At 29.2% G+C, this 89,131-nt stretch carries 77 protein-coding genes (1 of these 77 only partly in view); 35 read left to right on the top strand and 42 right to left on the bottom strand.

The annotated features are described in order from the left end of the window. Positions 1-83: 83 nt before the first annotated feature. From Q0731_RS07065 to Q0731_RS07055, 3 genes are all read right to left on the bottom strand, one after another. Positions 84-764, bottom strand: coding sequence for an SDR family oxidoreductase (locus tag Q0731_RS07065; RefSeq protein ID WP_299061875.1), 681 nt, complete (start codon positions 762-764; stop codon positions 84-86). Positions 765-826: 62 nt separating this feature from the next. Further along, positions 827-2,359 (bottom strand): hypothetical protein, encoded by a 1,533-nt coding sequence (locus Q0731_RS07060; protein WP_299061873.1) that lies wholly within the window; start codon positions 2,357-2,359, stop codon positions 827-829. 120 nt (positions 2,360-2,479) lie between these two features. Then, positions 2,480-3,523, bottom strand: coding sequence for a glutaminyl-peptide cyclotransferase (locus Q0731_RS07055; protein WP_299061870.1), 1,044 nt, complete (start codon positions 3,521-3,523; stop codon positions 2,480-2,482). A 260-nt stretch (positions 3,524-3,783) separates the two neighbouring features. On the opposite strand from Q0731_RS07055, the gene Q0731_RS07050 reads away from it, so the two are divergent. Together Q0731_RS07050 and Q0731_RS07045 are read left to right on the top strand one after the other, a co-directional pair. Then, a complete protein-coding gene (locus tag Q0731_RS07050) occupies positions 3,784-4,038 on the top strand; it encodes a type B 50S ribosomal protein L31 (protein WP_299056231.1) in 255 nt (84 codons plus the stop codon). 271 nt (positions 4,039-4,309) lie between these two features. Then, positions 4,310-5,815: an FMN-binding glutamate synthase family protein gene (locus tag Q0731_RS07045; RefSeq protein ID WP_299061867.1), complete on the top strand. Its 1,506-nt coding sequence runs from the start codon at positions 4,310-4,312 to the stop codon at positions 5,813-5,815. A 138-nt stretch (positions 5,816-5,953) separates the two neighbouring features. On the opposite strand, the gene Q0731_RS07040 is transcribed toward Q0731_RS07045, so the two are convergent. Together Q0731_RS07040 and gcvP are read right to left on the bottom strand one after the other, a co-directional pair. Beyond that, positions 5,954-8,524, bottom strand: a complete 2,571-nt coding sequence (locus tag Q0731_RS07040; protein ID WP_299061864.1) for an SIR2 family protein — start codon at positions 8,522-8,524, stop codon at positions 5,954-5,956. A 174-nt stretch (positions 8,525-8,698) separates the two neighbouring features. Beyond that, positions 8,699-11,584 (bottom strand): aminomethyl-transferring glycine dehydrogenase, encoded by a 2,886-nt coding sequence (gene gcvP / locus Q0731_RS07035; protein WP_299061861.1) that lies wholly within the window; start codon positions 11,582-11,584, stop codon positions 8,699-8,701. A gap of 355 nt (positions 11,585-11,939) precedes the next feature. On the opposite strand from gcvP, the gene Q0731_RS07030 reads away from it, so the two are divergent. Beyond that, complete coding sequence (locus Q0731_RS07030) at positions 11,940-12,761, top strand: hypothetical protein (RefSeq protein ID WP_299061858.1); 822 nt, start codon at positions 11,940-11,942, stop codon at positions 12,759-12,761. Between the two features lie 142 nt (positions 12,762-12,903). Beyond that, complete coding sequence (gene serA / locus Q0731_RS07025) at positions 12,904-14,796, top strand: phosphoglycerate dehydrogenase (protein ID WP_299061855.1); 1,893 nt, start codon at positions 12,904-12,906, stop codon at positions 14,794-14,796. Between the two features lie 290 nt (positions 14,797-15,086). Here the strand turns inward: serA and Q0731_RS07020 are convergent, their stop codons facing one another. Beyond that, entirely contained in the window at positions 15,087-16,262 is a 1,176-nt protein-coding gene (locus tag Q0731_RS07020) for a C40 family peptidase (RefSeq protein ID WP_299061852.1), read from the bottom strand. 257 nt (positions 16,263-16,519) lie between these two features. Between Q0731_RS07020 and kynU the strand changes: the two genes are divergently transcribed. The 6 genes from kynU (at position 16,520) to Q0731_RS06990 (ending at position 21,462) form a co-directional block, all read left to right on the top strand. Then, positions 16,520-17,779 (top strand): kynureninase, encoded by a 1,260-nt coding sequence (gene kynU / locus Q0731_RS07015; protein WP_299061848.1) that lies wholly within the window; start codon positions 16,520-16,522, stop codon positions 17,777-17,779. An 84-nt stretch (positions 17,780-17,863) separates the two neighbouring features. After that, on the top strand, positions 17,864-19,273 hold the full coding sequence (locus Q0731_RS07010) for an NAD(P)/FAD-dependent oxidoreductase (RefSeq protein ID WP_299061845.1): 1,410 nt from the start codon (positions 17,864-17,866) through the stop codon (positions 19,271-19,273). A gap of 142 nt (positions 19,274-19,415) precedes the next feature. Next, positions 19,416-19,937, top strand: coding sequence for a DUF1697 domain-containing protein (locus Q0731_RS07005; RefSeq protein WP_299061842.1), 522 nt, complete (start codon positions 19,416-19,418; stop codon positions 19,935-19,937). A 74-nt stretch (positions 19,938-20,011) separates the two neighbouring features. Next, the gene (locus tag Q0731_RS07000) at positions 20,012-20,521 is read left to right on the top strand and encodes a PsbP-related protein (RefSeq protein WP_299061839.1); all 510 of its coding nucleotides are present in this window, start codon (positions 20,012-20,014) and stop codon (positions 20,519-20,521) included. Positions 20,522-20,544: 23 nt separating this feature from the next. Further along, the gene (locus Q0731_RS06995) at positions 20,545-20,745 is read left to right on the top strand and encodes a DUF6500 family protein (RefSeq protein ID WP_366915400.1); all 201 of its coding nucleotides are present in this window, start codon (positions 20,545-20,547) and stop codon (positions 20,743-20,745) included. A gap of 192 nt (positions 20,746-20,937) precedes the next feature. Next, positions 20,938-21,462, top strand: coding sequence for a 3-hydroxyanthranilate 3,4-dioxygenase (locus tag Q0731_RS06990; protein ID WP_299061835.1), 525 nt, complete (start codon positions 20,938-20,940; stop codon positions 21,460-21,462). 181 nt (positions 21,463-21,643) lie between these two features. Here Q0731_RS06990 and Q0731_RS06985 read toward each other — a convergent pair whose 3' ends face one another. Next, complete coding sequence (locus Q0731_RS06985; RefSeq protein WP_299061833.1) at positions 21,644-22,066, bottom strand: DUF2141 domain-containing protein; 423 nt, start codon at positions 22,064-22,066, stop codon at positions 21,644-21,646. 394 nt (positions 22,067-22,460) lie between these two features. On the opposite strand from Q0731_RS06985, the gene Q0731_RS06980 reads away from it, so the two are divergent. Then, on the top strand, positions 22,461-23,306 hold the full coding sequence (locus tag Q0731_RS06980) for a hypothetical protein (protein WP_299061831.1): 846 nt from the start codon (positions 22,461-22,463) through the stop codon (positions 23,304-23,306). Between the two features lie 514 nt (positions 23,307-23,820). Here Q0731_RS06980 and Q0731_RS06975 read toward each other — a convergent pair. From Q0731_RS06975 to dnaK, 8 genes are all read right to left on the bottom strand, one after another. Next, positions 23,821-24,120, bottom strand: a complete 300-nt coding sequence (locus Q0731_RS06975) for a hypothetical protein (RefSeq protein ID WP_299061828.1) — start codon at positions 24,118-24,120, stop codon at positions 23,821-23,823. Positions 24,121-24,122: 2 nt separating this feature from the next. Beyond that, positions 24,123-25,418 carry an NAD(P)/FAD-dependent oxidoreductase gene (locus Q0731_RS06970; RefSeq protein WP_299061825.1) on the bottom strand — a complete coding sequence of 432 codons (1,296 nt, stop codon included), beginning with the start codon at positions 25,416-25,418 and terminating at the stop codon, positions 24,123-24,125. Between the two features lie 73 nt (positions 25,419-25,491). Then, a complete protein-coding gene (locus tag Q0731_RS06965; RefSeq protein WP_299061823.1) occupies positions 25,492-26,016 on the bottom strand; it encodes a hypothetical protein in 525 nt (174 codons plus the stop codon). 146 nt (positions 26,017-26,162) lie between these two features. Then, on the bottom strand, positions 26,163-26,951 hold the full coding sequence (locus Q0731_RS06960; protein WP_299061820.1) for a hypothetical protein: 789 nt from the start codon (positions 26,949-26,951) through the stop codon (positions 26,163-26,165). 383 nt (positions 26,952-27,334) lie between these two features. Then, positions 27,335-28,093, bottom strand: coding sequence for a LytTR family DNA-binding domain-containing protein (locus Q0731_RS06955; protein ID WP_299061817.1), 759 nt, complete (start codon positions 28,091-28,093; stop codon positions 27,335-27,337). Positions 28,094-28,138: 45 nt separating this feature from the next. Continuing rightward, entirely contained in the window at positions 28,139-29,380 is a 1,242-nt protein-coding gene (locus Q0731_RS06950) for a histidine kinase (protein ID WP_299061814.1), read from the bottom strand. A gap of 228 nt (positions 29,381-29,608) precedes the next feature. Continuing rightward, on the bottom strand, positions 29,609-29,860 hold the full coding sequence (locus Q0731_RS06945; RefSeq protein ID WP_299061810.1) for a hypothetical protein: 252 nt from the start codon (positions 29,858-29,860) through the stop codon (positions 29,609-29,611). Between the two features lie 518 nt (positions 29,861-30,378). Then, positions 30,379-32,283, bottom strand: coding sequence for a molecular chaperone DnaK (gene dnaK, locus Q0731_RS06940; protein ID WP_299061807.1), 1,905 nt, complete (start codon positions 32,281-32,283; stop codon positions 30,379-30,381). A gap of 242 nt (positions 32,284-32,525) precedes the next feature. On the opposite strand from dnaK, the gene Q0731_RS06935 reads away from it, so the two are divergent. Both Q0731_RS06935 and Q0731_RS06930 read left to right on the top strand, forming a co-directional pair. Next, complete coding sequence (locus tag Q0731_RS06935) at positions 32,526-32,864, top strand: DUF2853 family protein (RefSeq protein WP_299061806.1); 339 nt, start codon at positions 32,526-32,528, stop codon at positions 32,862-32,864. A 362-nt stretch (positions 32,865-33,226) separates the two neighbouring features. Continuing rightward, entirely contained in the window at positions 33,227-46,453 is a 13,227-nt protein-coding gene (locus Q0731_RS06930) for a GEVED domain-containing protein (RefSeq protein WP_299061803.1), read from the top strand. Positions 46,454-46,570: 117 nt separating this feature from the next. Here the strand turns inward: Q0731_RS06930 and yaaA are convergent, their stop codons facing one another. Further along, positions 46,571-47,329, bottom strand: a complete 759-nt coding sequence (yaaA, locus tag Q0731_RS06925) for a peroxide stress protein YaaA (RefSeq protein WP_299061800.1) — start codon at positions 47,327-47,329, stop codon at positions 46,571-46,573. 200 nt (positions 47,330-47,529) lie between these two features. Between yaaA and Q0731_RS06920 the strand changes: the two genes are divergently transcribed. From Q0731_RS06920 to Q0731_RS06875, 10 genes are all read left to right on the top strand, one after another. Next, the gene (locus Q0731_RS06920; RefSeq protein ID WP_299061797.1) at positions 47,530-48,069 is read left to right on the top strand and encodes a sigma-70 family RNA polymerase sigma factor; all 540 of its coding nucleotides are present in this window, start codon (positions 47,530-47,532) and stop codon (positions 48,067-48,069) included. A 41-nt stretch (positions 48,070-48,110) separates the two neighbouring features. Further along, positions 48,111-48,644, top strand: a complete 534-nt coding sequence (locus Q0731_RS06915; RefSeq protein ID WP_299061795.1) for a hypothetical protein — start codon at positions 48,111-48,113, stop codon at positions 48,642-48,644. Between the two features lie 71 nt (positions 48,645-48,715). Then, entirely contained in the window at positions 48,716-49,600 is an 885-nt protein-coding gene (locus Q0731_RS06910; RefSeq protein ID WP_299061792.1) for a hypothetical protein, read from the top strand. Between the two features lie 44 nt (positions 49,601-49,644). Continuing rightward, positions 49,645-50,121, top strand: coding sequence for a hypothetical protein (locus Q0731_RS06905; protein WP_299061789.1), 477 nt, complete (start codon positions 49,645-49,647; stop codon positions 50,119-50,121). Between the two features lie 10 nt (positions 50,122-50,131). Further along, positions 50,132-51,037 (top strand): hypothetical protein, encoded by a 906-nt coding sequence (locus Q0731_RS06900; RefSeq protein ID WP_299061786.1) that lies wholly within the window; start codon positions 50,132-50,134, stop codon positions 51,035-51,037. Positions 51,038-51,084: 47 nt separating this feature from the next. Then, the gene (locus Q0731_RS06895) at positions 51,085-51,411 is read left to right on the top strand and encodes a metalloregulator ArsR/SmtB family transcription factor (protein ID WP_299061783.1); all 327 of its coding nucleotides are present in this window, start codon (positions 51,085-51,087) and stop codon (positions 51,409-51,411) included. A 47-nt stretch (positions 51,412-51,458) separates the two neighbouring features. Continuing rightward, on the top strand, positions 51,459-51,920 hold the full coding sequence (locus Q0731_RS06890) for a DUF6428 family protein (protein WP_299061780.1): 462 nt from the start codon (positions 51,459-51,461) through the stop codon (positions 51,918-51,920). Positions 51,921-51,978: 58 nt separating this feature from the next. Continuing rightward, the gene (locus Q0731_RS06885; protein ID WP_299061778.1) at positions 51,979-52,548 is read left to right on the top strand and encodes a Crp/Fnr family transcriptional regulator; all 570 of its coding nucleotides are present in this window, start codon (positions 51,979-51,981) and stop codon (positions 52,546-52,548) included. A gap of 203 nt (positions 52,549-52,751) precedes the next feature. Next, a complete protein-coding gene (locus tag Q0731_RS06880) occupies positions 52,752-53,372 on the top strand; it encodes a hypothetical protein (protein WP_299061775.1) in 621 nt (206 codons plus the stop codon). A 15-nt stretch (positions 53,373-53,387) separates the two neighbouring features. Further along, on the top strand, positions 53,388-53,750 hold the full coding sequence (locus Q0731_RS06875; protein WP_299061772.1) for a DUF6326 family protein: 363 nt from the start codon (positions 53,388-53,390) through the stop codon (positions 53,748-53,750). Positions 53,751-53,879: 129 nt separating this feature from the next. Here the strand turns inward: Q0731_RS06875 and Q0731_RS06870 are convergent, their stop codons facing one another. Continuing rightward, positions 53,880-55,343 carry a magnesium chelatase gene (locus tag Q0731_RS06870; protein ID WP_299061769.1) on the bottom strand — a complete coding sequence of 488 codons (1,464 nt, stop codon included), beginning with the start codon at positions 55,341-55,343 and terminating at the stop codon, positions 53,880-53,882. Positions 55,344-55,422: 79 nt separating this feature from the next. Then, complete coding sequence (locus Q0731_RS06865; RefSeq protein ID WP_299061766.1) at positions 55,423-56,547, bottom strand: VWA domain-containing protein; 1,125 nt, start codon at positions 56,545-56,547, stop codon at positions 55,423-55,425. Positions 56,548-56,672: 125 nt separating this feature from the next. Between Q0731_RS06865 and Q0731_RS06860 the strand changes: the two genes are divergently transcribed. After that, positions 56,673-57,548, top strand: a complete 876-nt coding sequence (locus tag Q0731_RS06860) for a TIGR01777 family oxidoreductase (RefSeq protein ID WP_299061762.1) — start codon at positions 56,673-56,675, stop codon at positions 57,546-57,548. Between the two features lie 4 nt (positions 57,549-57,552). On the opposite strand, the gene Q0731_RS06855 is transcribed toward Q0731_RS06860, so the two are convergent. Genes Q0731_RS06855 through rsfS form a run of 7 tightly spaced genes read right to left on the bottom strand, consistent with a single transcriptional unit; the run spans position 57,553 to position 62,890 of the window. Further along, the gene (locus Q0731_RS06855) at positions 57,553-58,182 is read right to left on the bottom strand and encodes a YceI family protein (RefSeq protein WP_299061757.1); all 630 of its coding nucleotides are present in this window, start codon (positions 58,180-58,182) and stop codon (positions 57,553-57,555) included. Position 58,183: 1 nt separating this feature from the next. Further along, positions 58,184-58,456, bottom strand: a complete 273-nt coding sequence (locus Q0731_RS06850) for an acyl-CoA-binding protein (RefSeq protein ID WP_299061754.1) — start codon at positions 58,454-58,456, stop codon at positions 58,184-58,186. 4 nt (positions 58,457-58,460) lie between these two features. Next, positions 58,461-59,117: a phosphatidylserine decarboxylase family protein gene (locus tag Q0731_RS06845; RefSeq protein WP_299061751.1), complete on the bottom strand. Its 657-nt coding sequence runs from the start codon at positions 59,115-59,117 to the stop codon at positions 58,461-58,463. 2 nt (positions 59,118-59,119) lie between these two features. Continuing rightward, positions 59,120-59,914 carry a phosphatidate cytidylyltransferase gene (locus Q0731_RS06840; protein ID WP_299061749.1) on the bottom strand — a complete coding sequence of 265 codons (795 nt, stop codon included), beginning with the start codon at positions 59,912-59,914 and terminating at the stop codon, positions 59,120-59,122. A gap of 1 nt (position 59,915) precedes the next feature. Then, positions 59,916-60,500, bottom strand: coding sequence for an LUD domain-containing protein (locus tag Q0731_RS06835; RefSeq protein WP_299061747.1), 585 nt, complete (start codon positions 60,498-60,500; stop codon positions 59,916-59,918). An 18-nt stretch (positions 60,501-60,518) separates the two neighbouring features. Next, positions 60,519-62,501: an ATP-dependent zinc metalloprotease FtsH gene (gene ftsH, locus Q0731_RS06830; RefSeq protein WP_299061745.1), complete on the bottom strand. Its 1,983-nt coding sequence runs from the start codon at positions 62,499-62,501 to the stop codon at positions 60,519-60,521. Between the two features lie 20 nt (positions 62,502-62,521). After that, a complete protein-coding gene (gene rsfS / locus Q0731_RS06825) occupies positions 62,522-62,890 on the bottom strand; it encodes a ribosome silencing factor (RefSeq protein ID WP_299061743.1) in 369 nt (122 codons plus the stop codon). Positions 62,891-62,977: 87 nt separating this feature from the next. On the opposite strand from rsfS, the gene Q0731_RS06820 reads away from it, so the two are divergent. Beyond that, positions 62,978-63,709, top strand: a complete 732-nt coding sequence (locus Q0731_RS06820) for a biotin--[acetyl-CoA-carboxylase] ligase (RefSeq protein ID WP_299061741.1) — start codon at positions 62,978-62,980, stop codon at positions 63,707-63,709. Here Q0731_RS06820 and Q0731_RS06815 read toward each other — a convergent pair. Then, positions 63,706-64,095 carry an SRPBCC family protein gene (locus Q0731_RS06815; protein ID WP_299061739.1) on the bottom strand — a complete coding sequence of 130 codons (390 nt, stop codon included), beginning with the start codon at positions 64,093-64,095 and terminating at the stop codon, positions 63,706-63,708. The two genes, Q0731_RS06820 and Q0731_RS06815, sit on opposite strands and share 4 nt — an antisense overlap. Before the next feature lie 9 nt (positions 64,096-64,104). Then, complete coding sequence (pyrE, locus tag Q0731_RS06810; RefSeq protein WP_299061736.1) at positions 64,105-64,746, bottom strand: orotate phosphoribosyltransferase; 642 nt, start codon at positions 64,744-64,746, stop codon at positions 64,105-64,107. A gap of 7 nt (positions 64,747-64,753) precedes the next feature. On the opposite strand from pyrE, the gene Q0731_RS06805 reads away from it, so the two are divergent. Together Q0731_RS06805 and Q0731_RS06800 are read left to right on the top strand one after the other, a co-directional pair. Next, a complete protein-coding gene (locus Q0731_RS06805) occupies positions 64,754-65,350 on the top strand; it encodes an NUDIX domain-containing protein (protein ID WP_299061733.1) in 597 nt (198 codons plus the stop codon). 50 nt (positions 65,351-65,400) lie between these two features. Then, positions 65,401-67,293 carry a SulP family inorganic anion transporter gene (locus Q0731_RS06800; RefSeq protein ID WP_299061731.1) on the top strand — a complete coding sequence of 631 codons (1,893 nt, stop codon included), beginning with the start codon at positions 65,401-65,403 and terminating at the stop codon, positions 67,291-67,293. Positions 67,294-67,349: 56 nt separating this feature from the next. Here the strand turns inward: Q0731_RS06800 and Q0731_RS06795 are convergent, their stop codons facing one another. The 7 genes from Q0731_RS06795 to Q0731_RS06765 form a co-directional block, all read right to left on the bottom strand. Further along, entirely contained in the window at positions 67,350-70,484 is a 3,135-nt protein-coding gene (locus tag Q0731_RS06795; protein WP_299061728.1) for a DEAD/DEAH box helicase, read from the bottom strand. Continuing rightward, entirely contained in the window at positions 70,481-70,873 is a 393-nt protein-coding gene (locus tag Q0731_RS06790) for a (deoxy)nucleoside triphosphate pyrophosphohydrolase (protein WP_299061725.1), read from the bottom strand. Before Q0731_RS06790 ends, Q0731_RS06795 begins: the two co-directional genes overlap by 4 nt. A 10-nt stretch (positions 70,874-70,883) precedes the next feature. Next, complete coding sequence (locus Q0731_RS06785) at positions 70,884-73,097, bottom strand: molybdopterin cofactor-binding domain-containing protein (protein ID WP_299061723.1); 2,214 nt, start codon at positions 73,095-73,097, stop codon at positions 70,884-70,886. Beyond that, a complete protein-coding gene (locus Q0731_RS06780; RefSeq protein WP_299061720.1) occupies positions 73,094-73,567 on the bottom strand; it encodes a (2Fe-2S)-binding protein in 474 nt (157 codons plus the stop codon). The genes Q0731_RS06785 and Q0731_RS06780 overlap by 4 nt, the downstream gene beginning before the upstream one ends. A gap of 299 nt (positions 73,568-73,866) precedes the next feature. Next, positions 73,867-74,985 (bottom strand): lactonase family protein, encoded by a 1,119-nt coding sequence (locus tag Q0731_RS06775; RefSeq protein ID WP_299061717.1) that lies wholly within the window; start codon positions 74,983-74,985, stop codon positions 73,867-73,869. A gap of 90 nt (positions 74,986-75,075) precedes the next feature. Beyond that, positions 75,076-75,534 carry a pantetheine-phosphate adenylyltransferase gene (gene coaD, locus Q0731_RS06770; protein WP_299061714.1) on the bottom strand — a complete coding sequence of 153 codons (459 nt, stop codon included), beginning with the start codon at positions 75,532-75,534 and terminating at the stop codon, positions 75,076-75,078. Positions 75,535-75,699: 165 nt separating this feature from the next. Next, positions 75,700-76,674 carry a D-alanine--D-alanine ligase gene (locus Q0731_RS06765; protein ID WP_299061711.1) on the bottom strand — a complete coding sequence of 325 codons (975 nt, stop codon included), beginning with the start codon at positions 76,672-76,674 and terminating at the stop codon, positions 75,700-75,702. A gap of 93 nt (positions 76,675-76,767) precedes the next feature. On the opposite strand from Q0731_RS06765, the gene Q0731_RS06760 reads away from it, so the two are divergent. Both Q0731_RS06760 and Q0731_RS06755 read left to right on the top strand, forming a co-directional pair. Further along, entirely contained in the window at positions 76,768-77,325 is a 558-nt protein-coding gene (locus Q0731_RS06760) for a PASTA domain-containing protein (RefSeq protein WP_299061708.1), read from the top strand. Positions 77,326-77,423: 98 nt separating this feature from the next. Next, a complete protein-coding gene (locus Q0731_RS06755) occupies positions 77,424-78,464 on the top strand; it encodes an RluA family pseudouridine synthase (RefSeq protein ID WP_299061706.1) in 1,041 nt (346 codons plus the stop codon). A gap of 96 nt (positions 78,465-78,560) precedes the next feature. On the opposite strand, the gene Q0731_RS06750 is transcribed toward Q0731_RS06755, so the two are convergent. The 3 genes from Q0731_RS06750 to Q0731_RS06740 are packed head-to-tail and all read right to left on the bottom strand — an operon-like array spanning position 78,561 to position 80,398. Beyond that, positions 78,561-79,433: a DUF5777 family beta-barrel protein gene (locus Q0731_RS06750; protein WP_299061704.1), complete on the bottom strand. Its 873-nt coding sequence runs from the start codon at positions 79,431-79,433 to the stop codon at positions 78,561-78,563. Next, positions 79,423-79,968 (bottom strand): YceI family protein, encoded by a 546-nt coding sequence (locus Q0731_RS06745; protein ID WP_299061702.1) that lies wholly within the window; start codon positions 79,966-79,968, stop codon positions 79,423-79,425. Before Q0731_RS06745 ends, Q0731_RS06750 begins: the two co-directional genes overlap by 11 nt. Further along, the gene (locus Q0731_RS06740) at positions 79,961-80,398 is read right to left on the bottom strand and encodes a hypothetical protein (protein ID WP_299061699.1); all 438 of its coding nucleotides are present in this window, start codon (positions 80,396-80,398) and stop codon (positions 79,961-79,963) included. Before Q0731_RS06740 ends, Q0731_RS06745 begins: the two co-directional genes overlap by 8 nt. 150 nt (positions 80,399-80,548) lie before the next feature. On the opposite strand from Q0731_RS06740, the gene Q0731_RS06735 reads away from it, so the two are divergent. From Q0731_RS06735 to Q0731_RS06710, 6 genes are all read left to right on the top strand, one after another. After that, the gene (locus Q0731_RS06735; RefSeq protein WP_299061696.1) at positions 80,549-81,646 is read left to right on the top strand and encodes a LytTR family DNA-binding domain-containing protein; all 1,098 of its coding nucleotides are present in this window, start codon (positions 80,549-80,551) and stop codon (positions 81,644-81,646) included. 141 nt (positions 81,647-81,787) lie between these two features. Next, positions 81,788-82,186, top strand: a complete 399-nt coding sequence (locus tag Q0731_RS06730; RefSeq protein WP_299061691.1) for a hypothetical protein — start codon at positions 81,788-81,790, stop codon at positions 82,184-82,186. Between the two features lie 10 nt (positions 82,187-82,196). Beyond that, positions 82,197-82,610: a hypothetical protein gene (locus tag Q0731_RS06725; protein ID WP_299061688.1), complete on the top strand. Its 414-nt coding sequence runs from the start codon at positions 82,197-82,199 to the stop codon at positions 82,608-82,610. 12 nt (positions 82,611-82,622) lie between these two features. Further along, positions 82,623-83,168, top strand: coding sequence for a YceI family protein (locus Q0731_RS06720; RefSeq protein ID WP_299061685.1), 546 nt, complete (start codon positions 82,623-82,625; stop codon positions 83,166-83,168). A 3-nt stretch (positions 83,169-83,171) separates the two neighbouring features. Further along, complete coding sequence (locus Q0731_RS06715; RefSeq protein ID WP_299061682.1) at positions 83,172-84,035, top strand: DUF5777 family beta-barrel protein; 864 nt, start codon at positions 83,172-83,174, stop codon at positions 84,033-84,035. 130 nt (positions 84,036-84,165) lie between these two features. After that, positions 84,166-84,588: a thioesterase family protein gene (locus Q0731_RS06710; RefSeq protein ID WP_299061679.1), complete on the top strand. Its 423-nt coding sequence runs from the start codon at positions 84,166-84,168 to the stop codon at positions 84,586-84,588. A gap of 4 nt (positions 84,589-84,592) precedes the next feature. Here Q0731_RS06710 and Q0731_RS06705 read toward each other — a convergent pair whose 3' ends face one another. The 5 genes from Q0731_RS06705 to Q0731_RS06685 form a co-directional block, all read right to left on the bottom strand. Further along, positions 84,593-85,546, bottom strand: a complete 954-nt coding sequence (locus Q0731_RS06705) for a succinylglutamate desuccinylase/aspartoacylase family protein (RefSeq protein ID WP_299061676.1) — start codon at positions 85,544-85,546, stop codon at positions 84,593-84,595. Further along, the gene (gene rimK / locus Q0731_RS06700) at positions 85,536-86,411 is read right to left on the bottom strand and encodes a 30S ribosomal protein S6--L-glutamate ligase (RefSeq protein ID WP_299061673.1); all 876 of its coding nucleotides are present in this window, start codon (positions 86,409-86,411) and stop codon (positions 85,536-85,538) included. The genes Q0731_RS06705 and rimK overlap by 11 nt, the downstream gene beginning before the upstream one ends. Continuing rightward, positions 86,408-86,848, bottom strand: coding sequence for a RimK/LysX family protein (locus Q0731_RS06695; protein WP_299061671.1), 441 nt, complete (start codon positions 86,846-86,848; stop codon positions 86,408-86,410). The genes rimK and Q0731_RS06695 overlap by 4 nt, the downstream gene beginning before the upstream one ends. Before the next feature lie 59 nt (positions 86,849-86,907). Beyond that, complete coding sequence (locus Q0731_RS06690; protein ID WP_299061668.1) at positions 86,908-88,464, bottom strand: FAD-dependent protein; 1,557 nt, start codon at positions 88,462-88,464, stop codon at positions 86,908-86,910. A gap of 223 nt (positions 88,465-88,687) precedes the next feature. Continuing rightward, on the bottom strand, positions 88,688-89,131 hold the final stretch of the coding sequence (locus Q0731_RS06685; RefSeq protein ID WP_299061666.1) for an alpha/beta hydrolase. Its footprint extends 696 nt past the window's final position; only the last 444 of its 1,140 coding nucleotides appear in the window; its start codon lies beyond the right edge, outside the window; its stop codon occupies positions 88,688-88,690.

Here is an 89,131-nt window from a genome sequence, read left to right as displayed (position 1 = left end):
ACTGCTTACTGCTTACTGCTTACTGCTTACTGCTTACTGCTTACTGCTTACTGCTTACTGCTTACTGCTTACTGCTTACTGCTTTATGGTGTTGTTGATGAAACTTGCAATACTTTTCCGTTATAAAACTTATTTCCTGTTAAAGAGAAATCTAAAATGTAATTTGCCATTTCTGTTGCTAAAAGTGGTGCTTTGTAATCAGGGAAAGCTTCTGCTAGCATTTCTGTTTGTACAGCTCCTAAAGCCAAAACATTAAAAGCAATTTGCTGCTCTTTGTATTCTTCTGCTAATAATTCTGATAATGTAATAACAGCACCTTTTGCTGATGAATACGCTGCTAAACCAGGAAATTTCATGCTTCCTTGAATTCCTCCCATAGAACTTACAGTTACAACATGACTCCCTTTTTGCATAAAAGGAATCATCAATTTTGTGAGTTCTGCAACTGCAAAAACATTCACTTTATAAACGTCTAAAAAATCATTAGAAGACAATTCTGTAAAAGGTTTGTTTATTAATTTCCCTGCATTATTAATTAGAATATCTACTTGTTTCCATTCATTTTTAATGAATTCTCTTACTTTATTTATGTCTGAATTGATCGATAAATCTACAGAAATTACAGTAATATTTTTATGGTTAAAGTCAGTTAAAGGTTTTGTATTTCTAGATAAAGCTAAAACTTTGTGTCCTTTTTCTGCAAATTGTTTGGCAAGTTCAAAACCAATCCCTCTACTTGTACCTGTAATAATAACGTTTTTCATCAATATGCGTAATAGTTTATTTTTAATGATTTTAATAACAGATTTTAGACTAAAAGTATTGCTTATTCTTCTTCTTCTTCCACTTCAAAAATAATATGTTGGTATGCTCCAATATCAGGATTTGTATTTCTATCAACCCCTAAAATATCCGTAGAGAAAGAGCTAGCTTTTGCTTTGTTAATGGCATCACTTTCTTCTCCAATGATAAAATCATTATTTTGAGTGTTTCTAAAATCAGGTTTTCCATTTATAATAATATCCTGATAAAAAGAGTTTGTAAAATCTAACTCCATATTTTCTATAAAAGCATCATTTGTATCTGTAAACTTAATCATACAGTTGCTAATATTGTAGTTAAATCTTCCTCCAGCATCAACATTATCCAATATAAATTCTATATTGTTGTTACCATCAAAAATACAATTGGTAAAATTAGCAGCTCGTAAATTTCTAGTTTCAATAGTTTCTTGTCCATTTTCATCTGTAAAAGAAAAAAAGTTATTCACTAAAACAGCAGGTAATTGGCGTAATCCATTGTTCCAGAAATTGGCAAAAGTACTATGAGTAAAATTGTAGGTTCCACCAATTGTTGCAGCTAAAGAAGATTGTCCTGCAGAACCTATCACTACATTATGCCCTCTAATATTGGTTTCTCTTCCTAAAATTCCGTAGCTAGAATGGTTGTAGATTTCTGTATTTTCTAATCTTAAAGTTGGTGTAAAAGCAGAACCGATACTGTCTACTAAAATTCCAATAATTCCATTTTTAATAATGGTATGTTTCATTTCGTTGTTTCTACTTCCTGCTCGCATCCAAATTGTGCCCCATTGTCCTGCAATGTCATCAAAAGAATGTTCTAATCTGTCTCCTGCAAAAGTTACTTTTTCGTTTAAAGTTCCGTTTACTTTTAAAGTGGCTCTATTATCTACAATTAAACCAGAATTGTCATGAAAATGGATGTTTGCACCAGCTTCAATAGTTAATGTTTCATTTGCTGGTACAGCTATAAAACCATAAATAACAATTGGTTTTGCTTTGGTAAATGTTAATTCAGAAGGTTTTAAAAAACGACCCTTTAATGTTGTAGGTTCACCATCTAAAGTAAGGCTGTCAATTTTCATAGAAATTGCGTCTTTGTCAGGGAAGATAAAAGTAGCATCTTGCACTAAAGTAACCAAATCTACATCTTGTTGATTGCTACCATTATCAAACAAAATTCTATCTGTGTAAAGAGGGTTTGTTGTGTTTGCAGCATCAATTGTAGTTTCAACAAAAACAAAAATACTGTCTTTTGCTAAAATATCAATATCTGTAAATTCTTTACCAGGAACTCCATCAACATTTAATCTATAATTAGAACTTGTTCCATTTTCTAAACCAATTCTAGGAATTGTAATTGCATTACTACTTCTGTTATAAACTTTTAAATTGTAAGTAGCAGAGCCAATATTGGTAAATACAGTATCAAGAAAAACGGTGTCTTTAGAGAATTGTAAATTTCCAGAACTAGGCGTTGTGTTAAAATCTTTTCTATCACAAGAAATAACCGATGCAATAATAATAATAGTTAATAAGAGGTGTAAAATATATTTCATGTTTTTTTTATGAAAAATTACTTCAAAGTATAGATAACAATATGTGACTATGTTTTTATGAGGTAAAATTTGTTTTTATAATGTAAACTATATGGTAGTTAAAACTTTATAATACTTGAATTATTGTTTTTGAATCAATTCAATTTCAAATAATTTACCCCAATGTTTACCTGTCACAAACAAACGATTGTTTGTTGCATCAAAAGCAATTCCGTTTAAAACTTCATCTTGTGGTACTAATTTTTGAGTTTTCTCCATTTCAGCTTTTAGAGACTTTAAATTGGCAATTCCTTCAACAATACCTGTATTTGGATCTATAATTACAATAGCATTTTGCTGATATTTATTCGCATAAATTTTTCCGTTGATCAATTCTAATTCATTCAAATCATTTACAGCGTATTTGTTGGTATATACTTGAATAGATTTTTGTTCTTTTAAAGTTTCTGGGTTTAAAAACCAAATTTTATGAGTTCCGTCAGATTTTATTAAGTTTTTCTCATCATGTGTAAATCCCCAACCTTCTTTACTACTGTTATAAGCAAACTCTCTTTCTTGCTCAAAAGTATCTAAATTATAAACAAAGCCTTTTTTGCCTTGCCAAGTTAACCAGAATATTTTGTTGTTAAAAATGGTCATTCCTTCACCAAAATATTTTTTATCTAAAGCAGTTTGTTGTAAAACTTTTCCTGTCTTAATAGCTACTTTTCTTAAAGTAGATTCTCCTCTACGACCTGTAGTTTCATATAAAAAACCATTGTAATATTCTAAACCTTGAGTGTAGGCTGTTTTATCATGAGGGTATTCATTTATAATTTTATATCCATAAACAACAGGTGCTTTGTTGGCTAAAACTTCAAAAAAACTATTCTCTTTTTTTGTTTTTTCAGGATAAAAAACCAGTGCAGAAATTTGATGTTTTCCTATACCTACATCAGCAGTGTTTATAGAAATCGAATTCCCTTTAGAAGCAACCTCTTTTCCGTTTATAAAAAACTGGACACTATTTATCGGTTTGTCTTCTTTTTCCTTTAATGTTATTTCTAAATTCGAGTTTAGAGTAGTTTGTTTTTCATGAACTAAGCTAAACTTATAAACATCAGAACAAGAAGTCAGCAAGAAAACAAAAGAGAAAAAAAGTATAATTGTAAATTTATTCTTCATTATAAATAAAAAGTTGAGTGTTTTAAAACGTAAAGATTCAAAAAAAGCCTTTTATAAACCAACTTTTAAGCATTAAAAGAATCCTTTTTTATGTAATATCTTTCAAATACTAAATAAAAGCAAAATATTTATTTGTAAATTAAAAAATAAAGTTAAATTTGCAAACTCAAAATAGTAAAAAACAACTATTTAGAAATTTGAGTAAGCCTTACCAACTTTACTCATACAAACATAACATTAAAGTATTAAAACATCATAAAATGAAAAAAGGAATTCATCCAGAAAATTATAGAATGGTAGCGTTTAAAGACATGTCTAATGAAGATGTATTTTTAACACGTTCTACTGTAGACACTAAAGAAACGTTAGAAGTTGATGGTGTTGAGTATCCTTTAGTAAAATTAGAGATTTCTAGAACATCTCACCCATTTTACACTGGTAAATCTAAATTAATTGATGCTGCAGGACGTATCGATAAATTTAAAACGAAATACGCAAAATTCAAAAAAGACTAATTCTTTTAAAATTTTCAACATATTTAAAACTCCAACATGTATTTGTTGGAGTTTTTTTGTACTAAATTTATTTCAGTACATCTTTAATATTTATACTGAGCTTGTTTAAGTATGGGCGTTCCCTAAAGGTCGGGCTTTCCACTGTATCTTTTTTTCGTCCCTCAAAAAAGGATGCCGTTTCAATCCCTAACGCAACATAATTTGCCAACAATTTTTAAAACTTCAAAGTAAAAGAGTATTTTTGGAATCTCTTAAAAAAGAACAAAAAAAAATGAGAAACACCTTACTTTCCATATTTATTACTGCTACTATTTTATCTGCTATACTGGTTTATTTTCTTCCTCAAATAGGTACCTTTATTTTATTGTCTATTTCAGGAATATTCACAATTATAGCAATTTACGATAGTCTGCAAACCCAACACTCTTTATTAAGAGCATTTCCTGTAATTGCACGTTTACGTTGGTTTTTTGAAGAAGAAAGAGATAAGATTCAACAATATTTTATAGAAGATAATTTAAACGGAACGCCAATTAGTAGAGAAAAACGAAGTGTGGTTTATCAGCGTTCTAAGTTAGAAAAAGATACCATTCCTTTTGGTACACAACACAATGTATATTCAAAAGGGTATGAGTTTGTAAAGCATTCTTTGTTTCCAAAAGAGCACCATCAAGTAAAAGGAGAAAGAGTTGTTTTTGGTTCAGATAAATGTACTCAAAAATACAGTTGTTCTATTATTAATATTTCTGCCATGTCTTTTGGTTCTTTAAGTAAAAATGCAATTATGGCATTGAATCAAGGTGCAAAAATGGGTAATTTTGCTCATAATACAGGAGAAGGAGGAATCTCTCCTTATCATTTACAAGGAGGAGATGTTATTTTTCAAATAGGAACAGGTTATTTTGGAGCAGGAAAATCAGTTGATGGCAAACGTGTTTTTGATGACGCTATTTTTAAAGAAAGTGCTAGTCATAAAGCAGTAAAAATGATAGAAATTAAGTTTTCTCAAGGAGCAAAACCTGGTCATGGAGGTATTTTACCTGCCAAGAAAAACACACCAGAAATTGCAAAAATTCGTTCTGTAGAAGTAGGTACACAAGTAGATTCTCCTCCAAGTCATTCTGCATTCTCTAATTATGATGAAATGATTGCTTTTATACAAAAAGTAAGAGAATTATCTAGTGGAAAACCAGTAGGAATCAAATTTTGTATAGGAAACAACGAAGAGATAGAAACCATGTTTAAAGCATTTGAAACAGCAAATAATTATCCTGATTTTATTGCTGTAGATGGAGGAGAAGGAGGTACAGGTGCAGCTCCGTTAGAATTTACCAATTATATTGGGACTCCTTTAATTGAAGGTTTGGTTTTTGTAAACAAGCTATTGATAAAATACAACCTAAAAAATCAGATTAAAATTATTGCCTCTGGTAAAGCTATTGATGCTTTTGATATTGTTAAATTAATTGCTTTAGGTGCAGATTCAATTGCCATGGCACGTAGCTTTATGCTAAGTTTAGGTTGTATACAGGCTAGAGAATGTAATTTAGATTCTTGTCCTGTTGGTGTTGCTACACAAGATGAAAGTTTGGTAAAAGCATTGGTTGTAGAAAAGAAAAATGTGCGTGTAAAAAATTATCATGATGAAACGATAGCAGCAGTAAAAGGTGTAGTTGCTGCAATGGGTATTGCCTCTATTGCAGACTTAAAACCCAACCAAGTTTTTAGACGAAAAAAAGCCGAGGAAGTTGTTAGTTTTGAGAAGATTTATTATTAGGATTCGCTAACGTGTTTATATATGGTTTGTTGCGTGGTTTAAGCAACTAATTTAGTAAATAATTACAGACCAAGAAAATCCCCGAGGATTTTCGTAAGTAAGCAAAAAGTAAGCAATAAATTATATATGTTGTTGTGCCTAGTACTTTTTCCTATTTCTATCTTTCTTTTTCTTAAATCGGTTTTGATTATTTTTTATTATATAATCAATATATTTTGATTCTTTTTCCATTTTATTTGATTCAAAAGCTCTTTTTAAATAAGGCAAATTGACAGTGTATAAATCTATTTTAGGCCATTTTAAAATTGAGTTAATATAATCTTGATTAGATTTTTTAATAATTAAAGAAAATAGATTTCTGTCTACTTTAAAATAGGTTGGAACAAAATGTAGAAAAACTTGTTCACCAGTTTTGTTTAAACTTCTTGAAATTTTATCAGATAGTATCTCAATGTTTGAATTTCTAGCAGCTTGACAGAATTTATCAAAATCAAATACAATTAATTTAGATATTGCATTTCCATATTTTTGGAATGTAAAATCATTTTTATCGATACTTTTAGTTATTAAAGTATTGTCAATTCTTTTGATGATTCGTTTAATTTTATCAAAATCAATTTTTGATATATATTCTGCAGATTCTGCAAGAATTGAAATATCAGAACTAGTGAATTTCCTTAAAAGTAAATCGTCTGAAATTAGAGATAAAAGTTTTTTACTTAATTTAAAGTCAACGTCTTTAAGTGTGAATAAAATTGATTTTATTTCAGTTAAACTAGATTTTTCTAATTTTTTCTCAATAAGTCTGTTATCTAGATAATTTAATATTTTTTTAGTTTTCTCACGGTTTAAACTATTGAATACCCTTAAAGTTATACTTAAAAGATTTAAATTTTGAGATGAAATTTTATTACTTAATTCCTTATCATCAAGAGATTCAAATAGGTTTTTACATTCTTTAAAATGATTTTTGCTTAAAGTGTCAAAAAATAAAACAACTTCCTTTATAGATTCTTTTTTTAATTTACTTCTTATTATTTCGTTATTGGAAATAAATAAAACCAAAGCATTTTTATATGATAATGTGTTGATTTTATATAAAATACGTCTTAAATCAAGCTTCTGTAGGTCTATTGATTTAGTATTAATATTTCGTTGATTTACAATAAGTTCTATTTTTTTTGGGCTAATAGCTTTTAACTCATTTATAGCTGAATATAAATCCTCACTTTTTGCCTTATTTATTTTTTGTAATAAAATATTGTTTTCTACTAAATCTAATATATTCTTTGTCCTTTCTGGTTCTATTTTTTTAAGATTGGAAAGTGAATTTGAAATATGTTGAATTGGTGCTTCTTGAATTTTATTTTGAAAGAAATTATCTTTATCTAAAGATTCATACAACCAAATTGCGTGTTCCCAATTTATATGTGAATAAATATTTTTTAAAGTTCTACCTATTCCATCAATTTTTAATTTTTGTAGAAATAAAACTTGTTCTTTATTAGGCATCGATGCAATTTCAAAGAAACTATCTCTATCTAAAATTACACTTAAAGTGTTTTGAATATTATCTCTAATTTTTAAGTCAATACTTTCATCAGTAGTTAGTTCCTCTGCAAATTCTGAAATGTAATTATTAAACTCTTTGTTCTTTTTTTCTGCTATTTTTATGAAGTCAGGAAAACTAATTTCTTCTTCGTAAACTTTATAAAGTTGGAACATTAACAACTCAAAAGTATCTATTTCTACAAAAAATGAATTTGGTGTATTATTAATAAATTCAATAACTCTCCAATTTAATTTTTTTTGACTTCGACCACACCATATTAAGCCATAGTGATTAGACTTTAATTTAGCTAACGAATCCATTACACTTGAATCAGAACCATTATAGCCAATAATAATTAAATCAAAATTTTTAAGAGATTCTTCAAGTTTGGATTCCATATTTTCCCAAAGTCTTGAAGTTTCTAACTCTGTATTTTTAATATTTTCAAATAAGAAATCTCCGTGTAATTTTATAATATTTGGTCTTTTGCCTAATGTATTAATGTATTGAGCAACTTCGTTATGAGAGTAAATTTTAGGTTTGGTATCTGTGTATCTTATTAAACTATCATAAAGTAAGTCATCAAAGTTGGTTGTGAATATATTTTTAATTTTTTCATTTGCAATTAAATGAGCTAAAAGTAAATATGCTCCAGAAGGTTCTTTGTTCTCAATTAATGATTCTATTAGTTTTTGTCTTTCTTTAGGGTTTTCCGAAAAACTTTCAAACCAAAAGCCATATAATTGGTCGTTAATTAAATTATTTTTTAAATCATCTTCTTTGATTGTTCCTAAAAGTTTTTTTAAATAATTTGGACGCTCTGTTTTAAGTTTATTTATTGAGTTTTCAACTTTATAAATTAATTGAGTTTCGTGTTCTAAAACTGCAGATTGAAATTCATTTTCTAAATTTTCAAACTTTTCTTCGTCAATTTCAAAGCCATTTAACTTATATTCAGTTCCGTTTTTAAAGTTTGAAATGAACCATAGTTTTCGAAGCTTTTGAATTATATCAAAACCTGAAGGAATTCCCGAGCTTATTGAACACCCAGCTCCTAATAAAAAAGAACATTTAGGAATTGAATTAAATTCAAGATGTTTTTCTTGAAATCTGTTAAGTAAGTAGTCTATTCCTTTTATTTTTTCTTTACGAATCATTTTATCGTATTAGGCACAACTTTTATCTGATATGATGTCGTTTTAATGACTTATATCAGTCGCTAGCGAAGTTAGCTTTTTAAAAGTAGAAAGTCAATAATAAATATTATTACTTAAAATAAAAAACCGCTTCTAAAAAGAAACGGTTTTAAAATACTTAAAAACACAGTGTGTTTACATATAATCCTCAATTGGGTTACAAGAACAAATCAAGTTTCGATCTCCAAAAGCATCATCAACTCTACGTACAGAAGGCCAAAATTTATTATCAGCAATATAATCTAACGGAAAAGCCGCTTGTTTTCTTGAGTAGGGTAACATCCATTCATCCGCAGTTAAAAACTCTTGAGTATGAGGTGCGTTTTTTAAAGGATTGTTATGATCCTCTTTAGTTGCTAAATCAATTTCTTTTCTAATAGAAATCATAGCATCACAAAAACGATCTAATTCTGCAATAGATTCAGATTCTGTAGGTTCTATCATCATAGTTCCTGCAACAGGAAAAGAAACTGTTGGTGCATGAAAACCATAATCCATTAAACGTTTTGCAATATCAACTACTTCAATTCCGTTTTGTTTAAAATCTCTGCAATCAATAATCATTTCATGAGCAGCCCTGTTCATTTCTCCTGTATACAATGTATTATAATGTCCGTGTAAACGCTCTTTTATGTAATTTGTGTTTAAAATAGCCAATTTTGTAGCATCTGTTAAGCCTTTTGCACCTAGCATTGTAATATAGCCGTAAGAAATTAAACAGACTAAAGAAGAACCCCAAGGAGCAGCAGAAATTGCAGAAATGGCATTTTCTCCACCAGTTTTAATGACTGGGTTTGTTGGTAAAAAAGGGACTAATTGTGGCGCAACACAAATAGGACCAACTCCTGGGCCTCCACCTCCATGAGGAATTGCAAATGTTTTGTGCAAGTTTAAGTGACACACATCTGCACCAATAGTTGCAGGGTTTGTTAGCCCAACTTGAGCATTCATATTTGCACCATCCATATAAACCTGACCTCCATGATCGTGAATAATTTGTGTAATTTCTTTAATTTCTTTTTCAAAAACACCATGAGTAGAAGGGTAGGTAACCATTAAAGCTGCCAAATTATCTTTATGTAAAATGGCTTTTTCACGTAAATCAGCCACATCAATATTTCCATTTTCTGCAGTTTTTGTAACCACTACTTTCATCCCTGCCATTACTGCAGAAGCAGGATTTGTACCATGAGCAGAAGCAGGAATAATACATATATTTCTATGAGCATCGTTTCTAGATAAGTGATATGCTCTAATTGTCATTAAACCGGCAAACTCTCCTTGAGCACCAGAATTTGGCTGCAAAGAAGTACCAGCAAAACCAGTAATAATATTTAATTGATGCTCTAATCTTTTTAATACTTGTTGATAGCCTTCTGCTTGATTTATAGGTACAAAAGGATGAATATTTCCCCATTGAGGATTGCTTAAAGGCAACATTTCTGATGCTGCATTTAATTTCATAGTACAAGAACCTAAAGAAATCATAGAATGATTTAAGGCCAAATCTTTACGCTCTAATTTTTTAATATAACGCATCATATCTGTTTCAGATTGATACGTATTAAAAACTTCGTTGTCTAAAAAAGAAGTGTTTCTAAGTAAATGGTCAGCAATTACTTCAAAATCGGCATTGAAAGAGCTTTGCGTTAATATTTGATGAAAATCACCTACATTTTCTGCTTCTAAAGCAACAGGTTTCTTTTGTAATTGACCAAAGATGGTAAACAATTTCATTAAATCTTTCTGAGTCGTAGCTTCATTGATCGCAATCGAAATATGTTGTTCATCTACATAATTAAAGTTGACTTTAAAAGATTCTGCAACAGATTTTAGTTTGATGCAATCAATTTCTACCAACAAGGTATCAAAATAAGTAGTATTTAGTTGTTTAAAACCTGCTTTTTCTAAATAATTAGCAACCAATTTTGTTTTGTTATGTACAGAATCTGCTATAAATTGCAAACCACTTTTACCATGATACACAGCATACATACCTGCCATAACAGCTAGTAAAACTTGTGCAGTACAAATATTAGAAGTCGCTTTTTCTCGTTTAATATGTTGCTCTCTAGTTTGCAACGCCATTCTTAAAGCACGTTTTCCATTTCTGTCTTTGGTAACACCAATAATACGTCCAGGAATACTTCTTTTGTATTTGTCTTTTGTAGCAAAATAAGCTGCATGAGGACCTCCATAACCCAAAGGAATTCCAAAACGTTGTGTGGTTCCTACTACAACATCAACCCCAAATTCTGCAGGTGCTTTTAATTTTACTAAAGACAAAATATCTGCAGCAACTGCAACTTTAATATTGTTTTCATTGGCTTTTGCAACAAATTTTGTGTAATCAAAAACTTGTCCGTGTTTTCCTGGATATTGTAAAATTGCTCCGAAAAAATCCGAAGAAAAAGAAAATTCTTCGTGGTTTCCTAGAACCAATTCAATACCAATAGGTGTAGCACGTGTTTGTAAAACAGATAAAGTTTGTGGTAAAATTTCTTCAGACACAAAAAACTTATTTACGTTTGCTTTTTTCTGTGCTCTTTCTCTAACATCATATAATAATGCCATTGCTTCTGCAGCAGCAGTACTTTCATCTAACAAAGAGGCATTTGCTAATTCCATTCCTGTCAAATCACAAACCATCGTTTGAAAATTTAACAAAGCTTCTAATCTACCTTGAGCAATTTCTGCTTGGTAAGGTGTGTAGGCAGTGTACCAACTTGGGTTTTCTAAAATATTACGTTGTATAACACTTGGTACAATGGCTTCATGATAGCCCAAACCAATGTAGCTTTTAAATACTTTATTTTTATCGCCTAATTCTTTAATATGGGCTAAATACTCATATTCGCTTTTTGCAGGTGCTAAATTTAGCTCGTTTTTTAAACGAATATCATCTGGCACAGTTTCATAGATTAATTGCTCTAGACTTTCTGCATTAATGGTAGCTAACATTTTTTCTTGTTCCTTTTTGTTAGGACCAATATGTCTGTTTTGAAACAAATTTGTATTCATTTAATAACGTTTTGTTTAGGCTTTTTGTAATTGATGTCTAAAAATGGTTAAGAATTGTAGAGGTTTCCAAAAAAAACACTTCTACAAGCTCAGTGTAACATTCTGATGTTTTATTAATTTTAGGTTTATAAAATCATTTACGAAATATCAATTAAAACCTTAAATGCTAGTTTGAGCTTGTCGAAAACTATGTTGTTTTAAAAAAAATGTCTTATTTAAATTCATAACATCAGTTAAATTTTCAAGCTACAAAAATAAGGGTTTTATTAGGTTCAAAATGATTTTAGATTTGACAAAAGACAGTTAATTATCAACCAAATTGAAATGTTATGAACATAAAAGCTATTTTTGTAGTATGAAGTTTTTAAAATTAGCTTTCGATTTTTATTTAAACGCAAGTATTCACGTCGCTTTTTCTGTGTATGCTTTTTTAAGAATTACAGAAATTTATTTTGAGTTAGATTACAATCAAAACCTAAACTATTTTATTTTTTTCGGAACAATTACTGGTTACAATTTTGTAAAATATGCAGGCGTTGCAAAATTGCATCACAGAAGTTTGGCAAAAGGGTTAAGAAATATTCAAATTTTTTCTTTTTTATGCTTTCTGGCAATGAGTTATTTTATGTATCAAGTTTCATTAAAAACACTTTATTTTACACTTCCTTTTATCTTGTTAACTATTTTATATGCAGTTCCTTTTTTAAGCGGATTTGCTAAAAACTTAAGAGAGGTAAGTTATTTAAAAATTATTGTTGTAGCCATTGTTTGGGCGGGTTTTACAGTATTGATTCCTCTAATTGATTCAGGGAAAGAAATCGACTTAAACAGTGTTTTAATAATGATACAACGCTTATTAATAGTAATTGTTTTAATACTACCTTTTGATATTAGAGATGTAAAATACGATGCGATTTCTCTGCAAACAATCCCCAAGAAAATAGGCATTGAGAAAACCAAAAAATTAGGCTTAATGCTATTAATTTTTTCATTGATTTTAGAGTATTTAGTTGCCTCATTAAGTATTGTGATAACTCCCTTTATGTTGTTCTTTTTTCTGCTGATTATCTTCTTAATGAGAGCAAAAATAGAGCAATATAAATACTACAGCTCTTTTTTGGTAGAGACATTACCAATTGTTTGGTGGTTGCTTCTTTTAGGATTTCTTAATTTTTAGGGGCTAAATACTCCATTAATATAAAGATTTTTCGATTTTTAGAGTAAATAAAAATAATACTATAAAAGTTGTAAAATCACTTCTTAAATCCCTACTATATTTGTAGATTTACACACTTAAATTCAATCCAGATTCTTAAGTAATGAGTATCACAAAAAGAAGTTACGTTTTTGATTTTGATAGTACCCTAACAAAGGTAGAAGCACTAGATGTTTTAGCTGAAATTACGTTAGAAAATAATCCTAATAAAGAAGCAATTATTCAACAAATAATTGACATTACTAATTTAGGAATTGATGGTGAAATTTCTTTCACAGAATCATTAGAAAAAAGAATTCAATTACTAAAAGCAAATAAAGCAGATTTATCTGGTTTAATAGTAGCTTTAAAAAAGCAAGTATCAAAGTCCATAGAAAGTAACAAAGCATTTTTTGAAAACTATGCAGATGATATTTATGTAATTTCTTGCGGATTTAAAGAATTTATAGATCCTATTGTAAAAGAATACAATATACCTTCAGAAAGAGTGTATGCAAATACTTTTAAGTTTGCAAAAGACGGTGAAATTATTGGGTTTGATGCTCATAATCCACTTTCTCAGCACAACGGGAAAATAAAGTGTTTAAAAGACATGAATCTTGAAGGAGAAATACAAGTTATTGGTGATGGTTATAGTGATTATGTAACTAGAGAAGCTGGTGTAGCTCATAAGTTTTTTGCCTACACAGAAAACGTTTCTAGAGTTAAAACTACAGAAAACGCAGACCATATTGCCCCAAATTTAGATGAATTTTTATACATAAACGATTTGCCAAGAAACATCAGTTACCCAAAAAACAGAATTAAAATTTTATTACTAGAAAACGTACATGAAGATGCTTTTAAAAAGTTATCTGAAGATGGATTTTCTGTAGAAACTGTATCTAAAAGTTTGTCTGAAGACGAATTGATAGAAAAAATAAAAGATGTACATGTTTTAGGAATCCGTTCTAAAACAAACGTAACTAAAAAAGTAGTTGAAGCTGCAGAAAAATTAATGGTGGTTAGTGCTTTTTGTATTGGTACCAAGCAAATTGATTTAGAAGCATGTAAAGAAAACGGAATTGTTGTTTTTAATGCTCCTTACAGTAATACACGTTCTGTAGTAGAATTGGCTATCGGAGAAATTATTATGTTAATGCGTTCTGTTTTTCAAAGAAGTACAGAAATTCATAACGGTCAATGGAATAAAACAGCACAAGGTTCTAGAGAAGTTCGTGGTAAAAAACTAGGTATTGTTGGTTATGGTAATATTGGTAAGCAATTATCTATTTTAGCAGAAGCTTTAGGAATGGACGTTTATTACTATGATGTTGAAGATAAATTAGCCTTAGGAAACGCAACTAAAGTAAGTAAATTAGAAGATTTACTAACAATTTCAGATGTGGTCACTTTACATGTTGATGACAATGCTGCCAACAAAAATTTCTTAGGAGAAAAAGAAATTTCTCAAATGAAAGATGGTGCACATTTAGTAAACTTATCAAGAGGTTTTGTAGTAGATATTGAAGCTTTAGTAGCTGCGTTAAAATCTGGTAAATTAGCAGGTGCAGCAATAGATGTATATCCTTCTGAGCCAAGAAAAAACGGAGAATTTTATACCGAATTAAAAGGATTGCCAAACGTAATTTTAACACCTCATGTTGGGGGTAGTACAGAAGAAGCACAAAGAGATATTGCAGATTTTGTACCGAACAAAATTATGGCATACATTAATTCAGGGAATACTGTAGATGCAGTAAATTTCCCTAATATTCGTTTGCCAAGACAAACAAATGCACACCGTTTTTTACACATTCATAAAAATGTGCCAGGTATATTGGCTAAAATTAATGAAATTTTAGCAACGTACGATTTAAATATTACAGGTCAGTATTTATCAACAGATCCAAAAGTGGGTTATGTAATTATTGATTTAGATAAAGATTATAATAAAGAAGTAAAGAAAAAACTAAAAAGTATAGAAGGTACAATTAAATTTAGAGTACTTTATTAAGCTAATTTTATAATGATAAACGACCCTTTAGATTTTATAATTTGAAGGGTCTTTTTTTTGAAGCTATTTCCAGCTTTCACTACTCGCTTTTTTTGCCTGTAAAAGGCAAAAAAGAGCTCAAAAAAGTTAGCCTGTCTTGAGCGAAGTCGAAAGATTCAATCTGGGCTAGACTTGTTTGTAAATATTTTGAAACTCCTTTAATTCAGTAAGTATTTAAAAGCTTATTTTGGATTCCTGTTTTCACAGGAATGACATATTGCAAAAAATCTCAGCGAGACTCTGTGTTATAACTAATTTTTCAAATCAATAATCATATTATCTTTAACACCTAAATAACGTTTACTCCCCAAATATCTATTTTTATTCATTTCATCATAATGAGGTTGGTTTTTATCCATAGATCTTAAATGTACATTTCCAGAAGCATGGATAAATTCCATTTTATTGTTTCCTAACCAAATACCAACATGCACAACTCGTTGTTTCTTTTCTGCTGTTGCTTTTGTGCCAAAAAATAATAAATCTCCTTTTTCTAAACCTTCAAAAGTTAGGTTTTTATCAACAGTTTTACCAGCATTAATTTGCTGAGAAGCATCTCTAGGAATAATAAAACCATTCATTAAATACACCATTTTTGTAAAACCACTACAATCAATTCCTTTGCTAGAAGTTCCTCCCCATAAATAAGGAAAACCTTGCATAGATTTGGCAATTATTTCTATGTTTTCTTGAGGAGTATTTAAAGATTCTAACCAAGAATCGTATAGAAGCCCTTCACTTCTTTTTACAAATCCGGTTCTTTTATCAGGGTATTCTACTTCAAAGAAATTAACATCTAAACCTTTAAATTTTAAAACTCCACCTAAAGTAATATCAGAAATAATAGCAGAGTTTTCATTTTTATCAGCATATACATACCCAAAATTTCTGGTATAAATTATTTTTTTTCGAGTATTCCAAAGCTCAAAATCGGTTTTATTCATTCTTGTAATGCCACCTTTGTCAACCCAAGAAATATATTTGTCGGGAGTTTGAACTCTATAAAAATCGCCTTTTTTATCTAATACTTTTAAAGGCATTCCTAACAAAGCCTGTGTGCCTAATTCAGCAGCATGTTTTGGTTGAGAACGTATGTTAATCACAGAATTTCTAGCAATTGCATATTTTAAATTGCCAACAACTGAATCTGGTAAAACACGTACATTGTTTGTGAATGTTAATTTTCTTTGATGCAAACTATCTAAAAGTATCGAAAAAGCTTTTTTATGTGTAGTTTCTCCTTCCAAAATAAGTTGGTTGTCAACTTGTTCAAAATGAATGTCAAACAATGCTACACGTTTATCAGGAGCAAAAGTTGTCTTTAGTTTGGTGTGAATATTTTGCAATTCAGAAATTGTTTTTACATCGTCTTTACAAGACATCAAGAGTACGAAAGTCAGTATAGAAAAAAGTTTTAAAAATTTCATCAAAAAAGGATTTTAAGCGAATGTACGAAAAATCAAAACTCAAAAATACGATTATTAAATTTTCAAGAATATATGGATTACTTTAAAATTTAATGAATAGAAAGCACTTCGACAAACTGAGTGTGACCTTCTAACATTTTATTGATTTTTACGTTTATTCAATTCCTTTCAAAATGCAATAATTTTTCAAATCTCAGTTTGAGCTTGTCGAAAACTATTTGTTTTGATTATATTTGAAATAAATCATTTTCAATTCAATGCAATATCAAAATTCGTTGGCTTTTGCTAAACAACAAGACAAAGAAGATTCGCTTTCACATTTAAGAAATCAGTTTCACATCCCAAAAGATAAAAATGGAAAGGATTGGTTGTATTTTACAGGAAATTCATTGGGTTTACAGCCAAAAACGACAAAAAAATACATCAATCAAGAATTAGAAGATTGGGAAAACTTAGGAGTAGAAGGGCATTTTGAAGCAAAAAATCCTTGGTTAAACTACCATGAATTGTTAACTGATAAAATGGCAAAAATTGTAGGAGCAAAACCTATTGAAGTTTGTGTAATGAATACCCTTACCACAAATTTACATTTGCTAATGGTTTCGTTTTACAGACCCACAAAAACAAAATATAAAATTGTGATAGAATCTGATGCTTTTCCTTCAGATAGATATGCAGTAGAATCGCAATTACAATTTCACGGATTTTCTAAAGAAGATATTATTGAGTGGAAACCTCAAAAAGGAGAAGAGTTATTAAAAATAGAAGATTTAGAAAAAATCATTTCAGAACAAGGAGATAAAATTGCTTTATTACTAATTGGAGGTGTAAATTATTACACAGGTCAGTATTTGAATTTGAAAAGAATTGCAGAAATCGGACATACAAAAAACTGTGTTGTTGGTATCGATTTAGCTCATGGAGCAGGTAATATTCAACCTAATTTACATGACTCAAATGTAGATTTTGCTGCTTGGTGTACTTACAAATACTTAAATTCTGGTCCAGGAAGTTTAGCAGGAATTTTTGTACACGAAAAACATGCAAAAAATAAAAACTTACCACGTTTTGCAGGTTGGTGGAATCATAACAAAGAAACCCGTTTTAACATGAGGCAACCTTTTGATGTGATGAAAGGAGCAGAAGGTTGGCAATTGTCAAATCCGCCAATTTTATCTATGGCAGCCATAAAAGCATCATTAGATTTGTTTGATGAAGTAGGAATGGGTGCTTTGAGAAAAAAATCAGAAAAACTAACGGGTTATTTCGAGTTTTTAATCAATGAAATTGGCGCTGATGCTATTAAAATAATCACACCCAAAAACTCTGAAGAAAGAGGTTGTCAATTATCTATTCAGGTTAAAAATGCTGATAAAAGTTTGCATAAAAAGCTAACTGAAAATAATATTATTACAGATTGGAGAGAACCAGATGTAATACGTTGTGCACCAACACCAATGTATAACAGTTTTGAGGATGTTTTTAATATGGTTTCTGTTTTAAAAACACTTTTGTAAAATAGCAAAACTGAATTTATTTCAGTTTCTGATAAAATTAAACAGAATTAAATTATAAAATTCTGAAACAAGTTCAAGAAAAATATGGACAAAACAGATAAAATATTAATTATAGGAGCAGGTTTATGTGGCTCTTTGTTGGCATTAAGATTAGCACAACGAGGCTACAAAGTTGAAGTCTATGAAAGCAGACCAGATCTTAGAAAAGTAGCTATTTCTGCAGGTAGGTCTATCAACTTAGCATTGTCAGACAGAGGTTTTAAAGCTTTAAAATTGTGTGGAGTAGAAGAGCAAGCAAGAGCAATTTGCATACCAATGTTTGGTCGGTTAATTCACGATAAACAAGAAAATACTTTTAAGTCAGATTATTCAGGACGAGAAAATGAAGCAATCAACTCTATTTCTCGCGATAAATTAAATGGAATTTTACTCACAGAAGCAGAAAAACATCAAAATGTAAATATTCATTTTAATAAAAAGTGTACAAACGTAAATTTAGAAAACAATACCGTAAATTTTATAGATTATAAAACCAAGGAAGAATCCTCTGTAAAAGGAGCTACTATTTTTGGAGCAGATGGAGCAGGTTCTGCACTCAGAAAAAGCTATTACTTAGAAAAGAAATTCTTGTTTAGTTTCTCCCAAAATTATTTAAATCATGGGTATAAAGAATTAGAAATTCCGGCAGATAAAAATGGCAAACATCAAATAAGTAAACAATATTTACATATTTGGCCTCGTGGAGATTTTATGTTGATTGCACTCCCAAATTTAGATGGTAGTTTTACAGTAACCTTGTTTTTAAGTTATAATGAAGGCAAATTTAATTTTGATAATTTAACTTCAGAAGAAAAAATAACACAGTTTTTTGAGCAAGAATTCCCAGATGCTTTAAAATTGATACCCAATATTAAAGACGAATTTTTAAACAATCCAACAGGAGTTTTAGGAACTATAAAATGTTCGCCTTGGAGTTATCAAAATAAAACAGTTTTAATGGGCGATGCAGCACATGCTATTGTACCTTTTTACGGACAAGGAATGAATGCTTCTTTTGAAGATATTACTGTATTTGATGAAATTTTAAACCTGAATTTAAAGAGTTGGGAAGCCGTTTTTAAAACCTATCAAAAAGTAAGAAAACCAGACACAGATGCTATTGCAAACTTAGCAATTGATAATTTTTACGAAATGAGAGATCATGTAGCAAACCCTATTTTTAAAGAGAAAAGAAAGTTAGAAATGAATTTAGAGAAAAACTTTCCTACCGAGTATTTTTCTAAGTATTCTATGGTTACTTTTAATGCTGATATTGGTTATGATAAAGCTATGAGAAAAGGAAGAGCACAAGATAAAGCGTTGTTAAACCTTATTTTTAACAATGAGGTTACAACACAACAAAATACAACTAAGAGTGAATTGAAACTTATTTTAGAAAAGGTAAAAAAACAAACAGAAGTTATTCTAAAACAAGATAAGATTGCAGGAATGTAATTTTTTTTAGAAGCTATTTCCTGCTTTCACTACTCGCTTCACGCCCAAAAGCGTGAGAGCTCAAACAGGTCGTTCAATCAGGGCTAACACTTTAATAAAAGTTGTTGCTTTAATAAAAGTAAAAGAAAGTTTAAAAAGGGTTATGAATACATACATCATCTTATTAAGAGGAATAAATGTATCAGGAAAAAATAAAATTCTGATGGCAGATTTACGCAATTTATTAGCTGCCTTAAGGTTTAAAAATGTGCAAACGTATATTCAAAGTGGAAATATTATTTTAGAATCTGAAAAAACAAAAAATGAAATTTGCTCAATTATAAATAAAGTTATTAAAACAAAGTTTGGGTTTGATATTCCTGTTTTAGTAAAAACAATTACAGAATTAGAAAAAATAATTAAAAACTATCCTTTTTCTTTAGAAAATGATAAAATTGTTGCTTTTTGTTTTCTATACAACCCAACAGCAGAAACTACAATTGATGTTAAAAATAGAATAGAAGACCAATACAAAATAGCCAATGATGTTGTGTACTTAAATTGTAAATCTGGTTTTGGAAAAACAAAACTAACAAACAACTTTATTGAGAATAAACTAAGTGTAATTGCTACCACAAGAAATTTAAAAACTACTTTAAAATTGTTAGCATTAGCTAAAGAGTAAATAAATTAGTGGTATTATTGCCTTTAAAATACAGTGAAAAATAAAATTTTTAATAAAAATAATTTAATAAAAAGATGAAATTTAAAATCTTATTAGTTTTAATAATGAGTTCGTTATCTATTTGTGCTCAAGAAGAGTGGACAACTCATAAAAAGTATAATTTTAAGATAGAATGTCCAAAGAGTTGGGTTTTTAGTGACACTGAATCTAGTGGCTCTGCATTTGTAATTTTATCTCCCATAGAAAAAAATGAAACGTTTAGAGAAAATATAAACTTAAATGTAAGTCTGCTAAAAGGAGATAATATTTCTTTAGAAGCATACAAAAAATTATCTTTAAATAAGATACATAACATGCTGCCAGATGTTAAAATTTTAGAGGACAATACCATAAGTAATGGTATTATTAATTACCAAGTTATAGTTTGGACTGGCAAAATAGGAGGGATGTTTCTTAAAGTAAAACAACATTTATATGTTAAAGATAACAAAGCGTATTCGCTTTCTTTTAATGCTACAAATGCATCTTTTGAAAGGTTTAAAAAAACATCAGACAAAATTTTAAATAGTTTTAGTATTGATTAATGACAAATACTTTAGTAAAAAAAATGATACAAGTTTGTGATGAGAAAATAGCCAAAAAAGGGAACAATGTTGGTGTGTCTTTTTATGCGTTTTTCAAAAACAAAAATGACAATCCTGTTTTGTTAATGGAAGTAGCCAAATGGTGGATTGAAACCCACAAATTAGATCATTTTGAAAAGGCAGTTAAGATTAAGAAAATGGTTTTAGAACAACAAAAAAGTTAATATTATAACAAATTTGCGTTAGGGATTGCAGCGACATCCTTTTTGCTTTTTTGCAAAAAGATACAGCGAAAAGCCCGACCTTTTTAGGGAACGCCCAAAATATTTAATAGCATCAAGATTTTTAGAAACAGAATGTGTTTAATTCTAAAAGTCTTGGTTCTTGTCTCAAAAAAAACTAAAAACTTAAAGAATATGAGCAATTTAGTACAGCCTTTAAATTTTAAAAAGTGGATTGATGAGCATCGTCATTTATTAAAACCTCCTGTTGGTAATAAGCAGGTTTGGGATCATGGAGAGTATATTGTAATGGTGGTTGGAGGGCCAAATAATAGAAAAGATTATCATTATAATGAAACACCAGAGTTTTTTTATCAGGTAGAAGGAGATATGGTTTTAAAGATCATTGATGATAAAGGCAAGCAAATTGATGTTGCAATAAATGAAGGAGATATTTATTTATTACCTGCAAAAGTACCTCATTCTCCTCAAAGAAAAGAAAATACTGTTGGTTTGGTTATTGAATACCCAAGAAGTAAAAAGATGAAAGATGCTTTAATGTGGTATTGTGAAAATTGTGAAAACAGGTTGTATAAAAAGAAATTTAAGTTAGAAAATATTGAAGTTGATTTGCCTGTTATTTTTGATGCTTTTTATGCTGATGTAAAAAAACGTACTTGTAACAAATGTGGCACTGTAATGGAAGCTCCTAAAAAATAGTTTCTAATATATTATAAGTGGTTCTGATTTTAATTTGGTATTGTAAATAAAATAGGCTGCCAAATACTTAAAGGTAAATCAAAAACACTTAATAGCTCTGCAAATTATTAGTTTTTGATGTTTGATTTATATTTTAATTGAAAATAATACGCATAAAAGAAAGTTGTTTTTTAATAATCTTTTAAAATTTATTTTCAATTGTTTTATGACTGTTTAGTTCAAATTTTGCATCCTTGTATTTTGGTGCTCCCATAAAACCAATTGCATTGTTAGAACAGCCATAATCTTCTTTTGGTATTCCTAAAAAGTTAGTGTCTAATTTACCGTTGTTGTTTTTATCGTGAAAAAACGAAACGGCATATTCTCCTTTTGGTATATTTTTAAAGGTATACGTTACTTTGTTGTCTTTTATTTTACTCATTCCTCCTATAAAACGTTTTTTTAAAAAATTATGATCACCTTTATACAAGGCAATTAATATTTGTCCTTTATTAGAGTTTAAGTTAGTAATTTTTACAGTTAGTGTAAAGTTATCTTGTTCTTGAGCATTTGCAAAAAATATTCCTGTAAAAATAATAGCTATGATTAAAATTATTTTTTGCATTGTATGTATATTTTAATTTTTACAGTTGTATTGCCAATTCAAATATCTAAACTTTTAAATATATTTAGCAAGAACAATACCAAAATTTATTTTTTTAGTGCAGAATTACAATTGTTTTTCTTGAAATTAATAACTGAGGTTATAAAAAACATACATTCTTTTATGGATGCTGTATTTGGTATAATTTGTTGTCTAGCAAAATTATTGAAAAGAGTTGTTTAAAGACTTAAAATTCGGCTTTAACATAAGTTGATAAAATTAAGGGATTTAAATAACGCTTTTTTTCCCTTTTAAGGTGGTGTTTTTCCCTTTCATACACCTTTATAATAGCTAAAACTCTTTATCGGCGTTAATTTGCATCAACAATAATTATAAATATATAAAACATTAAAAAATGAAAAATTTAAAAAACAAATTAATTTTAGGCTTCTTTGCAATTACTTTACTGACAATAGCAAGTTGTAATGACAACAATGATGATATTGACAATAGTATAGTAGATACTACAACTATTAAATTATCATCAGATGCTAGTTTAGGCGACATTTTGGTAGATGCTAATGGCAATTCTTTATACTTTTTCTCTAAAGATACAAAGGTTAGCTCTAATTGTAATGATGGTTGTTTAGCAAATTGGCCAGTATTTTATGTAGAAAATATTGAAGTAGGAAATGGTTTAAATAGTAGTGACTTTAGTGCTATTACAAGAGCAGATGGTAGCAAACAGACAACTTACAAAAATTGGCCTTTGTATTCTTTTGCTAATGATGCTAGTGCAGGAGATACGAATGGAGATGGAGTAGGTGGAGTATGGTTTATTGCAAAACCAGATTATTCTATTATGTATGCAAGTGCACAACTAATAGGAAATGATGGAAAAAATTATTTAGGCGATTATACTCTAGGTAATGGGGCAACAAGTTATTTTGTGAGTATTGCAGGTAGAACAATGTATTCTTTTAAAAATGATGCAAAAAACACTAATAACTTTACAAAATCAGATTTTTCTAATAATGGAGCTTGGCCTATTGTAGAAATTACGTTAGATGAAATACCAAGTACTTTAGATGCTGCTGATTTTGGAACAATAACTGTTTTTGGTAAAACACAATTAACATATAAAGGATGGCCTTTGTATTATTTTGGACAAGACACAGAAAGGGGAGATACTAAAGGGCTAAGTGTACCAAGTCCTGGAGTTTGGCCAGTTGTTAATAAAGGAATAACAGCAGCCCAATAGTTTACAAATTTTAAAGAACTCTTATTATATTAAGTGTAGTGGCTTTGTTAGTTGAGTTTGAAAAGTCCTGAGTTTTTCTTGGGGCTTTTCTGTTTTTAAACACAAGTAATAACGAAACAAATTTTAACAAATGTAGTGTTTTTTGATTCTATCTTTTTTTCAATCGGATTTTTTTTGGAGTTTGTAGAATACTATTCCTCCTAAAAAATATAAAATAATATCTATATAATCTTTGGTATATCTTGTTAAATATTCAGGGAAAACAAATTCAAATAATACACTGTATAAAACACAGACATACAAAATAATTGGTAGTTTAATTTTGTAATTAGTATCATTTTTTGTCTTTTTTAGAACTAGTAAACAGATAAAAAGTACAATAGGAATAATTAAAAAATCGTTTACATAAAAGCGAACAATTCTTGGTAATAAAAAATTAAAATAGTTAGATAAATAAATAAAACTACCTATTAAGCATGAGGTTAATATGTATTTGGATAAAATATTTTTCATTTTAACCAGCAGCAATCATAGCAATTAACCAAGCTAAACCAGAGCCAATAATACTTACAACCATAAAAGATGAATACAAAATCCAGCCAATAATTTTAAAGAAGATATTTGGATGTTTTTTTAAACGTTCTGCTAAATTTGGGTTTTGTTTAGCATAAGTTACTTTGGCAATTTCTTGGTCTTTATAAGCTTGTTCTTTTAAAGCTCTTTTTTTTTGCTCAGAAATTAAAGTATTGCAAGCTTGGCAATAGTCTTTGTTTTTACTAAAAACACCACAATTAGGGCACTTAATAATTCTCATCTTTAAGCTCTAAAACTAAACTTATTTTTCTTTTTGTAGGGTCTAATAATTAAACGGGTTTCTCTATCAAAACGAATATAATTATAAACCCAATTTAAAAAAACAATGGCTTTATTTCTAAACCCAATTAAAGAGAATAAGTGAACAAACATCCAAACAAACCATGCAAAAACTCCTTGAAATTGCCATTTTGGTAAATCTACCACAGCTTTGTTTCTTCCTATTGTTGCCATAGCACCTTTATTATTATAAATAAATGCTTTTTGGGTTTTGTTAAAAAGTTTTGCTAATATGTTTTTTGCTACTAATTTACCTTGTTGTATGGCAGGTTGAGCCATCATAGGATGACCGTAAGGATTTTTTTCTGAAGCCATACAAGCAACATCACCAATTGCATAAATATTTGTGTGGTTATTTACTTGGTTATATTCGTTTACTTTAATTCTTGCAGCTCTTTCTATGATGCAATTAGGCTGTAAGCCATTAATTATTTCACCTTTTACACCAGCTGCCCAAATAACAGTTTCTGCTTTAAAATGATCTTCTCCATTAGTTGTTACTTTTTTTCCATCATAATCTAAAACACGCAGGTTTTTCCACACATTTACTCCTAATTTTATCAAAAAGTCTTCTGCTTTTTCAGATGCTTTTGCACTCATACCTTTTAACAAACAACTAGAACTTTGTATTAAATTGATTTTCATTTGCCTGATATCTAAATCAGGATAATCTTTTGGTAAAATTCCTTTTTTCATTTCTGCCAAGGCACCAGCTAATTCTACTCCAGTTGGGCCACCACCAACAATTACAAAATTCATCAATGCTTTTCTATCTTCTAAATTAGAGGTTAGTAAAGCTTCTTCAAAATTTTCTAAAATTAAACTTCTTATGTTTAAAGATTGTGGAACTGATTTCATTTCCATAGTAAATTTTTGGATGTTTGTGTTTCCAAAAAAGTTGGTAGTAGAACCTGTTGCTATAATTAATTCATCATATTCTAAGTTTCCAATAGAGGTTTCAATTTCTTTTTTGTCAGGATTAATTTTAGAAACTTCTGCAAGTCTAAAAAAGAAATTATCTACATCATTAAAACGTTTTCTTAGGGGGAAAGCAATAGAATCTGGTTCTAAACCACCAGTTGCAACTTGGTATAGCAAAGGTTGAAATGTATGATAGTTGTGTTTGTCTATCAATACAACTTGTAATTCTTGCTCTTCAAGTCCTTTAGCAGCAGCTAAACCAGCAAAACCACCACCAATAATTACAATTCTTGGAAAACTAGTTTGTGGAATGTTCATTTTTTTTGAGATGTTTAGATAATTGGATTGATAGGTTTTTAGAATTACAAATTTACTGAAAAGCGATGATTTCTTATTTGAAACTTTGCTTTATTTCTTGGAGTGTTTTATCAGAATTAATAAATGCGGATATTATTTTTAAACGAATATCATTTAATTCTAAGTCAAAATATTTTGCCCATTTATCATCTTTAAATAAATGAGTTATTTGCTTTATTTTATTTTGGGCCTCAGAAAATGTAAATAGATAATGATTTAGTAATTCTTTTTTAGGTTGAATTTTAGCTGTTTTTTCTTCAAAATCAACATCAATAAAAAATATTTTTTCTTTTGAGTTGATGGGGTAGAAGTCTGTCCACTTTGCAAAACCAATTACAGTTTGTTGGTTCTTATACGTATCTTTAGTGAATAGTTTCCATCTACAATTGGCAACTCTTCCCCAATGATTTGATTTTCTATAAACACCTTCATCAGCATAAAAATACATGCTTTCAGATTTACTTTTATAATTGGTGTTTTCTGGAAATTGAAAATCATCAACTTGTTTAAATTCGCAAAAAGTATGTTTAAAGAAGTTGGTTTTATTATAGGTTTTCAAAAAAGTATCTTATTTTTTGATAAAATTAAACATAATAAATTAATAGTATCATTTTAATTTATTTTTCACATTTTTTACAACAAAAAAACTCCGTTTTTAAAACGGAGTTTTTTTGTTTTATTTTTAAAAATACAGATAAATAGTTTTTACTCTGCAGATAATAATTTTGATGGTGCTTTGGTAACATCTACAATTAACAATTGTGGCGTTTTAGTAGCCTCAGCAGAAGAAGTAGCCCCTTTAGTGTCAGTTGCAACTACCTTTACAGTTACGTTTTCATTAGGATTGTAAGAAATAACTGTTTCTCTGTTAGTTAGGTTGCTTTTAGTAAGCGTGCTATTTACATAAACATTGTAGGTGACAGCATCTCCATCAGAGTCAACAGCTTCTGTCCAAGTCACATCTAAATTTTTATTTCTAGATACTGCTTCTTTAATAGGTGTAACAGATTTTTTGACTTTAACAAGTTCTACAAATTCTGCTGTGTTAGCCTCTGTTAAAGTAACTGAAAAAGATCCAGGAGTATTATTTACAGCTTCTGCTGATGTTGTTGCTCCATTAGCGTCTTTTGCAACAACCTTCACTGTAACTTTTGCATCTGAAGTGAAAGAAATAGTTGCTTCTTTATCAGTTAAATCACTTTTTGTTAATGTGCCATTTACATATACATCATAAGTTACTGCATCTCCTTCAGGATCCACAGCTTCTGTCCATGTTGCTTTTAGAGAACTTGATGTTGTTATAGATTCTGATGGAGAAACATCTCTTTTAACAGCCTCTTTTACTTCTAATTGTTTAATATTTGCTGCTGATAATGTTACTGTGAATTGTCCAGGAGCATTATTCATAGCTTCTTCCATTTCTTCATTTTTTTCATTGCATGATGCCAAAGCAAATACAGCAAAACAAAATAATACTATTTTTAATTTTTTCATTTTTGATGTTTTTTGGTTATACTGTAAAATTAAAGATAACAATTATAGATCTGTTTTTTTTATTTCCAAATGAAGTGCTTTTGTTTCCGAATAATTTTTTTCTTGTTTTTTATGATTAAAATAAATAATATTAGATTTCTATATTATTCTGAAAATGGAATTTTTAAAATTACTTTTGTACCTTGTTTAACTTCTTCATAATAAAAACCAATATCAGATTTATAATAATCTTTTAGTAATATAAGCCTATCATTAATTGCTTTGGTAGAAAATGAGACTGCTTTTGTGGCGTTTTCATTGTTAATTTTTTCGGCACTGTTTTATAAAGTGTGTAAGTTTCAAAAAGAATTACTTTTTAACTGGTTTTAGTTTTTACAATATACTTATTTTTCTGAGTTGTTGTTTATTTCTAATGTTTTTTCAAAACTATCTTTATAGCTTTTACTTACGGGGATATTAAATTGATTTTCTAATAGAATTGTTCTATCTTTTTTAGAATACATTTCTATTTTGTTTGTGTTTACAACCCAGGACCTGTGTACTCTTTTAAAAATTCCATCATTACAAAGTAGATCCTCATAATAACTTAGTTTTTTAGAGGCTATATATTTTTTACCACTTTTTTTGTGTATAATAGAATACATTCTATCTGCCTCAATACAAAAAATGTCTAAAACATTTAAAATAACATAATCACTTTTGTATGGTATTGCAATTCTTTTTACTGTTTTTTTATTTTCCTTTAAAAGAGTTAATCTGCTATTTTCTATTTTGTTTTTAATAGCTATTGTTGCTCTTTCTACTGCTTTTATTAATTTTTCTATATCTATTGGTTTTAGCAAATAATCTAGGGCAGCAACTTCAAAAGCTTTAACAGCATACTTATCATAAGCAGTAACAAATATTATTTGAAAATTTATTTCTGTAAATGAATTTAAGAGTTGAAATCCATTTTTTTGAGGCATTTCTATATCTAAAAAAATAAGTTGAGGTTTGTGTTTTTTAATTTTTACAACAGCATCATCAACATTTTTTGCTTCATCAATAACTGTAATGTTTTTACAAAATTCGTTTAATAAATAACCCAAGTTTTCACGTGCATTTATTTCATCATCAATAACAATTGCATTTATTGCTTCCATATTTATTTTAAAGTATTACAGGTTTTTAAAACAACTTTTTATTTATTAAGTGTTGTAAGGTATTTTTAAAATAACTTTTGTGCCTTCAGAGATTTCTTCATATTTAAAACCAATATCAGATTTATAATAATCTTTTAACAAAGCCAACCTATCTTTAATTGCTTTAGTAGAAAATGAAACTTCTTTTGATAGGTTTTTTATATTAATTTTTTCTGATGCTTTAATTCCAACCCCATTATCAGTAATAATACATTTAAGAACAGTATCTAAATAGAATTCTATTTTCACTTTTTTAAGGCCTTCTATTTTGTGTAGTAAGCCATGTTTTATAGCATTTTCTATAAAAGGTTGAATAATCATAGAAGGGATTTTTATATTATTAACCTCATGTTCTCCTATAATTTTATATTCAAAATCGTCTCGAAATCGAAGTTTTTCTAATTCTAAATATTTTTTTAAAAGCGATAATTCTTCATCAAATTCAATAAAACTTTTTTCACTCATGTTTAGATTTTCTCTTATTAATGAAGCAAATTTTGTAAGATAATTATAAGCTTCATGTTTATCGCCTTTTAAAACCAAACTTTGTATAGAGTTCATGGCATTAAACATAAAATGAGGATTCATTTGTGCTCGTAATGATTTTAGCTGTAAGTTAGCAAATTCACTTTTTTTACGTTCTTCTAATTCTAAATAAGCCAATTCTAATTTTTGATTGCTTTCTAAAAGTTTTTTCTCACTTTTTTTATTTAAGACTTTTGAGTAATTTAAAATAATGTAGGTTCCTGTAAATACTGTTAGTATTAAAACAGGGTTCATCATGCCTTTTGGGTATTGATTTGTTTCTAGTTCAAAGGGCACATAATAAAGTAACCAACAGATAATCATAATAGCAATAGTAATCCATTTTGTATCAATAAAAACAAGTGCAATTAAAGGAAATACAAAGTAAAAGTTTTCCATTAATCTTAGAGGTTCTATGAAATTAGAAAAAATAAAAGTAACCGAAATTAAGGCGGAAATAAAAAGGACTCTTGCTAGTGTATATTTTTTATGATGTTGAAGAAGATATACAGAAACAATACATAAAAAAGAAAAAAAATGAATCTGAATACTTTGTAAAAGGTTTTGACTAAAAAAGGGGTCTAACGCCATAAATAATACAATAGAACCAGCCCAAGTTAAACAAAAAGCATTTAGAAGTCTAACTTTTTTATATTCTGCTATAGTGTCTTCATAAACACCAATATTCATTATTTGTTTGTAGAGTTTTTTTATTTTGTTCATCAAGTAAATTCTAAATATTTGAAGGTAATATTTGGTTGTAATGTAAATTTAGATTTAAAATTAGTTTTTTTAAATTATAAGTTACCTTATTTTAAAAATAAAAAAAAACGTAATCAAAAGTAATGATTACGTTTTTACTCAACAAAAATCAACTTTTTCTTCTATCTACTTTTCTTTCCCCTGAAATTTTATTTTTTGTTGTGATGTATATTTATAACTAGTGTTTTTTTAATTTACATCAATATCTTTAATGGTTGCAACTTCTATATCTTTGGTTCTTTGTTTAACTTTTGTTTTTGTTAGAGGATTAATTTTTTTTGATGAATTTCTATTCTTTATTATTTCAAAAGCGTTTTTATTGATTTTAAAAGTAAAATCTTTATTTTTAGTAAAAGATTTTAATGGAAGTTCATCCTCAGTATGACTTATCATAATCATACAAGTAGCAAATAAAAATATGGCTTCTAATATAATTTTCATTGTGTTGTTACTTACCCAAAAATAGAATTTTTTAATTTTTAATTTGGTAGTTTTTTTCCGAATAATATGTTTTAGTTTCCCAAATGCCTTTATGGCTTAATTTGATATGTTGCCTAAATAAAATTACTAATTTTTATAATAAAAAACGCAACCAAATAAATGATTGCGTTTTAGTTGTTTTAAGAAAATAGATCCTTAATAAATTCTATAAGGTTTTCAAAACAATATAGGTTTAGTCTAGACTATTTTAAGTAACCTCAAGCTAAATTCTAAAATTTATTTTTGAGATTCCGCTAAAAAAGCAGGATAAGTTCAATTACGAATTTTGCAAAAGCAAAATTCTATTTCACTAATAATCAAAAAAAACGCAATCAAATTAATGATTGCGTTTTAGTTATTTTAAGAAAATGTGTTTTTCTTTTGATATTCTGAAACAAGTTCAGTTTCTTTTTGAGATTCCTCCTTTCGTCGGAATAAGCGATTCATACAAAATTTCTAATGAAATTTTGGTTCTCTGCTTACTTTACTTCCTCAAAATCTACATCTTCAACATTGTCTCCTTGAGCATCTGCTTCTGGTTGACCTTGTTGTTCTGCTCCAGGATTTGCTCCTTCAGCACCTCCTTGTGCAGCATACATCTCTTCAGAGGCAGCTTTCCAAGCTTCGTTGATCGTTGCTAAAGCAGTATCAATCTGTGCTAAATCTTTAGATTCATGTGCAGCTTTTAAAGTAACTAAAGCAGCTTCAATTGGTGCTTTTTTATCATCAGATAATTTGTCACCAAATTCTTTTAATTGCTTTTCTGTTTGAAAAATCATAGAATCTGCTTCGTTGATTTTTTCTGCAGTTTCTTTAGCAGCTTTATCTGCATCTGCATTTGCTTCTGCTTCTTGTCTCATTTTCTCGATTTCTTCTTCAGATAATCCAGAAGAAGCTTCGATTCTAATTTCGTGAGATTTGTTTGTTCCTTTGTCTAAAGCAGAAACTTTGATAATACCATTGGCATCAATATCAAAAGTAACTTCAATTTGTGGAACACCTCTTTGTGCTGGTGGTAAACCATCTAAATGAAAACGACCAATAGTGTTATTATCTGCAGCCATTGCTCTTTCACCTTGTAAAACATGTATTTCTACAGAAGGTTGGTTATCTACAGCTGTAGAAAATATTTGAGATTTTTTAGTTGGTATGGTTGTGTTTGCATCAATTAATTTTGTGAAAACATTCCCCATAGTTTCAATACCTAATGATAAAGGTGTAACATCTAATAAAAGAACATCTTTAACATCTCCAGTTAAAACACCACCTTGTATTGCAGCACCTAAAGAAACAACTTCATCTGGGTTAACACCTTTACTAGGAGCTTTGCCAAAGAATTTTTCTACAGCTTCTTGTATTGCAGGTATTCTTGTAGAACCACCAACTAAGATAATTTCATCAATTTCTGAAGTTGATAAATCAGCATTTTTTAGTGCAGTCTTACAAGGTTCAATTGTTCTTTTTACTAAATCGTCTATTAATTGCTCAAATTTAGATCTAGATAAAGTTCTTACCAAGTGTTTTGGGCCACTAGCAGTAGCAGTTACATAAGGCAAATTAATTTCTGTAGAAGAAGAACTAGATAATTCTATTTTTGCTTTTTCTGCAGCTTCTTTTAAACGTTGTAAAGCCATAGGATCTTCTCTTAAATCCATGTTTTCGTCTGCTTTAAACTCTTCTGCTAACCAGTTAATTATTTTCTCATCAACATCATCTCCACCTAAATGTGTATCGCCATCTGTTGCTAATACTTCAAAAACACCATCTCCTAATTCTAAGATAGAAACATCATGTGTACCACCACCAAAATCAAAAACAACAATCTTCTTATCGTCGTTTGCTTTGTCCATTCCGTAAGCTAAAGCAGCTGCAGTTGGTTCATTTATAATTCTTTCTACTTTTAAACCAGCAATTTCTCCAGCTTCTTTTGTAGCTTGTCTTTGTGCATCGTTAAAATAAGCAGGTACAGTAATAACTGCTCCAGAAACGTCTGTACCTAAATAGTCTTCTGCTGTTTTTTTCATTTTTTGTAACACCATTGCAGAAATTTCTTGTGGCGTATATAAACGCCCATCAATATCTACTCTTGGGGTATCATTGTCTCCTTTTACTACTTTGTAAGGAACTCTTTTTACTTCTTTTGAAGATTCAGAGAATTTGTTACCCATAAAACGTTTAATAGAATAAACGGTTTTAGTTGGGTTTGTTACAGCTTGTCTTTTAGCTGGGTCACCAATTTTACGTTCTCCTCCTTCAACAAAGGCAACAATAGATGGTGTAGTTCTTTTCCCTTCTGCGTTAGGGATTACAACTGGCTCATTTCCTTCCATTACAGAAACACAAGAGTTTGTTGTACCTAAATCAATTCCAATTATTTTACTCATAATAATATATTTATATTAATTTTTTATTCAAATTTACAATCACAAATAGTCAAAGTGTGTGCCAACTGCTTTTTGACTTGAAAATGTCAGTTATTTTTAAAGACAGTGAATTTTGATGTGACAATATGACATAAATTGTATCTAATACATGAATAAAAAGAATATTTGACAAACGTTATTATTTTCCTATATTTGGATAATTCAATTATTAATACAAATAATTAAAAACAAAAAACATCATTATGAGTAAGTTAGACGAAAAAATTGCACAGTATTCTAAGTTTATGGACGATAAAGGCCTAAAATATGATTTAGATTTATTAAAAGCGGTAACTAAAGGTTTAGGTCCTTCTATTTACAAGAGAGATGCAGAAACTGTTTCTGGTTCTGATCCTAAAGAATTAGCAACCGTCAAAAATAATTTTTTAATTAAAAAATTAGGTTTGGCTGATGGACCAAAACTAGATGACGCAATTGCCAAAGTTATTGATGCTATTGGAAAATCTGAAAGAAGTAAATATAGAGCTGTTGTATACTATATGTTAGCTGTAGAATTTGGTAAAGAGTCTATATATAGTTAGTTTTTTTAAAAAGTTTTAATAAAAATCCAATTCTGTAAGAATTGGATTTTTTTTGTTTTCTAAAGTTTTCTTTCAATTTATATTGATTTTTATGAAGCGTTATTTTTTTTAAAAGCATGATTTTTTGATGTTTTTTAACAAATGTTAATAATTTATTTTATATTTGCTGATAACTTTATTTTATTTTTTGATATAATATGAGTATACGATTTGTTGTTATTTACAGTAATATCGTGTATAAAAAAGGAAAAAGTGAAATGACTTGTTAAGAAATAATGTTAATTATATAATTTATATGACCAATAAAGTATTCTTTTAGTACTTCTAAAAAATATTTAATAATCATTTAAACGCCCCTAAAAATGAATAACTTACTAAAGTTAGCTTTACCTGCTATTTGTATTTTTACATCTACTTTTCTGTTTTCACAAACCTACTGTACTCCAACTAATGTTGGTTTTGGGACTGCCTTTCATGTTCAAAATGTAAATTTAGAGAGTATTAATAATTCCTCTATTTATACTTCTACAGATGGAGCAGGTTACTCTGTTTATAGTGGTGTGTCAACAAGTTTAGCTGCAGGTAGCAGTTACTCTGGGTCTGTTACATTTACAATGGATGATTATAATAATGTTGATGTTAAGGTGTGGATAGATTATAATGATAATGGAGATTATACAGATAGTGGTGAAGAAATTTTTACATATACAGGCAATGATGCAAATAGTAGTAGTGGAATCACAGAAAGTTTTTCTTTTACAGTGCCAAGTGGAGCGTCTATTGGAGAAACCAGAATGCGTGTAATGATTATGAGAGATGTTGCAACGGTTAATCCTTGTAATTTGCAGTATCAAGTAGGTGAAATAGAAGATTATATAATAAACACAGGAACTCCTGTGCCTGACTCAGATAAAGATGGTGTTGCAGATAATATTGATATTGATGATGATAATGATGGTATTTTAGATACTGTAGAAAGTGTTGTAAATGTTTCTAGTTGGAAACGTGGTTCTGCTCCAGCTGCTGTAAAAATAATTCCACCAGTAACTAATTCTATAACAACAAATGGAGATAATTTAGATTGGAATGATTCTTACGTTTCTGAAAGTGTATTAGATTATGGTTTAAATGTGAATGATTTTCAGTTAAATTTTCAAACAGCTTCTGTAACTGGTAGACGATTTATGATTGGGCTAAATTCTTATCCTAATGTCAATTCTTCTTATACAGATATTGATTACGCTATTTATGTTAACAATACTACTTTACATGTATATGAAAGTGGATCTCATAGAGGGGCTTTTGTTTCTTATACAGCTACAGATATATTAAGTGTTAAAAAAGAAGGGAATGTTATTACTTATTTAAAAAACGATGTTGTTTTTTATACTAGTCTTATAAATGCAACTGCTACAGATTATTTTGTAGATACTTCTTTTGCAGATGGCGTATCAACAATCAACAATATTCAATTAGATTCGTTTTTACAGATAGATACTGATGGAGATGGTGTGCCAAATCATTTAGATATCGATTCAGATAATGATGGGGTTACAGATAATATAGAAGCACAAACTACATTGGGTTTTATAGCGCCTTCTGGGGTAGATGTAGATTTAGATGGATTAGATAGAGATTATGATGCAGATGACACTGATATATTAGTTTCTTCTGTTGGTTTAATTCCGGTTAATACAGATGCAGCTTTTACTGTTTCTGATGTAGTACCAGATTATTTAGATACAGATGCTGATAACGATGCAATTTTAGACGCTGATGAAAGTAGAAATCCTATTTTACCATTTATCCTAGCAGATGATGATAATGATGGTTTGCAAGATGCTTATGATACTGTAGATTTAAATTTAGGACCAGCAGCTGATAATTCAAATGACGGTATTTCAACTCCAATTACTTTTTTTAAAGATGATGAAGACCCTGCTGTAGAGTTAGATTTTAGAAGATTTAATGATGTTGATTCAGATGGTGTACCAGATAATATAGATTTAGACAATGATAATGATGGTATTTTAGATGCTGATGAATGTGGGTTTCCAAGTTCTGTTACTGTAGTTCCTGTTAATACAACAAACTCTATTGAGCAAACACTCACTTTGCCTGCAGGAAATAAAGAAGTTGTTTTTGATATTTACAGAATCGATAACTCATTTAGTATTACAGTGAATGGTGTTGATCTTGCAGGAGAAATTCAGTTTACTCGATCTGCATTTTTACCTGGACACAATATGATTGAGTTTTCTGATGGTATTGCTTATGGTGAGTCTGGAGTAACTAATATTTGGACAATTGGAGGTTCATCAACTAGGGTAGATTTAAGAATATCTATCAGTTCTGCAGGTGTGCTTAGTTTATATGGTGTAAGAAGTACAGATGAATATGCACCTTTAGAAGAATTGTTTTTAACTACGCCAGCTTTAAATGCAATATGGAATTTAGGTACAACGAATGAAATTGTATTTGATCAAGAGGTAAATGGAGGTACATATATTACAGGGGAAACTCGCTATAATGAACCTTGCTCTTCAGATGCTTATAATGATGGAGATGGTATTGTAAATAAATTTGATTTAGATTCAGATAATGATGGTATTACAGATGTAATAGAAGCAGGAGGTGTAGATGCAAATAGAGATGGTTTAGCAGATGGTGCTGTTGGTGTAACTCTTTCAACAATGGGAGTGCCTAGTTCTGCAGGCTCAGGATTAACTATAAGAGATTCAGATAATGATGGCTTGCCAGATTTTACAGATATAGATGCAGATAATGATGGTATTCCAGATAATATAGAGGCACAGTTATCTATCGATTATACAGAGCCAAGTGGAGTTGGAGCTACTATTGATGATGTAAATACAAATGGTTTAGATGATGCTTATGAGGTTGGTGTTGTATTTGGTATCGATCCAGTAAACACAGATACTACTGGTAATCCAGATTATTTTGACTTAGATTCAGATGATGATTTAACACTAGATATTTTTGAAAACGGAGATACAGACAATCTTGTATTAAATTTAGATTCAGATGGTGATGGTTTAGACAATGCTTTTGATGATAATAATGATACATCAGGAGCAGGCTATACAGTTAATGATGGTTTAGGTGTTGGTAATGTTGTAGCAAATGTAGCAGACTTAGAAACAGCTTTTGCAGATTCAGATAACGATTTTCCTATCCCAGGAAGTGGAGATTTAGACTTTAGAGACGCTACAGATTCTGATTTAGATGGTGTTGGAGATGATGTTGATATTGATGATGATAATGATGGTATTTTAGATAAAGTAGAAAGTGTTGTAAATGTTTCTAGTTGGACACGTGGACCTGCTCCAGCTGCTGTGAAAATAATTCCACCAACAACTAATTCCATAACAACCAATGGCATTAACTTAGATTGGAATGACTCCTATGCTTCTGCAAGTGTATTAGACTATGGGTTAAATGTAAATGATTTTCAATTAAATTTTCAAACAGATCTTGTTTCTGGTAGAAGATTTATGATTGGATTAAATTCTTATCCCAATATTAATTCTTCTCATACAGATATAGATTATGCAATCTATATTAATAATACTACTTTACAAGTCTATGAAAGTGGTGCAAGTAGAGGTAGTTTTGGGTCTTATGCATCCACAGATGTATTAAGTGTAAAAAAAGAAGGAAATGTAGTAACTTATTTAAAAAATAATGTTGTTTTTTACGCAAGTATTGTTAATGCAACTGCCACAGATTATTTTGTAGATACTTCCTTTGCAGATGCTGTTACAACAATAAATAATATTCAATTAGATTCATTTTTACAAGTAGATACAGATGGTGATGGTGTGCCAAATCATTTAGATATCGATTCAGATAATGATGGTATTCCAGATAATATTGAGGCTCAAACAACATCAGGTTATATAGTGCCTTCTGGTGTAGATGCAGATTTAGATGGTTTAGATAGAGATTATGATGCTGATGATTCAAATATATTTGCACTATCAACTGGTTTAATTCCGGTAAATACAGATGGTGCTTTTACTTTCTCTGATCCATTGCCAGATTATTTAGATACAAACTCAGATAATGATGCGTTTTTAGATATTGATGAAAGTAGGAATCCTACAGTTTTATTGGTGTTAGCAGATGCTGATAATGATGGCTTGCAAGATAATTTTGATACTGTAGATTTAAATTTAGGTCCTGCAACTGATAATTCAAACAACGGTATTGCAACCCCTATTACATTTTTTAAAGATGATGAAGATCCTACAGTACAATTAGATTTTAGAAGATTTAATGATATTGATACAGATGGAGTGCCAGATAGTATAGATTTAGACAACGATAATGATGGTATTTTAGATGTAGATGAATGTGGTTTTCCTACATCTGTTACCGCTATACCTGTTAATGTAACAAACTCTACAGCACAAACATTTACTTTGCCAGCTGGTAATAAAGAAGTTGTTTTTGATGTTTACAGAATAAATAATTCTTTAAGTATTACTGTGAATGGTGTTGACCTTGCTGGAGAAATCCAGTTTTATAGGCCTGCAGCATTTTCACAACACAATATGGTTCATTTTTCTGATGGTATTAATTATGGAGCATCTGGTGTTACCAATGTATGGTCTTTGGGTGGGTCTGCATTTAGAGTAGATTTAAGAATATCAATTAGTTCTGCAGGTGTGCTTACGCTGTCTGGCGTTAGAAGTTCAAATGAATTAGCACCTTTAGAAGAGCTGTTGTTAACAAAACCAGCCTTAAACGCGATATGGAATACTGGCTCAACTAATGAAATTGTAATTGATCAAGAATTAGATGGAAGCACTTTTATGACAGGAGAATTGCGTTATAATAACCCTTGTACAACAGATGCTTATAACGATGGAGATAGTATTGTAAATAAATTCGATTTAGATTCAGACAACGATGGAATTTTAGATGTAATAGAAGCACAAGGTATAGATGCTGATAGAAATGGTATTGCAGATGGTACTGTAGGTATTACAACTTCAACAATGGGAGTTCCTAGTTCTGCAGGTTCAGGTTTAAATACAATAGATACAGATGAAGATGGCTTACCAAACTTTACAGATATAGATGCAGATAATGATGGTATCCCAGATAATATAGAAGCACAATTATCTACTAGTTATATAGAGCCAAGTGGCATAGGAGCTGGTATTGATGATGTAAATACAAATGGTTTAGATGATGCTTATGAAGCTGGTATTGTATTTGGTATTGATCCAGTAAATACAGATACTACAGGTAATCCAGATTATTTTGATTTGGATTCAGATGATGATTTAACACCTGATATTTTAGAAAATGGAGACACAGACAATGTAGTATTAAATATTGATTCTGATGGAGATGGTTTAGACAATGCTTTTGATGATAATAATGATATTTCTGGTTCAGGATACACAGTTAATGATGGTTTAGGTGTTGGTAATACTATAACAGATGTAATTAGTTTAGAGGCTGCTTTTGCAGATACAGATAACGATTTTCCGCTTCCAGGAACTGGTGAACTAGATTTTAGAGATGCTACAGATACCGATTTTGATAGTGTAGGTGACAATATAGATATTGATGATGACAATGATGGTATTTTAGATGCTGTAGAAAGTATTGTAAATATTACAGATTGGACGAGAGGTCCTTTACCAAGTGCAGTAAAAATAATACCTCCAACAAGCAATTCAATAACTACAAATAGTGATAATTTAGACTGGAATGATTCTTACGCTTCTTCAAGTGTAATTAGTTATGGGTTAAATGTTAATGACTTTCAATTAAATTTTCAAACAGATGCTGTGTCAGGTAGACGATTTATGATTGGTTTAAATTCTTATCCTAACGTTAACTCTTCTTTCAATGATATTGACTATGCTATCTATATAAATAATACAACTTTATATATATATGAAAGTGGTACTAGTAGAGGAATTTTTGGTTCTTATACAGCAACAGATATATTAAGTGTAAAAAAAGAAGGAAATGTTATAAAATATGTAAAAAACGATGTTGCTTTTTACACGAGTCTTATAACTGCAAATGCAACAGATTATTTTGTAGATACTTCTTTTGCAGATGGGGTATCAACTATAAAAAATATTCAATTAGAATCATTTTTACAAATAGATTCAGATGGTGATGGTTTACCAAATCATAAAGACATCGATTCAGATAATGATGGTATACCAGATAATATAGAAGCACAGCCAACTGCTACATATACAGCTCCAGATGCTGATAATTTGTCAGATTATACAACTAACAATGGTCTAAATTCAGCATATATTGGAGGGATTATACCAGTAGATACTGAAGGTGATGGAACTCCAGATTATAGAGATACAGATTCAGACAATGATCGTTTATTAGATATTGATGAAAGGCTTAGTCCAACAGTAGCATTAGTATTGGCAGATGCAGATAATGATGGTTTTCAGGATGTTTTTGAAGATCCGGCAGTAACTTTTGGTCTTACCACAATAAATACCAATCAAAATAATGATATTACAAACCTAGGTACTTTTTACTTAAATTTAACTGATCCAGGAGGAGAATTAGACTACAGAAACGCTGTAGATACAGATTTAGACGGTGTTGCAGATAATATAGATATAGATGATGATAATGATGGAATTTTAGACACAGCAGAAGAAGTTATTAACATATATGATTGGACGAGAGGAATAGGTGCAAGAGTTACAAAAGTTATTCAACCAGTAGCAACCAATACCATAACAACTAATACTAATAACTCAGGCTGGAATGATTCTTACATTTCTCAGGGAGTTTTAAGTTATGGATTAGATGTAAATAGTTTTCAATTTAGTTTTGAAACAGCTGCTGTATCTGGTAGAAGGTTTATGATTGGTTTAAATTCTTACCCTAACGTAAATTCTTCTTATACGGATATTGATTACGCTATTTATATTGCAAATACTAGTTTATTAATATATGAGAATGGTTCTTATAGAGGAGGATTTGGTTCTTTTGCATCCACAGATGTATTTAGTATTAAAAAAGAAGGGAATCTTGTAACCTATTTAAAAAACGATATTGTATTTTATACAAGTCTCATCCCTGCAAATGCAGCAAATTATTTTATAGATAATTCTTTTGCAAATACAGGAGTCTCAACTATAGAGAACATTCAGTTAACCTCGATTGAGCCTCTAGATATAGATCAAGATGGTATTCCTAACCGTTTAGATTTAGATTCAGATAATGATGGTATTCCAGATAATATAGAAGCACAATCAACGCTAGCTTACAATGATCCAAATTCAGATAATATCACAGAATATATTACAAATAATGGTTTAAATACAAGATATATAGCTGTAAATAACGGAGGTGTAAATGGTCTATTACCTGTAAATACAGATGGTGTAGATACACCTGATTATATAGATTTAGATGCAGATGATGATGGTATTTTTGATATTGTAGAATCTGGTTCTGGATTAACAGATGCAGATACTGATGGAAAAACAGATGGAACAATCGGTATTAATGGTTTAGATAACACCTTAGAATCACTTGATGATTTTACCGATGTAAATGGTAATTTTAACGATCCAGAAAATGACTTTACAAATACAAGTGGTTCAGGAGATGTAGATTATAGAAAATTTTTAGACAGTGATTCTGATGGTGTGGGTGATGATACTGATTTAGATGATGATAACGATGGTATTTTAGATATTATAGAAAACACAATTAATGTTAATAATTGGTCTAGAGGTCCTGGTGCAACAGTTGTAAAAGTGATTCCTCCAGAAGGAACAAATGCCATAACAACCAATGGAAATAGTGCAAGTTGGAATGATTCTTTTACCTCACCAGGTGTTTTAAGTTACGGATTAGATGTAGATAGTTTTAAAGTTAGTTTTCAATCAGCCTCTACTACAGGTAGAAGATTTATGATAGGCTTAAATGCTTTTCCTAACGTTAGTTCTTCTTACACAGATATAGATTATCAAATATATTTTGATCAAACTACTATAAGAGTCTTTGAAAATGGGTCTAATAGAGGGACTTTTGGAGCTTATTCAGCATCAGATATTTTTAGTATTAAAAAAGAAGGAAGCGTAATAACGTATCTAAAAAATGATGTTGTTTTTTATACAAGTGTAACTGCTGCTACTGCAACAGATTATTTTATAGATACTTCTTTTCATGGTGCTGGAGTAGCTACGATAGAGAATATTCAACTAATTCCATTATCAGAATTAATAACATTAGATTCAGATGAAGATGGAGTTCCAAATCGCTTAGATTTAGATTCAGATAATGATGGAATTCCAGACAATATAGAGGCACAAACTACTGCTGGTTATACTTTACCTGTAGCAGATACTTTTGCAACCTATTTAGCAAATAATGGAGTTAATTCTGCTTATATTGGTGGTTTAACTCCAGAGAATACTGATAATACCGATTATGCAGATTACTTAGATTTAGATGCAGATGATGATGATATTTTTGATATTGTAGAGTCAGGCTCTGGTTTAATAGATGCAAATACTGATGGAAAAACAGACGGAATAGTTGGTGATAATGGGTTCGATAATTCATTGGAAGATTCAGATGATTATACAGATGTTAATGGAGATTTTAATGATCCAGAAAACGATTTTACAAATACAAATTCTTTAGGAGATGTTGATTACAGACAAACCCTAGATACTGATTTTGATGGTATAGAAGATACTATTGATATTGATGATGATAATGATGGTATATTAGATACAGAAGAAAATGCAATAGATGTTAATAATTGGGAAAGAGGCCCCAATGCAACTGTAGTAAAAGTGATACCTCCAGTAGCAACAAATACAATAATCACAAATGGTGGTGGTTCAAGTTGGAATGATTCTTTTGCTTCACAAGGTATTTTAAGTTATGGTTTAGATGTTAATAGTTTTCAATTTAGTTTTCAATCACCTTCCTTGTCAGGTAGAAGGTATATGATTGGTTTAAACTCTTATCCTAACGTGAACTCTTCTTATACTGATATTGATTATGCTATTTATATAAATCATACAGGTTTAACGATCTACGAAAGTGGATCTCACAGAGGTAATTTTGGTTCTTATACAGCTACAGATATATTAAGTATTAAAAAGGATGGAAATACTATAACATATTTAAAAAACGATGTTGTTTTTTACACAAGTCTTATAAATGCAACTGCTACAGATTATTTTATAGACAATTCATTCGCTGATGCAGGGATATCTACTATAGAAAATATTCAAGTATCATCAATATTACCATTAGATACTGATGGAGATAGTATCCCTAATAGTTTAGATTTAGATTCAGATAATGATGGTATTCCAGATAATGTAGAGGCTCAAACAACAGCAGGTTATACTTTGCCAGCGACAGATACCTATGCAACCTACTTAACAAATAATGGACTTAATTCTGCTTATTTAGGGGGTATTACACCAGAGAATACAGACCAAACAAACAACCCAGATTATTTAGATTTAGATGCAGATGATGATGGTGTTTTTGATATCATAGAATCTGGGACAGGTTTAACAGATGTAAATACTGATGGGAAAACAGATGCTACAGTAGGTATAAATGGTTTAGACGATACTTTAGAATCTATAGACGATTATACCGATGTTAATGGAGTCTTTAACGATCCAGAAAATGATTTTACAAATACAAATGGAGTTGGAGAAGTTGATTATAGACAAACTTTAGATACCGATTTTGACGGTATTGAAGATGCTGTTGACATTGATGATGATAATGATGGTATTTTAGATACTGAAGAAAATAAAATAAATATTAATGAATGGACTAGAGGAGTAGGAGCAACAGTAAGTAAAGTAATGACACCAGTTATTAGTAATACATTAATTACCAATGGTAATAATGCTAATTGGAATGATTCTTATGCATCACCAGGTGTAATAAGTTATGGGTTCGATATTAATGCTTTTCAAGCTAGTTTTCAAACTCCTTCTTTATCAGGTAGAAGATTTATGATTGGACTAAATTCTTACCCTAATGTCAATTCTTCTTTCAATGATATTGATTTTGCGATCTATATAGATCAAACTACAATAAGAGTCTATGAGAATGGTTCTCATAGAGGTGCTTTTGGTAGTTATACTGCATCAGATGTATTTAGTATTAAAAAAGAAGGAAACGTAGTTACTTATTTAAAAAATGATGTTGTATTTTATACTAGTAGTTTAAATGCTACTGCAACAGATTATTTTATAGATACAAGTTTTCATGGAGCAGGAGTTTCTACAATACAAAATATACAACTATCGTCAATACTTCTATTATATTCTTTAGATACTGATGGTGATGGTATTCCTAACGATGTAGATTTAGATTCAGATAATGATGGTATTCCAGATAATGTTGAAGCACAAACTACAGCAGGTTATATATTACCAGCAGCAGATTCTTATGCAACTTATTTAGCAAATAATGGTATTAATTCAGCTTATATTGGTGGGTTATCTCCTGTGAATACAGATGCAGAAGATAATTCAGATTATTTAGATTTAGATTCAGATAACGATGAAATACTTGATATTGTAGAATCTGGTTCTGGTTTAACAGATGCAAATACTGATGGGAAAACTGATGGCACAGTTGGAGACAATGGGTTTGATAATACATTAGAAGATTCAGATAATTATGCAGATGTTAATGGAGATTTTAATGATCCAGAAAACAATTTTACAAATACGAACTTAACAGGAGATGTTGATTATAGAGAATCTATTATAACAGATAATGTTATGATAACGCAAGTATATCATTCATCAACAGATCGATGGATAGAAGTTACCAATATAAGTACAAGCATAACAATTGCACCAAATTCAATTAAAGTTGTTTTGTTTGATGATAAGTCTGGAGATCAAACAGGGGTTACACCAGATGCTAGTTTTGCAGTAACAGCAACATTGGCACCAGGACAATCTGTATTAATAAATAAAACAGGAAATACAATTACCAATATTAATGGAAGTGCTTCCAATTTAAATAGTGATTCATTAACCGCTTTTTCTGGTGGTAATGATATCATTGCATTATCATCAGTTATAAATGAAGACGCTTGGACAAACCGATTTGATGTAGTTTCTAATATTACAGACAACACCTCTTTTGTGAGAGCAGATCAAAGGTTAGCGCCAAATAGTACCTATACCAGTTCAGAATGGGTGGTTTTTATAGATGATGCTTTAAATCCTTATGCAAATCCACCAGAAAGACATCCTTTTGATCCATTAATTTCTGCAGTTAATACTACCAATACTAATTTAAATGTACAACTAGGTACTCATAGAATTAATGGTACAACAAGGTCTGGATCTACTTGGACCAATGGAGAACCAGATCGTTCTCGTTTTGTAATTATTGGAGAGGATTATAATCATACAACAGGTACTTTTATAGCAAAAGATTTAGCTGTTAGTGCATCTAATACCTTTTCTATTACAGATAATTTATTGGTTGTTACCAATGCCATTTCTTTAAACGGTGATATTAGACTTATAAGTACAAACAATAATAACTTAGCACAATTAATACAAACACACCAAACAACATCTCAAGTTATTGGTTCTGGTCGTTTGTTAATAGATCAAAATTCTGAAGTTCCTAGTAAGTATCGTTACAATTATATGAGTTCTCCTGTGCAAAATGTTGCATTAGGATCTAGTTACACAATAGCAAATGTATTTAAAGATGGTACAGTACCAACAAATGCATCAGGAACTATTAATACAGATATTGCCAAAGACATTAACTTCTTAACAGGCAATATTTATGATGGAGACACTACATCACCAATATCATTAGCAGATTATTGGATGTATACTTATGCACCAAGTTCTAATGGAATGGTAAGCTGGTCACAAACTAGAAGTGGAGGTGCAATTCCTAATACCGATGGTTTTATTTTCAAAGGACCAGGAGTTGCTCAAAATTATACTTTTATAGGTTCTCCTAAAGATGGTAATTTAGAGTCAAGCAGTTTTGCTTCTGGTGATAGTTATTTAATTGGTAACCCTTATGCATCTGCATTAAGTGCTAAAAAGTTTATAGAAGATAATTTAGCAGTAACCACAGCTACTCTTTATTTTTGGCAACATGTAGGAGAGGTAGATGCAACAGGTTCTGCTATAGCAGGACATACTTATGCAGGATATATTGGAGGGTATGCAACCAAAAATTTAGTTGGTGGTGTGGCAGCAAATAGCCCAACTATTTCAGGACCTTTTGATATTTCTTTACAAGCAGAGGCAGCTATAACTACTGGTAGTGTAGGTGCAAGTGATGTTTTATTAGATGCAATATCAGAAGAAATTACGTTTAATAGCATTATTAGAGGAGTAGATGAATTGATTATTAATTATAATTCTTCAGCATCAAAAATGATGGAGTTATATATAGATGGTGTTTCAAATTTTCAATTTACATTGCCATCTTCATCAGGTGTATTTGCAAATAGTGGACCTTTAACAGTTTGTATTCCATCTGGTAGTGATATTACTTTAGTATCAAAAGACGCTGTGTCAATCAATATAGATTTTTTAAGATTACAAGATGCAGATGGTAATATTAGCTGTCAACCATTTTATGGAGGAGCAGGTGATCAAGCTTATAAAGAACCAGAAGGTTATATTGCAATTGGCCAAGGTTTCTTTATAGAAACAAATGCAGCAGGTTCTGTTGTTTTTAATAATAGCCAAAGAGAATACGTAACAGAAGGTGCTAATTCTGTATTTTTTAAGAACGATTCAAAATCAGAAGAAATCTCAAAAATTAAATCATCAAAAGAAACAGTAGGATATCAATTGCCATCTTTAAAGTTAGGAATGGATTATTTAAATGCAGAAGGCAATAGTTTTCATAGACAACTAGGGCTTTCATTTAATGCTGGTAATTCTTTCGCTTTTGATAAAGGATATGATAGTGAAATGTTCGATTTAGGAGATACAGATATGTATTTTACTTCTGATAAAGATGAAGTTAAGTATGTGATGTCTGGAGTTAACCAAATTACATCAGATTTAGAAGTACCATTTGATATTTTAATGGATTATACAGGAAGTATCATTTTAAATATCGATGAAATTAAAAATATAGATGAAGAAATTTATTTAAGAGATAATCAAACAGATAAAACCTATGTACTTAGTGAAGGTTCAGTGGCACTTCAATTAAACAAAGGATTGCATACAAATCGTTTTGAAATTGTTTTCACAAATGATGAAAAAACTGTTTTATCTGACGATACAATAGCAGAAAGTGTAACAGAAATTGAAAACTTAGAGATGTATTTAGATAATACGTCTAAAGAAATTGTACTTAAAAATAAAGCAGGTTTATTTATTAAAAAAGTTCAATTATTTAATCTTTTAGGGCAAAGAGTTCATCAATGGAAAATAAATGACAGCTCTTTAGATACTAGATTAGATTTAGGTAATATTAGTAATCAGATATATATATTAAAAGTTTTAACAGACAAAAATGAGTTTTCTAAAAAGGTATTGTATGAGAGGTATTAATATTTTATAGGTTTAAAATAGACTTTAAATTCAAAAAAAATCCAATTCTTAAGAATTGGATTTTTTTATTTTATTTCAATTTTTTTGAGCATCAATTTTACTGAATACTGTAAACTTTTAACGTGTAAAAACCAAATCATTACCAGCAGATAATTCTTCAGAAAAACGATATTTATCAACATTGAAACCTTTTAAACCATCAATTGTGTTTACATTATTATCTATAATATAACGTACCATTAAACCACGAGCTTTTTTGGCATAGGTCATTACAATTTTATATTCTCCGTTTTTAAAATCTTTAAAAATAGGGGTAATCATAGGTACTTTTAAAGTCTTTTTAGGCAAAGCTTTAAAATACTCTGTACTTGCTAAATTTACTAATAACTCATCATCTTTTAACTCTTCATTTAAAGATATTGCCAACTCTTCATTCCAAAATTTGTACAGGTTTTCTGTTTTGCCAACTTTTAAACGAGTGCCCATTTCTAAACGATAAGGTTGTATTAAATCTAACGGTTTTAGCAAACCATACAAACCAGATAAAATTCTTAAATTCTCTTGTAATAAAGGTATTTTTTCTTCGGATAAAGAGTTTACATCAATTCCTTGAAATACAGCACCTGTAAAAGAGTAAATAGCTTGTTTAGCATTTTCTTTGGTAAATGGTGTTTGCCAAGATTGATTTCTATCAAAATTTAAAGCAGACAAATCATCAGAAATTTTCATTAACTCAGATATTTTTTTCTTAGAAAGTGTCTTTAGTTTTTTGTTTAGTTTTTTAGATTGGTCTAAAAAACGAGGTTGGGTATGCAAACTAGTTGGTGCTTTACTCTCAAAGTCTAATGATTTTGCTGGAGATATAATGATTTTCATTTTTTATTGAAAAAATTTAAAGATTAAAAATTCGAAGTATAAAAATACAAATCATTCTAAAAATCATCTAACAACTTTATCTATTTAAATTGATATTTATATTTGTAAAATTGATTGGTAATCTGTAATTAAACTTTTTAATCAATAAATCAAACTATTTCTATTATCTTGGGTCAAAAAATATAAACCACATAAAATAGTTGAGTAAAGACGCAGCATTTGTAAAAAGGTTAAAGGATGTTTCACTAAAAGATGCTGCTTTTGGTGAGCTGTTAGACGTCTACCAAGAACGTTTGTATTGGCATATAAGAAAAATGGTTACCACCCATGAAAATGCTGATGATGTGTTACAAGAAACTTTTATTAGAATATATAAAAACATCCAAAAATTTGAAGGAAAAAGTTCTTTACATACTTGGATGTATAGAATTGCATACAACGAATCTATGCGTTTTTTAGAAAAAAATAATAAAAAAAGACATAATAATATTGATGAAGTTTCTGAATCTAATTTAGAGGTATTGTTTGAAGATGCTTATTTTAATGGAGATGAAATTCAAAAAAAATTAAACACAATTATAGATGGGTTTAAAGAAAAGCAAAAACGGATTTTTTTAATGAAATATTTTGATAATTTAAGTTTTAGGCAAATTTCAGAAATTTTAGAAGTATCAGAAAGTACTTTAAAATCCTCTTATTATACATCAGTAAAAATAATTGAAGAAAAAATATTTTTATAAAACCAAACTATTTTTTAAAAGTTGGGTCTAAATTACATATTATGAAAAACTCAAAAGAGAATATCAACCGTAAAAATTTTTTAGAAGAAGGCTTAAAAACTGATATTTCTAAACATCATAAAAAATATTTAGGAATAGAAACTCCTGAAGGATATTTTGCGAAATCTAAAATAGCAATCTTAGAGAAACTAAAAGAAGAGGTTCAAGAAAAATCAATCCAAGAAAAAAAACAACTCGTTTTTTGGTTACAACCACAATTTAAATATGTGGCAGCAGCTTCTTTGGTTTTTATATTTGCATTAACAATTTGGTTACAAAGTGCAAACAATACAACTGTTAATAAAAATAATATAGAACTTTTATCTTTTTCTGATGATAGTTTAATTGAGTCGTTATTATTAGAAGATTCAGAATTTGAAGCTTTTGCAGATGCAACCCTAATAAATGAAATTGTAATTAAAGCAGAACTTTCTGAACAAAAAATAGATGATTTATTTTTAAATTCATTATTTGTAGAAGACTCGTTAATAGATAATTATACAGAAAATACCTTTTTAGAAACAATTATTTTATAAATTTTTCAAACTATTTAAAAAAATAGAGTTCTAAGTAAATAGAAACAAATATTAATTAAAAACTTACAATTATGAGAACTTCAATTTTTAGTAAAAACATTCAAAAAACAAGTGTTTTATTTTTATCAATTAGTGCATTTATTTTATCAATGCTATTATTTACTTCTTGTTCAGAAACAGAAACTTTAGAATTAGAAACATTAGAAACAGATGATGCAACATTAATTGCACAAATTGTACAAGCAAAAACAGTAACTGTAGAGGCATCTAGTTTACCAATTACAACTAAAACAGCTTTTAATGAAGATTTGGCAGATAGTTATATTACAAACGTAGCATTTGCAGAAAATTTAGGATATAAAGTTTCTTTAAAAACAGATAATGTTTCTAGAGAAGAACTAGAGAGTGAAGTTTTTTTCTCAATAAGAGGTGAAAAATTAGAAGACACTAATGAAAGAAGAAGAAAAAGAAGACAAAAATGTTTTGAATTTGTTTTTCCTATAGATTTTATCATGGCAGATGATTCTTCTATCACTTTAAACTCTAAAAAAGATTGGACTTTAATTAGAGAATGGTATGCAGAAAACGAAGATATTACAGAAAGACCACAATTAGTTTTTCCGGTAGATGTAACTTTAGAAGATGGTACTGTACAAACTTTATTAGATACTGATGAGTTAGCAGTGATAAAAGACTCTTGTAAAAAAGGAAAAGATAAAAGAAAATGCTTCAAGTTAGTTTTGCCAGTAAGTTTTACTATGGAAGATGCCACTGTAATTGAGGTTACAGAAAGAAAAGAATTTAAATTATTAAGAGAATGGCATAAAGCAAATCCAGACTCTACAACAAAGCCAAGCCTAAACTTTCCTGTTGTTATTATTTATAAAGATGCTTCAACAGCCACAATAAATGATGCTACAGAAATGGCAGCAGCAAAAGACAATTGTAAATTATAAATAGTAATTTTGTACTTTAGTTATAACAGTAAAAACAAATAATAATGAAATTAAAAACCATCATCCTAAACCTAAGTTTTATGACTTTGATGTGCTTTAATACATCAGTTTTTGGTCAAGATTCTAATTATAACTTAATTACAAAAGAGCTTACTGAAGAGCAACGTAATTTATTACAGCAAGAAAAAGAGGTAATGAAAACTAATAGAGAAGCCTTTAAAGCCTCACTTACTAAAGAACAATTAGCTATTTTATCTGATAAAACAATTTCTAAAAATGAAATTAGAAAACGGTTACTCTCAACTTTTACAAGTACACAAAAAGATTTGGTGAGAAACCAACAAGTAAGACTCAGAAAAACAAGAGACAACTTTAGGAAAACTCTGTCTGGTGAACAACGTAAAATGTTAAAAAATAGAATTGATAAAATTAGAGAAGCTAAAGATAGGGGAGAGTTAAGAGATGGTACTAGGCAAAACAATCTTAATGAGGGTAAAAAAAAGAGAGTAAGAGCAAACTAGTTTTAAAATTATGATGAATCCTTTTCAGGAAGTTAAATTAGCTATAAAGTATTTGGGGTTGCTATTGTTTACAATAGCAACCTCTTTTTGTTCTTTTGCTCAAGAAAATAATGACGATGATATTGATGACTTATTGGATGAACTTTTTTTTAATGATCAGCAATTTTTAGATGAATTGATAGAAAGTGATTTGTCTTACAGCTTTTTATATACTTCTGCTTCTTATAATAACAATACCTATTTTTCAGGAAGAGATTCTGGTACAGATCAGTTTAATTTAATTCCACAGGTTTCTTATTATCATTCTTCTGGTTTTAATGCAAGTATATCAGGTATTTATTACCAAAATTTTGCTCCAAGTTGGGATTTTACAAGTCTTTCTTTAGGCTATTTTAATACCTTAGGTAAAAAGAAAAACATAAATTATAATCTGGGCTATACAAAGTTTTTTTATACTGATGGGTTTGATGGTTTTACAAATTCTTTTGATATAAATGTAGGTGTTAGAAACAAAAAAAGATCTTTAGGAACTACAGTAGCTGCTTCTTATTTATTTGGTTCTGATGCAAGTTATCAATTAGTTTCTAGTAGTTTTGTAAATTTAACATTAAAAAGAACCCAAAATTTTGCTTTAAGAATACAACCAAGAATAAATTTTATTGTTGCAAAACAAAATATTACAATTAATAGAGTTGTTACTGTTTTAGGAAGAAGAGTTTTAAGAACATTTAATTTTGATGTTTTTGATTTATTAAACACACAAGTAAATATACCCATTTCCTTAACCGTAAAATCTTGGGATTTTGAGTTAGGCTATAATATAAATTTACCAAATTCATTGCCTAATGAAACCAATTTACAAGCAACAAGTTTCTTTAACTTTTCTGTTGGCTATTTGTTTAATTTAAGCAAATAGTATTTTTTTAAATATATTAATCGTAATATTGCAATAAATAAATTAAGATGGGCATAACCAAATCAGAAATTTTTACAGAAAAGCAAAACCAAATTGCAACGATTGCTAAAGTTTTAGGGCATCCTGCAAGAATTGCCATTTTAGAGTTTTTAATCAAATTAAAAACATGTGTTTGTGGAGATTTGGTAAAAGATATTGGTTTGGCTCAACCTACTATTTCTCAACATTTAAAAGAGTTGAAGAAAGTGGGCATTATTAAAGGAAAAATAGAGGGTACAAGTGTTTGTTATTGTATTGATCAAGAAAACTGGACTCACATACAAAATATTTTAGGGAATTTTTTAAACACAAATTCATCAGGAAACTGTTGTTAATTAGAAAAATAAAGTTAGAAAGAAATAATATATAAAAAATAAGAATTATGAAATTATCAGAAATTAAAAAGCACTTAACAAGTTTAGATACAATAGGTTTTCAATTACCAAATGGAGAAATGGTTGCAGCTCATTTTCATGTAACAGAAGTTGGTAAAATAACTAAAGATTTTATTGATTGTGGAGGAAAAGTAAGAAGTGAAGTAGTAATTAATTTTCAATTATGGGAAGAGAGAGATTACAACCATAGATTACACCCAGAAAAATTATTAAACATTATAGAAATCTCTGAAAAGAAATTTCAGTTTGATGATTTAGAAATAGAGGTAGAGTATCAAGGAAAAGAAACTATTGGTAAATACAATTTAGATTTTGATGGCACCAACTTTTTGTTAACCTCTAAAGTTACAGCTTGTTTAGCACTTGATGCTTGTGGAATTGCAAAGCCAGTGATTAAAGTTGCAGAAGCTATGAGTTCTTGTTGTGATCCAAAATCAGGGTGTTGTTAAAATTTAATTTTTAAATTAATAAAAGATAACTTATTTTGTAATCAATTTATTCATTAAAATGAAAAACGAACTTGTCAACTATATTTTAAATCATACAGAATTATCTAATGAACTCGAAAATATCGTTATAGAAAGTTCTAATATTAGAACTTATAAAAAAGGGACTCTGGTTTTGAATGAAAAAAGTATTGCTAATGAAAGTTTTTTAGTTTTAAAAGGGTGTATCAGAAGTTATTTAATTGCTGATGGAGAAGAAAAAACGCTAGAAATTTATACAGAAGGGCAACCAATTATGCCAAAAAATTATGGTAAAGAGTTACCTACAGAACATTTTTTAGAGTGTATAGAAGATAGTGTTGTAAATGCAGGTTCAAAAGCATTTGAAGAACAGATGCTGCAAAAATATCCTCAATTTCAATCTATTTGTAGAATTATTGGAGAGGTAATTATGTCAAAACAACAAGAGTTATTTTTCAGTTACAAGTTAGCGAGTCCAGAAGATAGATATTTACATTTAACAGAAACAAGACCAGATTTATTACAGAGAGTTCCTCAATATCAAATAGCAAGTTATCTTGGTTTAACACCACAATCTTTAAGTAGAATTAAAAAAAGACTTTTAAATTAGTAAAACTTAATTTTTAAAAGTTACAAAGTAATACACTAAAAATTCTTGTTGAATTAATCCCGCTTTTTTAGCGGGATTTCTAAACCGAGGTTTTATATTGAAATTGACAAATATTTAGCTATTAGGTTTATTTATGAACTTAAGTGAACGAATAATTACGAGATTGGTATTTAGTTTTGCATCAAAATAAAAAACTTATGATTATGCAAAATAAAAAACTTTTTTTAGTACTAATTCTTATGTATTCTAGCCTTTTTCAATTTCAGGCACAATATCAAAAATCTGATCAAAATTATAAAGATTGCTTCATAGGTAGTACTTTTGCAATGTTGGGTAATTTTTCTAAAACAAACAAACCCGATTTTTATCAACTTAATTTAGGCTATCGTTTATCAGAAAAAGATGTGATTTCTTTAGAGCTTAAATCTTGGAAATATGCATGGTCACTAGGTATAACATTAGGACCTTTATGGGAGGCTCCAGAAACAGAATTTCCAGGTTATATTAGAGAGAAAGGTTTTGCAATTGCTTATCAACGTTTTCTATGGAAAGGTTTCTATGCTGGTGTGCACGTTATGAGTTCTTGGCAAACTTTTGTGAATGAAGAAGGAAATAAAATTGATGATGGTTTTCAAATTTTTAATACTTATAGATTGGGCTATCATATAAAACTCTTTAAAGGTAAATTTTTTATAGAACCTTCCCTTGGCATTACACACAGACCTTATCATACAAAAATGCCAGATTCATTTAAAACGATAGATGACCAATATTCAAAATTTTTCTTTGGAGAACCTGGTCTATATTTTGGATTTAACTTTTAAATTAAATAATTAGCCATGAGCACTAAAACAAAATTATCTACATTATGGATTGTTTTTACATTGAATATGATTTTAGCAGATGTCTTATCAATCTTTGTAGAATTAGTAAATAAAAACACTTTAGATGGTATTATTGGAGAAGTAACCACAACAATGGCAATTGCTGCAATTATTATAAATATGCCCATTCTATTAATTTATTTTTCTAGGTATTTGAGTTTTAAAATTAACAGAATTTTAAATATGGTGGTGGCTTTTTTAATGATTCTATTTGTAATTGGTGGAGGAAGTTTGCTACCTCACTATATAATTTGTGCAACTCTAGAGGTTATCGTTTTATTGCTGATAATTATCAAGGCATGGAAATGGAAAATTTAAAAAACTAAATTGAATTCAATAGATAAATTATCTTTTTTATAAAAATAAAGAAAATAGAAAATAAAACAACCGAATTAATTTAATAATTCGGTTGTACATGTTAAGGTGAAATATTTTTAAAAATTAATTTTACAATCCACTCACAAAATTACTATATGGATCTTTAAATTGTGTACCTTCTGTAAAACGAAATTTACTTAATTTTTTAAATTCTACTAACGCCCAAAGAATGTATTCTTTTACAAAATAAGCATCTTCAGTATTCATGTTTGGTTGATGCTTGTTAAGAAAATCATCTAAGGGTTTTATTTTATCAAGCTCGTTTTTGTATTGTTTTTCTGTAAACTCATCTAACAATTCAAAATCTTCTTCGGCATTAAAAAACCAAGAAATAATATCGTCATAAGGAGTTTCTACATTTTGCTTTTCTAATTTTTTTATCTCAGGAAAATAAGTTGGAAACAATGTTTTAATCGCTTTATTAATTAAATTCTCTGCAATAACTTGAGCACCTTCTTGTTCTCCTTCGTAAACTAATTCTACTTTACCAGTAATTGCAGGGATAATTCCGTCAAAATCACTCAAGCGAATCATTGTTTTTTCATCTCCAGAAAGTAAAGCTCTTCTTTCTGCAGCACTTAATAAGTTTTCAAAAGCAGTGATACTTAAACGAGCACTTACCCCACTTTTAGCATCAATATATTCGCTTTCTCTGGCTTCAAAAACAATTTGTTCTAAAATATCTTTTGCCAATTCAGGAATTTGAATAAATTCTTTTTGAGCACTTGCTTTGTTTGTTTCTTGTTGTGTAATTGTTTTAGCAGTTTCTATATCTGCAGGATAATGCGTTAAAATTTGTGACCCAATTCTGTCTTTTAAAGGGGTTACAATACTACCTCTGTTTGTATAATCTTCTGGGTTGGCAGTAAATATAAATTGCATATCTAAAGGCAATCTTAACTTAAAACCTCTAATCTGAATATCTCCTTCTTGCAAAATATTAAATAGTGCAACTTGTATTCTTGCCTGTAAATCTGGCAATTCATTAATTACAAAAATACAGCGGTTTGCTCTAGGAATCATACCATAATGTATTACACGATCATCTGCATAAGATAATTTTAAATTGGCAGCTTTTATAGGATCTACATCTCCTACTAAATCTGCTACAGTAACATCTGGTGTTGCTAGTTTTTCTGCAAAACGATCCTCTCTATGCAACCAACTAATAGGTGTTTTATCTCCTTTTTCTGCAATCAATTCAACGGCAAATCTAGAAATTGGGTTTAAAGGATCATCATTTATTTCAGAACCTGTAACAATAGGAATGTATTCATCTAATAAGTGAACCATCAATCTTGCCAAACGTGTTTTTGCTTGCCCTCTTAAACCTAATAAATTGATATTATGTTTACTCAAAATAGCTCTTTCCAATTCAGGTATTACTGTATTTTCATAACCATGAATCCCTTTAAAAACAGTTTCTTTACTCATCATTTTACTGATTAAGTTTTCACGTAACTCGTATTTTATGGATTTAGATGTGTATCCAGATTTTTTTAATTCTCCTAGTGTATTTATTTTTTCTATCATATATCTAAATTTAGAAAAAAGAAGATAGGATAAAGGTTAAAGACTCCATTCTCTATATTCTTTGCTCTTTTATCTTTTCTTATTTTATTCTTTTCTTTCTATTGGTTTCGTAATCTTCAAAAATCATTTCTCCCAAACCTTTTAAGCCCGTATAAAAAGCCTTTCCTTGATTTGCTTTTGTAAAAGTTTTTATAAATTGCATTAAATAAGGGTCTTTTGCAATCATAAAAGTGGTAATTGGTATGTGTAGTTTTCTTGCTTGTTGTGCCATTCCATAGCATTTATCAACAATATATTTGTCTAAACCATTACTATTTTTGTAATACTGTCCATCTGGCAAACGCAAGCAACTTGGTTTGCCATCAGTAATCATAAAAATTTGTTTGTTAGTATTTCGTTTTCTACGCAATAAATCCATCGCTAAATTTAATCCAGCAACTGTATTTGTATGGTAAGGTCCTACCTGCAAATAAGGCAAATCTTTAATTTTTATAGACCAAGCATCGTTACCAAAAACAATAATATCTAGTGTATCTTTTGGGTAACGAGTAGTTATTAATTCAGCCAAAGCCATGGCAACTTTTTTGGCAGGTGTAATTCTGTCTTCTCCATACAAAATCATAGAATGGCTAATATCAATCATTAAAACAGTACTCATTTGGCTTTTATGTAAAGTTTCCTCAACAACCAAATCATTTTCTGTAAGGCTAAAATTATCAATTCCGTTGTTAATTTGAGCGTTTCTAATGCTTTCTGTAACAGAAACTTTGTCTAAAGCATCGCCAAATTGGTAGGCTCTAAAATCGCCAGTATGTTCATCTCCAATTCCTGCAGATTTACTTTTATGGTTACCAGAACCGCTTCTTTTAATTTTACCAAAAATAAGATTTAAGGCTTGTTGGCGAATTGCTCTTTCTGTTTTAGGAGTAATTTTTGTCCCACTTCCAGTTCCATCGTCTTTAACTTCTTCTTTAATGTATCCTTTCTTCTTTAAATCTTCAATAAAATCATCAATAGTATACTCTTTATTGGTTAGTTTGTATTCTTTATCTAAAGAACGCAACCAATCTATTGCTTCATCAAAATCGCCAGAGGTATGTGTAATTAACTCTTTAAAGATTTCAAAAAGCATTTCAAAGGGCGATTTATTTTCAGCCTCATAAGGTTTAAAAACAAATCCTTTTTTTTTTGTTCTATTTTTCATCAACAATAAAAGTAATCTTTTAGAACAAATTTTTAGATGAAATTATATTATTTTATCAAATGTTGATATAGATTTGTTTTATCAATGATAAAAATTGTTAAACAAATAAATGGTACTTTTACAATATGGCAAAAATTTTAATAACAGGTGGTACAGGTTTAGTAGGAAAAAGATTAACAGAAATGTTGATTGATAAAAAACACGAAGTTGTAATTTTAAGTAGAAACCCTAAACTTAAAAATGAATTCAAGTGGGATATTTCTAAAAATTATATTGATGATAAAGCATTGGTTGATACAGATTATATTATCCATTTAGCAGGAGCTGGTATTGCTGATAAACGTTGGTCTAAAGAAAGAAAAAAAGTAATTATTAACAGTAGGGTAGACACTGCAAATTTACTTTTTGCTAAAATAAAGGATTTAAATATTAATTTAAAAGGATTTATTTCTGCCTCTGGTATTGGATATTATGGTGCAGTTACTGTAGAAACTATTTTTGAAGAGACAGCTAAAGTAGGAGATGATTTTTTAGGCGAAGTTTGCCATAAATGGGAAGAAGCAGCACATCAATTTTCAACAGAAAACATACCTGTAACAATTTTAAGAACGGGTATTGTTTTATCAAAAGAGGGAGGAGCTTTAGAAAAAATGAGAACACCAATTGTATCTCCTTTAGGTTCTGGTAATCAATATATGCCTTGGATTCATATAGACGATTTGTGTTTATTGTACATAAGAGCTATTGATAATCACTTAAAAGGTGTTTTTAATGCTGTTGCTCCAGAATATCACACAAGTAAAACGTTTTCTAAAGAATTAGCAAAAAGTATTAAAAGACCTTTTGTTGGAATTGGTGTACCAAGTTTTATATTAAAGTTACTTTTTGGAGAATTGGCAATTATTTTATTAGAAGGCAGTAGAATTTCGACAAAAAAAATCGAAAAGAACGGCTATTCTTTTCGATTTAAAACGCTAAAAAAAGCGTTGAATAATTTATAGTTTCTTAAAAAGTAGTAGTAATATTTAAAGTCACTTCGCTCCAAGTTTTAGAAATTCCATCAGCTCCTTTATGTAATTCTTTACAAACTGTGTTTAAAGAATTTAAAGCTTCTAAGGCTTTCCAATTACTAACATCCATAGTTGCGTTCATAGAAAAAGTATTGTTTGCCAAAGTATATTTAAAAGGCACTTTTTCAGTAATACCATTCATTTTAAGATTAGTATAACCAATAGAATCATTTTCTATAACCAATTTGCCAGATAATAATTTTGTGTTTTCCATTACACCAAAAAAGAACTTCTTTATTTTGTAATCTCTACTTGTATCTTTAGTAAAAAGACTGCTAACTGGTACTGAGAATTCTGTATTATTAATAGCTTCTTTAATAGTGTTTCCTTCTCCTCCAGAAATAATATCAACTTTTTTAAATTGTCCTCCAACAGCTACTTTATCTGTAGTTTTGTAAGCTAAAAAGCTAATGTTTTTATCTGCTTCTTTTAATGAAAAGGCCGCAGTACTTTTTTTAACTTCAATTTTTGTTTCTGTAGGCGTTTTTTCTTTTTTATTTGATTTACAAGATGATAAATTAAAAGCGACAACAAAAAGTAACGATGTAATAATTATTTTTTTCATTTTACTGATTTTTAGGATTTAAAATTGTGTTTGCTAATTCTATATATGCTATTTTAGCATTCTTTGAAGACATGCCATTTAATTGTACCCAAGCATTAAATTTAAAACCATTTCTAACGTTTGGTTCACTATTTAAAGAAGATTGATTTCCAAAATTGGCTTGTTTGTTATATGCATAAAGTTTTAGCATTGTATCTTGAGTTATACTACCCTTTTTTAACTTTGACATTCTATCAAAAGCATCATTAAACTTTTTGTCTAAATCAGATTCCATAGTATTATTTTTCTGCGATTATTTGAGTACCTCCTTTTACTTTGTCTCCTAAAGATACGTTTAACTTTGTGTTTAAAGGTAAAAAAAGATCTACTCTAGAGCCAAATTTTATAAAACCAGCATCTGTACCTTGTATCACTTTTTCTCCTTCTTTTGCATAATTTACAATTCTTTTTGCTAAAGCACCTGCTATTTGTCTGTATAAAACATCTCCAAATACTGCATTATTCAAAACAATAGTTGTTCTTTCATTTTCTGTTGATGCTTTTGGGTGCCATGCAACTAAATATTTTCCAGGGTGATATTTGCTGTATTTTACAACTCCACTCATTGCATATCTTGTAACATGCACGTTTATGGGAGACATAAAAATAGAAACTTGTAATCTTTTTCCTTTAAAATATTCTGGTTCTTCAACTTCTTCAATAACCACAACTTTACCATCTACAGGTGCAACCAAAGCGTTATCGTTTAAAGGAGCAATTCTTTTAGGATTTCTAAAAAATTGTAAAATAATTATTAATAAAGCAAGTATTAATATTTGAATAGTTTTAACCAACCAAGTACTATCAATAAATTTTTCGGCTAATAGTATACCTGCAACAGAGAGTATTAAAGCAATTGTAATTATTTTATACCCTTCTTTGTGAAAACGAATCATACTTAAATTATAAAATTAATATATACATAAACAAATGGAGCAGCAAATAGTAAACTATCTAACCTATCTAAAATTCCTCCATGACCTGGCATTATTGATCCACTATCTTTAATATTAGCTTGTCTCTTAAATTTTGACTCTACTAAATCACCAATTGTACCAATAACACTCACAATAAAAGCGATTATAAACCAATTTATAAGTGTAAAATCGTTATTAAACTTACTAATAATAAATGCAGCTAGTAAAGCAAAAGCTAAACCTCCCAAAAAACCTTCTCTTGTTTTTTTTGGTGAAACTGAAACAAAAAGTTTTGTCTTACCAAAGTTTTTACCAACTAAAAAGGCAAAACTATCATTTACCCAAATCATGATCAATATAGAAATCATTAAATTGGGATTATAGTTTCCTTTATATACAGGCAAAAGTATTAAAAAAACCATAGAAAAAATAATGTACCTTATTAATATACCTGATTTAGATCTATCTGTAGAAAAGGTAATTTCTTTCTTAGAAAACAAATAGTATATAAGTGATAAAGAAGAGAGTATTGTTATGCTTAAAATAATGGCAATTGCATAATTTTCTGGTCTTTTTAACATTAAAAACAATGTTAAGCCAAAAAAAATATAGCCAATAAAACCTTTAAACTTTATAAGGTTAGAAAATTCCCAAATACATAACAAACCAAATATAGATGTTAGTATTATGTACGATTCTTTAGAAAAAAGAATGGCAGATAAGAATAGTAAAACATATATAATTCCAGAAAGACTCCTTTTTAAAAGGTTACTCATATTATAAATCTTCTAATAGTAGCAAATATAAGTTTTTTGAGTTACTGTTACCATAGTTTAAAAAATTATCGTCATTTTTATCGATAATGTAATTTTTGATGGCAGAAATGTTTGTAGGTAAATTTTCTTTATTGTGTATTTTTATACCTGCTAAGCCCTCTCTAGTATCTTTAACCAATTGACTTGTAGTTGCATAAACAATGAAGTTTTGAGGCATTTCAGATAGTTTATTACTTTTTAATTGATTTGAAGAAAATAAGATATCTCCATTATCTGCAATCAAATGTTCACAGCTTAATAGAACTGGTATACTTGATTGAAAGGTTTTACTCACTGTTACATTTTTTTTGCTAAATAAAGTAACTAGTTCGTCATTTAAAAGAGTCAATTGAGTCCAGTGATTTTCTTTTAAAATATTTTGTAGGTTATTAGCAACTTCAGTTTTTCTTAAGCAATATAGAAATTTACCACCTTTTTTTAGAAATTGGTGTACAAAAGAATCATCAAGAGCAAGATTAACTTCTTGCTCTTGAATTTCTTTATTTTTTTTATCAGTTTTATTGAATAGCTTTTTAAAAAAACTCATTTAATTAAAGATGTTTATTTATTCTACAGTGTCTTCTGCTACTGGTAAAATTGGCTCTTCTTCTTTATTTTTTTTTTCAACTACTTTTTCTTCAACTTCTTCAAAAGGTCTTTTTCCAAAAATTTTCTCTAAGTCATCTTTAAATATAACTTCTTTTTCTAATAATAAATTTGCTAACGTTGTTAACTTATCTTTATGCAGTTCTAATAATTTAATAGCTCTTAAATATTGAGCTTCTATTATTTTAGAAATTTCGGTATCAATTTTTTTGCCAGTTTCTTCACTGTAAGGTTTTACAAAGCCATCGTTTCCAGATGAATCATAGTAGGTAACGTTACCTACCTCTTCATTTAAACCATAAACAGTTACCATAGCTCTAGCTTGTTTAGTCACTTTTTCTAAATCACTTAAAGCTCCTGTAGAAATTTTATTAAAAATAACTTTTTCTGCAGCTCTACCTCCCATTGTAGCACACATTTCATCTAACATTTGTTCTGTTTGCACAATCATTCTTTCTGCTGGTAAATACCAAGCAGCTCCTAAAGATTGCCCTCTTGGAACAATGGTTACTTTTACCAATGGTGCAGCATGTTCTACCATCCAACTAATAGTTGCATGCCCTGCTTCATGATAAGCAATTACTTCTTTTTCTTTTGGAGTAATAACCTTGTTTTTCTTTTCTAAACCACCAACAATTCTATCTACTGCATCTAAAAAATCTTGATGATGAATCGCTTTTTTACCATTTCTAGCAGCAATTAAAGCAGATTCATTACACATATTAGCAATATCAGCTCCAGAAAAACCAGGAGTTTGTTGAGCTAAGAATTCGATTTTAACATCATCTGCTAGTTTTAAAGGTTTGATGTGAACTTCAAAAATTTCTTTTCTTTCGTTTATGTTTGGTAAGTCTACGTAAATTTGTCTATCAAAACGACCTGCACGCATTAAAGCACTGTCTAAAACATCTGCTCTATTGGTTGCAGCCAATACAATTACATTGGTATCTGTGCCAAAACCATCCATTTCAGTAAGTAATTGATTCAAAGTATTTTCACGTTCATCATTACCACCAGTCATACTATTTTTTCCACGAGCTCTTCCAATCGCATCAATTTCATCAATAAAAATAATTGAAGGCGATTTTTGTGCGGCTTGTTTAAACAAATCTCTAACACGAGAAGCACCAACACCTACAAACATTTCTACAAAATCTGACCCAGATAAAGAGAAAAAAGGTACATCTGCCTCACCTGCAACTGCTTTAGCTAATAATGTTTTTCCTGTTCCTGGAGGGCCAACTAATAAAGCTCCTTTTGGTATTTTACCTCCCAAAGAAGTATATTTTTCTGGATTTTTTAAGAAGTCTACAATCTCTTGCACTTCCTCTTTAGCTCCTTCTAAACCAGCTACATTTTCAAACGTAGTTTTTACTTTGGTATCTTTATCAAATAATTTCGCTTTAGATTTACCAATGCTAAAAATTTGACCTCCTCCACCAGCTCCAGCTCCTCCACCAGACATTCTTTTCATAAAAAATAACCAAACTGCTATTAATATAATGAAAGGTAAAAAACCAAGAATAGTGTCAAAAACACTGGTTCTATTTTCATTTTTTAAATCGAAATTTAAATCATTTTCTTTTCTGATTTGTTCGATGTTTTTTTCAAAATTTTGTAAGTCTCCAAAATTATATTCGAATAAAGAATTTGTTTTTGAGTAAAAAGCAGAATTTACCATTTTTTGATAACGTGCTTTTTTTATTTTGTCTTCTTTAATAAAAATTTGAGCTATATTATTGTTAACAACAATAATTTTAGAAATATCATTTTCTTTTAAGATCTCATTAAACTCATTTTTAGAAATACTTTTAGTAGCTAAATCTCCACTACTAAAAAATTGAAATGCCATTATTGCAATAAATACTGCACCATAAATCCAATATGCGTTAAACTTAAATTTAGGAATATTTGGTTTATTATCTTTTTTTGAATCACTCATTTATTTAATAAATAAAAAATTTAAACTGATTTTATTTCTGTAATTTTTGCATCTCCCCAAAGACTTTCAATGTCATAATACTCACGTACATGTTTTTGAAAAATGTGAACAACTACGTTAACATAATCCATTAAAACCCACTCAGAGTTTGTTTGTCCTTCTATATGCCAAGGTTTGTCTTTTAGCTCTTTACTAACTATTTTTTGAATAGAACCAGAAATTGCATTTACTTGTGTATTAGAATTTCCAGAGCAAATTATAAAATAATCGCAAACTGTATTTTCTATATCTCGTAAGTCTAATAATTGAATACCTTCTCCTTTAACTTCATCAATTCCTTTGATAATCAAAGCAATTAAATCATCTGTACTTACTTTTTTGTTTGTCATTAACTTTTTTTCTAATTAAACGCAAAGTTATTATTTTTTTGCGAGTATTTTGTTTATTATTACAGTAGTTTACACATTATTTAACACTTGGAAATAATCAAACTTAATGCCACTGATTCTACAAATTCTTTTTTAAAGGATTTGTCGCAAAATTCTACCTTAAAAAACTATACAATTGTTATTACAGATCACCAAGAAAAAGGGAGGGGTCAATTAGAAAGTTCATGGATATCTACACCCTATAAAAACCTTACTTTTAGTGTTTTTGTTGCGTTTGATGATTTAAAAATAGTAAAAAAAAGATATTTAAATTTTGCTATTTCTTTGGCTATTTATGATGTTTTAATTGCTAAAAAAATTAAAAGAGTTTCCATTAAATGGCCCAACGACATTTTGTCAGCAAATAAAAAAATTTGTGGAATACTTGTAGAAAATAATTTTAGAGGTACTAATATAAAAAATACAATAATTGGCATTGGTCTTAATGTAAATCAAGAAATATTTCCAGAATTTTTAAATAATGCAACTTCTTTAAAATTAGAAACCGATTTAGCATCTAATTTAGATGATTTGTTAAAGGTTATTTTAAAATCACTTCAAAAAAATATTAGCTTGTTAGCAGCTAAAGAATATACATTTTTAGAACAACGTTATTTAGAGGTTTTGTACAAAAAAAATATCCCTAGTATGTTTAAAAATACAAGGGATGAAATTTTTATGGGAATTATTATTGGAATTTCTAAAGATGGTAAACTTCAAATTCAATTAGAGAATGATTCTATTAAAGAATTTGGTGTTAAAGAAGTATCTTTTCTTTAAAGTTTTCCAATATTTTCTGTAAGAGTATCAACAAATTTGGTTAATGGTTTTTTTATCATCATAGCCATCATTGCATTGAATTCTCCTTCAAAATTTAATTTTACTTCTGTTTTATCTTCTGCAATTTCATTTAAATCTGCCGCTAAAGTAAAAGGTAATTTACTACTTGCAGCACCTAGAGTTATATTAGAGTAAGCTGTTTTTTCTTTAAGAACCAATCTAATCTCTGGCATTCCAGGCAATCCAAAAATAAAAGAATCTCCATCAACTTCAAATTTTTGAATATTGTCTGGCATGATTACTTTAAAGTTTTTTAAGTCAGTAAAAAAAGCAAATGTTTCTTTTGCAGATTTTTGAATAATTACTGTATTTCCTTTAATATCCATTTTTATGTTTTATTGTTTCCAATCACTTGGGCTTTTTCTCCAATCGTTTAATGTAATTAACTCTTTGTCTGTTATGTAATTACTGTCTAGAGCTTGTTCTAGTAGGTTTTCATAGTTACTTAAGGTAGTTAAGCTAACATTTTTTTCTTCAAAATTTTTATCAGCAACATCAAAACCATAAGAAAAAATAGCTACCATTCCTTTTACAACAGCTCCTGCTTCTTTTAAAGCAGTAACTGCATTTAAGCTACTATTTCCTGTACTTATCAAATCTTCAATAACTACAACATTTTGACCACTTTCTAAATGCCCTTCAATTTGGTTTTTTCTACCATGTTTTTTTGGTTCTGGTCTTACATAAATAAAAGGAACACCTAATTCTTGTGCCACTAAAATACCAATAGCAATAGCACCTGTTGCAACACCAGCAATTACATCTGGTTTGCCATATTGTAATTCTACAATTTTAGCAACTTCTTCTTTTAAAAATACACGAACAGAAGGGTAAGATAACGTTACTCTATTATCACAATATATTGGAGATTTCCAGCCTGATGCCCAGTTAAAGGGTTCATTTGGATTCAGCTTTATCGCTTTTACTTTTAGTAAAAGTTCAGCCGTTTTTTTTGCAGTATCTTTGTTCATAATCATATCGCAAATGTATAAAGTTTTTGTAAATGACAAGCCTATAATTATTACTTCTTCAACAAAAAAAGTAAATAATTTTCTTAGATATAGCTTTAACAACATTGTTATTGAAGATCTTATCTACAATCTAAAAGATAAAAATAGTAAAGGAATTATTCTTTACACAGAACAAATTGAACAAGATTGGCATATTTTTCTTCAAAATTTTAATTTAATTCCTGCTGCAGGAGGTTTAGTTTTAAATTCTAAAAACGAGGTTTTATTCATTTATAGAAACAATATTTGGGATTTACCAAAAGGTTGGATTGACAAAGGAGAAACCATAGAAAATGCTGCTATAAGAGAAGTTGAAGAAGAATGCGGCGTTTTTAACCTAAAAATAATTAAACCTTTGATAACAACATATCATGTTTATGAGCATAAAGGTTTTAATTTAAAACAAACATATTGGTTTTTAATGACTGCTGATGCTACTAAAGAATTAACCCCACAATTAGAAGAAGGAATAACAAAAGTTGTTTTTAAAAATGAGCAAGAAACCCAAAAGGCTTTAAAAAATACTTATGCAAATATTCAATTAGTGTATGATACTTTTAAAGAAGGGTAGTTTTCTAAAAAAACCTTCTATCTTTGCCAACTTGAAAATTGACCAAAATTATGACAGATTTTATTAGAAAAATAATACCCAATGCTAAGGATGATGTATTAGCAGGAATCACTGTTTCTTTAGCAATGATACCAGAAGTTGTGGCTTTTGCTTTTGTGGCACAAATAAGTCCAATTGTAGCATTGTTTGGTGCTTTTGTTGTAGGAATTATTTCTGCAACTTTTGGAGGTAGACCAGGTTTAATTTCTGGGGCTGCAGGTGCTGTAGCTGTTATTTTTGTAAACATGATTCAAGAAGGTCATGCAAAAGGCTTGCTTTTTGATCAACCAGTGGAAAATATGGGGTACTTTTATTTGTTAGCTGCCGTAGTTTTAATGGGTATTATACAAGTGTTTGCAGGTGTTTTTAAATTAGGGAAATTTGTGCGTTTAATTCCTCATCCTGTAATGATGGGATTTGTAAACGGATTGGCTATCGTTATTTTTATGGCACAATTGGGTATGTTTAAAGAAAATAAGAAAGATTTCTTTGGACAAAATATGCGTAAAACAGCATCTAAAGAATTGGTATATAACGTCTCTAATAATCAAGTAAAAGATGTTGTTTCTGGTACTGTTTTATTTTCTATTGATGGCAATTCAGTAATAAACAACACCACAAATCAAGAAGTTTTTAAAATTTCTGATGGTCAAGTTTTTGATATCAAAACAAAAAAAGTAGTTTTTAATGCTTCTGAGGATGGTTTTTATGCTGTAAAAGATGCTGGTGTTGTAAAAACAACTATGCAAGGTAAAACTTTATATATTATGATTGGTTTGGTGTTATTAACGATGCTAATTGTTTGGGGATTGCCAAAATTAACCACAAAAGTACCTGCTGCATTAACCGCTATTTTAATTGTTACTTTAATTTCTATTTTTAGTGGTTTAGGTTCTATTAATGTGGGTGATTTTATTAGAGATGGAGGAGGAGCAGGTTTAAATGGTATTGATGAAATTTCTAAAAAATTAAATGTTTTAGAGCTTTGGAGCAACCTACCTTTTAATATGGATACTTTAAAATTTATTGCACCTTATGCATTTTTAGCAGCGTCTGTTGGTTTGATAGAAACTTTAATGACTATGAATTTGGTTGATGAGTTAACAGAATCTAGAGGAAACGGAAATAAAGAATGTATTGCACAAGGAGCAGGAAATATTGTTAGTGGTGCTTTTGGAGGAACTGGTGGTTGTGGTATGATTGGGCAAACTGTAATTAATATTAATGCTGGTGGACGTGGACGTTTGTCTGGTATTATGATGGCATTAACCTTATTGACCTTTATTTTATTTGCTGATAAATATATTGAGCAAGTGCCTATTGCTGCTTTGGTTGGGGTTATGTTTATGATGGTGATAGAAACTTTTGCTTGGTCTAGTTTTAGAATTTTAAAGAAAATACCAATGTCTGATGCTGCTGTATTAATCATTGTTTCTGCTGTAACCGTTTTCTTTGACTTGGCAATTGCTGTATTTGTTGGGGTTATTATATCTGCCCTATCTTTTGCATGGGCTAGTGCTAAGAAAATTAGAGCAAGAAAGCGTTTTAAAGAAGATGGAACTAAAATCTATGAAATTTGGGGGCCGCTTTTCTTTGGAAGTATTACTGATTTTAATTCAAAATTTGATATTAAAAATGACCCAGATGTTATAGAGATAGATTTTGTAGAAGCACGTATTTCAGATCATTCTGCTATAGAAGCTATTTTTATTCTAGTAGAAAAATACCAAGCAGCCAATAAAAAAATAACCTTAAAACATTTAAGTGAAGATTGTAAAGTATTGCTTTATAAAGCAAGCCCAATTTTTACAGATATCATAGAAGAAGGTATTGATGACCCTCGTTATCATTTAGCTGCAAATCCAGAAAAATTTCCTAAACCTTTGGGAGAGTATAAGTTTTAAACATTTAAAAATATAAATTGAAAAAGCTCAACTTTTAAAAGTTGAGCTTTTTTCAATTATCCAACCGATAGTTTAGCAGCATCTTTCCATAAATAATTTGGTAATGGCTCGTTTAATTTCCAATTAATATTCATTGGTTTAGAGCCATTATAGTCTTTTAAGTTTCCTTCGCCTACAAAAACAAAACCTAAACTTTTACCAAATTCATTTTTGGATTTTTCTCGAATAAAAAGTAAAATCTTTTTACCTTCTTTTTCATGATTTATATAGGATAGACCTTTGCCTATTTCTGGTCGTGATTGATTTTGACTTTGCCAATGAAATAATGAATCTGTAACAGCATAATCGTTATACATGGTTGTTGGAGAAAAATTTTCTTCTGATTTTATTAAATTTATAAAAAGTATTTCTGTTTTTAAATCTTTGTTCAAAGCAGTTCCTTCTCTATTTGATGATTTTTTGTTAAATGTACTTAATTGAAATGCAGCTAAAATTTGATCTCTTGTATATCGTGCGTGAAGTTTTAGCGGTTGCTTATAAGGTAGTTGAATTTGAAATTCTTTGAAGTCAATTTTTTCAATTAAGACTTCTAATACTTCCTTTATTTCTTCAACTAAAATGTTGTTGGCTCCAATTTGATGAATGCTTTTTTCTAAAGAATCGAAACCAGCTTCTTTTTGCCAAACATCATAATGTAACATTAAAAGCATTGTTTTTTCATTTTCATTTAATTCTGAAATAATTACTTTAAAATTCAGTTTTGCCATTTTTAATATGAAAGTGAAATAGCTTAAAGAATTTGTAGATAACCATTTGTTTGAAATGGCTGATACGATTGCTTTTTCATTTTCAGTAGTAAAATAGTCCATTTTACCTGCTAATTGGCACAAACGCTTCCAACTTTCTCTTTTATAAATAGCCTGTATTGGAATATCGTAAAATTTAATAAAGTTTGCTAACGTTAATGGTAAATTAGTTTCGTGTTGAAATTGCTGAATTTTTTGAATCAGTTTACTTTTATTTAAAGACGTCGCTGCAGAAATATTTTTTAGGATTATTTCTTTTGTCTTTTTTTCTAATATAATTGAACAACCTAATGGCAAATGAGGAAAATCATCTTCAATCTCTTTTAAAACTGTTGTATTTGTTTTACCTATTAACGCTCTAAATTTGCTCTCAAAATTATATTCAGGCTTCGAGTTACCAACAAAATCTAAAACAGTTAAACAATCTTTGTCTTCGTGTAATCTTAACCCTCTTCCTAATTGTTGTAAAAAAACGGTTAAACTTTCTGTAGGTCTTAAAAATAAAACGGTATCTATTTCAGGAATGTCAATTCCTTCATTAAACATATCAACTACAAAAAGAAAATTGATTTCCTTTTTTTCTAATTTTTGACGAATAAAATCTCGGTCTTTACTATTATTACTTGTAAGATAATCTGCTTTTAAATTTGCCAAAGTAAATTTTTGAGCCATAAATTTTGCATGCTCCATAGAGACACAATAGCCTAGAGCTCTAACATCGTTGATGTCTTTAGTGTATTTATTCAAGGCATCAATTATTTCTCTAACTCTTCTGTCACTTCTAGTATATAAATTAGTTAATTCACTGGCTACATATTTACCTCTAACCCAACTTACATTTTGCAAATCGATGCTATCTGTTATTCCAAAATATTGGAAAGGACAAAGCAACTTTCTATTCATTGCTTCTGGTAAACGTATTTCTGCAGCAATTTTATTATCAAAATCTTCTAAAATATCACCACCATCCATACGTTCTGGTGTTGCTGTAAGTCCTAATAAAATTTTTGGTTTAAAATAATTTATAATTTCGCGATAACTATTTGCTGTTTGATGATGACATTCATCTATAATAATGTAATCGTAATAATCTTGCGTTAAATTGTGATTTTTAAATTGATTTTTTACAGATTGGACAGAAGCAAATACAAATTCAAAATTATTTGGTACCATTCCATCAACCCATAATTCGCCAATATTATTGTTTTTTAAAACACCTTGAAAAGTAGATAATGATTTTTGAATAATTTCTTTTCTATGTGCAAGAAATAGTAGTTTTGCAGATTTATTGTTTTGTTTGAAACGTTTATAATCAAATGCAGAGATAACTGTTTTACCTGTCCCTGTTGCAGCAACTAAAAGATTTTTAAATCGATTATGAACTGTTCTTTCCACTTCCAATTTTTCTAAAACTTCTTTTTGATATGGAAATGGCTTAATGTCGAATAGAGCAGTAAAGTTTTCGTAAGGTTTACTAAACTTACTTTGCTTTAATGCACTTTGTAGCTTTTCTTTATGGATATTGTCATCAAATAATTCAAAATCTTCACTTTGCCAATACGTATTAAAAGTTTTTTGAAATTTATCAATAATGTGACTGACTTCTTTCGTTGTTACTTTTAAATTCCATTCTAAGCCATCTGTTAAAGCAGATCTTGAAAAATTAGAAGAACCTATATAAGCTGTATGAAATTTTGTATCTCTATAAAACAGATAAGCTTTTGCATGTAATCTTTCATTGCTTGTATTGTAAGATATTTTAACTTCTGTATTTGGTAGTTTTGATAATAAATGAATGGCTTTGTAATCTGTAGCTCCTATATATGTTGTAGTAATTACTTTCAGTTTTCCTCCACGTTCTGTAAATTCTCTTAGTTCTTTTTCAAGAATTATTATGCCTTTAAACTTTATAAAAGAGACTAATAAATTAATTTCATTAGAAGAAAGAATTTCTTTTTTAAGCTCGCTTTCTAATGATAAACCTACATTTCCTCCTGTAAATAATTCACTTTGCGTCAAGCGTGTATAAGGTGTAATTTCTTTTAATCTTAAATCTAAATTCGAAAAATGAGCATCGGCTTTTGAAAATACAGCTTTCAAAATTTGTCCCTCAACAGTTATTAATTCGTCGTTAAATTCTTGCTTATTTAATTCGTCTTTAAGCAACCTAATTATTTTGTTAGCAATTTCAATCTGAAGTTCTGCTTTACCTTTTATAAGTTGAAAAGCATGGTTTAAAGTTTTTGCCAAATGATTGGATAAAATATTTGAAGCTTCTTCTTTATCAATTTTAGTTTTCTTTAAATAGAATTTATCTTTATCAATTTTGTTTAAATTTTCAGATACTAATTGTGTTATTAATTCTTCGTAAATACCTTGATTCATAATGATAAATATTCTTTTAAAATTGGCAAATCGGCTTCTGCCCAATTCAAATTGTGTAATTCTTCTTTTGAAGCTAAAATAAAGTTAGCGTGTTCTTTTAGTGTTAATTCACCTGATAAATATTTAGCAATAAAAGGAATCAATTCAATTTTAAAATCTGAATATTGATGAATTACAGTTGTTAATTTTTGTTTTACTTCAATTTTAATATTTAATTCTTCAAAAATTTCTCGATTTAAACATTCAATCTCAGTTTCCCCTTTTTCAACTTTTCCTCCTGCAAATTCCCATTTTAATGGAAGTTTCATTTTTTCACTTCTTTGAACTGCTAAAACTTTATCGTCAAAATTAATGATAGCACAAGTAACTCGAATAATTTTTTCTTTCATTTTTTTACTTTTAAACCAACCCAAAACCCACCAAAGGCAAACTTCTAGCACGTGTGCTAGTAGCATTAAAAATAGCATTGCAAATTGCAGGAGCAATTACAGGCACACCAGGTTCTCCAACACCAGTTGGAGGTTCGTGCATTTTATCTAAAATATCAATATGAATTTTAGGAGCGTTTTTCATGCGTGTCATTTGGTAATCGAAAAAGTTGTGTTGCTCTACTGCACCTTCTTTTGTAGAAATTTTTCCATACAAAGCAATAGACATTCCAAAAATGGCAGCACCTTCCAATTGGTTTTTAATATTGTCTTTATTTAAAGCCAAACCACAATCAATTGTTGTCCAGATGTTTTCTACTTTTACTTTTTTATGTAGTACAGAAACTTCTACAATAGTAGCTACATAACTATAAAAACTATAATGTATGGCAACACCTAAACCATGATTTTCTGGTAGCTTTTTACCCCAATTTGCATTTGTAGCAGTATTTTTCAATACCTTTTTCATTCTTGCAGAATTGTATGGAAATTTAGATTTTCCTGTTACAATTCTATCTTTCCCTAGCAACTCTAAATGAAATTGAATAGGGTCTTTTTTGGCAGCAAAAGCCAATTCATCAATAAAACAATTATTGCCAAAAGCACTATGAATATGAACTACAGAACGCAACCAACCAATTCTTAAATTGGCTTCTGCTTTTACGTTTTCTAATCTAAAATTATGGAATTGATAGGGATTGCTGGTAAAGCCTTGCCCAAGTTCGAAACCAGAGGCATAATCTGAAATGGGTTTAAAAGAAGATACAATAGATGGGAAACCAACTCTTTGCAACCAACTTGTTACTTGTCCGTTTTTATCGATGCCACCTTTTAAATATTGAGCACTTGTTGCATGGTAAAAACTATGTTGTATATCATCTTCTCGCGTCCAAACTACTTGTACAGGTGCATTTATTTTTTTAGAAATGGCAACAGCCTCTACTACAAAATCAGATTTTGATTTTCGTCCAAATCCTCCGCCTAAAAAAGTAACGTTTACTGTAATGTTTTCTATTGGGATTTCAAAAAAATGAGCTAATTCTGCTCTTGCAGTTTGTGGATCTTGCACAGGTGCCCAAACTTCTATATTGTTTTTTTGATAATATGCAGTTGCGTTTGGCACTTCCATAGGAGCATGCACTAAAAACGGAACATGATAGGTTGCTTCAACTATTTTCTCTGCATTTTTAAAAGCAGCATTAACATTACCACGACTTCCAGGAACTAATTTTCCTTTTTTATGCACTCTTTCTTCGAGTATTTTTTTAAATTCTTCAGTATTAAAAGATTCATTTTCGCCATTATTCCATTCAATATTTAATGCTAATTTTCCTTGAAAAGCAGCCCAAGTATTGTTTGCAATTACTGCAACACCACCAAACATACCAAAGAATTTACCTGTTGGAGGTTTTAGTCTTTCTAAATCAAAAATATCTGTTACATCAGCAACTTTTTCGGCTTTATTTTTAGTGTATTTTTTTACTGATCCAAAAGCTACAGGGCATCTTGCAATGGCTGCATATTTCATATTCGGAATTTTTACATCAATTCCATAGATTGCTTTTCCGTGGGTAAAATCGTGTAAATCGACACTTTTTAAGGTTTTACCAATAAATTTAAAATCTTCAACTTTTTTTAGGTTAATGTTTTCATCCGAAGGAATTTTTAACAATGCAGCACTTTCTACCAAATCGCCAAAGAAAATTTTCTCTTTTGTATTTTTATTGATGATAAAATGGTTTTCTGCTTTACAATCTATTTCTTTAATATTCCATTTTTTGGCAGCAGCAGTAATCAACATCATTTTTGCAATAGCACCCATTTTTCGCATCGGTTCTAATCTGGTTCTTACACTTCTAGATCCATCGGTATTTTGATTGCCATATTTTTCATGACCAATGGCTTGTTTTACAGTAATGTATTGCCAATCTGCTTCTAATTCATCTGCTATTGCAGAGGCTAAAGAGGTTCTAATTCCTTGACCCATTTCAGAACGAGAAGCTATTATAATAATGTTTCCATCTTTTTTTATCTGTACAAATAAATTGGGAGTAAAAGTTCCATCCACTTGTGGAATAAAATCTTTTTTATCAGAAGAAATATTACAACCTAGCATAATTCCACTAGAAGCTAAACCAAATAGTTTTACAAAATCTCTTCTATTTATTTTTGCTATTTTGCTCATAAAGTTTCGTTTTTAAGTGCTACAGCTTTATGTATGGCTTTTTTAATTCTTGTATACGTGCCACATCTGCAAATGTTGTTACTCATAGCATCATCAATATCTTTATCTGTTGGGTTTTCTATTGAGTTGAGTAGTGAAGTTGCTGCGATTAATTGACCAGATTGACAATAACCACATTGAGGAACATTGCCATCATTCCAAGCTTTTCTTAAAAATTCTAAGTTTTTAGAAGTTCCTTCAATTGTAAAAATTTCTTTGCCAATAGCACTAGAAACTAGATAGCTACAAGATTTTGTGAGTTGTCCATCAATTAAAACAGAACAAGCACCACATTGGCTAACTCCACAACCAAATTTTGTACCTGTTAAGCCAATAATATCTCTAATTACCCATAGAAGTGGCATGTTTTCTTGGGCTTCAATTTGATGTAATTTTCCGTTGATTGATAAATTTATATTCACAGGTAGCATTTTAAAAACTACAAGTTACAAAGAATTTGATTTTTAGAATTGTAAAAGTTGGTTAAAAGTTTTGGTTAGGTAAAAACATAGTTTTACTAATGTGTTGTTGCTTCAATCAACAGAAGTTTTATAACAGTGTTAACAAAAAACGAATCAATTGTATGTGATCTCTCTTACTGTCTAAATGACAAACGATGTAAAAAAAAATACACGATTACAACTCTATTAAATGTTTAAACCTCTAAACAAATTAGAGAATTTATCTCTAGGAATCTCCTAATTTCTCTGTGAACCTTTGTGAAACAATCTTAAAATAATATACAAACAGGCATTGGTGCAGCAATTTCATCAACAAAAGTTAATTTACCTGTTTTTTCATCTCGCTTAAAAGAAATAATATTATCGGTATTTTGATTGGCAACGATTAGAAAATCATCATTTGGCGATAAAGAAAAATTACGAGGATGTTTACCTAAAACAGATTCATAACCAACTGTTTTTAAAGATCCATTTTCTGGGTTTACTTCAAAAATAGCAATGGATTCGTGTCCACGATTAGAAGCATATAAAAATAAACCATCTTTAGAGATATGAATATCTGCTGCTTTGCTAAAACTTGTAAAATCTTTTGGTAAAGTAGCAATTGAATTTTCAACAAAATATTCGTTATTTTTTTCTTTTACCAATGATACAGTATTGTTTAATTCATTTAAAACATACATCCATTTGTTATTTGGATGAAATGTTAAATGCCTAGGGCCAGCACCTTCAGCCATTTTTAATTTTTGTTGTGTATTTAAAACGAGTTTATCATCAATAATAGAAGAAAACCATAATTCGTTTGTTCCTAAATCTACAGAAATAAGTTCTTTTTTAGTGGGATGAAACCAAGCTGAATGTGCATGTGCAGCCTCTTGTCTTTCAGTGGTTCCTTTACCAATGTGTTGTTGTACGTTTAATAGTTTAGATAAGTTACCAGAAGTGTCTGTTTTTAACAAACCTACGTTGCCACCTCTGTAATTTGCAGCCACTAGATAATTATCTTTATTAATGGTAACAAAACAAGGACCAGGACCACCTGTTTTTTCTACACTAATGAGTGATAAAGAATCTTTTTCAATTTTAAAAGATTTTATAAGTCCATTTCCGTTTTTATCAGTTTCTCCAATAGCAAACAGCGTTTTTTTATCATTAGATTTTACAAGAAAAGTTGGGTTTATTGTTTCTACAGCCAAACCAATTTTTGTTAGTTTTCCTTCGGATGAAAGCTGATATTTATAGATTCCTTTTGAATCTTTTTTAGTGTAAGTTCCAACATAGAAAGAGGAGTTCATCGAATTTTTTTTTACAGTTTTACTCTGTTTTTCTTGTTTTGTTTTGCAGCTCCAAACTACCAATAAGATTAAAAAATAGGGTAGGTTTTTCATAATTTTATTATTTAAAAATAAGTAGTTTTAAACTGATTTTATTTTTGGTTACTGATTGTAATAACTTTATTTTAGTTAAAATAGGGCAAATTATTCTTTAACTCTCACACTTTTTGGGACTAATTTTGTGTAATCTCCATTATTTCTAATAACCTCTCTTACAATTGAAGAAGAAATGTAAGAAGTACTTGCTGCTGTTAGTAAAAATACTGTTTCAATGGGTGCTAAATCTCTGTTAGTGTGTGCAATTGCTTTTTCAAATTCAAAATCTGCCGGATTTCTTAAACCTCTTAAAATAAATTCAACATTATTTTTGATACAAAAATCTACAGTTAAGCCTTTGTAAGAAACCACTTTTATTTTAGGATTGTCTTTAAAAGAATTTTCAATAAATTGAATACGTTCTTCTAAAGAAAACATGTATTTTTTACTAGAGTTTACACCAATTGCAATTATTAGTTCATCAAATAAAGTTACACCTCTAGATATAATATCAAAATGACCTTTGGTTAGTGGGTCAAATGATCCTGGAAAAATGGCTTTTTTCATTGTTTGTGTTTTTTAGATGTTTTTGATTAATGAACCACTAATAATTATAGTTTTTACAATATACAAAACATATCTTGTTTACTGTTTCAAAAGCATACATATGATTTTCTTGTTGCTTGTTTCAAAAAAATCTTGTTTTAAAACCATAAAGTATATATACTGTTTCTAACCAAGAGCAGTTTCAATAGCATTATCAAATAATTCTTCCAAAGAAATACCTGCTTCTTTAGCTTGTTGTGGCAAAATACTTTCTTCTGTTAAACCTGGCACAGTATTCATTTCTAAAAAATGAGGCTCTCCCTTTACCAAAATGTATTCTGATCTAGAAAAACCAGACATATTTAATATTGAATATACTTTTTTAGCAATTGTTTCTATTTTCTTTTTTTCTTCGGATGAAATTCTGGCTGGTGTTATTTCTTCAGATTTTCCTTCATATTTTGCTTCATAATCAAAGAAATCATTTTCTGTTACAATTTCTGTAATTGGTAAAACGATGGTTTCTCCTTGATACTGAATAACACCAACAGAAACTTCTGGACCATCTAAAAAAGATTCTATTAATATTTCTGAATCTTCTTTATAGGCTTTTTCTAGAGCAGGAATAATATCTTCTTTTGTATGTGCTTTAGAAATTCCATAGCTAGAACCAGCGTTGTTTGGTTTTATAAAACAAGGTAAGCCAACTTTAGTAATAATTTTATCTACATCAATTTTATCTCCCTCATTTAAATAAATTGAAATAGCTGTTTTAACTCCATATTCTTTTACAACACTTAAAGTATCTCTTTTATTAAAAGTCAATGCCATTTGATAAAATGGGGCAGAAGTATGTTTTAAATTGATGAGGTTAAAATAGGCTAATAACATTCCGTTTTCTCCAGGAGCTCCATGAATTGCATTAAAAACACAATCAAATTTTATTTTTTTATCCTCTAAAATAAAAGAAAAATCATTTTTATCAATTGAGTACTCATTGTTATTAGCATCTAATACTACCCATTTTTCTTTTAAAATAAGCACTCTATAAGAATGGTATTTTTCTTTATTTAAATGGTTGTAAACTACATTTCCGCTTTTAATTGATATATTTATTTCGGATGAATAACCACCCATAATAATTGCAATGTTTTTCTTCATTTGATTAAATATGTAAAAACAAATTTATCAAAATATTTATAGAAATAGCAACGTTTAGTTTTTATATATTTGTGTGTTCTTAAAATAAAAAAAATGAATTTTTTTCAGTTTCTAAAAAGTAAGTCCTTTTTTAAACAAATTGTAATTGCAATCATCGGTTTATTGGTGGTTGTTTTTGCTCTAAAATATTGGTTAGGGTATTCTACAAACCACGATCAGAAAATTCAAGTACCCAATTTACATAAAATGTCTTTAAAAAAGGTTGCAGAAAAGTTACAAGAATTAAATTTAGATTTTAAGGTAATTGATAGTGCTAGTTACAATCCTAATTATCCAAAAAAATCAGTGATAGATCAGTCTCCAGAAGAAGGAGATTTTGTAAAAGAAAAACGTAAAATTTATTTGACTTTAAATCCGTCTAAATATAGAGACGTTTCTGTACCAGATTTAAACGGAAAAACAAAAAGACAAGCAACCTCTCATTTAAGATCTATTGGTTTTAATATTGGTACAAATTTTACCTATGTAAATGATATTGGTAAAGATGTTGTACGTGGATTACGTTTTAAAAACACGATATTAAATAAAGGAGATAAATTACCCTTAAACTCAATTGTAGATTTGGTTTTAGGAGATGGAAAAGGAAACTAATTTTTTTCAGTTATCAGTATTAATTATCAGTTTTAGTAACTAGTTGTAGCGTTTAAAAAGCAACTTACTACTCCTACATTTGCCATTAAACATAGAAAATGCAAGAAAACCAACCAAAAGATATAGAAAACGACGATTTATATGAACATCATAGATTTACTGCAAGTGAAGGGCAAGAACCTTTAAGAGTTGATAAATTTTTGATGAATTTTGTAGAAAATGCAACTAGAAACAAGGTGCAACAAGCAGCTAAAGCAGGTAATGTTTTGGTAAATGATGTTGCTGTTAAATCGAATCATAAAGTAAAACCAAATGATGTTGTAAGGGTTGTTTTGTCTTATCCACCAGCAGAAAACTTATTGGTAGCAGAAGATATTCCGATAGATATTGTTTATGAAGATGCTGCTGTAATTGTTGTAAATAAACCAGCAGGAATGGTAGTGCATCCAGGTCATGGCAATTATTCTGGTACGTTGGTTAATGGTTTAATTTACCATATAGAAAATTTACCAACAAACTCTAATGAAAGACCAGGTTTGGTACATAGAATAGATAAAGATACCAGTGGTTTATTAGTTGTTGCAAAAACCGAATTTGCATTAGCTCATTTATCTAAACAGTTTTTTGACAGAACTACAGAACGTTTGTATTATGCTTTAGTTTGGGGTAATGTTGATGAAGATGAGGGTACAATTGAAGGAAATATTGGACGTAGTTTAAAAAATCGTTTGCAAATGTCTGTTTTTCCTGATGGAGATTTTGGAAAACACGCTGTTACACACTACAAAGTTTTAGAACGTTTAACCTATGTAACTTTAGTGCAGTGTAAATTAGAAACAGGTAGAACACACCAAATTAGAGCACATTTTAAACATATTGGGCATACATTATTTAATGATGAACGTTATGGAGGTGATGATATTTTAAAAGGCACAACCTTTACCAAATACAAGCAATTTGTGCAAAATTGTTTTAAAGTATTGCCAAGACAAGCTTTACATGCAAAAACATTAGGTTTTACACACCCAACAACTGGCGAGTTTATGCAGTTTAATTCTGATGTGCCTAAAGATATTACAGCTTGTTTAGAAAAATGGAGAACATATTCTGAAAACTCTAAAGATGTGGAGGTAGAATAACTGATTTCTAAAAAAAAATAAAAAAAAGTGATTTAGATACAGACTAAATCACTTTTTTTTTAGGATAAACGATTACTTTCTATTTAAAAACTTATTTCATTTTTTTTTATTTGTATGTAAAAGAAAAGTAACATTAAAGCCAAAATGTAAGTTTGGGTCTTTAAAATTAAAATTGTGAGCAGTTTGTGTAATAAAGGTATCTTCTGCAAAATTACGTGCATTTGTTACTTGCAATTGTACCATTAAATCTCCAACCTCCCAATTTAAACCTACCATAAAAGCATTGTAGGTATCTATAGATTTTAAGGGGTTTGCAACATAATAGTATTCAGAAACAATAGCAGTATGACCCCCAATTTTGTGCCTACCACCAAAACCAATAGCAAATTGACTCTTTGGGTCAATATCTGCTAGTGTAGCTTGTTTGTGAATAAAGGTTGGACTAATTTGTAAAGAAAAATCACGATTTATTTTTCTGGCAATCAAAGCCTGACTTGTAAAAGCAAATTGATCTTTATTTGCTAGATTTGTTCTATGAGAAAAACCCTGAACCAGAGTAATACTTACATATCGTTTTTTATTGTTTTTCTGTTGTTTTAAAAGTCGATATTTTAAAAAACCATCAGAAATTTCATCAAAATTTGTGTACCCTAAACCTGCTGTAAAGTTATCTGAAAAGGCATATTCTAAACCATAACGAGAGCTTACTTTATCGGCTAAAAAACGTTCGCTTCTTGGTGTTGGAAAATTCCAATACCTATTGTAAAGAGATATTTGTAAAGCTCCTTTTTTACGGGTTTCTATAGAATGCCCCAAGCCAATTCTAGTGGTTTTAAAAGTGGCAATTTCATACACGGGTGTATCAGGAAACTCTTGATTTAATTTTTCTAATAAATCTTGTGCATTGATAGAACAATTTACAATCAAAAACAAGACTATTAATAGTTGATGTGTTTTTTTATTCTTCATAAGATTGGTATTGAAATCTAAATTTAATAGTAATCATTTGAGCAATATTGCTAGCTAAAATTGGCGGAATTTTAATATCAAAATCTTTTACAAATACATTGGCTTCTCCAAAAAGTACGTACTTGTTTTCCTTTTTTTCTATGGTTGTTTTTATTTCAATTTCTTTTGTTATGCCATGTATTGTTAACTTGCCTTTTATCATTTTGGTTTGCTCTTTTAAAGAGGCGTCAAAATTTATAATATCGCCTTCAAAAGTAGCTTTAGGATATATGTCAGACTCAACATAACTTTCATTAAAATGCTCGTACATTAAATCTTTTTTAAACACAAAAGCACGCATTAACATACTAATTGCAATTTTTTTGTTTTTAAGATCTAAAATACTTAAAACTTGATTATTTTTAGCTTCAATGTTTTCCATAGAAGCATAAGAAAAAAAGGATACTTGACCTTGTCTTGCTATAAATTGGTTTTTATCTTCTGTAAAACTCGTAAGTAAAAAAAAGACTAAAAAGGGCGTTAAAATTTTATTCATTTAGTTTTAAATCTATGTAACAGTTTAACAATATAACATCTTTTAAAAAACCTTTGCAAATACCTTTGACAACTATTTTTTGATGTTTTTTTAATTTTTTTATTTTTTCAATTTGATTTGGATGGACATCACAAATAATACCTGAAGTTTTATTTTTACTGTACAATAATACTGTATTTCTGTTATTTAAAAAAGTTACTTCTTTAACAAAACCAGTAACTTCAATAATTTTTCCAGCATATAATGTATTTGTGTTTTCTTCGTCTAAAAGATAAGCATCTATTAGTTCTTTTGAGTTTATTGATGCTTCAGATTTAATTAACTGTAAGTTTTTGTTAGTTTTTTTAAAATAAGGGACTATAAATAAATAACCACTTAATACCAGCAAAAGAACAATTAAAAAAACAGAAAAAGTTGTTTTTTTATGCATAAATATAATTATAAACTAGAGTAAAAAAACGAAAAGTAAGCATTATAATAGGTACAATAGTTTACAAAGCGGAAAAATAAGGTTTAAAGCGGAAAAATCACCCTGAAAAAGAAAAAGATTAATAGTATATTTAAATTTTTAAAATTAAACATGAAAAAAGACAAACTCTACTTTTTAACTTTCTTATCAATTGCTATTATTTTTTTATTAATTGCTTCTGTAGCTTCTCAGTATTTTATTAGAGCTAGTGCCAACCAATTAATAGAAGTTCAAGTAGAATCTAGTAAAAGAGAAGCTAATGAAATTGCTGAATTGATAAATTTTCAGCTTGCATCAGAAATAAAAAAAGAAGCCATTGTAAAAAATATTCAAAAAGTAATTTCAGTTTCTAAGAGCGATACTTGGTTTATTAGCGTTATTAATTGGGGAGGTAAAGAAGTATGTCATCCAGATATTACTAAGGTTGGTCAGCCAGTAAATTCTAATCAAACTTTATTATCATCATTAAAAGAGAAAAACAATTCAGACGATTTGTACGATTTGTTGGTTAACAGAAAAAATATTTCAGAAAATCAAAATCTATTTGAGATAATTCACATTTCCCCCATAAAAAATGCCGATTTAATAGTTGCTGCCAATGTAAATATTAATAGTATTTATTCACAAATGAGTGTTTTAAAAAGAAATTTTTATCTAATCTTTTTAATTATGGGTATTTTAGTAATTGGCTTGTCTTTCTTAGCAGTTAGGTTTATAGGCAGTGCTTATGAAAAACAATTAGAATTAAAGAATACAAATTTAGCCTCTGAGGTAATTAATTTATCTAAATTAAATACAGATTTGGTTTCTTATAAAGAAAAAGTAGTAGAAGTTGCTGCACAAAAACCTTTAGAGGAAAACACAGAAACATCAAAAACAAGAATTTTAACTTATGTTAGAAACGAGTTAGTGCCAATGCCTATAAAAGATATTGCATATGTTTATACAGAAAACACAATTACTTATGTGGTTTCTTTTGATGGTAAAAGAGCTACAACAAACTCAAGTTTAGATGATATCATTGCAAATTTTGATGCTACTTTATTTTTTAGAGCCAACAGACAATTTATTATTAGTATTACAGCTATTGATAAAATTATAAAATATGGAAATAGTCAACTTAAAATTTTGTTACAATCTAAAACATCCGAAGAAATTATTATCAGTAAAAATAAAGCAGCAGAATTTAAACAATGGTTAAACATTTAAACCTTAAATTTTATATAACAGATAATTATTTAAATTCTTTTTTTCCTTTTTAAGGATGTTTTTTCCCTTTAAGCGAATTAAATGAGTTGTAAGAGTCTTTAAATGAGTTACTTTACATTATTAATTTTAAAACAAAAAAACATGAACAATTTATTGAATTTCAAAAATCTATTTTTATTAATCTTATTAGTTTCTTTTTTTACAGCATGTACTTCTAATGTTGAAGAAGAATTAGATGAAGTAGATAAAATAGAAGTAAAAGGAGAAGATAATGTTAAAGATGAAGAACAAGAACAGCCTATTGCAAAAGTATCTTTTAGAACAAATGTAAAACCAATTATAGATGCCAAATGTACTACTTGTCATTCTCAAAGTGGAGGTCAATTTCCAAATTTAGAGGGTTTTGCAAATGTAAAAGTAAGAGCAAATAGAGTAAAAATAAGAGTTGCAGCAGGCACAATGCCACAAAATGGCCCTTTACCACAAGCACAAATGGATTTTATTGTAAACTGGGTAAATGAAGGAGCTTTAGATAACTAAAATTAAAGGTATGAAAATTAGAAAAATTATTATATTGTTATTAATTTTAGCTGTTGTTGGTGCTTTTATAGGCTATAAAATGTACAATAAACCACACGTTAATGTTGCTAGTGAAAGTGCAGATATTACCATTACTGCCAACAAAATTTTAGCTAATTTTTCTTCGGATGAAACAACAGCAAATACAAAATACTTAGATAAAATAGTACAAGTAAAAGGTGTGGTTGCTAAAGTGGAAAAAGAAAATGGAAAAGGTATTGTTACCTTAGAAACTAATGACGATTTTGGAAGCGTTATTTGCCATTTAACGCCAGAACAATCTACCAACTTAACAATAAAAGAAGGTCAAGAACTCACTTTAAAAGGAATCTGTACAGGTTTTTTAATGGATGTAATTCTAGTAAAAAGTGTTATTGTTAATTAAAAACTAAACAAAATGAAAACTATATATGCATTATTAATCTGTCTTTTTTTAGCATCGTTTACCAATGCACAAGATCGGTATTTAACTAAAAAAGGAACAATTACTTTCTTTTCAGAATCGCCAATGGAAAACATTGAAGCAAAAAACAATCAAGTTTTAAGTATTGTTGATGTTTCTAACGGACAAATGGCCATTTCTATTTTAATGAAATCTTTTCTATTTGAAAAAGCATTGATGCAAGAGCATTTTAATGAAAATTATGTAGAATCAGACAAATACCCAAAAGCAACTTTTAAAGGTTCTATTTTAGATTTTGAAAACATATCAACTTCAAAAACTAAAATAAAAGTTAAAGGTAATTTAACAATTCATGGTAAAACAAAAGAAATTACTATTGAAGCAATGACTGCTAAAAAAGATGATGTACTTAAAATGACAGGAGAATTTTTTATCAATTTAGTAGATTTTGATATTGAAATTCCATCAGTTGTAAAAGACAATATAGCAAAGAGTATTAAAGTGAGTTTTAATTTTAATCATGAAATTTATAAAAAGTAAAAGATGAAAAAAATAGTTTTAACCACATTTGTATTGATTGCTAGTATACAACTTTCTGCACAAGACTTGTTTGATGTTTTAGACAAAGAAGCTCCAGAAACAGAAAACATTGTAAGTGCTACTTTTAAAGGAACTAGAATTGTAAATGGTCATTCTGTAGAAAATAGAAAAGAAAAAGAATTAGAATTTATTATAGCACATCGATTTGGTGCAATTAATACAGGCGTTGAAGATTTATTTGGATTAGATATTTCTAACATTCGTTTTTCTTTTGAATATGGTTTAACAGACAACTTAACAGCAGGTTTAAGCAGAGCAAGTGTAGAAAAAACCTATGAAGGTTTTTTAAAATACAGTTTGTTAAAACAAAAAACAGGTGTAAATTCTTTTCCTTTTGCCATTTCACTTTTTGGAAGCATTGCTGCTAAAAGTGAAAAGACAATTCCTGGTATTGAGAGAGCTAGATCATTTGAAGAAAGTTTATTCCATACTGCACAAGTTTTAATTGCTAGAAAAATAAATGCTACAGTTTCAGTTCAATTAACACCAACATACGTGCACAGAAATTTAACGGCTACTTTTGATGATCCACATGATATTTTTGCTACAGGTTTAGGGACTAGAGTTAAATTGAGTAAAAGAGTATCTTTAAATGCAGAATATTTTTATCAATTTAATAAATTAGATTCTATTGATACTACAAATTCATTGGCTTTTGGTGTGGATATAGAAACTGGTGGACACGTTTTTCAAATTATTTTAGCCAATTCTAGAAGAATGGTAGAAAAATCTTTTATTACAGAAACCACAGGTAACTTTTTTGAAGGAGATATTCACTTAGGTTTCAACCTTTCTAGAACATTTTAATATTTATTTTTTAACTTATCTTAAAACAGTTTTTGTTGTATTGTCATATCAACAAAAAATAATACGACAAACTGTTTTGTGCAATTTTCTTTCTGTTGATGATAAATAGAGAGCTTAAAAACAGATACCTATGTTTCAAAGAAATTATACAGTAAAAGGCGAAGATGTAAACGATTTTATGGTAATGCAAAATAGAGCATATTTAAAATATGCCTCTAAAATTGTAGAAACATTTTTATATGTAAAAGGGTTTACGAGCTTAAAAATGAATAACTTAAAAGTAGGTTTACAAAAAACAAATGATCAAGTTATTCAACAAAATCGTTTAATGTTTACACAGCCTTTTTCTGTAAAATTAGAATTTAGAGAATTAGGTTTTTGTGCTCAAAAAATGAATATTGCCATTTATTTTTACAATGAAAAAGAACAAGTTTGTGCCACTGTTCTTAGAGAGTTGTTTTGGTTTGATTATACTTCTTGGACAACTAAAGCGCCACCCAAAGCAATTAGCAAGTATTTTTTAGAAAGTAATAGTTTGCAAAAAGTAGGGTAATATTTTACCCATCAATACTAATATGAAATAAAGCGTCTCCTTTATTTACAATGGGTGTTTTATTAATACAAAAAACATAACCATTAAAAGGAGCATATACTTTCTTTTTAAACTCGCCAAAAGGGTCTTGTATAACTCCTAAAACTTCTTTTTTCTTTACATAACTTCCATTTGCAATACTAATTTTAAACATACCAGAATCAGATGCACGTAACCATTTTGCGTTTTTTACAAAAATAGGGGTAGCTCTTACCTTAATTTCTCCTTCAATTAAACCCAAATGAATTAGTACATTTCTAGTGCCATTAACACCTTCACTAATAATAGTAGGGTTTAATTCATTAGATTTTCCACCTTCAAAAAGCAACACAGTTTTACCCATTTTGTGTAAGGTTTCTCTTAAAGATTTTATGATAGTATTAGAATAAACAATCATTGGTGGATTGAATATTTTTGCCAATTCTAGTCCTTTGTCATCATTTTTATTACATCTAATTTGTGCAATATTGTCTCTTTCTCCTCCACCTGTATGAAAATCGATTATATAATCTACAAAAGGAGCTATTTTTTCTGTAAATTGATATGCAAATTGGCTGGCTAAAGAACCATTTTGAGTACCAGGAAACATTCTGTTTAAATCTCTTCCGTCAGGAAATTCTCTGGTTTGAATTAAATAGCCAAAAATATTAAAAACAGGTATACAAATAATCGTTCCGTTTTTGGGTTTGTTAATTTTTAAATCGATAATTTCTCTAACAATACCAACGCCATTGGTTTCATCTCCATGAATCCCAGCTAATAATAAAACAACAGGTCCAGGATTATGAGAATGCTCTATAATTACAGGAACATTTACAGGAGTTCTTGTATGTAATTTTGCAACTTTTAAATCGATAATTGTACGTTTGCCCTCAGGAATTTCTTTTCCTAAAAGGATAAAAGGTTTTTTATTCGACATGAATTTCTAAATAACGTATAATTTCTTTCGCTATATTTTTACCAGTAGCAACCTCAATGCCTTCTAAACCAGGAGAAGAATTTACTTCTAAAACCAAAGGGCCTTTAGAAGATTGTAACATATCTACACCAGCAACACCTAAACCTAATGCTTTGGTAGCTTTTAAGGCTGTTTTTTCCTCTTCGTCTGTTAATTCTATAATGGTGGCATTACCACCTCTGTGTAAATTAGATCTAAATTCGCCTTCTTTTCCTTGACGTTTCATAGCCCCAATTACTTTACCATCAACAACAAAAGCTCTAATATCTGCACCTCCAGCTTCTTTAATAAATTCTTGTGCAATTACTCTTGCACCTAAACCATTAAAAGCTTCTAATACAGAAGTAGCTGCATTTTTAGTTTCTGCTAAAACCACACCTAAACCTTGTGTACCTTCTAAAAGTTTTAAAACCAAAGGAGCTCCACCTACAGATGCTACAACATGTTCTACATCTTTTGTGTAATTGGTAAACACCGTTTTTGGTAAACCAACACCAGCTCTTGCTAAAATTTGTAAACTACTTAATTTATCTCTAGATCTTGTTAAAGCTTGTGAAGATACCGCAGTAAAAACTTTCATCATTTCAAATTGTCTAATAACAGCTGTTCCGTAAAAAGTTACAGAAGCACCAATTCTTGGTATAATAGCATCTACATCTTTTAAATATTCTCCTTTATAATAGATTTTTGGAGATTTTTTTTCGATAACAATATCGCATTTTAAATGATCTACTACAAAAACCTCATGGTTTCTTTTTTCTGCAGCTTCCACCAATCTTCTTGTTGAATACAGTTTTGGATTTCTAGATAAAATTACAATTCTCATGTGTTTTTGTATTTTAATTTATGGGACAAATCTTTTTTAACGGTATCTATCACAAATTTTTTATTTAAAAATTTTCTCCCTAATAATACAGGAAATTTCATGTCTGTACGTTCACTTAATGTTAAATATATAGGAAATGTAGTGTTAAAAATGATGATTTCTGTATGTATTCTATAGCGTTCTTCAGAAATTCCGTTAGAACTTTTTACTTTTTTACAAGCATAATCATCAGTAATATATTCTTTATTATTATATAAATCGTGTTTTGGATCTAAAAGAGTAAACTTAATAAACTGTTTACCATTTTCTGTGATTTCTGTAATGTTAGAGCAATGTATAGAAGATGTATAAGCCCCAGAATCTATTTTAATATCAACGTCTTCTAAATCAAATTCAGGAAAATCTGCTTTATCTTCTCTACCAATAGTTATTTTCATTTAAAAATTTTAATAGCTGTAAAATTAGGAATACTTATTCGGTTATAATAAAGAAATACCTATAAATTTAAAATAGCAGCTTCTGCACAACGTTCTCCATCCATTGCAGCAGAAACAATACCTCCTGCATAACCTCCTCCTTCTCCACAAGGAAATAAACCGGCAATTTCTGTATGTTCTAAATTTTCTTTTCTTGGAATGTTTACTGGGGATGAAGTTCTAGATTCTACACCAATAATATTGGCTTCATTGGTATAATACCCATGCATTTTTTGCCCAAAAGCAGCAAATCCTTTTCGTAACCTACTCCCAATAATTTTTGGCAATAGAGAATGCAATGGAGCCGATTTTAATCCTGGTTGATAGGAACAATCATTTAAGTCTGTTGATAGTTTTCCATCCACAAAATCTACCAATCTTTGTGCAGGTGCAGTTTGTGTTCTTCCACCAGCAAAAAAAGCAATTTTTTCTAAATCTTTCTGAAATTCTAAACCTTTTAACGCTCCAAATTCTTCATATTTTTTAAAATCTCTATCAATATCTAATTCAACAACAATACCTGAGTTTGCAAACTTGTTGTTTCTTTTACTTGGCGACATTCCATTAACAACAACTTCGCCATTTGCTGTTGCAGCAGGCACAATAAAACCTCCAGGACACATACAAAAAGAGTAGACACCTCTATTGTTTACTTGATGTACCAAACTATATGCAGCTGCTGGTAATAATTCATCTCTTTCACTTGAGCAGTGATATTGAATTTGGTCTATAATTTCTTGCGGATGTTCTACACGAACGCCCATTGCAAAAGACTTTGCTTTTAAGGCGATTTCTTTTTTATTGAGCAATTCGTAAATATCTCTGGCAGAATGACCAGTAGCTAAAATTACAGAATTTACAGACATTTCCTTTCCGTTTTGCAATTGAATAGCTTGTAGCTTATTGTTTTTTACAGTAAAATTGGTGACTTTTGTATTAAAATGAATTTCGCCACCAAATTTTAAAATATTTTCCCGAATATTTTGGATGATTTTAGGTAATTTATTGGTGCCAATATGTGGGTGAGCATCTATTAAAATTTGCTCTGTTGCTCCATGAAAAACTAGGTTTTCAAAAATTCTTCTAACATCTCCTCGTTTTAAACTTCTGGTATATAATTTTCCATCAGAATAGGTGCCTGCACCACCTTCTCCAAAACAATAATTAGAATCTTCATTAACAATATGCTCTTGATTAATTGCTTTTAAGTCTCTTCTACGTTCTTGTACATTTTTACCTCGTTCTAAAACAATGGGTTTATAGCCTAATTCTATACAACGCAAAGCAGCATACATTCCTGCAGGTCCAAAACCTACAATATGGATTTCTTTTGCGTTAGAAACATCTTTATAATCAAAAATATAATCTGATTTTTCTGGAAGGCTTTCGTTAATGTAAACTGCAACTTTATAATTAAAGATGATGTCTTTTTTACGAGCATCTATAGATTTTCGTAATACTTTTACAGCAGAAATTTCACTTTTATCAATTCTTAATTGCTTAGAAGCTTTATACAAAAGAATGTTTTCTTTGCGTTCTTCTATTAAATTGACTCTAAGCTGAATTTCTTTTACCATCCAGCAAAAATACTGAAATAAAAAGTTTCTGAAATATCTTTATTTTACAATTTTTTATCTCATGAAAAATGGAATTTAATTAATTTTATAGTCATCAAATTAAAAGATCACTTCATCAAAAAAACACTATTAATTCAATGTTTTTTTATAATAGATGCCGAATTAAATGGCACAATGAAAGAGATTGATGCTAATTGAAGAGAATCATAAACATCAGTAAAAATTAGTTGCTAATTTCTAGAATATAATTTTTAAAATTCTTGGTTTTTATATAGTTTTTAATTCTATGATCTTTATTTTCAGTAGTACTGTATGTTTTTAGAAAAGAGTTTTTGTAGTTGTTTGTAAATAAATCTTCTAAAACTCCGATTTCATTTTTATGATTGCAACCCAAAGTTGTGTTCCCATATTTTTTTGGTCCTGGACCAAAAATGAATATTTTTTTTCTTAAAACGATGTCTTTTTTATTGTAAATTACAGAGAGAAAATAATTATCATTTTCTTCAAAATTTAGGTTTGTTTCTCTATTATAATATTCTTTAAAAGGCTCTGAAGACATTGCAGGTGCTATCATAAAAACATTTATTTTGTTTTGAGAAGGCGTTTTGAGTTTTGTAATATGTTTATCAATTGTATTAGCATAAGCATTTGTTAAGAGACAAATACC

Origin of the sequence: uncultured Polaribacter sp. (genome assembly GCF_947497695.1) — a bacterium.
In the GTDB taxonomy this organism is placed as follows: domain Bacteria; phylum Bacteroidota; class Bacteroidia; order Flavobacteriales; family Flavobacteriaceae; genus Polaribacter.
Note: the sequence above shows the minus strand (reverse complement) of the source record. Positions and strands in the feature narration are given on the sequence as shown.

What these genes read in the sequence shown, in the direction of transcription:
- Q0731_RS07065 (WP_299061875.1), bottom strand. Translation starts at nt 764, where the DNA reads ATGAAAAACGTTATTATTACAGGTACAAGTAGAGGGATTGGTTTTGAA.
- Q0731_RS07060 (WP_299061873.1), bottom strand. Translation starts at nt 2,359, where the DNA reads ATGAAATATATTTTACACCTCTTATTAACTATTATTATTATTGCATCG.
- Q0731_RS07055 (WP_299061870.1), bottom strand. Translation starts at nt 3,523, where the DNA reads ATGAAGAATAAATTTACAATTATACTTTTTTTCTCTTTTGTTTTCTTG.
- Q0731_RS07050 (WP_299056231.1), top strand. Translation starts at nt 3,784, where the DNA reads ATGAAAAAAGGAATTCATCCAGAAAATTATAGAATGGTAGCGTTTAAA.
- Q0731_RS07045 (WP_299061867.1), top strand. Translation starts at nt 4,310, where the DNA reads ATGAGAAACACCTTACTTTCCATATTTATTACTGCTACTATTTTATCT.
- Q0731_RS07040 (WP_299061864.1), bottom strand. Translation starts at nt 8,524, where the DNA reads ATGATTCGTAAAGAAAAAATAAAAGGAATAGACTACTTACTTAACAGA.
- gcvP (WP_299061861.1), bottom strand. Translation starts at nt 11,584, where the DNA reads ATGAATACAAATTTGTTTCAAAACAGACATATTGGTCCTAACAAAAAG.
- Q0731_RS07030 (WP_299061858.1), top strand. Translation starts at nt 11,940, where the DNA reads ATGAAGTTTTTAAAATTAGCTTTCGATTTTTATTTAAACGCAAGTATT.
- serA (WP_299061855.1), top strand. Translation starts at nt 12,904, where the DNA reads ATGAGTATCACAAAAAGAAGTTACGTTTTTGATTTTGATAGTACCCTA.
- Q0731_RS07020 (WP_299061852.1), bottom strand. Translation starts at nt 16,262, where the DNA reads ATGAAATTTTTAAAACTTTTTTCTATACTGACTTTCGTACTCTTGATG.
- kynU (WP_299061848.1), top strand. Translation starts at nt 16,520, where the DNA reads ATGCAATATCAAAATTCGTTGGCTTTTGCTAAACAACAAGACAAAGAA.
- Q0731_RS07010 (WP_299061845.1), top strand. Translation starts at nt 17,864, where the DNA reads ATGGACAAAACAGATAAAATATTAATTATAGGAGCAGGTTTATGTGGC.
- Q0731_RS07005 (WP_299061842.1), top strand. Translation starts at nt 19,416, where the DNA reads ATGAATACATACATCATCTTATTAAGAGGAATAAATGTATCAGGAAAA.
- Q0731_RS07000 (WP_299061839.1), top strand. Translation starts at nt 20,012, where the DNA reads ATGAAATTTAAAATCTTATTAGTTTTAATAATGAGTTCGTTATCTATT.
- Q0731_RS06995 (WP_366915400.1), top strand. Translation starts at nt 20,545, where the DNA reads ATGATACAAGTTTGTGATGAGAAAATAGCCAAAAAAGGGAACAATGTT.
- Q0731_RS06990 (WP_299061835.1), top strand. Translation starts at nt 20,938, where the DNA reads ATGAGCAATTTAGTACAGCCTTTAAATTTTAAAAAGTGGATTGATGAG.
- Q0731_RS06985 (WP_299061833.1), bottom strand. Translation starts at nt 22,066, where the DNA reads ATGCAAAAAATAATTTTAATCATAGCTATTATTTTTACAGGAATATTT.
- Q0731_RS06980 (WP_299061831.1), top strand. Translation starts at nt 22,461, where the DNA reads ATGAAAAATTTAAAAAACAAATTAATTTTAGGCTTCTTTGCAATTACT.
- Q0731_RS06975 (WP_299061828.1), bottom strand. Translation starts at nt 24,120, where the DNA reads ATGAGAATTATTAAGTGCCCTAATTGTGGTGTTTTTAGTAAAAACAAA.
- Q0731_RS06970 (WP_299061825.1), bottom strand. Translation starts at nt 25,418, where the DNA reads ATGAACATTCCACAAACTAGTTTTCCAAGAATTGTAATTATTGGTGGT.
- Q0731_RS06960 (WP_299061820.1), bottom strand. Translation starts at nt 26,951, where the DNA reads ATGAAAAAATTAAAAATAGTATTATTTTGTTTTGCTGTATTTGCTTTG.
- Q0731_RS06955 (WP_299061817.1), bottom strand. Translation starts at nt 28,093, where the DNA reads ATGGAAGCAATAAATGCAATTGTTATTGATGATGAAATAAATGCACGT.
- Q0731_RS06950 (WP_299061814.1), bottom strand. Translation starts at nt 29,380, where the DNA reads ATGAACAAAATAAAAAAACTCTACAAACAAATAATGAATATTGGTGTT.
- Q0731_RS06945 (WP_299061810.1), bottom strand. Translation starts at nt 29,860, where the DNA reads ATGAAAATTATATTAGAAGCCATATTTTTATTTGCTACTTGTATGATT.
- dnaK (WP_299061807.1), bottom strand. Translation starts at nt 32,283, where the DNA reads ATGAGTAAAATAATTGGAATTGATTTAGGTACAACAAACTCTTGTGTT.
- Q0731_RS06935 (WP_299061806.1), top strand. Translation starts at nt 32,526, where the DNA reads ATGAGTAAGTTAGACGAAAAAATTGCACAGTATTCTAAGTTTATGGAC.
- Q0731_RS06930 (WP_299061803.1), top strand. Translation starts at nt 33,227, where the DNA reads ATGAATAACTTACTAAAGTTAGCTTTACCTGCTATTTGTATTTTTACA.
- yaaA (WP_299061800.1), bottom strand. Translation starts at nt 47,329, where the DNA reads ATGAAAATCATTATATCTCCAGCAAAATCATTAGACTTTGAGAGTAAA.
- Q0731_RS06915 (WP_299061795.1), top strand. Translation starts at nt 48,111, where the DNA reads ATGAAAAACTCAAAAGAGAATATCAACCGTAAAAATTTTTTAGAAGAA.
- Q0731_RS06910 (WP_299061792.1), top strand. Translation starts at nt 48,716, where the DNA reads ATGAGAACTTCAATTTTTAGTAAAAACATTCAAAAAACAAGTGTTTTA.
- Q0731_RS06905 (WP_299061789.1), top strand. Translation starts at nt 49,645, where the DNA reads ATGAAATTAAAAACCATCATCCTAAACCTAAGTTTTATGACTTTGATG.
- Q0731_RS06900 (WP_299061786.1), top strand. Translation starts at nt 50,132, where the DNA reads ATGATGAATCCTTTTCAGGAAGTTAAATTAGCTATAAAGTATTTGGGG.
- Q0731_RS06895 (WP_299061783.1), top strand. Translation starts at nt 51,085, where the DNA reads ATGGGCATAACCAAATCAGAAATTTTTACAGAAAAGCAAAACCAAATT.
- Q0731_RS06890 (WP_299061780.1), top strand. Translation starts at nt 51,459, where the DNA reads ATGAAATTATCAGAAATTAAAAAGCACTTAACAAGTTTAGATACAATA.
- Q0731_RS06885 (WP_299061778.1), top strand. Translation starts at nt 51,979, where the DNA reads ATGAAAAACGAACTTGTCAACTATATTTTAAATCATACAGAATTATCT.
- Q0731_RS06880 (WP_299061775.1), top strand. Translation starts at nt 52,752, where the DNA reads ATGCAAAATAAAAAACTTTTTTTAGTACTAATTCTTATGTATTCTAGC.
- Q0731_RS06875 (WP_299061772.1), top strand. Translation starts at nt 53,388, where the DNA reads ATGAGCACTAAAACAAAATTATCTACATTATGGATTGTTTTTACATTG.
- Q0731_RS06870 (WP_299061769.1), bottom strand. Translation starts at nt 55,343, where the DNA reads ATGATAGAAAAAATAAATACACTAGGAGAATTAAAAAAATCTGGATAC.
- Q0731_RS06865 (WP_299061766.1), bottom strand. Translation starts at nt 56,547, where the DNA reads ATGAAAAATAGAACAAAAAAAAAAGGATTTGTTTTTAAACCTTATGAG.
- Q0731_RS06860 (WP_299061762.1), top strand. Translation starts at nt 56,673, where the DNA reads ATGGCAAAAATTTTAATAACAGGTGGTACAGGTTTAGTAGGAAAAAGA.
- Q0731_RS06855 (WP_299061757.1), bottom strand. Translation starts at nt 58,182, where the DNA reads ATGAAAAAAATAATTATTACATCGTTACTTTTTGTTGTCGCTTTTAAT.
- Q0731_RS06850 (WP_299061754.1), bottom strand. Translation starts at nt 58,456, where the DNA reads ATGGAATCTGATTTAGACAAAAAGTTTAATGATGCTTTTGATAGAATG.
- Q0731_RS06845 (WP_299061751.1), bottom strand. Translation starts at nt 59,117, where the DNA reads ATGATTCGTTTTCACAAAGAAGGGTATAAAATAATTACAATTGCTTTA.
- Q0731_RS06840 (WP_299061749.1), bottom strand. Translation starts at nt 59,914, where the DNA reads ATGAGTAACCTTTTAAAAAGGAGTCTTTCTGGAATTATATATGTTTTA.
- Q0731_RS06835 (WP_299061747.1), bottom strand. Translation starts at nt 60,500, where the DNA reads ATGAGTTTTTTTAAAAAGCTATTCAATAAAACTGATAAAAAAAATAAA.
- ftsH (WP_299061745.1), bottom strand. Translation starts at nt 62,501, where the DNA reads ATGAGTGATTCAAAAAAAGATAATAAACCAAATATTCCTAAATTTAAG.
- rsfS (WP_299061743.1), bottom strand. Translation starts at nt 62,890, where the DNA reads ATGACAAACAAAAAAGTAAGTACAGATGATTTAATTGCTTTGATTATC.
- Q0731_RS06815 (WP_299061739.1), bottom strand. Translation starts at nt 64,095, where the DNA reads ATGGATATTAAAGGAAATACAGTAATTATTCAAAAATCTGCAAAAGAA.
- pyrE (WP_299061736.1), bottom strand. Translation starts at nt 64,746, where the DNA reads ATGATTATGAACAAAGATACTGCAAAAAAAACGGCTGAACTTTTACTA.
- Q0731_RS06805 (WP_299061733.1), top strand. Translation starts at nt 64,754, where the DNA reads ATGTATAAAGTTTTTGTAAATGACAAGCCTATAATTATTACTTCTTCA.
- Q0731_RS06800 (WP_299061731.1), top strand. Translation starts at nt 65,401, where the DNA reads ATGACAGATTTTATTAGAAAAATAATACCCAATGCTAAGGATGATGTA.
- Q0731_RS06795 (WP_299061728.1), bottom strand. Translation starts at nt 70,484, where the DNA reads ATGAATCAAGGTATTTACGAAGAATTAATAACACAATTAGTATCTGAA.
- Q0731_RS06790 (WP_299061725.1), bottom strand. Translation starts at nt 70,873, where the DNA reads ATGAAAGAAAAAATTATTCGAGTTACTTGTGCTATCATTAATTTTGAC.
- Q0731_RS06785 (WP_299061723.1), bottom strand. Translation starts at nt 73,097, where the DNA reads ATGAGCAAAATAGCAAAAATAAATAGAAGAGATTTTGTAAAACTATTT.
- Q0731_RS06780 (WP_299061720.1), bottom strand. Translation starts at nt 73,567, where the DNA reads ATGCTACCTGTGAATATAAATTTATCAATCAACGGAAAATTACATCAA.
- Q0731_RS06775 (WP_299061717.1), bottom strand. Translation starts at nt 74,985, where the DNA reads ATGAAAAACCTACCCTATTTTTTAATCTTATTGGTAGTTTGGAGCTGC.
- coaD (WP_299061714.1), bottom strand. Translation starts at nt 75,534, where the DNA reads ATGAAAAAAGCCATTTTTCCAGGATCATTTGACCCACTAACCAAAGGT.
- Q0731_RS06765 (WP_299061711.1), bottom strand. Translation starts at nt 76,674, where the DNA reads ATGAAGAAAAACATTGCAATTATTATGGGTGGTTATTCATCCGAAATA.
- Q0731_RS06760 (WP_299061708.1), top strand. Translation starts at nt 76,768, where the DNA reads ATGAATTTTTTTCAGTTTCTAAAAAGTAAGTCCTTTTTTAAACAAATT.
- Q0731_RS06755 (WP_299061706.1), top strand. Translation starts at nt 77,424, where the DNA reads ATGCAAGAAAACCAACCAAAAGATATAGAAAACGACGATTTATATGAA.
- Q0731_RS06750 (WP_299061704.1), bottom strand. Translation starts at nt 79,433, where the DNA reads ATGAAGAATAAAAAAACACATCAACTATTAATAGTCTTGTTTTTGATT.
- Q0731_RS06745 (WP_299061702.1), bottom strand. Translation starts at nt 79,968, where the DNA reads ATGAATAAAATTTTAACGCCCTTTTTAGTCTTTTTTTTACTTACGAGT.
- Q0731_RS06740 (WP_299061699.1), bottom strand. Translation starts at nt 80,398, where the DNA reads ATGCATAAAAAAACAACTTTTTCTGTTTTTTTAATTGTTCTTTTGCTG.
- Q0731_RS06735 (WP_299061696.1), top strand. Translation starts at nt 80,549, where the DNA reads ATGAAAAAAGACAAACTCTACTTTTTAACTTTCTTATCAATTGCTATT.
- Q0731_RS06730 (WP_299061691.1), top strand. Translation starts at nt 81,788, where the DNA reads ATGAACAATTTATTGAATTTCAAAAATCTATTTTTATTAATCTTATTA.
- Q0731_RS06725 (WP_299061688.1), top strand. Translation starts at nt 82,197, where the DNA reads ATGAAAATTAGAAAAATTATTATATTGTTATTAATTTTAGCTGTTGTT.
- Q0731_RS06720 (WP_299061685.1), top strand. Translation starts at nt 82,623, where the DNA reads ATGAAAACTATATATGCATTATTAATCTGTCTTTTTTTAGCATCGTTT.
- Q0731_RS06715 (WP_299061682.1), top strand. Translation starts at nt 83,172, where the DNA reads ATGAAAAAAATAGTTTTAACCACATTTGTATTGATTGCTAGTATACAA.
- Q0731_RS06710 (WP_299061679.1), top strand. Translation starts at nt 84,166, where the DNA reads ATGTTTCAAAGAAATTATACAGTAAAAGGCGAAGATGTAAACGATTTT.
- Q0731_RS06705 (WP_299061676.1), bottom strand. Translation starts at nt 85,546, where the DNA reads ATGTCGAATAAAAAACCTTTTATCCTTTTAGGAAAAGAAATTCCTGAG.
- rimK (WP_299061673.1), bottom strand. Translation starts at nt 86,411, where the DNA reads ATGAGAATTGTAATTTTATCTAGAAATCCAAAACTGTATTCAACAAGA.
- Q0731_RS06695 (WP_299061671.1), bottom strand. Translation starts at nt 86,848, where the DNA reads ATGAAAATAACTATTGGTAGAGAAGATAAAGCAGATTTTCCTGAATTT.
- Q0731_RS06690 (WP_299061668.1), bottom strand. Translation starts at nt 88,464, where the DNA reads ATGGTAAAAGAAATTCAGCTTAGAGTCAATTTAATAGAAGAACGCAAA.